General features: G+C 67.6%; 113 protein-coding genes and 1 tRNA gene (1 of these 114 running past the window's edge). 51 read left to right on the top strand and 63 right to left on the bottom strand.

All coding sequences use genetic code 11. The features are described 5' to 3' along the window. The 13 genes from urtC to F804_RS0107940 form a co-directional block, all read right to left on the bottom strand. Positions 1–551: the beginning of an urea ABC transporter permease subunit UrtC gene (urtC, locus tag F804_RS0108000; protein WP_022707232.1), read on the bottom strand. It extends 622 nt beyond the left edge of the window; 551 of the gene's 1173 nt are visible here — the first part of the coding sequence; the start codon lies at positions 549–551; its stop codon lies beyond the left edge, outside the window. A 4-nt stretch (positions 552–555) separates the two neighbouring features. After that, entirely contained in the window at positions 556–2427 is a 1872-nt protein-coding gene (gene urtB / locus F804_RS0107995; RefSeq protein WP_040595859.1) for an urea ABC transporter permease subunit UrtB, read from the bottom strand. A gap of 113 nt (positions 2428–2540) precedes the next feature. Beyond that, entirely contained in the window at positions 2541–3821 is a 1281-nt protein-coding gene (gene urtA, locus F804_RS0107990) for an urea ABC transporter substrate-binding protein (RefSeq protein WP_022707230.1), read from the bottom strand. A gap of 157 nt (positions 3822–3978) precedes the next feature. Continuing rightward, the gene (gene ureG, locus F804_RS0107985; protein WP_022707229.1) at positions 3979–4632 is read right to left on the bottom strand and encodes an urease accessory protein UreG; all 654 of its coding nucleotides are present in this window, start codon (positions 4630–4632) and stop codon (positions 3979–3981) included. Continuing rightward, entirely contained in the window at positions 4629–5276 is a 648-nt protein-coding gene (locus F804_RS0107980; RefSeq protein ID WP_022707228.1) for an urease accessory protein UreF, read from the bottom strand. The genes ureG and F804_RS0107980 overlap by 4 nt, the downstream gene beginning before the upstream one ends. Further along, the gene (locus tag F804_RS0107975; protein WP_022707227.1) at positions 5251–5769 is read right to left on the bottom strand and encodes an urease accessory protein UreE; all 519 of its coding nucleotides are present in this window, start codon (positions 5767–5769) and stop codon (positions 5251–5253) included. The genes F804_RS0107980 and F804_RS0107975 overlap by 26 nt, the downstream gene beginning before the upstream one ends. An 8-nt stretch (positions 5770–5777) precedes the next feature. Beyond that, the gene (gene ureC / locus F804_RS0107970) at positions 5778–7466 is read right to left on the bottom strand and encodes an urease subunit alpha (protein ID WP_022707226.1); all 1689 of its coding nucleotides are present in this window, start codon (positions 7464–7466) and stop codon (positions 5778–5780) included. A gap of 2 nt (positions 7467–7468) precedes the next feature. Continuing rightward, on the bottom strand, positions 7469–7774 hold the full coding sequence (locus F804_RS0107965) for an urease subunit beta (RefSeq protein ID WP_022707225.1): 306 nt from the start codon (positions 7772–7774) through the stop codon (positions 7469–7471). After that, a complete protein-coding gene (locus tag F804_RS17505) occupies positions 7771–7947 on the bottom strand; it encodes a hypothetical protein (protein WP_022707224.1) in 177 nt (58 codons plus the stop codon). Before F804_RS17505 ends, F804_RS0107965 begins: the two co-directional genes overlap by 4 nt. After that, entirely contained in the window at positions 7948–8259 is a 312-nt protein-coding gene (locus tag F804_RS0107955) for an urease subunit gamma (protein ID WP_022707223.1), read from the bottom strand. 1 nt (position 8260) lies between these two features. Then, positions 8261–9046 (bottom strand): urease accessory protein UreD, encoded by a 786-nt coding sequence (locus F804_RS0107950; RefSeq protein WP_040595858.1) that lies wholly within the window; start codon positions 9044–9046, stop codon positions 8261–8263. 162 nt (positions 9047–9208) lie between these two features. Then, positions 9209–9973, bottom strand: coding sequence for a GNAT family N-acetyltransferase (locus tag F804_RS0107945; RefSeq protein ID WP_022707221.1), 765 nt, complete (start codon positions 9971–9973; stop codon positions 9209–9211). A 61-nt stretch (positions 9974–10034) separates the two neighbouring features. Continuing rightward, positions 10035–11111: an AI-2E family transporter gene (locus F804_RS0107940; protein WP_022707220.1), complete on the bottom strand. Its 1077-nt coding sequence runs from the start codon at positions 11109–11111 to the stop codon at positions 10035–10037. Positions 11112–11256: 145 nt separating this feature from the next. Between F804_RS0107940 and ndk the strand changes: the two genes are divergently transcribed. From ndk to dps, 5 genes are all read left to right on the top strand, one after another. Beyond that, positions 11257–11679 (top strand): nucleoside-diphosphate kinase, encoded by a 423-nt coding sequence (ndk, locus tag F804_RS0107935; RefSeq protein WP_022707219.1) that lies wholly within the window; start codon positions 11257–11259, stop codon positions 11677–11679. Between the two features lie 143 nt (positions 11680–11822). Then, on the top strand, positions 11823–12749 hold the full coding sequence (fabD, locus tag F804_RS0107930) for an ACP S-malonyltransferase (protein ID WP_022707218.1): 927 nt from the start codon (positions 11823–11825) through the stop codon (positions 12747–12749). Positions 12750–12782: 33 nt separating this feature from the next. Continuing rightward, positions 12783–13520 carry a 3-oxoacyl-ACP reductase FabG gene (fabG, locus tag F804_RS0107925; RefSeq protein ID WP_022707217.1) on the top strand — a complete coding sequence of 246 codons (738 nt, stop codon included), beginning with the start codon at positions 12783–12785 and terminating at the stop codon, positions 13518–13520. 176 nt (positions 13521–13696) lie between these two features. Beyond that, positions 13697–13930 carry an acyl carrier protein gene (locus F804_RS0107920; RefSeq protein ID WP_022707216.1) on the top strand — a complete coding sequence of 78 codons (234 nt, stop codon included), beginning with the start codon at positions 13697–13699 and terminating at the stop codon, positions 13928–13930. A gap of 37 nt (positions 13931–13967) precedes the next feature. Next, positions 13968–14549, top strand: a complete 582-nt coding sequence (dps, locus tag F804_RS0107915) for a DNA starvation/stationary phase protection protein Dps (protein ID WP_084686527.1) — start codon at positions 13968–13970, stop codon at positions 14547–14549. Positions 14550–14603: 54 nt separating this feature from the next. Here dps and F804_RS0107910 read toward each other — a convergent pair whose 3' ends face one another. Further along, positions 14604–15422 (bottom strand): sulfotransferase family protein, encoded by an 819-nt coding sequence (locus F804_RS0107910; protein ID WP_022707214.1) that lies wholly within the window; start codon positions 15420–15422, stop codon positions 14604–14606. A gap of 170 nt (positions 15423–15592) precedes the next feature. On the opposite strand from F804_RS0107910, the gene F804_RS0107905 reads away from it, so the two are divergent. After that, positions 15593–17170 carry a DUF5928 domain-containing protein gene (locus F804_RS0107905; RefSeq protein ID WP_022707213.1) on the top strand — a complete coding sequence of 526 codons (1578 nt, stop codon included), beginning with the start codon at positions 15593–15595 and terminating at the stop codon, positions 17168–17170. A gap of 12 nt (positions 17171–17182) precedes the next feature. After that, positions 17183–17566 (top strand): HIT domain-containing protein, encoded by a 384-nt coding sequence (locus F804_RS0107900; protein WP_022707212.1) that lies wholly within the window; start codon positions 17183–17185, stop codon positions 17564–17566. Positions 17567–17569: 3 nt separating this feature from the next. On the opposite strand, the gene F804_RS0107895 is transcribed toward F804_RS0107900, so the two are convergent. Further along, positions 17570–18493: an ABC transporter ATP-binding protein gene (locus F804_RS0107895; RefSeq protein ID WP_022707211.1), complete on the bottom strand. Its 924-nt coding sequence runs from the start codon at positions 18491–18493 to the stop codon at positions 17570–17572. A 153-nt stretch (positions 18494–18646) separates the two neighbouring features. Between F804_RS0107895 and F804_RS0107890 the strand changes: the two genes are divergently transcribed. Then, positions 18647–18829, top strand: coding sequence for a zinc-finger domain-containing protein (locus F804_RS0107890; RefSeq protein ID WP_028725768.1), 183 nt, complete (start codon positions 18647–18649; stop codon positions 18827–18829). A gap of 34 nt (positions 18830–18863) precedes the next feature. Here F804_RS0107890 and F804_RS17150 read toward each other — a convergent pair whose 3' ends face one another. Continuing rightward, positions 18864–19040 carry a DUF2256 domain-containing protein gene (locus F804_RS17150; RefSeq protein ID WP_211214617.1) on the bottom strand — a complete coding sequence of 59 codons (177 nt, stop codon included), beginning with the start codon at positions 19038–19040 and terminating at the stop codon, positions 18864–18866. Between the two features lie 92 nt (positions 19041–19132). Here F804_RS17150 and polA point away from each other — a divergent pair, with 92 nt between their 5' ends. The 5 genes from polA (at position 19133) to queE (ending at position 24545) form a co-directional block, all read left to right on the top strand. Further along, positions 19133–21931: a DNA polymerase I gene (gene polA, locus F804_RS0107885; RefSeq protein ID WP_022707209.1), complete on the top strand. Its 2799-nt coding sequence runs from the start codon at positions 19133–19135 to the stop codon at positions 21929–21931. Positions 21932–21976: 45 nt separating this feature from the next. Continuing rightward, positions 21977–22702: a transcriptional regulator FnrL gene (gene fnrL / locus F804_RS0107880; RefSeq protein ID WP_040595826.1), complete on the top strand. Its 726-nt coding sequence runs from the start codon at positions 21977–21979 to the stop codon at positions 22700–22702. Between the two features lie 84 nt (positions 22703–22786). Next, positions 22787–23488, top strand: coding sequence for a 7-cyano-7-deazaguanine synthase QueC (queC, locus tag F804_RS0107875; RefSeq protein WP_022707207.1), 702 nt, complete (start codon positions 22787–22789; stop codon positions 23486–23488). Then, positions 23488–23841, top strand: a complete 354-nt coding sequence (gene queD / locus F804_RS0107870) for a 6-carboxytetrahydropterin synthase QueD (RefSeq protein ID WP_022707206.1) — start codon at positions 23488–23490, stop codon at positions 23839–23841. Before queC ends, queD begins: the two co-directional genes overlap by 1 nt. Continuing rightward, positions 23838–24545, top strand: a complete 708-nt coding sequence (gene queE, locus F804_RS0107865) for a 7-carboxy-7-deazaguanine synthase QueE (RefSeq protein WP_022707205.1) — start codon at positions 23838–23840, stop codon at positions 24543–24545. The genes queD and queE overlap by 4 nt, the downstream gene beginning before the upstream one ends. Here queE and F804_RS0107860 read toward each other — a convergent pair. Continuing rightward, a complete protein-coding gene (locus tag F804_RS0107860) occupies positions 24542–25384 on the bottom strand; it encodes a universal stress protein (protein WP_022707204.1) in 843 nt (280 codons plus the stop codon). The genes queE and F804_RS0107860 overlap by 4 nt on opposite strands. A 237-nt stretch (positions 25385–25621) precedes the next feature. Beyond that, positions 25622–26956 carry a tRNA (N6-isopentenyl adenosine(37)-C2)-methylthiotransferase MiaB gene (miaB, locus tag F804_RS0107855; RefSeq protein ID WP_022707203.1) on the bottom strand — a complete coding sequence of 445 codons (1335 nt, stop codon included), beginning with the start codon at positions 26954–26956 and terminating at the stop codon, positions 25622–25624. A gap of 63 nt (positions 26957–27019) precedes the next feature. Between miaB and F804_RS15995 the strand changes: the two genes are divergently transcribed. Next, entirely contained in the window at positions 27020–27385 is a 366-nt protein-coding gene (locus tag F804_RS15995) for a TfoX/Sxy family protein (protein WP_022707202.1), read from the top strand. On the opposite strand, the gene F804_RS0107845 is transcribed toward F804_RS15995, so the two are convergent. Beyond that, the gene (locus F804_RS0107845; RefSeq protein ID WP_022707201.1) at positions 27354–28652 is read right to left on the bottom strand and encodes an alpha/beta hydrolase family protein; all 1299 of its coding nucleotides are present in this window, start codon (positions 28650–28652) and stop codon (positions 27354–27356) included. The genes F804_RS15995 and F804_RS0107845 overlap by 32 nt on opposite strands. 133 nt (positions 28653–28785) lie before the next feature. Here F804_RS0107845 and F804_RS0107840 point away from each other — a divergent pair, with 133 nt between their 5' ends. Continuing rightward, the gene (locus tag F804_RS0107840) at positions 28786–30147 is read left to right on the top strand and encodes an aminotransferase (RefSeq protein ID WP_022707200.1); all 1362 of its coding nucleotides are present in this window, start codon (positions 28786–28788) and stop codon (positions 30145–30147) included. A gap of 3 nt (positions 30148–30150) precedes the next feature. Here the strand turns inward: F804_RS0107840 and F804_RS15990 are convergent, their stop codons facing one another. Beyond that, positions 30151–32214 carry a ComEC/Rec2 family competence protein gene (locus F804_RS15990; RefSeq protein WP_245540334.1) on the bottom strand — a complete coding sequence of 688 codons (2064 nt, stop codon included), beginning with the start codon at positions 32212–32214 and terminating at the stop codon, positions 30151–30153. 145 nt (positions 32215–32359) lie between these two features. Here F804_RS15990 and gltX point away from each other — a divergent pair, with 145 nt between their 5' ends. The 3 genes from gltX to F804_RS0107820 all read left to right on the top strand — a co-directional run bounded on the left by gltX (position 32360) and on the right by F804_RS0107820 (position 35881). Continuing rightward, complete coding sequence (gene gltX / locus F804_RS0107830) at positions 32360–33757, top strand: glutamate--tRNA ligase (RefSeq protein WP_028725766.1); 1398 nt, start codon at positions 32360–32362, stop codon at positions 33755–33757. Positions 33758–33832: 75 nt separating this feature from the next. Further along, positions 33833–35122 carry a citrate synthase gene (gltA, locus tag F804_RS0107825; protein WP_022707197.1) on the top strand — a complete coding sequence of 430 codons (1290 nt, stop codon included), beginning with the start codon at positions 33833–33835 and terminating at the stop codon, positions 35120–35122. A gap of 93 nt (positions 35123–35215) precedes the next feature. Next, complete coding sequence (locus F804_RS0107820; RefSeq protein WP_022707196.1) at positions 35216–35881, top strand: SDR family NAD(P)-dependent oxidoreductase; 666 nt, start codon at positions 35216–35218, stop codon at positions 35879–35881. Positions 35882–35935: 54 nt separating this feature from the next. Here F804_RS0107820 and F804_RS0107815 read toward each other — a convergent pair whose 3' ends face one another. From F804_RS0107815 to F804_RS0107795, 5 genes are all read right to left on the bottom strand, one after another. After that, entirely contained in the window at positions 35936–37735 is a 1800-nt protein-coding gene (locus F804_RS0107815; protein ID WP_022707195.1) for an aminopeptidase P family protein, read from the bottom strand. After that, positions 37732–38424: a metal-dependent hydrolase gene (locus F804_RS0107810; RefSeq protein WP_022707194.1), complete on the bottom strand. Its 693-nt coding sequence runs from the start codon at positions 38422–38424 to the stop codon at positions 37732–37734. Before F804_RS0107810 ends, F804_RS0107815 begins: the two co-directional genes overlap by 4 nt. Positions 38425–38513: 89 nt before the next feature. Next, positions 38514–40250, bottom strand: a complete 1737-nt coding sequence (recJ, locus tag F804_RS0107805) for a single-stranded-DNA-specific exonuclease RecJ (protein WP_022707193.1) — start codon at positions 40248–40250, stop codon at positions 38514–38516. 6 nt (positions 40251–40256) lie between these two features. Next, entirely contained in the window at positions 40257–41222 is a 966-nt protein-coding gene (glpX, locus tag F804_RS0107800; protein WP_022707192.1) for a class II fructose-bisphosphatase, read from the bottom strand. 81 nt (positions 41223–41303) lie between these two features. After that, entirely contained in the window at positions 41304–41555 is a 252-nt protein-coding gene (locus F804_RS0107795) for a BolA family protein (protein WP_022707191.1), read from the bottom strand. A gap of 80 nt (positions 41556–41635) precedes the next feature. Between F804_RS0107795 and F804_RS0107790 the strand changes: the two genes are divergently transcribed. Continuing rightward, the gene (locus tag F804_RS0107790; RefSeq protein WP_022707190.1) at positions 41636–42265 is read left to right on the top strand and encodes a J domain-containing protein; all 630 of its coding nucleotides are present in this window, start codon (positions 41636–41638) and stop codon (positions 42263–42265) included. Here F804_RS0107790 and lnt read toward each other — a convergent pair. Next, the gene (gene lnt / locus F804_RS0107785) at positions 42252–43796 is read right to left on the bottom strand and encodes an apolipoprotein N-acyltransferase (RefSeq protein ID WP_022707189.1); all 1545 of its coding nucleotides are present in this window, start codon (positions 43794–43796) and stop codon (positions 42252–42254) included. The genes F804_RS0107790 and lnt overlap by 14 nt on opposite strands. 7 nt (positions 43797–43803) lie before the next feature. After that, entirely contained in the window at positions 43804–45909 is a 2106-nt protein-coding gene (locus tag F804_RS15985) for a DEAD/DEAH box helicase (protein WP_022707188.1), read from the bottom strand. A 279-nt stretch (positions 45910–46188) separates the two neighbouring features. Here F804_RS15985 and F804_RS15980 point away from each other — a divergent pair, with 279 nt between their 5' ends. The 8 genes from F804_RS15980 (at position 46189) to F804_RS0107740 (ending at position 55076) form a co-directional block, all read left to right on the top strand. Beyond that, the gene (locus F804_RS15980; protein ID WP_022707187.1) at positions 46189–48189 is read left to right on the top strand and encodes a cation:proton antiporter; all 2001 of its coding nucleotides are present in this window, start codon (positions 46189–46191) and stop codon (positions 48187–48189) included. A gap of 70 nt (positions 48190–48259) precedes the next feature. Continuing rightward, positions 48260–50002, top strand: coding sequence for an arginine--tRNA ligase (argS, locus tag F804_RS0107770; protein WP_022707186.1), 1743 nt, complete (start codon positions 48260–48262; stop codon positions 50000–50002). A gap of 79 nt (positions 50003–50081) precedes the next feature. Next, on the top strand, positions 50082–51215 hold the full coding sequence (locus F804_RS0107765; RefSeq protein WP_245540333.1) for an SPOR domain-containing protein: 1134 nt from the start codon (positions 50082–50084) through the stop codon (positions 51213–51215). A gap of 4 nt (positions 51216–51219) precedes the next feature. Then, positions 51220–52206 (top strand): beta-N-acetylhexosaminidase, encoded by a 987-nt coding sequence (gene nagZ, locus F804_RS0107760; protein ID WP_022707184.1) that lies wholly within the window; start codon positions 51220–51222, stop codon positions 52204–52206. 58 nt (positions 52207–52264) lie between these two features. Next, complete coding sequence (locus F804_RS0107755) at positions 52265–53089, top strand: segregation and condensation protein A (protein WP_022707183.1); 825 nt, start codon at positions 52265–52267, stop codon at positions 53087–53089. Continuing rightward, the gene (scpB, locus tag F804_RS0107750) at positions 53073–53732 is read left to right on the top strand and encodes an SMC-Scp complex subunit ScpB (RefSeq protein ID WP_022707182.1); all 660 of its coding nucleotides are present in this window, start codon (positions 53073–53075) and stop codon (positions 53730–53732) included. Before F804_RS0107755 ends, scpB begins: the two co-directional genes overlap by 17 nt. 18 nt (positions 53733–53750) lie before the next feature. After that, positions 53751–53933, top strand: a complete 183-nt coding sequence (locus F804_RS15975; protein WP_156845220.1) for a hypothetical protein — start codon at positions 53751–53753, stop codon at positions 53931–53933. A gap of 39 nt (positions 53934–53972) precedes the next feature. Beyond that, positions 53973–55076 (top strand): THUMP domain-containing class I SAM-dependent RNA methyltransferase, encoded by a 1104-nt coding sequence (locus tag F804_RS0107740; RefSeq protein ID WP_028725763.1) that lies wholly within the window; start codon positions 53973–53975, stop codon positions 55074–55076. Here the strand turns inward: F804_RS0107740 and F804_RS0107735 are convergent. The 11 genes from F804_RS0107735 to F804_RS15965 all read right to left on the bottom strand — a co-directional run bounded on the left by F804_RS0107735 (position 55073) and on the right by F804_RS15965 (position 63445). Continuing rightward, positions 55073–56143 carry a 2'-deoxycytidine 5'-triphosphate deaminase gene (locus F804_RS0107735; RefSeq protein ID WP_022707179.1) on the bottom strand — a complete coding sequence of 357 codons (1071 nt, stop codon included), beginning with the start codon at positions 56141–56143 and terminating at the stop codon, positions 55073–55075. The two genes, F804_RS0107740 and F804_RS0107735, sit on opposite strands and share 4 nt — an antisense overlap. A 66-nt stretch (positions 56144–56209) precedes the next feature. After that, a tRNA-Pro gene (locus F804_RS0107730) sits at positions 56210–56287 on the bottom strand. A gap of 79 nt (positions 56288–56366) precedes the next feature. Further along, a complete protein-coding gene (locus tag F804_RS16920; RefSeq protein ID WP_022707178.1) occupies positions 56367–56834 on the bottom strand; it encodes a MerR family transcriptional regulator in 468 nt (155 codons plus the stop codon). Between the two features lie 15 nt (positions 56835–56849). Further along, positions 56850–57152 carry an integration host factor subunit alpha gene (gene ihfA, locus F804_RS0107720; RefSeq protein WP_022707177.1) on the bottom strand — a complete coding sequence of 101 codons (303 nt, stop codon included), beginning with the start codon at positions 57150–57152 and terminating at the stop codon, positions 56850–56852. Between the two features lie 110 nt (positions 57153–57262). After that, positions 57263–58348: a TRAP transporter substrate-binding protein DctP gene (dctP, locus tag F804_RS0107715; protein WP_022707176.1), complete on the bottom strand. Its 1086-nt coding sequence runs from the start codon at positions 58346–58348 to the stop codon at positions 57263–57265. Positions 58349–58373: 25 nt separating this feature from the next. Next, a complete protein-coding gene (locus F804_RS0107710) occupies positions 58374–59696 on the bottom strand; it encodes a TRAP transporter large permease (RefSeq protein WP_028725762.1) in 1323 nt (440 codons plus the stop codon). Further along, the gene (locus F804_RS0107705; RefSeq protein WP_022707174.1) at positions 59686–60207 is read right to left on the bottom strand and encodes a TRAP transporter small permease subunit; all 522 of its coding nucleotides are present in this window, start codon (positions 60205–60207) and stop codon (positions 59686–59688) included. The genes F804_RS0107710 and F804_RS0107705 overlap by 11 nt, the downstream gene beginning before the upstream one ends. Before the next feature lie 131 nt (positions 60208–60338). Then, on the bottom strand, positions 60339–61310 hold the full coding sequence (locus F804_RS0107700; protein ID WP_028725761.1) for a beta-ketoacyl-ACP synthase III: 972 nt from the start codon (positions 61308–61310) through the stop codon (positions 60339–60341). Next, positions 61310–62407: a phosphate acyltransferase PlsX gene (gene plsX / locus F804_RS0107695; RefSeq protein ID WP_022707172.1), complete on the bottom strand. Its 1098-nt coding sequence runs from the start codon at positions 62405–62407 to the stop codon at positions 61310–61312. Before plsX ends, F804_RS0107700 begins: the two co-directional genes overlap by 1 nt. Positions 62408–62429: 22 nt before the next feature. Next, the gene (gene rpmF, locus F804_RS0107690; RefSeq protein WP_022707171.1) at positions 62430–62636 is read right to left on the bottom strand and encodes a 50S ribosomal protein L32; all 207 of its coding nucleotides are present in this window, start codon (positions 62634–62636) and stop codon (positions 62430–62432) included. 272 nt (positions 62637–62908) lie between these two features. Next, positions 62909–63445 carry a YceD family protein gene (locus tag F804_RS15965; RefSeq protein ID WP_022707170.1) on the bottom strand — a complete coding sequence of 179 codons (537 nt, stop codon included), beginning with the start codon at positions 63443–63445 and terminating at the stop codon, positions 62909–62911. A 150-nt stretch (positions 63446–63595) separates the two neighbouring features. Between F804_RS15965 and F804_RS0107680 the strand changes: the two genes are divergently transcribed. Further along, positions 63596–64024: an outer membrane protein assembly factor BamE gene (locus F804_RS0107680; RefSeq protein WP_028725759.1), complete on the top strand. Its 429-nt coding sequence runs from the start codon at positions 63596–63598 to the stop codon at positions 64022–64024. On the opposite strand, the gene F804_RS0107675 is transcribed toward F804_RS0107680, so the two are convergent. Further along, positions 64014–65039 (bottom strand): serine hydrolase domain-containing protein, encoded by a 1026-nt coding sequence (locus F804_RS0107675; protein ID WP_022707168.1) that lies wholly within the window; start codon positions 65037–65039, stop codon positions 64014–64016. The genes F804_RS0107680 and F804_RS0107675 overlap by 11 nt on opposite strands. A gap of 102 nt (positions 65040–65141) precedes the next feature. Between F804_RS0107675 and F804_RS0107670 the strand changes: the two genes are divergently transcribed. Together F804_RS0107670 and F804_RS0107665 are read left to right on the top strand one after the other, a co-directional pair. Beyond that, positions 65142–65882: an SseB family protein gene (locus F804_RS0107670; protein ID WP_022707167.1), complete on the top strand. Its 741-nt coding sequence runs from the start codon at positions 65142–65144 to the stop codon at positions 65880–65882. A 40-nt stretch (positions 65883–65922) separates the two neighbouring features. Then, on the top strand, positions 65923–66615 hold the full coding sequence (locus F804_RS0107665) for a CDP-alcohol phosphatidyltransferase family protein (protein WP_022707166.1): 693 nt from the start codon (positions 65923–65925) through the stop codon (positions 66613–66615). A gap of 16 nt (positions 66616–66631) precedes the next feature. Here the strand turns inward: F804_RS0107665 and F804_RS0107660 are convergent, their stop codons facing one another. The 4 genes from F804_RS0107660 to F804_RS0107645 all read right to left on the bottom strand — a co-directional run bounded on the left by F804_RS0107660 (position 66632) and on the right by F804_RS0107645 (position 70363). After that, positions 66632–66820, bottom strand: a complete 189-nt coding sequence (locus F804_RS0107660; RefSeq protein ID WP_022707165.1) for a hypothetical protein — start codon at positions 66818–66820, stop codon at positions 66632–66634. A 116-nt stretch (positions 66821–66936) separates the two neighbouring features. Next, positions 66937–68211, bottom strand: coding sequence for an L-fucose:H+ symporter permease (gene fucP, locus F804_RS0107655; protein WP_022707164.1), 1275 nt, complete (start codon positions 68209–68211; stop codon positions 66937–66939). A 135-nt stretch (positions 68212–68346) separates the two neighbouring features. Next, complete coding sequence (locus F804_RS0107650) at positions 68347–69891, bottom strand: alanine/glycine:cation symporter family protein (protein WP_022707163.1); 1545 nt, start codon at positions 69889–69891, stop codon at positions 68347–68349. Between the two features lie 37 nt (positions 69892–69928). Then, positions 69929–70363, bottom strand: a complete 435-nt coding sequence (locus F804_RS0107645; protein ID WP_022707162.1) for a universal stress protein — start codon at positions 70361–70363, stop codon at positions 69929–69931. 384 nt (positions 70364–70747) lie between these two features. Here F804_RS0107645 and F804_RS0107640 point away from each other — a divergent pair, with 384 nt between their 5' ends. The 6 genes from F804_RS0107640 (at position 70748) to rodA (ending at position 78131) form a co-directional block, all read left to right on the top strand. Further along, entirely contained in the window at positions 70748–72304 is a 1557-nt protein-coding gene (locus tag F804_RS0107640) for a 2-isopropylmalate synthase (RefSeq protein ID WP_022707160.1), read from the top strand. Positions 72305–72508: 204 nt separating this feature from the next. Further along, positions 72509–73543, top strand: a complete 1035-nt coding sequence (locus tag F804_RS0107635; RefSeq protein ID WP_022707159.1) for a rod shape-determining protein — start codon at positions 72509–72511, stop codon at positions 73541–73543. Positions 73544–73565: 22 nt separating this feature from the next. After that, positions 73566–74507, top strand: a complete 942-nt coding sequence (gene mreC / locus F804_RS0107630) for a rod shape-determining protein MreC (RefSeq protein WP_022707158.1) — start codon at positions 73566–73568, stop codon at positions 74505–74507. Then, entirely contained in the window at positions 74504–75025 is a 522-nt protein-coding gene (locus F804_RS0107625; RefSeq protein ID WP_022707157.1) for a hypothetical protein, read from the top strand. The genes mreC and F804_RS0107625 overlap by 4 nt, the downstream gene beginning before the upstream one ends. Before the next feature lie 15 nt (positions 75026–75040). Beyond that, the gene (gene mrdA, locus F804_RS0107620; RefSeq protein WP_022707156.1) at positions 75041–76987 is read left to right on the top strand and encodes a penicillin-binding protein 2; all 1947 of its coding nucleotides are present in this window, start codon (positions 75041–75043) and stop codon (positions 76985–76987) included. Positions 76988–76991: 4 nt separating this feature from the next. Then, positions 76992–78131, top strand: a complete 1140-nt coding sequence (gene rodA, locus F804_RS0107615) for a rod shape-determining protein RodA (protein WP_022707155.1) — start codon at positions 76992–76994, stop codon at positions 78129–78131. Positions 78132–78152: 21 nt separating this feature from the next. On the opposite strand, the gene F804_RS16915 is transcribed toward rodA, so the two are convergent. From F804_RS16915 to folK, 5 genes are all read right to left on the bottom strand, one after another. Beyond that, entirely contained in the window at positions 78153–79346 is a 1194-nt protein-coding gene (locus F804_RS16915; protein ID WP_022707154.1) for a Hint domain-containing protein, read from the bottom strand. A 130-nt stretch (positions 79347–79476) separates the two neighbouring features. Further along, positions 79477–80121: a DUF2062 domain-containing protein gene (locus F804_RS0107605; RefSeq protein WP_022707153.1), complete on the bottom strand. Its 645-nt coding sequence runs from the start codon at positions 80119–80121 to the stop codon at positions 79477–79479. A gap of 49 nt (positions 80122–80170) precedes the next feature. Next, positions 80171–82285 (bottom strand): RelA/SpoT family protein, encoded by a 2115-nt coding sequence (locus F804_RS0107600; RefSeq protein ID WP_022707152.1) that lies wholly within the window; start codon positions 82283–82285, stop codon positions 80171–80173. A 39-nt stretch (positions 82286–82324) separates the two neighbouring features. After that, positions 82325–82681, bottom strand: coding sequence for a DNA-directed RNA polymerase subunit omega (gene rpoZ / locus F804_RS0107595; RefSeq protein ID WP_022707151.1), 357 nt, complete (start codon positions 82679–82681; stop codon positions 82325–82327). A 71-nt stretch (positions 82682–82752) separates the two neighbouring features. Next, a complete protein-coding gene (gene folK, locus F804_RS15955) occupies positions 82753–83352 on the bottom strand; it encodes a 2-amino-4-hydroxy-6-hydroxymethyldihydropteridine diphosphokinase (RefSeq protein ID WP_022707150.1) in 600 nt (199 codons plus the stop codon). Between the two features lie 112 nt (positions 83353–83464). On the opposite strand from folK, the gene F804_RS0107585 reads away from it, so the two are divergent. The 3 genes from F804_RS0107585 to F804_RS0107575 all read left to right on the top strand — a co-directional run bounded on the left by F804_RS0107585 (position 83465) and on the right by F804_RS0107575 (position 87711). Further along, positions 83465–84016: a LabA-like NYN domain-containing protein gene (locus F804_RS0107585; RefSeq protein ID WP_022707149.1), complete on the top strand. Its 552-nt coding sequence runs from the start codon at positions 83465–83467 to the stop codon at positions 84014–84016. Further along, positions 84016–85230 (top strand): MFS transporter, encoded by a 1215-nt coding sequence (locus F804_RS0107580; RefSeq protein WP_040595822.1) that lies wholly within the window; start codon positions 84016–84018, stop codon positions 85228–85230. The genes F804_RS0107585 and F804_RS0107580 overlap by 1 nt, the downstream gene beginning before the upstream one ends. A 456-nt stretch (positions 85231–85686) precedes the next feature. Beyond that, entirely contained in the window at positions 85687–87711 is a 2025-nt protein-coding gene (locus tag F804_RS0107575) for a catalase (RefSeq protein ID WP_022707147.1), read from the top strand. Positions 87712–87742: 31 nt separating this feature from the next. Here F804_RS0107575 and rocF read toward each other — a convergent pair whose 3' ends face one another. Both rocF and metG read right to left on the bottom strand, forming a co-directional pair. Beyond that, complete coding sequence (gene rocF, locus F804_RS0107570; RefSeq protein WP_022707146.1) at positions 87743–88666, bottom strand: arginase; 924 nt, start codon at positions 88664–88666, stop codon at positions 87743–87745. Between the two features lie 165 nt (positions 88667–88831). After that, a complete protein-coding gene (gene metG / locus F804_RS0107565; RefSeq protein WP_022707145.1) occupies positions 88832–90550 on the bottom strand; it encodes a methionine--tRNA ligase in 1719 nt (572 codons plus the stop codon). Between the two features lie 168 nt (positions 90551–90718). Between metG and F804_RS16910 the strand changes: the two genes are divergently transcribed. Further along, positions 90719–91354 (top strand): hypothetical protein, encoded by a 636-nt coding sequence (locus F804_RS16910; RefSeq protein ID WP_022707144.1) that lies wholly within the window; start codon positions 90719–90721, stop codon positions 91352–91354. A gap of 79 nt (positions 91355–91433) precedes the next feature. Here F804_RS16910 and F804_RS0107555 read toward each other — a convergent pair whose 3' ends face one another. Further along, on the bottom strand, positions 91434–92018 hold the full coding sequence (locus tag F804_RS0107555) for a GcrA family cell cycle regulator (RefSeq protein WP_022707143.1): 585 nt from the start codon (positions 92016–92018) through the stop codon (positions 91434–91436). 117 nt (positions 92019–92135) lie between these two features. Between F804_RS0107555 and F804_RS0107550 the strand changes: the two genes are divergently transcribed. From F804_RS0107550 to argF, 3 genes are all read left to right on the top strand, one after another. After that, positions 92136–92954 (top strand): ABC transporter permease, encoded by an 819-nt coding sequence (locus F804_RS0107550; protein WP_028725756.1) that lies wholly within the window; start codon positions 92136–92138, stop codon positions 92952–92954. Between the two features lie 157 nt (positions 92955–93111). Next, entirely contained in the window at positions 93112–94284 is a 1173-nt protein-coding gene (locus F804_RS0107545; RefSeq protein ID WP_022707141.1) for an aspartate aminotransferase family protein, read from the top strand. 102 nt (positions 94285–94386) lie between these two features. Next, positions 94387–95313 (top strand): ornithine carbamoyltransferase, encoded by a 927-nt coding sequence (gene argF / locus F804_RS0107540; RefSeq protein WP_022707140.1) that lies wholly within the window; start codon positions 94387–94389, stop codon positions 95311–95313. Between the two features lie 88 nt (positions 95314–95401). Here argF and F804_RS0107535 read toward each other — a convergent pair whose 3' ends face one another. Next, positions 95402–96997, bottom strand: a complete 1596-nt coding sequence (locus F804_RS0107535; RefSeq protein ID WP_022707139.1) for a phosphoenolpyruvate carboxykinase — start codon at positions 96995–96997, stop codon at positions 95402–95404. Positions 96998–97215: 218 nt separating this feature from the next. Here F804_RS0107535 and F804_RS0107530 point away from each other — a divergent pair, with 218 nt between their 5' ends. From F804_RS0107530 to F804_RS0107505, 6 genes are all read left to right on the top strand, one after another. Beyond that, positions 97216–97626, top strand: a complete 411-nt coding sequence (locus F804_RS0107530) for an HPr kinase/phosphorylase (protein WP_028725755.1) — start codon at positions 97216–97218, stop codon at positions 97624–97626. A 22-nt stretch (positions 97627–97648) separates the two neighbouring features. Then, positions 97649–98599 (top strand): RNase adapter RapZ, encoded by a 951-nt coding sequence (gene rapZ / locus F804_RS0107525; RefSeq protein WP_022707137.1) that lies wholly within the window; start codon positions 97649–97651, stop codon positions 98597–98599. 25 nt (positions 98600–98624) lie between these two features. Continuing rightward, positions 98625–99050, top strand: coding sequence for a PTS sugar transporter subunit IIA (locus tag F804_RS15945; protein WP_022707136.1), 426 nt, complete (start codon positions 98625–98627; stop codon positions 99048–99050). Then, entirely contained in the window at positions 99047–99325 is a 279-nt protein-coding gene (locus F804_RS0107515) for an HPr family phosphocarrier protein (RefSeq protein WP_022707135.1), read from the top strand. The genes F804_RS15945 and F804_RS0107515 overlap by 4 nt, the downstream gene beginning before the upstream one ends. 10 nt (positions 99326–99335) lie before the next feature. Then, positions 99336–99950 (top strand): TetR/AcrR family transcriptional regulator, encoded by a 615-nt coding sequence (locus F804_RS0107510; protein ID WP_022707134.1) that lies wholly within the window; start codon positions 99336–99338, stop codon positions 99948–99950. An 82-nt stretch (positions 99951–100032) separates the two neighbouring features. Continuing rightward, positions 100033–100440, top strand: coding sequence for a DUF2852 domain-containing protein (locus tag F804_RS0107505; protein WP_051142324.1), 408 nt, complete (start codon positions 100033–100035; stop codon positions 100438–100440). Between the two features lie 37 nt (positions 100441–100477). Here the strand turns inward: F804_RS0107505 and F804_RS0107500 are convergent, their stop codons facing one another. From F804_RS0107500 to F804_RS16905, 7 genes are all read right to left on the bottom strand, one after another. Then, a complete protein-coding gene (locus tag F804_RS0107500; RefSeq protein WP_022707133.1) occupies positions 100478–101353 on the bottom strand; it encodes a 3-hydroxybutyryl-CoA dehydrogenase in 876 nt (291 codons plus the stop codon). Between the two features lie 108 nt (positions 101354–101461). Next, entirely contained in the window at positions 101462–102388 is a 927-nt protein-coding gene (locus F804_RS0107495) for an electron transfer flavoprotein subunit alpha/FixB family protein (protein WP_022707132.1), read from the bottom strand. Beyond that, on the bottom strand, positions 102388–103146 hold the full coding sequence (locus F804_RS0107490; RefSeq protein ID WP_022707131.1) for an electron transfer flavoprotein subunit beta/FixA family protein: 759 nt from the start codon (positions 103144–103146) through the stop codon (positions 102388–102390). The genes F804_RS0107495 and F804_RS0107490 overlap by 1 nt, the downstream gene beginning before the upstream one ends. Positions 103147–103253: 107 nt before the next feature. Beyond that, positions 103254–103826 (bottom strand): cob(I)yrinic acid a,c-diamide adenosyltransferase, encoded by a 573-nt coding sequence (locus F804_RS0107485; RefSeq protein WP_022707130.1) that lies wholly within the window; start codon positions 103824–103826, stop codon positions 103254–103256. Next, on the bottom strand, positions 103826–104026 hold the full coding sequence (locus F804_RS0107480) for a twin transmembrane helix small protein (RefSeq protein WP_022707129.1): 201 nt from the start codon (positions 104024–104026) through the stop codon (positions 103826–103828). Before F804_RS0107480 ends, F804_RS0107485 begins: the two co-directional genes overlap by 1 nt. Positions 104027–104050: 24 nt before the next feature. Further along, a complete protein-coding gene (locus F804_RS0107475; protein ID WP_028725753.1) occupies positions 104051–104869 on the bottom strand; it encodes an SDR family NAD(P)-dependent oxidoreductase in 819 nt (272 codons plus the stop codon). Continuing rightward, positions 104866–105420: an SH3 domain-containing protein gene (locus tag F804_RS16905; protein WP_022707127.1), complete on the bottom strand. Its 555-nt coding sequence runs from the start codon at positions 105418–105420 to the stop codon at positions 104866–104868. Before F804_RS16905 ends, F804_RS0107475 begins: the two co-directional genes overlap by 4 nt. Before the next feature lie 138 nt (positions 105421–105558). Here F804_RS16905 and parC point away from each other — a divergent pair, with 138 nt between their 5' ends. Then, a complete protein-coding gene (gene parC, locus F804_RS0107465) occupies positions 105559–107799 on the top strand; it encodes a DNA topoisomerase IV subunit A (protein WP_022707126.1) in 2241 nt (746 codons plus the stop codon). Positions 107800–107851: 52 nt separating this feature from the next. Here the strand turns inward: parC and F804_RS0107460 are convergent, their stop codons facing one another. From F804_RS0107460 to F804_RS0107445, 4 genes are all read right to left on the bottom strand, one after another. Next, positions 107852–108760 (bottom strand): SDR family oxidoreductase, encoded by a 909-nt coding sequence (locus tag F804_RS0107460; RefSeq protein WP_051142323.1) that lies wholly within the window; start codon positions 108758–108760, stop codon positions 107852–107854. Between the two features lie 63 nt (positions 108761–108823). Then, the gene (locus F804_RS0107455; protein ID WP_022707124.1) at positions 108824–109414 is read right to left on the bottom strand and encodes a cytochrome b/b6 domain-containing protein; all 591 of its coding nucleotides are present in this window, start codon (positions 109412–109414) and stop codon (positions 108824–108826) included. Continuing rightward, entirely contained in the window at positions 109414–109860 is a 447-nt protein-coding gene (locus F804_RS0107450; RefSeq protein WP_022707123.1) for a c-type cytochrome, read from the bottom strand. The genes F804_RS0107455 and F804_RS0107450 overlap by 1 nt, the downstream gene beginning before the upstream one ends. 102 nt (positions 109861–109962) lie before the next feature. Then, positions 109963–110742, bottom strand: a complete 780-nt coding sequence (locus F804_RS0107445) for a DUF533 domain-containing protein (protein ID WP_022707122.1) — start codon at positions 110740–110742, stop codon at positions 109963–109965. 234 nt (positions 110743–110976) lie between these two features. Between F804_RS0107445 and F804_RS0107440 the strand changes: the two genes are divergently transcribed. Beyond that, on the top strand, positions 110977–111479 hold a 503-nt coding region (locus F804_RS0107440), incomplete at its 3' end, for a GTP-binding protein (protein WP_022705684.1).

Genomic DNA, 111479 nt, shown 5'->3' with positions numbered 1-111479 from the left:
AGGGCCAAGGTCATCGCCTGCGTCAGGATCGACAGGTAGACGCCGTTCACGCGGCTGCGGAATGCCAGCCAGCCGAAGACCAGCGCCAGCAGCCCCGGCACGATCAGCACCAGCGCCAGCTGCGCGGGCAGGGAATGCGCGAAGGTCCAGGCCCAGGGCAGGTCGGTCGATCCGACCACGCCGAAGATCTGGCCGGCCACGCCCTCCTGCAGTTCGGCCGGGGTGGGGGGGATGGGGTTCGCGGCCATGGATGCGGCCACGATGCCCTCGGTGCGGGCATACATCAGCCACTGGCCGATCATGTATCCGCCAAGCGCGAAGAAGGCCATCTGCCCAAGCGACAGGATGCCCAGGTATCCCCAGACCAGGTCCATCGCGACGGCGGCCAGCGCAAGGCACAGGGTCTTGCCCAGCACCTTGACCATCGAGGTCGGCATGACCCCCGTGCCATAGGCCGCGCTGGCCGCGGTGACGGCGGCGGTGAAGACCGCCAGCACCGCGATCACGATCAGGACCGAGGGGTTTCTCAGGATGAAGGGTGTGCGCTGCATGGGCTCAGACCTCGGCCGCGCGGCCCTTTTGCGGGATGATCCCGCGGGGCCGGAACTGGATGAAGATGATGATGAACAGGATCATGAAGGTCTGGGCGGCCAGCGTGTTCGCCGGGTTCAGCGATTCGATGACCTTGGACAGCCCGCCGATGAGCGTGGCGCCCGCCAGCGTGCCCCAGATGTTGCCGACGCCGCCCACGACCACGGTCATGAAGCTTTGGACAATGTATTGCTGGCCCAGTTCGGATGTCACCTGCGCGAACAGCCCGATGGCCACGCCCGCGATGCCCGCGATCCCCGATCCCAGCCCGAAGGTCATCATCGCGATGCGGTCGGGATTGATGCCCATGGACGCCGCCATGCCGGGGTTCTGCGTGACGGCCCGAACCTCGAGGCCCAGCCGCGTGCGCTTCATGATGAACAGGAACAGCCCCAGGAACAGCAGCGCCAGCACGAAGATCGCCACGCGGATCGAACTGATCGACACCACGTCGTTGAAGGTGATCGCGCCCTCCAGCCAGGCGGGCGAGGTCAGGGGCCGGGCCTGCGTGCCGAAGATGTTCTTGGCCAGCTGCTGCAGCGCGATGGACACGCCGAAGGTCGCCAGCAGCGTCTCCAGCGGGCGATGGGCCAGGTGGCGGATCACCAGCCGGTACAGCACCACCCCCGCCGCGAAGGTGACCGCGAAGGCCAGGGGCAGCGCGACCAGCAGCGACAGCGTGCGATCCGCGATTAGCGTCTGGACCACGTAACCGGTATAGGCCCCCATCATGATGAATTCGCCATGCGCCATGTTGATGACCCGCATGACGCCGAAGGTGACGGCCAGCCCGATCGCCGCCAGGAAATAGATTGAGGCCAGCGACAGCGCGTCCAGCCCCAGGTCGAAGCCGCGCATCACGCCCAGCCGCGTCTGGGTGCGGGTCAGGGCGGTCTCGGCGGCCTCGGTCACGGCGGCGTCGGGTTCGGCATAGACGGCAAAGAAGCCGTGCGCGTCCAGCGCGGCCTCGGTCTCGGCCTCGGTCGCGGCGGGGGGGACGGCGCCCTCGGCCTCCAGCGCCTCGTAGGCGCGGTCGCGGGCGTCGGGATCGTCCAGCGCCGCCACGGGCAGCCCGCCCACGCGCCCGTCCACGATGTTCGCGGCCAGCCGCGTGCGCTGTTCGGCGGATGTCAGGCGCGGTTGCAGCACGCCCTGGTCCACCAGCATCGCGATCGCGTCCTGGCGCGACAGGTCGTCCGAGCCGGGCCGCAATTCGCGCGCGACATTGCCGCCGGGCTCGTCCTTGGTCGCGACGATGCGCGTGGCCAGCAGCGGGTTCAGCGCCGCGCGAAAGTCCAGCGCGACATCACCCGACAGCTGCCGGATCGCCTGCACGCGGTTCGCGGAATCCTCGCCCAGCTGGATGGTCAGCAGGCGTTCCAGCCGCGCCTTGCGGGCCGCGATGGCCGGATCTGGATCGTCCAGCGCCCCGCGCAGCGCCGCCAGCTGCGCGGCATCGGCCCGCCGCGCCAGCGTGTCCAGCGCGCCCCTGCGGATCGCCGGATCGGGGTCCGACAGCTGCGAGACGACCAGCGCCCCGTCGATCACGCCGCGCACGCCGCTGTTCGGGCGCAGGCTGCTGAAGTCGTCGGTGACCGGATCGCCCGTGACCGCATCGACCGGCACCTCGCCCGAGGTGATGACCGCGCGGCCATCCTCGGTCAGGGCCAGTTCGCGGGCCGACCATGCCTGCAGCATCGCCAGCCCCTCGGGGCCGGTGGCGGCGATATCCGCGATCAGCGGCGCGACGGTCTGACGCGAGGGGCGTTCGATCTGGTCGAGGTTGTCAGCGATCACCGCATCCAGCGCCGGGTTGGCCAGCGCGGCAAGCGGCATCAGCAGCGCCAGGGCGAAGGGCGCGATTCGGGCAAGGGCTGTCACGGGGGTGATCCTTCGGGGGCAGTATCGTGAAGGCCCGGGCAGGGGGTGTTCCGCCCGGGCCGGAGCCGTCAGTAGTTCGACTGCACCTGGACGCAGGTCTCGGTCTGGGTGTTGTACATGCCGCACTGCTTGCCCGGCCAATCGGCGTCCAGCACCGCGGATTCGGGCAGGAAGTCGGTCCATGCGTCGCCCGGAACCGGATCGGTCTGGCTGACGATGTCGAACTGGCCGTCCTCGCGGATCTCGCCGATCAGGACGGGCTTGGTCAGGTGGTGGTTCGGCAGGACCTCGGCGGTGCCGCCGGTCAGGTTCGGCACGGTGACGCCGACGATTGCGTCCAGCACGGGATCGACATCGGTGGTGCCGGCTTCCTCGACCGCGGCGACCCAGGCGTTGAAGCCGATCATCGTGGCCTCCATCGGGTCGTTGGTGACGCGCGCGTCATCGCCGATGAATTCCTTCCAGGTCGCGACGAATTCCTCGTTCTCGGGGCTTTCGGCGGTCTGGAAATAGTTCCACGCGGCCAGGTGCCCGACCAGGTTGGCGGTATCCAGGCCCGACAGCTCTTCCTCGCCGACAGAGAAGGCCATGACGGGGATGTCGTCGGCGGAAACGCCTGCCGCCGCCAGCTCCTTGTAGAAGCCGACATTCGCGTCGCCGTTGATGGTGGACACGACGCCGACCTTCTTGCCATCCGCGCCAAGCGCCACGACATCGGCCACGATTTTGGACCAGTCGGAATGGCCGAAGGGGGTATAGTTGACGAAGATGTCCTCCTCGGCGGTGCCGTTATCCTTCAGATAGGCATCGAGGATGTTGTTCGTCGTGCGCGGATAGACGTAGTCGGTGCCCAGAAGGGCCCATTTCTCGACGCCCAGCTCGTCGCGCATGTAGTCCACGGCGGGGATCGCCTGCTGGTTCGGCGCGGCGCCCGTATAGATGACGTTCTTCGAGGATTCCTCGCCCTCGTATTGCACGGGATAGAACATCAGCCCGTTCAGCTCCTCGATCACGGGCAGGACCGACTTGCGGCTGACGCTGGTCCAGCCGCCGAAGATCACGTCCACCTCGCTGACGGTCAGCAGCTCGCGCGCCTTTTCGGCGAACAGCGGCCAGTCGGATGCCGGATCGACGACCACGGCCTCCAGCGGACGGCCAAGGACGCCGCCCTTCTCGTTCTGCTGTTCCACCATCATCAGGACGGTGTCCTTCAGCGTCGTTTCGGAAATCGCCATCGTGCCCGACAGCGAATGCAGCACGCCGATCTTGATCGGTTCGCCGTCCTGCGCATTTGCGGCGGTGGTCACGGCGGCCAGCGCGGCCCCCAGCAGCAACTTGCGTGTCATCATGCTCATCCTGTCCACTCCCTGAAATTTTCGTGAAGATCTTCGTCTTCGCGGTCACAGCAGATGACGGGAAAGAGGCAGTTGGACAGGATTCGGGCAGCAATTCGCGGGCAGGACCGCGGGCTGTTCGCATGGCGGGCAGTCGTCTGCCCGCCTGCCGTCAGATTGTGCAGTCTTCTGCCGGGGCGGGGGTCAGTCCGCCTTCGCGGATCAGGAAATCGACGATCTGATCGACGCCGGTGCCGTGGCGCAACGCGGCCATGATCACCGGACGCGCACCGCGCGAGGCGCGCGCATCTTTTTCCAGCAGCGCGGCATCCACGCCGACATGCGGGGCAAGATCCGTCTTGTTCACCACCAGAAGGTCGGACCGCGCCAGCCCCGGTCCCCGCTTGCGCGGGATGTCCTGCCCGGCCGCCGTGTCGATGACATAGATCGTCAGATCGGCCAGTTCGGGGCTGAAGGTCGCGGCCAGGTTGTCGCCGCCCGATTCGATCAGCACAAGTTCCAGGTCGGGAATGGCCGCGTTCAGATCGGCGATGGCGGCCAGGTTGATGCTGGCATCCTCGCGGATGGCCGTATGCGGGCAGCCGCCGGTTTCGACGCCCCGGATGCGGTCTGCGGGCAGGACCTGCGCGCGCATCAGGGCCTCGGCATCCTCGCGGGTATAGATGTCGTTGGTCACGACCGCCATCGACAGGCGGGGCGCAAGGGCGCGGGCCAGCTGCTCGGTCAGGGTGGTCTTGCCCGCGCCGACGGGGCCGCCGATGCCGACGCGCAGGGGACCGTGGTTCGGGGGGGCGTTCGGGCTCATGATCGGAAGATCCTCGTGGTCATGGTTTCGTGGCGCATGGCGGCGATGTCGGCCCCCCATGCGGCGCTGTGCAGGTCGTCGCGCGTCGCGGTGGCGGCACGGGCGGCGCAGGCAAGGATCGCGGGTTGCAGCCCGGCCAGTATCGCCTGCCCCTGCATGGGGCCAAGCGGAAGGAACCGCACGGCGGCGCTGATCAGGGCGGCGGCCTGCGCCTGCAGGAAGGCCGCGATGATCTCGGGCGCGGGCAGGGGCATGTCGGCGCAGGCGCGACCGAAGGCGACGGGCAGGGTGGCGGGGGCCGCATCGTCGCCCGTCAGCGCGGCGATGTTGGCGGCAAAGGCCGTGCCCTGCTCCACCGTCTCGGTCAGCCGCTGCGAGGACGGGCAGGCCGCGCGGGCCAGGTCGTCCGGTTCGGGACCGGCATCGCGCAGGGCCAGCGCGACCAGCACTGCATCGGTCCAGCCCGCGCCGTGATCCAGCCAGTCGGCCAGCCATGCGGGCAGGGTCGCGCGCGTCGCGATGCCCTGATCCATCGCGTATTCCAGCCCCTGCGACCAGGCGAAGCCGCCCACCGGGAAAGCGGGCGACAGGTATTGCGCCAGCCGCAGGCGGGCGGCCTCAGGCGTGTTCGTGATGGTGGTCATGGCCGTGCGAATGCCCGTGGTCATGCGAATGGCCGTGCCCATGGCCGTGCCCATGCCCGTGATCGTGACCGAAGGTGCGACCGTGGCCATAGGCGCCGCCTTCCGGGCTGAAGGGCAGTTCGGCGCGTTCGACCGTCGCGCCCAGCTGGCGCAGCATCGCCTCCAGCACGTGGTCCTGACGGATGATCAGGCGGTCGGTCTCGATCCGGCAGGGGGTGTGGCGGTTGCCGACATGCCATGCCAGCCGCGCCAGATCGCCGGTGACGACCAGCACGGGTTCGGGGGCCGCGCGCATGACGACCAGCCGCCCGTCGGACAGGGCGAAGGCATCGCCATCCTCGACGCTGACGACCTCGGGCAGGTCCAGCATGAAATCGCCCGCCGCGCTGGTCAGCCGCTTGCGGCGCAGCAGGCGGGATTCGTAATCCAGCGCGATCTCCGCGGCGAAGGGCCCTTGGGCGTTGCGGACGATGCTGTGGCAGTGAAGGGTCATGGCGAACCTCAGAACAGGAAATAGCGCTGCGCCATCGGCAGCTCGGTCGCGGGTTCGCAGGTCAGAAGCTGACCGTCGGCGCGGACCTCGTAGGTTTCGGGATCAACCTCGATCTGCGGCATCCGGTCGTTCAGCGCCATGTCGGCCTTGCCGATGCCGCGCGTGTTCTCGACCGCGATCAGCGATTTCGACAGCCCGTCGCCCGCGCCCGCATCCAGCCCCGCCTGGCTGACGAAGATCGACGAGGCGCGGCCCGTATGCCCCCACATCGGGCGGCTGAAGACCGGCTGCACCGGGATCGAGCCGTTGGGATCGCCCATCTGCGCGACGGCGATCTGCCCGCCGACCAGCACCATCTCGGGCTTGACCCCGAAGAAGGCGGGGGACCACAGGACCAGATCGGCGCGCTTGCCGTCCTCGATGCTGCCGATATGACGCGAGACGCCATGCGCGACGGCCGGGTTGATCGTGTATTTCGCGATATAGCGGCGGGCGCGCAGGTTGTCGTTCTGGCCCTGCTCGTCCTGCAGCCGTCCGCGCTGGCGGCGCATCTTGTCGGCGGTCTGCCAGGTGCGGATGATCACCTCGCCCACGCGGCCCATGGCCTGGCTGTCGGACGAGATGACGCTGAAGGCGCCCAGATCGTGCAGGATGTCCTCGGCGGCGATGGTCTCGCGGCGGATGCGGGATTCGGCGAAGGCGACATCCTCGGGAACGCGACGATCCAGATGGTGGCACACCATCAGCATGTCCAGATGTTCCTCGATCGTGTTGCCGGTATAGGGCCGCGTCGGGTTGGTGGACGATGGCAGCACGTTCGACATGCCGACCATGCGGATGATGTCGGGGGCGTGCCCGCCGCCCGCGCCCTCGGTGTGATAGGCGTGGATGGTGCGCCCGCCGATCGCGGCCATCGTATCCTCGACAAAGCCGGATTCGTTCAGCGTGTCGGTATGGATCATCACCTGGACGTCCATGCGGTCCGCGACGGTCAGGCAGTTGTCGATGGCGGCGGGGGTGGTGCCCCAATCCTCGTGCAGCTTCATCGCGCAGGCGCCCGCGCGGATCTGTTCTTCCAGCGGTGCGGGGACCGAGGCGTTGCCCTTGCCTGCGATGCCGATGTTCACGGGCAGGTCGGCCACGGATTCCATCATGCGGGCGATGTGCCACGGGCCGGGGGTGCAGGTCGTGGCCAGCGTGCCATGCGCGGGGCCGGTGCCGCCGCCCAGCATCGTGGTGACGCCGGAATGGATCGCGTGATCGACCTGCTGGGGGCAGATGAAGTGGATATGGCAGTCGAAGCCGCCGGGCGTCAGGATACGCCCCTCGCCCGCGATGATCTCGGTGCCGGGGCCGATGATCAGGGTCACGCCGGGCTGGGTGTCGGGGTTGCCCGCCTTGCCGATGCCCGCGATGCGCCCGTCCTTCAGGCCGACATCGGCCTTTACGATGCCTTGGTGGTCGAAGACGACGACCCCGGTGATGACCGTGTCCATCGCGCCGCCCTCGCGGGTGACCTGCGACTGGCCCATGCCGTCGCGCACGACCTTGCCGCCGCCGAACTTGACCTCTTCGCCGGGGATGGTCAGGTCGCGTTCGACCTCGATCAGCAGTTCGGTATCGGCCAGCCGGATGCGGTCGCCCTTGGTCGGGCCGTAAAGCGCCGCGTAATCGGCACGGGACAAGGTCTGGGCCATGGTTACAGCGCCCCCATGATGTCTTGGCGGAACCCCTGCACGACGCGCGCGCCGGCAAGGGGGATCAGGCGGATTTCCCGCGACTGGCCGGGCTCGAACCGGACGGCGGTGCCTGCCGGGATCGACAGGCGCATGCCACGCGCGGCATCGCGGTCGAAGCGCAGGCCGGGATTGGTCTCGGCAAAGTGGTAATGGCTGCCGACCTGGATGGGACGGTCGCCGGTATTGGCGACCATCAGCGCGATCTCGTCCCGCCCCTCGTTGAGGGTGATCGTGCCCTCGGCGGGCAGGATCTCGCCCGGGATCACGAGCGGCCCCGCAGCAGCACCCATGCGGCGACGCCCGCGGCCACGATCAGGGCCAGCGTGCCAAGGTGGTCGGGCTGGGTCAGCAGGTGGGTGGGGTCCGCGTCATTGTGGTGGCCGGGATGGGCCAGGGCGGCGGTGGGCAGCAGGGCGGCGGCGGCGATCAGGGTTCTCATTCAGTCCTCCTCTCGAATGGGATGATGGACGGTAACCAGCTTGGTGCCGTCGGGAAAGGTTGCCTCGACCTGCACCGATTCGATCATGGCGGGGACGCCGGGCATGCACTGGCCCGCGGTGATCACATGGGCACCGGCCTGCATCAGGTCGGCCACGGTGCGGCCGTCGCGCGCGCCCTCGACCACGAAATCGGTGATGAGGGCGATGGCCTCGGGGTGGTTCAGCTTGACGCCGCGCGACAGGCGGTTGCGGGCGACCATCGCGGCGACCGAGACCAGCAGCTTTTCACGCTCGCGGGGGGAAAGGTTCATGTCAGACCTGCCAGATGCGGGGAAGGGGATCGGGGCGCAGCGCCCCCAGAAGGCGGTTCACCTGCCGCCGCAGGGGCCAGTCGCCCTGCGCCAGAAGGCGGATGACCAGGCGTCCGGGCGGGGCGCTGGCCGCGCCCGTCACGCCGGGTTCGTCCAGCACGTCGCGCGCGCGGGTCAGAAGATCGGGCGCATGGGGCGCGATCACGGCCAGCGTCGCCAGCGCGCGGGCGGTCCCTGTCAGCGCGGGTCCGGCAAGGCGCGGCAGGGTCGCGTCATTCAGGGCCAGCGCATCGTGATGCAGGATGCGGCCGTCGCGATACACCTCGCGGCGGTCGCGCAGATGCAGGCGGGCTGGAACCTCGTCCATGGCGATGCGGCCAAGAACCACGGTTTCCAGCAGCATGCAGCCCGCATCGCCCGCAAGGTCGATCCGCGTGTGGCGGTCCAGCTTCGATCCGTGGAACAGGATGGTTTCCTGCGGCAGCCAGTCCAGCCAGCCGCCCGCACCCACGGTCAGGCTCACCTGCGCCTGCGCGGGGTCGTCCGTCGCGCGATAGGCGCGTTCCGCCGTCTGGGTCGTCGCCAGCGCGCGCGTGCCGGGGCGCAGATCGACCGCGAAGGCCAGCCTGTCGCCCGATGCCAGCCCCCCCGAGGTGTTCAGGAACACGATCTCGGGCAGGCCCGCCGTCATGCGCGGCAGCATCGCCTTGGCCGAGCCGCGCTGCGACAGGTCGATCAGCCCGCGCGGCCCCATGACGACATGCGCGCGGCCTGCGCTGCGCTGCATGCGGGGGGCGCATGGCGCGCCGGTCGTGCTTTCCATCCTGTCGAACATATGGGCAGGGGGCGTCGATTGCGCGGCAAGGTCAATCATCCGCACGGGCATTCCTGCCGTCCTATCGGGCATGAAACGGGATGCTGCCCGAAAATGGGGCAGTTTGCGCGTATCCTATGCAGTCCCGTTCAGCATGGCATCCAGCAGCCGCTTGCGGGCGGGGGGGATGGCGCGGATCTCGACCCCGGTGAAGACATGCATCGTCTTCAGCGCCGGATCGACCACCGCGTGGTCGCTGACCCAGCCGCCCATCGCCAGATAGCTGCGCAGCAGCGGCGGCATCGCGGCCATGGCGCGCTTGGGGTCGGGCTTGCGCATCCGCAGCGCGCGGGCAAAGCGGAAGACGCGGGGCGCCTTGACGCGCGGCAGCCAGCGGCGCGGGGCGAGGTGGCGCTCCTTCAGCATGGCGAAGGCGTCCTCGTGGGGTTCGGGTTCGCAGCCGATGAAGCTGGAGCAGCCGAACAGCATCTCGACCCCGGTCTCGTCCACGAATCGGGTCAGGGCGGCCCAGGCGATGCGGACGATGTTCGGGTCGTGGCAGTCGGGATGGATGCAGAAGCGTCCCATTTCGACCATCGGCCCGTCGAAGCGCTGCAACGCGTCCAGATCGTAGAACTGGGCCGAGTAGCTGCGCGCGATCTGCGAGCCGTCCGCCAGCGGCAGGAAGCGGAAGGCGCAGACCAGCGTGCCGTGGCGCATGTCCTCGATCAGCATGTGGCTGCATTCGGCGTCCAGCGCGTCGGCATCCAGCGCGGACCCGTCGTCGGGGGCGCCGTTGCGGCCAAGGAAGCATATCCAGCGCAGGCGCTGCGCGGCGCGCAGGTCGTCCGGCGTCTCGGCCAGGCGGGCACGATAGTGTCCCTTGCGAAGCGGCTGCATGGCGCGACCCTCTGCTGTTCGTCGCGCCATCATAGCGCGAAGATGTGTCGGAATCACGAAATCAAGCGTCGTCGCGGTCGCCCAGGATCCCCTCGATCCAGATGCTGCGCACAAGGGTGATGACCACGATCAGCAGAGGCGTCGCAAGGATGACGGCGGCGGGGTGGAACATCGCGGCGACCGCGACGATGGCGATGATCGTCAGCGCGGGGGGCAGTTCGACCGCATAGCGCTGGATCATGGGCATCAGGACGTTGCCCTCGAACATCTGGATCGCGGTGAACAGCGTGATGACATAGGCAACGGTGTCCAGCCCCTCGGGGGCGGCGGCGACGGCGGCGACCGCCCCCGAGAAGAACGGCCCGATGATCGGCACGATGTTCGTCAGCCCCGCGATCACCGCAAGGATCAGCGCAAGCGGCACGTCCAGCGCCCACAGCCCCGCACCTGCCAGAATGGCCACGAACAGCATGTCCAGCGCCTGTCCGCCCATCCAGTGCGCCAGCTTGTGGTGCAGGTCGTCCAGGACGGCATCGGCGCGGTCGCGCGACGCGGGCGGCACCAGCCGCAGCGCGCCCCCGCGATAGGTTGCGCCGTCCATCGCGAAATAGACCGACAGCACGATCAGCAGGAAGATCGTCGTGACGCTGCCCATCATCGTGTTCAGCGTCCCGGCCACCGCGCCGAAGACGTCTGGCAGCTTCTGGGCCATCTGCATCATGCCGCCCTCGGACCCGCCATCCGAAGGCTGGGGCAGGCGCTGCAGGATCGCGTCCCCCATCGGATGCCCCGAGATCCAGTCCGACACCGCCTGCCAGGATTTCGGAAGGCCGCGGATCAGGCTCTCGAACTGCGCAAGGATGGCGGGGCCGGCCATGCGCAGGGCCAGCGTGGTGATGCCAAGGACGGCCAGCAGCACGACAAGGACGCCCGCGCCGCGCGGGATGCCGGTCAGGCGGTGCAGCCCGCGCGCGCCCGCCTGCAGCGCGATCGCCAGAAGGATCGCCGCGAAGATCTGCAGCAGCAGGTTCGACCAGAACCAGATCGCGGCAAGCAGCAGGATCATCGCGATGGTGCCCGCGGCAATGCGCAGACCGTTTGCAAGGGGATCGGGGCGGGCTTCGGTTCGGGTGGGCATCGCCTCTCCTGCCTTGGTTCATTGGCAGAACGGGCGGGCGGGCCGCGGGTTCCACGCTTGCCCGAAGGGCGCAACCCTGCTAACCGGACGCGGATTTCACGAAGCGGGCAGGCATCGCGCCCGCGCCAGACACAAGGTGATGACCATGGCCATCGAACGCACCCTCTCGATCATCAAGCCCGACGCGACCCGCCGCAACCTGACCGGCAAGATCAACGCCAAGTTCGAGGATGCCGGCCTGCGCATCGTCGCGCAGAAGCGCATCAAGCTGTCGACCGAGCAGGCGGGCAAGTTCTACGAAGTCCACAAGGAACGCCCCTTCTACGGCGAGCTGGTCGAGTTCATGGCCTCGGAGCCGGTCGTCGTCCAGGTCCTGGAAGGTGAATCGGCCATCGCGAAGAACCGCGAAGTGATGGGCGCCACCAACCCGGCAGACGCAGCCGAAGGCACCGTCCGCAAGGAATTCGCGCTGTCCGTCGGCGAGAACTCGGTCCACGGTTCGGACGCTGCCGAAACGGCCGCGCAGGAAATCGCGTTCTTCTTCTCGGGTCTCGAACTGGTCGGCTGAGCCCGACCTTTCCCCGAAGGATCGACGTGGAAAGGCCCCCTCGCGGGGCCTTTTCTTTTGCGCATGCGGCATGGGGCTTCGGTTGCGGCCCGCCTGCGCAGCGGCTATGCCCTTCCATGACGCAACGATATTCGGGGGACCCCATGCGGGCATTCGTGTTTCCGGGGCAGGGCGCGCAGACCATCGGAATGGGTCGCGAGCTGGCCGAGGCCTATCCGGCGGCGAAGGACGTCTTCGACGAGGTGGACGAGGCACTGGGCGAGAAGCTGTCGGACCTGATCTGGAACGGCGATGCCGAGACGCTGACGCTGACGCAGAACGCGCAGCCGGCGCTGATGGCTACGTCCATCGCGGCCTTCCGTGCGCTCGAGGCCGAGGGCTTCAACATCATGGACGGCAATTTCGTGGCCGGCCACTCGCTGGGCGAATACTCGGCGCTGTGCGCGGCGGGTGCGATCAGCCTGTCGGATACCGCGCGGCTGCTGCGCCAGCGCGGCCAGGCCATGCAGGAGGCCGTGCCGGTCGGGCAGGGCGCCATGGCCGCGGTGCTGGGCCTCGACTTCGAGACGGTGGACCGCATCGCCCGCGACGTGGCCGGCGACGAGGTCGTGCAGGCCGCCAACGACAACGATCCGGGGCAGGTCGTCATCTCGGGGCACAAGGCCGCCGTGGAACGCGCCGCCGAGGCGATGAAGGAAGCGGGCGCCAAGCGCGCGCTGATGCTGTCCGTGTCCGCACCGTTCCATTCCGTGCTGATGCAGCCCGCCGCCGCCGTCATGGCCGATGCGCTGGCAGGCGTGGACATCCAGCCACCCGCGATCCCGCTGATCGCCAATGTCCGTGCCGAGGCCGTGATCGAACCGGGCGCCATCCGCCGCCTTCTGGTCGAGCAGGTCACGGGCACCGTGCGCTGGCGCGAATCCATCGCCAACATGGCCGATGCCGGCGTGACCCAGTTCTGGGAGATCGGCGCGGGCAAGGCCCTGTCGGGCATGATCAAGCGCATCGCCAAGGGCGTGGACACCCGCAATGTCGGGACGCCTGCGGATATCGCCGCGCTGAAGGGCTGACGCCCGCATCTGATGACGAAAAGGAATGCCTTCATGTTCGATCTGACGGGTAAATGCGCGCTGGTGACCGGCGCATCGGGCGGCATCGGCGGCGCCATCGCCGAGGCGCTGCACAAGGCCGGCGCGACCGTCGCGCTGTCCGGCACCCGCGAGGCCCCGCTGCAGGAACTGGCCGCGAAGCTGGGCGAGCGCGCCCATGTCGTGACCGCGAACCTGGGTGACGCGGAATCGCTGGCGGCCCTTCCCACGGCCGCGGCCGAGGCGATGGGCGGGCTGGACATCCTGGTGAACAACGCGGGCATCACCCGCGACAACCTGTTCATGCGCATGTCCGACGACGAATGGGCGCAGGTGCTGGACGTGAACCTGTCCAGCGTGTTCAAGCTGTCGCGCGGCGTGCTGCGCGGCATGATGAAGGCGCGTTGGGGCCGCATCATCAACATCACCTCGGTGGTGGGGGCGACCGGCAATCCGGGGCAGGGCAACTATGCCGCCGCCAAGGCGGGCGTCGTGGGCATGTCGAAATCGCTGGCCTACGAGGTCGCCAGCCGCGGCATCACGGTCAACTGCGTGGCGCCCGGCTTCATCGCCACCGCCATGACCGAGAAGCTGAACGACGAGCAGAAGGCCAAGATCAGCGGCCAGATTCCCTCGGGCCGCATGGGCACCCCCGAAGAGATCGCGGCCGCCGTGCTGTACCTTGCCAGCCCCGAGGCCGGTTACGTCACGGGGGCCACGCTGCACGTCAATGGCGGGATGGCGATGGTCTGAACCCGGTCTTGCAGCGCCGCAACGCCCCGCAGGGGCAAGTGCAAAAGCGGTTGCAAGAGGGTTCTCTGGTGCTATATCCCCCGCTTTAGCAGCAGGGAAACCGCCCTGTGCTGAATCGGACCGGATGACGGCCCGTGAAATTTATGGGCGGATGCCCGCGACAATGAGGATATGACATGAGCGATATCGCTGATCGCGTGAAGAAGATCGTGGTGGAGCACCTGGGCGTCGACGAGGACAAGGTGGTCGAGGCCGCTTCGTTCATCGACGATCTGGGCGCAGACAGCCTCGACACCGTCGAGCTGGTCATGGCGTTCGAGGAAGAGTTCGGGATCGAGATCCCCGACGACGCCGCCGAGACCATCCAGACCGTCGGCGACGCCGTGAACTTCATCAAGGGCGCCGTCTGAGCCCCTTGAGACAGAAGGCCCCGCAAGGGGCCTGACGATGACGGCGCCCGCTTCCGTGAGGCGCCGTTCTTCGTTTCATGGAACCGCGCGGCGACCGGCGCGGTTCATTCGGCAGATCCAATTCGGAAAAACGAAGGAGCTGCCGATGGCTGTCAATGTCCAGGGCCTGTCCGACAACGCCCGCAAGACCTCGATCACCGAACTGAACGCCGCCCTTGCGGATGCGATCGCGTTGGGACTGGCGATCAAGCAGGCGCATTGGAACGTGAAGGGCCGCAACTTCATCGCGGTGCACGAACTGTTCGACACCGTGCGCGACAACCTGAACGAACAGATCGACACCTTCGCCGAGCGCGTGCAGGTGCTGGACGGTGTCGCCAAGGGCACGGTCGAGATCGTGGCCGAGGCCGCGACGCTGGACCCCTATCCCACCGACCTGACCAAGGCCGAGGACCACATCCGCGAGGTCTGCGCCCGCATGCGCGCCTATGGCGAGAAGGTCCGCAAGTCGATCGACGCCGTGGGCGACGCGGGCGACGAGGGCACGGCCGACGCCTTCACCGCGGCCTCGCGCACGGCGGACAAGGACCTGTGGTTCATGGAGAGCCACCTGGAGTGACCGAGGCGGTCGCCCGCCATGCGAAAGGCGCCCCTCGGGGCGCCTTTTTCGGTTTCAGCGGCCCAGCTTGGCGTGAACCTCGTCGATATCGACCTCGCCCAGGGGCATCTTGTTGTCCGGATCGTCGAAATCATAGCGGAACAGCTGGAAGTCGCTCTTGTAGATTTCCCAGACCAGGTGGCGCGACAGGTCGTCGAAATAGTCGCTGACCTTGTGGGCGCGCTTGGGTCCGTGCCCTTCGGATTCGTTGAAGCGCGGCACGTCCGACAGCGCGATGTCCACGCGCGTCTCGGCGGCGTCGAGAACCTTCTGCATCCCTTCGTTGAACTTCTCGGTAAAGAAGATCTGGTCGTAGCGGCCGCCGTTCACGATGAAGGTCGAGATATGGCCCGACATCGCGGACCAGTGGATGTCCGGCTCCATCGGCTTGCGGAAGCGGATGGTGTCGCGCGCGAACAGAAGGAAGCGGCGGAAGCTGGCGACCTGGTCGAACTCGAACCCGTTCTCGGGGGTGCCGACATCGATGCCGTAGCGCTGGATCAGCTGCGGCACGAGGTTGCCGCGATAGCGCCGCCCGTTGCGCTGGATGCCCGCGATCTTGTCGAAGAACGAGGACAGGATGCGGGTATAGGGGTTGCGGACGCAGGTGAAGGTGACGGCCTTGTGCTCGTGGACGCCCCGCTCGATCGGCTGCTGGCTGTGGTCCTGCGACCACTTGTGCAGCCCTTCGGTGGAATCGTGGATGTCGCCGTCGAAGAAGCGTCCATGATCCGAATAGAACATCACCTGCCCGATGGTCGAGCACGCGCATTTCGGCACGACCCGATAGATGATGCTTTCGCTTTCCGTCATCCAGACGCCGGGAAAACCCATGACTACCCTTACCTCGCATTCGCCCGCCGGTGGTGGCGCCGGGGCCGCCCATCGGCGTGCTTCTTGTTCATGCGACAAAAATCGCTACACACAAAGACCAAAGCCGGAAGAGTTTTTCAACGTCTTAACGAGACCAATCTGCATCAAGCCGAAGGGACTTCCCGATAAGCATGGCACGGATCGCCTTCATTCTGCTTGTTCACAAGGACCCGAAGGGCGTCATCGACCAGGCGCGGCGGCTGACGGCCGCGGGCGATTACGCGGTCATCCATTTCGACCGCCGCAGCCCCGCCGAGATGTTCGACGAGATCCGCGAGGCCCTTGGCGATCATCCGGGGGTTGCGTTCGCGCCCCGGCGCCACAAATGCGGCTGGGGTGAATGGTCGCTTGTCGCGGCCACCCTCGAGGCCCTGCGCGAAGCCGAGCGCGTCTTTCCCCATGCCACGCATTTCTACATGCTGTCGGGCGACTGCATGCCGATCAAGTCGGCGGAATACGCGCGCGAGTTTCTCGATTCGCAGGATTGCGACTTCATCGAGAGCTTCGACTTCTTCGCCAGCGACTGGATCAAGACCGGGATCAAGGAAGAGCGGCTGATCTATCGCCACTATTTCAACGAGCGGAACAGCAAGCGGCTGTTCTACGGCAGCATGAGCCTGCAGAGGCGGCTTGGCCTTGCGCGCGAGGTGCCGAAGGACCTGCGGATCATGATCGGATCGCAATGGTGGTGCCTGCGCCGCCAGACGGTCGAGGCCGTGCTGGAGCTGATCCGCCAGCGCCCCGAGATCCCGCGCTTCTTCAGCACGACCTGGATCCCGGACGAGACCTTCTTCCAGACGCTTGTCGCCCATGTCGTGCCCAAGACACAGATCCGCAGCCGGACCCTGACCTTCCTGATCTTCAGCGATTACGGGATGCCGGTCACCTTCTACAACGACCATTACGACCTGCTTCTGCGGCAGGACTACCTGTTCGCGCGCAAGATCAGCCCCGAGGCGCTGGAGCTGCGCGCGCGGCTGGGGGCGCTGTGGCAGACGCGGGGGCTGGATTTCCCTATCGCGGCCGAGGGGCGGCGCCTGTTCGCCTTCCTGACGGGGCGCGGCCGGATCGGGCGGCGCTTCGCCCCCCGCTTCTGGGAGGCCGACGGCAGCCTTGGGCGGCAGCGCAGCGTGCATGTGATCGTGGCCAAGAAATGGCATGTCGCCAAGCGGCTGACCGACGCCATCCGCCGCAATACCGAGATCCCGGCGGTCGATTACATCTTCAACGAATTGCAGGCCAACCTGCCCGAGATGGGCGGCGTCGCATCCTCGGTCGGCAAGCGCGAGCGTCACAGGCGGGCGCTGGTCAAGCTGCTGTTCGACCAGTTCGGGACCGACCGGCTGGTCCTCTGCGCGGACCCCTCGGCGGTGAGCCTGATCAAGGATTTCGACGACGACCGGTCCGAGACGCGCGTCCTGTTCATCGAGACCGGCCTCGACGACGATTACGTGCGCGGACATATGGGCCGCGTGGGCCTCGTGTCGTCGGATGCGCCCGACGACGTGGTCGAACGCCTGCTGCCCGTGGTGCGCAACGATCTGGACCACGAGGCCGACCGCCTGCGAGAGGCGGGCCTTGCCAACCTGTTCACCCTGTCCAGCGACGCGGACGAGGATCGCAACACCGTGGCCCTGGCGAATTTCCTTGGCCTCACCGAAGACCGGGCCCGCGAGCTGGCCCGCACCCCGCATCTTTTCGCGGATTGAGAAAGGACGACCATGCCCTTCACCTATGACGACGACAACATCTTCGCGAAGATCCTGCGCCACGAGATCCCGAACGACACCGTGGCCGAGAACGATCACGCGCTGGCCTTCCGCGACATCTCGCCCAAGGCGCCCAGCCATGTGCTGGTGATCCCGAAGGGCAAATATGTCAGTTTCGACGATTTCAGCGCCAATGCGAGCGATGCCGAGATCGCGGGCTTCATGCGGTTGTGCGCGCAGGTCGTCGCGGCCGAGGGGCACGGGATCGGCGATGGCGGCGAAGGCTTCCGCGCGATCACCAATTCCGGCCCGCATGGCGTGCAGGAGGTACCGCATTTCCACCTGCACATCATGGGCGGGCGGATGATGGGTCCGATGGTCAGCCTGCGCGACTGACCCTCAGTCCCGGGTCATCTGCACGAAGACCTGTTCCAGGTCGGGCTGCTCGGTCGCCACGTCGACGATGGGCAGCCCCGCCTCGCGCAGCGCGTCGATGATGCGGTCCGCGCGCAGCCGCGACGGGGGATAGGTGATGGCCATGCGCCCGTCGGGGCGGATCTCGGCGCGGGCGCCTTCGGGCAGCGGCGGGATCCGCGCGGCGCCGCCCGTGTCCAGCACCAGCGTCTTCGCGTCGCTGCCCGCCAGCAGGCTGCGCGTGTCCTGGCGGACGACCAGCTGGCCGTGGTTGATGATCGCGATCTCGTCGCACATCTGCTCGGCCTCTTCGAGGTAGTGTGTCGTCAGGATGATGGTCATGCCCGCCTCGTTCAGCTTGCGGACATTGTTCCACAGCATCTCGCGCAGGGTGATGTCGACGCCCGCGGTCGGTTCGTCCAGCACCAGGATCTGGGGCCGATGGACCAGCGCCTTGGCCAGCAGCAGCCGCCTGCGCATGCCGCCCGACAGCGTGCGGGCATAGGCGTTGGCCTGATCGGTCAGGCCCACCAGCTCCAGCAGCTCGTCCGTCCAGCGTTCTTCCTTCGGGACGCCATAGAGACCGGCCTGCACCTCGAGGCTGGCGCGCGGCGTGAAGAAGGGATCGACGTTCAGTTCCTGGGGCATGACGCCGATGGCCGCGCGCGACTGGCGCGGGTTCACGTCTTGGTCGAAGCCCCAGATGGTGACCTTGCCCGCGGTCTTGTTCACCAGCCCGGCGAGGATGTTGATCATCGTGGACTTGCCCGCGCCGTTCGGCCCCAGAAGCCCGAAGATGCTGCCTGCGGGGATGGTCAGATCGACGCCCTTCAGCGCCTCCTTGGCGGGGGCGTTGCCCTGGGGGGCATAGGTCTTGCGAAGGCCCGCGATTTCGATGGCATGGGTCATGGGGCTGGTCCTTGCAATGCTTGCGAAGAAGGGCGGCGCTGCGTAAACGGGTTAGACCAGATGATGCAAGCCGCCACAAGAAGGCCAGCCATGACCAAGCAAGTGACCCCCGAGAACCCGCTCTCGACCGAGACGGGTCATGCCGCGACCCGGATGCCCGCCCCCGAGACGGTCACGGTGACGAAGCGGCGCGTGGCCTGCGACGGCGACGATGCGGCCGGGATGGGCCATCCGCGGGTCTGGCTTGCGATCTCGCCCGAGACGGGGTTCGTGGATTGCGGTTACTGCGACAAGCGCTTCGTGATGGACCCGGACCACGCGGACGACGCCCACTGAGGGGCACGCCCCTCGGCCCCCGTCGAGGGGGCCTTCACGGCGGGGTGGCTGCGCCACCCTTCGCAGCCCGCCGCGCATCCCCCCTGCAGCGATCCGAGCAGTAGCGCACTTGGTCCCAGTCGCGCGCCCATTTGCGGCGCCATGCGAAGGGCCGCCCGCATTGGGCGCATGTCTTCTGCGGCAGGTCGCCCTTGCGTCGCATCTTTGCCATTCGCATCCTTTCGGCGGCTGGAAGATCGGGCCGGGCCGTGGCAAAAGACGAGCCTGGACAAGCACGGGCCTGGACAAGCAAGGAAGGTGAGCATGGACGACGCATTCGGCAAGGGCTGCCATCTGCATCTGATCGACGGATCGGCCTTCATCTTCCGCGCCTATCACGCGCTTCCGCCGCTGACGCGCAAATCCGACGGGCTGCCCGTCGGCGCGGTTGCGGGCTTCTGCAACATGCTGTGGAAATACGTCCAGGACAGCGGCGGCAGCGATGCGCCGACCCATGCGGCGGTGATCTTCGACCATTCCTCGAAGACCTTCCGCAACGAGATCTTCGCCGATTACAAGGCCAACCGTCCGCCCCCTCCCGAGGATCTGCGCCCGCAATTCCCGCTGACCCGCGAGGCGACGCGCGCCTTCAACATCTCCTGCATCGAGACCGAGGGCTACGAGGCCGACGACATCATCGCGGCGCTGGCCTGCAAGGCGCGTGACGCGGGCGGTGCGGTCACCATCATCAGCAGCGACAAGGACCTGATGCAGCTGGTGGGCGACGGGGTCGAGATGCTGGACCCGATCAAGAACAAGACGCTTGGTCCCGACGAGGTGTTCGAGAAGTTCGGCGTCGGCCCCGACCGCGTCGTGGACGTGCAGGCGCTGGCGGGCGACGCGGTGGACAACGTGCCGGGCGCGCCGGGCATCGGGATCAAGACCGCCGCCCTGTTGATCCAGGAATACGGTGATCTGGAGACGCTTCTGGACCGCGCGTCCGAGATCAAGCAGCCCAAGCGCCGCCAGACGCTGATCGACCATGCCGAACAGATCCGCATCAGCAAGCGCCTGGTCGAACTGGACCGCAACACGCCGCTGGACTTCACCTTGGAAAGCCTTGCGGTGCAGGACCCTGTCCCCGACGATCTGCTGGGCTTCCTGACCGAGATGGAGTTCCGCACCCTGACGACCCGCGTGGCCGAGCGTCTGGGCGCCGAGGCCCCGGCCATCCAGGCACCTGCGGTGCCCGATGCGCCCGCAGCCCCCGAGATGCCCGCGATCGATACCGCCAGCTACGAGACGGTCACCGACATGGACCGCCTGCAGGTCTGGATCGACCGCATCCGCGACCTAGGCGAGGTCGCGCTGGATACCGAGACGACGGGCCTCGACGAGATGCGCGCCGATCTGGTCGGCATCTCGCTGGCGGTGGCGCCGGGCGAGGCGTGCTATGTTCCCCTGGGCCATGTCGAGGGCGAGAGCGGCGGTCTCTTCGGCGGTGCGGAGCGCGTCGCGGGTCAGCTGGACGCCCGCGACGTTCTGGATGCGCTGCGCCCCGTGCTGGAAGACGCCTCGATCCTGAAGATCGGGCAGAACATGAAATACGACTGGAAGATCCTGTCGCGTCTGGGCATCGACACGGCGCCCCTGGCCGACACGATGCTGATGTCCTATGCGCTGAACGCGGGCACGCACAACCACGGCATGGACGAGCTGGCCGAGCGTTACCTCGGGCACAAGTGCATCCCGATCAAGGACCTGATCGGGTCGGGCAAGTCGCAGATCACCTTCGCGCAGGTCGCCATCGACAAGGCCGCCCCCTATGCGGCCGAGGATGCGGACGTGACGCTGCGGCTCTATCGTCATTTCGCGCCGCTGCTGCCTGCGGAAGGCGTGGCGACCGGCTATCACCGGCTGGAAGCGCCGATGATCCCCGTCCTGGCCGCGATGGAGATGGCGGGCATCCGCATCGACACCGAGGTTCTGGCCCGCATGTCGAACGCCTTCGCCCAGAAGATGGCCCAGCTGGAGGACGAGATCCACGGCCTGGCGGGCGAGACCTTCAACATCGGCAGCCCCAAGCAGCTGGGAGAGATCCTGTTCGGCAAGATGGGCATGGAGGGCGGCAAGCAGGGCAAGACCGGCGCCTATTCCACCAGCGCCGACGTGCTTGAGGATCTGGCCGTCAGCCACGACCTGCCCGCGCGGGTGCTGGACTGGCGCCAGATCAGCAAGCTGAAATCGACCTATACCGACGCGCTGCAGACCTATGTGAACCCCGAGACGGGGCGCGTCCATACCAGCTACTCGATCACGGGGGCGCAGACCGGGCGGCTGGCGTCCAGCGAGCCGAACCTGCAGAACATCCCCATCCGCACCGAGGAAGGCCGCCGCATCCGGCAGGCCTTCGTCGCGCCCGAGGGTTATCGGCTGGTCGCGCTGGATTACAGCCAGATCGAACTGCGCATCCTTGCGCATGTGGCCGACATCCCCGCGCTGAAGCAGGCCTTCCGCGAGGGGATCGACATTCACGCCATGACCGCCAGCCAGATGTTCGGCGTCCCGGTCGAGGGCATGGACCCGATGATCCGCCGCCAGGCCAAGGCGATCAATTTCGGCGTGATCTACGGCATCTCGGGCTTCGGGCTGTCGCGCAACCTGCGCATCCCGCGCGCCGAGGCGCAGGAGTTCATCGACACCTATTTCGCGCGCTTCCCCGAGATCCGCGCCTATATGGACAAGACGGTGGCCGATGCGAAGCAGGACGGCTTCGTGCGGACCCTGTTCGGGCGGCGGATCAACACGCCGGGCATCAACCAGTCCGGCCCCGCCGCGGGGGGCGCGCGTCGCGCCGCGATCAACGCGCCGATCCAGGGTGCCGCCGCCGACATCATCCGCCGCGCGATGATCCGCATGCCCGCGGTCATCGCGGACCTGCCCGCGCGGATGCTGCTGCAGGTCCATGACGAACTGGTCTTCGAGGTGCGCGAGGATGCGGTGGACGACCTGATCGCCCGCGCGCGCGGCATCATGGAGGGCGCGGCCGAGCCCGCCGTCAAGCTGTCGGTGCCGCTGGTGGTGGATGCGGGGCAGGGCGCGAACTGGGCCGAGGCGCACTGATCTGTCGCGTTGTGCGGCGCCTGCGACAGGCGTATCATCGCCGTCATGGACACGCGCGCACCCAGCCTGCAGACCGGCAGATGCCAGGACTGCCCGATCCGGCATCGGGCGGTCTGCGCGCATTGCGAGGCCGACGAGCTGGCCAAGCTGGAGGCGATCAAGTTCTATCGCAGCTTCGAGGCCGGTCAGCACATCCTGTGGGAAGGCGACCGGTTGGATTTCGTGGCTTCGGTCGTCACGGGCGTCGTCGCACTGACCCGCACGCTTGAAGACGGGCGCACGCAGATGACGGGCCTGCTGCTGCCAAGCGACTTCCTGGGCCGTCCGGGCCGCGAGAACGCGCCCTGCCACGCGACGGACGTGACGCTGTGCTGCTTCCGCCGCCAGCCCTTCGACCGGCTGATGCACACGACCCCGCATCTGTCGCAGCGCCTGCTGGAGATGACGCTGGACGAACTGGACGCCGCCCGCGAATGGATGCTGCTGCTGGGCCGCAAGACCGCGCGCGAACGCATCGCGACCTTCATCGCCATGATCGCCCGCCGGCAGGGCGGACAGACGCGCGGCGGCCCCATGCGGCTGGAGCTGCCCCTGACCCGCGAGGCGATGGGCGATTACCTGGGCCTGACCATCGAGACCGTCAGCCGCCAGATCGGCGCCCTGCGCCGCGACGGCGTGATCGAGCTTGCGGGCCTGCGCGGCATCACCGTGCCCGACCCCGCAAGGCTGGCCGCCGAATGCGGCGACGACAGGCGCCATCCGCCCCACTGACGGGGTTCACAACGCGCGCCCCCGCTGATATGCGGGCGCTTCCCGGTCGCAGCCTACCCGGGTCACAAAAACAAGGGTTCACACATGAAGACCACTCTCGTCTGTTCGGGCGGGCTCGATTCCGTTTCCCTCGCCCATGTCCTGGCCGCCGATGGCCACCTGTCGCGCATCGTCAGCTTCGATTACGGCCAGCGCCACCGCAAGGAGGTGGATTTCGCCCAGGCCTGTGCGCGGCGCCTGTCGGTGCCCTTCCACCTGATCGACCTGTCCGACCTTGCCTTCGCACTGAAGGGATCGGCGCTGACCGACGATATCGACGTTCCCGACGGCCATTACGCCGAGGAGACGATGAAGATCACCGTCGTTCCCAACCGCAACGCGATCATGCTGACCGTCGCCTTCGGGATTGCTGCGTCCCATGGCGACGATCACGTGGCCGCCGCGGTGCATGGGGGCGATCACTTCATCTATCCCGATTGCCGTCCGGGCTTTACCGATGCCTTCGCGTCGATGCAGCGCGCGGCGCTGGAGGGCTATGCCGATGTCGGGCTGCACGTGCCCTTCGTCCATGCGTCCAAGGCCGATATCGTGGCGGCAGGCGCACGGGCGGCCACGCCCTTCGCGCTGACCTGGTCCTGCTACAAGGGCGGTGATCGCCATTGCGGGCGCTGCGGCACCTGCGTCGAGCGGCGCGAGGCGTTCGACATGGCCGGCGTCTTGGATCCCACCAGCTATGCCGACCCGGATTTCTGGCGGCAGGCCGTCGCGGCCCATGGGGGCGCGTGATGTACCGGATCACCAAGGAATTCCACTTCAGCGCGTCGCATCAGCTGGCGCATCTGCCGGGTGACCATCAATGCGCGCGGCTGCACGGGCATAATTACGTGGTCGTGGTCGAGCTGGCATCCGAGCGGCTGAACGCGGACGGCTTCGTGCGCGACTATCACGAGCTGGCCGATCTGAAGCACCATATCGACACGCGCTTCGACCACCGGCACCTGAACGACGTGATCGACGGCCCCTCCACCGCCGAGAACCTGGCCCGCCATTTCTTCGACTGGTGCCGCGCCCGCTGGCCCGAGACCGCTGCCGTCCGCGTCAGCGAAACGCCCAAGACCTGGGCCGAGTACCGCCCATGACCACCCTGCGCATCGCCGAGATCTTCGGCCCGACCATCCAGGGCGAAGGCGCGCTGATCGGCCAGCCCACCATCTTCGTGCGCGCGGGCGGCTGCGATTACCGCTGTTCCTGGTGCGACAGCATGCATGCCGTGGACAGCAGCTTCCGCCATTCCTGGCCCGCGATGGAGCCCGCCGCCATCATGGCGCGGATCGAGGATCTGTCGGGCGGGCAGCCGCTGACCGTCTCGATCTCGGGCGGGAATCCGGCGATCCAGGATTTCGGTCCGCTGATCGCGATGGGCCGGGCGCGCGGCTATGGCTTCGCGCTGGAGACGCAGGGGTCTATCGCCCGGGACTGGTTCGCGGATCTGGACATGCTGGTCCTCAGCCCCAAGCCGCCCAGCAGCAACGAGGTGCCCGACATCGCGGCCTTCGAGGCCTGCCTTGCCGCAAGGGGCCGGGGCGAGGTGTCGCTGAAGATCGTGATCTTCGACGATGCGGATTACGCCTGGGCGCGCGACTTCGCCGACCGCCATCCCGATCTGCCGCTGTACCTGCAGCCCGGCAACCCCGAGGTCGACCCCGAGGTGCCGGTGATGGCGCAGGACGTGGCTGACCGGCTTCTGTGGCTGGTCGGTCGTGTCAATGCCGACCGCTGGTTCCGCCCACGCCTGCTGCCGCAGCTGCACGTCATGCTGTGGGGGAACATGCGCGGGGTCTAGCGCGCCATGAGGACGGGCAGTTCGGCCTGTTCCAGCATGTTGCGCGTCGCCCCGCCCAGGATCGCCTGGCGCAGCCGCGAATGGCCATATGCGCCCATCACCACCATGTCGGCGCCGATCTCGACCGCGCGGCGGTTGATCTCGTCGCTGATGCGGGGCGCGGTGCGGGCCAGGACCGCGATCTCCGCATGCACGCCGTGGCGGACCAGCATCTGGGTCAGCATCCCGCCCGGATCAGATCGCTCGGCCCCCGCGCGCTGCGGGTCGATGCAGGTGATCTCGACGGCGCGGGCGGCCTGCAGCAGGGGCAGGGCGCGGCGGATGGCGGCCAGCGCCTCGGGGGACTGGTTCCACGCCACCAGGACGCGGTTCGGCGGCAGGGTCGGGGCGGGGGCGTTCATCGGCAGCACCATGACGGGGCAGGCGCCCTCGAACAGGGCGGCCTCGCAGATCATCTCGGCATCGCCGGGCTGCCCCTCGGCATAGGGGCTGGCAAGGACCGCCAGGTCCGCGAAGCGCGCCTTCATCCCGACAAGGCCCGCGATCCCGCCCGATTGCGCGACCAGCGCCTCGGACGACCAGCACAGCCCGACCGATCCCGCCAGCGCCTCGGTGACGCGGGCGTTCAGATGCTCGGCATCCTCCATCGCCATGGCGATCGCCTCTTGCAGGCCATAGGCCGTGCCGCCGGGAAAGAAATAGGCGGGCTGGCTGTTGTCGATCCCCAGGCAGAGGATCTCCAGATGGGCGTCCTGCTGCCGCGCCAGGTTCGCCGCCCGCTCCAGTTGCGGGATCTGCGATTCGGCGCTGAGAACGGTGAGAATGGTCTTGTATGCCATGATCGCCTCCTGTCCTTGGGCATGGGGACAGGATGGCAGGCATCGGCGCGGGCCGCATTGACGCGGATCAAGCCCGGCGATTGATCTGGATCAAGGCCGCGTCGGCGCGCTGCGGGCAGGCTGGCGGGCACGGCATCGGGCCCCGCCCGCCCGTCTTCCGCCCGACACCCCCCAAGGGCAGTGCGGAAGGCCGACCCCCTGTCCACATCGCGCGTTCCGCAGGGGGTCGGCGAAAGCTCAGCCGACCAGTTCGCCCCGAAGCGAATGCGGCGCGCTTTCGACGATGCGGACCTGCACCAGGTCGCCCGCCTGCGCATCGGGCGCGTCCACGAAGACCGAATGCAGATAGTCGGATTTCCCCACCATCTGCCCCGGACGGCGGCCCGGCTTCTCGAACAGAACGCCCAGGGTGCGCCCCACCATCGAATCCTGCACCGCGTGCTGCTGGCTGTTCAGCAGCGCCTGCAATTCCCGCAGGCGGGCATCGACCACGTCCTCGGGGACCTGCGGCTTGCCGAAGGCGGGGGTGCCGGGGCGGGGAGAGTACTTGAAGCTGAAGGCCGTGCCGAAGCCCACCTGCTCGACCAGCCGCAGCGTGTCGGCATGGTCCTGGTCCGTCTCGCCGGGGAAGCCCACGATGAAATCGCTGGTCAGCAGGATGTCGGGGCGGGCGTCCTTGATGCGATCGATCAGGCGCAGGTACTGGTCGGCCGTGTGCTTGCGGTTCATCGCCTTCAGGATGCGGTCGCTGCCCGACTGCACCGGCAGATGCAGATAGGGCATCAGCGCGGGAATGTCGCGATGCGCCTCGATCAGGTCGTCGGCCATGTCGTTTGGGTGGCTGGTCGTGTAACGGATGCGGTCCAGCCCGTCGATTTCCGCGATGGCGCGGATCAGGCGGCCGAAGCCCCATTCGCGACCATCCTCGCCCAGCCCGTGCCAGCCGTTGACGTTCTGGCCCAGCAGGGTGATTTCGCGCACCCCGCGGGCGACCAGATCGCGGGCCTCGCGCAGGATGCGTTCGACGGGGCGGCTGACCTCGGCCCCGCGGGTATAGGGCACGACGCAGAAGGCGCAGAACTTGTCGCAGCCCTCCTGCACGGTCAGGAAGGCCGCGGGCGCGCGGCGGGTGGCGCGGCGTTCGGGCAGGTGGTCGAACTTGTCCTCTTCGGGGAAGTCGGTGAGGATCCGCGGGGCCTCGCCGCGCAGCATCTGCGGCAGGCGGTGATAGGTCTGCGGGCCCACGACCAGGTCGACCAGCGGCATCCGGCGCACGATCTCCTCGCCCTCGGCCTGGGCGACGCAGCCCGCCACGCCGATCTTCAGGTCGGGCTTGCGGTTCTTCAGCGGGCGCAGGCGGCCAAGATCGGAATAGAGCTTCTCGGCGGCCTTCTCGCGGATGTGGCAGGTGTTCAGCAGGACCATGTCGGCATCGGCCTGGTCCTCGGTCAGGACGTACCCCTCGGGTGCCATCGCCTCGGCCATGCGCTGGCTGTCATAGACGTTCATCTGGCAGCCATAGGTCTTGATGAATAGCTTTTTCGCGGCCTTTTCGGTGGCGTCCTGGGTCATGTCATGCTGTCCTTGGAATCCGGTGTCGGATACAGCAAAGGCAGGCAATTGGAAAGTCACGCGATGGAAAGCGACCTGACGGCGATCCGCAATATCGGCCCCGCCACCGCAAGCGCGCTGATCGCCGCGGGGATCCCCGACGCGGCGACCCTGCACCGCATCGGCGCCCACGAGGCCTATCGCGCCCTGCTGCAATCGGGCGAGCGGCCGCATTTCATCGGGTATTACGTCCTGTGCATGGCATTGCAGGGCAGGCCGTGGAACGACTGCAAGGGAGCCGAGAAGGACGACCTGCGCGCCCGGTTCGACGCGCTGGTCGCCGAGGCGCGGCCCCCGTCCCTGACGGGGCTGGAGGCCGCGCTGGATGCGATCGGGCTGCGGGCGCCCGATCGGGCGGTCACTTCCCCGAAGCGCGCGTCTCGAAGCTGAGACCCTTGGCCGTGCGGTTGGCAAAGCCCTTCCAGTAGGTGTTCGCCTCGTCGGGGTTGCCATCGGCATCGGCGGACCAGACGCCATCCGCCGCATCCGGCACCAGGTCCAGGTATTCGCCCGCCGCGTTGTCGCCCTTCAGGTGCAGGTCCAGGAACGCGGTCGAGAAATGCTGCAGCACGTTGTTCATGCGCACCGTATCCCAGACCGGGTCGGCGTAATGCTCGAACGGGGCCCAGCCCAGCTTCTCGGACATCTGCCAGGATTCGACCGGCGCGGGCATCGGGGCGGCGGCGTTGTGATTGGCGTATTCGAAGGTCAGCAGGTGCCGCGTCGTGCCCGTCGTCTGCGCGAAAATGTCCCGGATCGCGTCATAGACCGACACGTCGTCATCGCTGCCCGAGACGAGCATCAGCGGCTTGGACAGCTTGGCAAGCCCGCCCGCATCCCAAAATTCGTGCTGACGGCCCCAGGGCGCGATGGCGATGACCGCCTTGACGCGCGGATCGACCAGCGCGTCGTGTTCCTCGCTGCCCGATGCCAGGCGGTCCAGCAGTCCGTCCGGGGCGACGAAGCGATCCGGCTCGGCCCGGTCGATCGCGGCCTGCGACAGGCCCGCGCCGCCGAAGATCAGCGCGCCATAGCCGCCCATGGAATACCCGATGACGGCGGCATTGTCGGCATCGATCGCGGCCCCCAGGTCGTCCTGCAGCCCGGCCATGCTGTCCAGCAGGAAGCGCTGGTCCACCGCGCGGTTCACCAGCGTCGAGGTGAACAGCCCCATGTCGTCATAGGTGCTTTCGGGATGGTCCGCCGACACGACGACATAGCCCTTCGAGGCGAGGTTCTCGGCCAGGTGGCTCAGCAGCATGCGGTTGCCCGGATAGCCGTGCGAGATGATGACGAGGGGGAACTCTCCGCTGGCGACGGCGGCGTTGCGGGACGCGCGGCCCTGCAGCTTCACCTCGGTCTCTCCGTCGCGCAGAAGCGTGGTATAGGTGCCGCCCTCATCGGTGCCCTCGGCGGCGGGGTACCAGATCTCGGCGGACAGGGTGCGGGGGCCGCGGATCTCGGCGCCCTCTTCGGCGGTGGCGGTCACGTCGATGCGGTCGGGATCGGTGAATTCGACCGCCCGCACGCCGATGGGCGATGCACCGTATTGCGCCAGTTCGGGCGCGTCGGGACGGATCAGGTCGATGCGGTTCTGTGCCAGCGCCGGTCCCGCCGCAAGAAGGGCCGCTGCCGCGGCCAGTTTCAGATGTGCCATTGGTTCCTTCCTCTCGGATCGGGGAAGATTGCAGAAATTGCACTTTGTGCACAAGGCACTTGCATCGCGCCCCATTGAACGCCGCATCGGGCGGGGCTAGCGTGCTGCCAAGACCCTTGTGAGGAGCTGCAAGATGAACACCCCGCAAAGCTGGGAAGCGCGCGCCGACGAATTCTCCCTCTATGGCTTCACCGACCTGCCGAGCGTGCACAAACGCGGCGCGGTGGTGCTGACCCATGGCGAGGGGCCCTATGTCGTCGACGTGAACGGCAACCGTTACCTCGATGCGAATTCGGGCCTGTGGAACATGGTCGCGGGCTTCGACCACAAGGGCCTGGCCGAGGCCGCCAAGGCGCAATACGACCGCTTTCCGGGCTATCACGCCTTCTTCGGGCGGATGTCGGACCAGACCGTCATGCTGTCCGAGAAGCTGGTCGAGGTGTCGCCCTTCGATCGTGGCCGCGTCTTCTATACCAATTCGGGGTCCGAGGCGAACGACACCATGGTCAAGATGCTGTGGTTCATGCACGCATCCGAAGGCAACCCGCAGAAGCGCAAGATCCTGACGCGCTGGAACGCCTATCACGGCGTGACGGTCGTGTCGGCCAGCATGACCGGCAAGCCCTATAACGAGGTGTTCGGCCTGCCGCTGGACGGCTTCATCCACCTGGGCTGCCCGCATTACTGGCGCTTCGGCCAGGAGGGCGAGACCGAGGCCCAGTTCACCGCCCGCATGGCGCGCGAACTGGAGGAGACAATCCAGCGCGAGGGGGCCGAGACCATCGCGGGCTTCTTCGCGGAACCGGTCATGGGCGCGGGCGGGGTCATTCCGCCGTCCGACGGATACTTCCAGGCGATCATGCCGATCCTGCGCAAATACGGCATCCCCGTCATCGCCGACGAGGTGATCTGCGGGTTCGGGCGCACGGGCAATACCTGGGGCAGCCAGACCTATGATTTCGTGCCGGACGCGATCATCAGCTCGAAGAACCTGACGGCGGGCTATTTCCCGATGGGTGCCGTGATCCTGGGTCCGGAACTGGCCGATCGCGTGCAGGGCGCCGTCGAGAAGATCGAGGAGTTCCCCCACGGCTTCACCGCATCCGGCCACCCGGTCGGCTGCGCCATCGCGCTGAAGGCCATCGACGTCGTCATGAACGAGGGGCTGGCCCAGAACGTGGTCGACCTGGCCCCCCGCTTCGAGGACGGCCTGCGCCAGATCGCCAAGAACCCCAATATCGGGGAATATCGCGGCGTGGGCTTCATGTGGGCGCTGGAGGCGGTCAAGGACAAGGCGACCAAGACGCCCTTCGACGGGCATCTGTCGGTCAGCGAACGCATCGCCAATACCTGCACCGACATGGGCCTGATCTGTCGCCCTCTGGGCCAGTCGATCGTGCTGTGTCCGCCTTTCGTGCTGACCGAGGCGCAGATGGACGAGATGTTCGAGAAGCTGGACAAGGCCCTGGGCAAGGTCTTCGCCGAAGTGGCCTGACCCCTAGCGGGGCCAAAGCGAAAGGGCAGGGGTCGGGGTCGTTCCCGGCCCCTGTTCCGTCAGGGTGATCGCCACCGCCCCCGTCCCGCGCAGGTGGCGCAGGTCCAGCAGCAGGCAGGCCGGGTCGGCCAGATCGACGGCCTCGTCCGCCACGACGATGGTGTCGGGGCCGCAGGCCGCCCGCGCCCGGTCCGCCGCGCCCTTGCCGGTCATGTGCCAGATCCGCCAGCCATGGGGCAGTTCGGCCATGCGGGCATTGCGCTCGCCGCTCCAGCCCGGACGGGCGGCGGCGGTTTCCTGCGTCGCGTCATCCGCATCCTCCTGCAGCCAGGTGCCGATGACGAACCCCCCGCCCGAGGGCTTGGAGACCGCGCGCCCCGCGGGCGTCATCAGGCCCGCGGCCTCGCCCTCGGGGGCGATCAGCAGGTCGGGGCGCGCGCTGGCGGCCCAGATCGGGAAGGCCGAGATCAGCGCCCCCATGCCCGCCGCGCAGCCCGCCAGGTGCCAGCCGCGCAGGCGCTGCCGCCAGCACAGGATCGCCAGAACCGCGCCATAGCCCATCAGCGGCACGACCGATCCCGGCGGCAGGCGCAGCATGGTGACCGCGCCATCGAGGCCCGCCACGAACTCCGCGACCCTCAGGATCCATGCGGTGCCGATCCCCATGACCCACAGGGCCGGCGCCTCCAGCCCCAGGGGGGCCAGGACGGCCCCGATGACTCCCGCGGGCATCACCAGGCTGCCCATGACCGGCACGGCGGCAAGGTTCGCCAGCAGCCCGTATTGCGCCATGCGGTTGAAATGCGCCGCCGCGATGGGCGAGGTCGCAAGCCCCGCCACGACCGAGGACAGGACCAGCATCGCCACGGGCCGCGCCCAGCCGGGGACGCGATGGGCCATGCGCTGCCAGGGCCCGAAGGTCAGGATCAGCGCGATGGTGGCGGCAAAGCTCATCTGGAAGCCCGCGCCGGTCAGCGCCTCGGGGGTTGCGATCAGGATGATCGTCGCGGCCAGCGCGACCGTCCGAAGCGAGATCGCGCGCTGGTCCGCGATGATCGCGGTCAGCATCACGGCCACCATGACGAAGGCGCGTTCCGTCGCCACCCCGCCGCCCGACAGCCACAGGTATCCCGCCGCCGCCGCCAGCGCGATCCCGGCGGCGATCTTGTGCAGCGGGCGTCCCAGCCCGTGCCCCGTGGCCTGCACCGCCACCAGCACCAGCCGCGCCGCGCCATAGACGAAGCTCGCCAGCATCCCCATGTGCAGCCCCGAGATCGAGATGATGTGATAGAGGTTCGACGCCCGCATCACCTCGTTCGTGGCGTTCGAGATGCCGGACCGGTCGCCCGTCATCAGGGCGGCGGCGACCGCGCCTTCCTGCCCTCCGATGCGGTCGCGGATCGCGCGGCTTACCGCCATGCGCGCGCGGTGCGCCCACCACAGTCCCCCTTCGGGCGCGTCGGTCGCAAGGACGGGGCCGCGGACATAGCCGACGGCGCCCAGCCTCTCGAAGAAGGCATGCAGGCGGAAATCGAAGCTGCCGGGCGAGGCCGGTCCCGGCGGCGGACCCAGGTGGCCCGTGGTCATCACGCGCTGGCCCAGATCGGGCAGGGGGTGATCCCCCATCAGCGACAGGCGCAGCCGGTCGGGCGTCCGCTGCGGCGCCAGATCGCGCAGCCGGACCCGGTCCAGCGTCAGGCGCATCCGGTCCCGCCCCGAACGGTCGATGGCGACGACGCGCCCCTCGATCGGGCCGTAGTATCGCCATTCCAGCGCGGGCGCTGCGACCTGCGTCGCGCGGAAGCCGGCCAGCCCCCAGCCGATCCCTGCCAGCAGGATGGCGGCGGCCGCCAGCCACAGGATGTCGGCCAGGCGCCAGCCGATGCGACCGGCCTCGGCCCGGCGCATGGCGATGCGCGGAACGGCCAGCATCGCGGCGCAGAGAGCCGCCAGCATCGTCCATTCGCGTGCATCGGGCAGGTGCGGCGCGGTGAACCACAGCGCAATGCCCACGGACAGGCAGACGGGCACCCACGGGAACAGTCCCGCGCGGATGGCTGCGGCCATGCGCGGCGGCCTGGCGGGCGCCTGTTGGGGCAACATCCTTGTCCTTTCGCCACCCGTTGACTATCAATCGCACCAAGCATGGCAGGACGGTCTTACCAAAGGGTTAATGCCGCCCCGCCGGACCCAGCATCTTCCGAAGGCCCCCATGACCGAGACCGCACCCGTCGTCACCCGCTTCGCCCCCTCGCCGACCGGCTATCTGCATATCGGGGGTGCGCGCACCGCGCTGTTCAACTGGCTGTTCGCCCGTGGCCGCGGGGGGCGCTTCCTGCTGCGGATCGAGGATACGGACCGCGCCCGTTCGACCCCCGAGGCGACCGCCGCGATCCTCAAGGGGCTGGAATGGCTGGGGCTGGACTGGGACGGGGATCCGATCAGCCAGTTCGAACGCAAGGACCGCCACGCCGACATCGCCCGAGAGATGCTGGACAAGGGCGCGGCCTACAAGTGCTTCTCGACCACGGACGAGATCGCGGCATGGCGCGAGGCGAACCCCCGCCAGCCCTTCATCAGCCCCTGGCGCGACGCGACCGACCTGCCGGACGCGCCCTTCGCGATCCGCCTGAAGGCCCCCCGCGACGGCGAGACGGTCATCGACGACCAGGTGCAGGGGCAGGTCCGCGTGGCGAACGACCAGCTGGACGACATGGTCCTGCTGCGCAGCGACGGCACGCCCACCTACATGCTGGCCGTGGTGGTGGACGATCACGACATGGGCGTGACCCATGTGATCCGCGGCGACGACCACCTGACGAACACCGCGCGGCAGGTGCAGATCTATGACGCGATGGGCTGGGATCGCCCGGTCTTCGCCCATATCCCGCTGATCCACGGCGAGGACGGCAAGAAGCTGTCCAAACGCCACGGCGCGGTGGGCCTGCACGAATTCGCGGCGCTCGGCTATCCGCCCGCCGCGATGCGGAACTATCTGGCGCGGCTGGGCTGGAGCCATGGCGACGACGAGTTGTTCGACGATGCGCAGGCGCGCGAATGGTTCGATCTGGGTGGCATCGGGCGCGCCCCGGCACGGCTGGACTTCAAGAAGCTGGAGCATGTCAGCGGCCACCATATCGGTACCATGTCCGACGAGGCGGTGATGGCCGCGCTGCAGGATTACCTGGCCGAGACCGGCGCAGCCCCCCTGACGGAACGTCAGCAAGGCTGGATCATGCCCGCCATGGCGACGCTGAAGGACAAGGCGAAAACCCTGCCTGCGCTGGTCGATCAGGCCCGTTTCGCGCTGATCGAACGCCCCGTCCAGGTGGATGAAAAGGCGGCCAAGCAGCTGGATACGGTATCCCGTGGTATGCTGGAATCATTGACTGCCGCACTGCAGAATGCTAGCTGGTCGCGTGACGTGCTGGAGGGGGAAGCCAAGCGGATCGCGGAAGAGAACGGCGTCGGTCTGGGCAAGATCGCGGGTCCGCTTCGGGCTGCTCTGGCAGGCACGAGTTCCACCCCCAGTGTGTTCGACATGATGACTGCGCTTGGCCGCGACGAAACGCTGGCCCGGCTTCAGGATCAGACGAATTCGGCAGGCTGAGGCCTGCCTTCACATGCTGCGGCGGCGCCCCGTGTGACAGGACGCCGGCCGGGCACAGCCGGAAAGGAAGACAGGATGGCCGACAGGAACGCCAAACTGCTACTCAACAACGCCGAATACGAGCTGCCCATCCTCAGCCCGACGCAAGGGCCCGACGTTCTGGACATCCGCAAGCTCTATGGGCAGTCGGACGTCTTCACCTACGACCCCGGCTTCACCTCGACCGCAAGCTGCGATTCCTCGATCACCTTCATCGACGGCGACAAGGGTGAACTGTGGTATCGCGGCTATCCGATCGAGCAGCTGGCGGCCAAGTCGAACTATCTCGAGGTCTGCTACCTGCTTCTGTACGGTGAACTGCCGAGCGCCGAGCAGATGGCCGATTTCGAAAGCCGCGTGACCCGTCACACGATGGTCCACGAGCAGATGCACAACTTCTTCCGCGGCTTCCGCCGGGACGCCCATCCGATGGCGACCATGGTGGGCGTCGTGGGTGCGATGTCGGCATTCTATCACGATTCGACCGATATCAGCGATCCGTGGCAGCGCGAGGTCGCCTCGATCCGCCTGATCGCCAAGCTGCCGACCATCGCGGCGATGGCCTACAAGTACTCGATCGGGCAGCCCTTCGTGTATCCCAGCAACGAGCTGGACTATGCGTCGAACTTCCTGAACATGTGCTTCTCGGTCCCGGCCGAGAAATACAATGTCGATCCGGCCCTGGCCCGCGCCATGGACCGCATCTTCACGCTGCATGCCGATCACGAGCAGAACGCCTCGACCTCGACCGTGCGTCTGGCGGGTTCTTCGGGGGCCAACCCCTTCGCCTGCATCGCGGCCGGCATCGCCTGCCTGTGGGGCCCCGCGCATGGCGGCGCCAACCAGGCCTGCCTGGAGATGCTGAACGAGATCGGCAGCGTCGACCGCATCCCCGAGTTCATCGCCCGCGCGAAGGACAAGGAGGATCCGTTCCGCCTGATGGGCTTCGGTCACCGCGTCTACAAGAACTTCGACCCGCGTGCGAAGGTCATGAAGGAATCGGCCGACGAGGTGCTGGACCTGCTGGGCGTGAAGAACAACCCCGCGCTTCAGGTCGCCAAGGAGCTGGAGAAGATCGCGCTGGAGGACGAGTACTTCGTTTCGAAGAAGCTGTATCCGAACGTCGATTTCTACTCGGGGATCATCCTGTCGGCGATGGGCTTCCCCACCTCGATGTTCACGCCGATCTTCGCGCTGTCGCGCACCGTCGGCTGGATCGCGCAGTGGAAGGAAATGATCGGCGATCCGCAGAACAAGATCGGTCGCCCGCGTCAGCTGTATGTCGGCGCGGACAAGCGCGACTACGTCGATCTGTCGGCGCGCTGATCGGCAGCAGGGACATGCTGGAAGGGGGCCGTCGCGGCCCCCTTTTTCATGGAGGCTTGCGCGGGGCCGCCGTCGCCGCATAAGGAACGACGCATGAGCGAGAAGAACAGACAGGGCGCGCCCAAGCTGGCGCTGGTGACCGGCGCATCGCGCGGTCTGGGTGCCGCATTGGCCGAAGGGCTGGCGGCAAAGGGGTATCACGTGCTGGCCGTGGCCCGCACCACCGGCGCGCTGGAGGAGCTGGACGACCGCATCCGCGCGGCGGGCGGGCAGGCCACGCTGGCCCCGATGGACGTGACGGAACCCGCGGCGATGCAGCAGATGGCCGAGGCCATCGGCGCCCGTTGGGGCGGGCTGGACCTGTGGGCGCATACGGCGGTCCACGCGGCACCGATGTCGCCCGCGCCCCATATCGAGGGCAAGGACTGGTCGCGGTCCATGCTGGTCAATGTCGAGGTGACGCGCGGGCTGATCGCGCTGCTGGAACCGCATCTGCGCGCGCATGAGGGGACGGCGCTGTTCTTCGACGACAGTCGGGGCGGGCAGAAGTTCTTCGGCGCTTATGGTGCAAGCAAGGCCGCGCAGATCGCGCTGGCCCGCAGCTGGCAGGCCGAGACCTCGAAGATCGGGCCGCGCGTGGTGGTCGATGCGCCCGCACCCATGCCCACGGCAGTTCGAGCGCGGTTCTTCCCGGGCGAGGAACGGTCTGGCCTGACTCCCTGCCGGGACGAGGCGGCGCGCATCCTCGCGGCCCTTTGAATTTGCGTCCCGCGACGCAGCGGGGGGCTGCCTGCCCCCCGCACCCCCCGGCCCCTAGCGCCTGACGGGGGCCGTCGCGCGTTCCAGCCAGGCGCGATCCGCAGCGTCCAGATCGTCCGACAGCGCCTTGCGGACATCCGCGTGATAGGCATCGATCCAGTCGCATTCCTCGCGCGACAGCGCGTCCACATCCACCAGCCGCAGGTCGATCGGGCAGAGCGTCAGCGTCTCGAAGCCCAGCATGTCGCGGCCCGGTTCGGCATCCGCCTGGACGATGGCCACGAGGTTCTCGATCCGGATGCCGAAGCTGCCCTCGCGGTAGTAGCCGGGCTCGTTCGACAGGATCATGCCTGCAGCCAGCGCGATGTCGCTGACGCGGCTGATGCGCGCAGGGCCCTCGTGGACGCACAGCGCGGCCCCCACGCCGTGACCCGTGCCGTGATCGAAGTCCAAACCCTGCTGCCACAGGAACTGCCGCGCGACGGCATCCAGATGCGCACCGGCCACCCCTTTGGGGAAGCGCGTCCGCGTCAGGGCGATCATGCCGCGCAGAACCGCGGTATAGGGCGCGACGGCATCGGGGCGGACCGTGCCAAGCGGGACGGTGCGGGTGATGTCCGTGGTCCCGTCCGGATACTGGCCGCCCGAATCGATCAGCAGCAGCTCTCCGTCCGCCAGGCGGCGATTCGACCCCTCGGTCACGCGGTAATGCACGATCGCGCCGTTCGGACCCGCGCCCATGATCGTCTCGAAGCTGATATCGGTGATGCCTTCGGCGCGGCGCAGGTCCTCGAGCCGTCGGACCACGTCGATCTCGGTCAGGTCCTCGGGGGTCTGGCGGTCCAGCCATGACAGAAGGCGCACCATCGCCAGTCCGTCGCGACGATGGGCGGCCCGCATGCCCGCCATCTCGGCCGCGTTCTTGCGGGCCTTGGGCATGACCGCCGGATCGGGGCCGCGCTGGATGTCGGTGCCCGCGGCCTCGAGGATGCGGAACGCGGCCTCGGGGGCCGAGGCGGGGTCCAGCCGCACCGGGCCTTCCAGGTCGGTCAGGGCGGCGGGCAGGGCATCCGGCGGCAGGATCGTCACATCCGCGCCCAGGTGATCCCGCAGCGCGTCGTCGAACTTGGCCGCGTCCGCGAACAGCGACACTGCGCCCGTGTCGGACAGGACGGCAAAGGATTGCACGACTGGGTTGCGGGGAATGTCGGTGCCCCGGATGTTCAGCAGCCAGGAAATGGAATCGGGCAGCGTCATCAGGGCGGCGGCATGGCCCGCGGCGCGCAGGTCCACGGCAAGGCGCGCGCGCTTCTGCGCGGCGCTTTCGCCTGCCAGATCCTCGGGGTGGATTCGGGCGGCCCCTGCGGGATGCGCGGGACGGTCGGGCCAGATCGCATCGATCGGGTTCGCCTCCAGCGTGGCCAGGGTGATGCCGCTGCCCGCAAGGCCGATCTCCAGCTGCTCGACCTCCCGCCGCGTGTGCAGCCAGGGGTCGACGCCCAGCCTGCCGCCGGACAGTGTGCCGCGCAACCATTCGGCGGGGCGGGTCTCGGGCCAGGGGACGGGCGTGAAATGATGCAGGTCCAGCTGGCTGCGGGCCTGCACGCGATAGCGGCCATCGACGAAGACGCCCGCCGCATCCGCCGTCACGATGGCAAAGCCCGCGCTGCCGGTAAAGCCGGTCAGCCAGGCAAGCCGCGCATCGGCATCGGCCACGTATTCACCCTGATGCGCGTCCGCGCGGGGCACCATCACGGCATCCAGCCCCTTGCGCCTCATCAGGGCGCGAAGATCGGCAAGGCGGGCGGCGTGATCGCCGCCGCCGGCGGGGTCGTCGAAACTCTGGAAGCTCACAGCTCGATCGTCTCCATGATCCGGGGTTCGACCACATCGACGCCGGGCAGGCCGTCGATCAGCACCTGCGCGGATTGTTCAAGCGCGTCGAAGGTCTTGTAATGGCAGGGAATCACGGTCTTGAAGTTGAAGTACCGCTTGGCCGCATAGGCCGCGCGGGCCATGTCCATGGTGAAATGCCCGCCCGTGCACAGGATCCCGATATCGGGTTTGTGCAGGTCGCCCATCCAGTCCATGTCGGCCATGATGTCCGTATCCCCCGAGACATAGATCACGTGGCCCTCGCCCGCGATCATGTAGCCCGATTCGTGGCCGGCATAGATCGGACCGTCCAGCCCCGAGATCGAGCTGGAATGCGTGGCGTTGACCATCGTCACCTTGGCCCCGCCCAGATCCACGGTGCCGCCCTTGTTGAAGCCGATGCCCGCGATCCCCTCGGCGCCTTCCCAATAGGAGACCAGGTCGAAGATGCCCGCGATCGGGGCGTCCAGTTCGCGCGACAGCGCCAGCGCGTCGCCGCTGTGGTCGCCATGCCCGTGGGTCAGCAGGATATGGGTCGCGCCCTTCACGGCCTCGTCACGGCGGGCTTCGGGAAAGGTCGGGTTCCCCGTCAGCCAGGGGTCGATCAGGATGACGGCATTCTCGATTTCCAGGCGGAATCCGGCATGTCCGAGCCAGGTCAGTTTCATCGCACTCTCCTATGGATTGGCGTCGCGCGGAAGGTTAGCGGGCCACCGGCCCGGTTACCAGAACACGCGAAAGTCCGTCGGGGTTGCGATCAGACCGGCGCGGCGTCGTCCAGGCGCAGGCGCAGGCGTTCGCGACCGCCCCAGGTGGACAGCTCCAGCTTGCCCGCAAGGTGGAAGCGGCGGCCCTTGGCCCCGATCAGCGAAGGCCCGAGCGGGCCGTCCATCGCGCCCCATGCGACCGCGTCCAGCGGCGGGCCGCCGGGGCTGCGGAACTGCAGGCGCAGGTGGCGGTCGCCCATCGTTGCCGCGCTGGCGATCAGCTGGTCGGCGAAGGCAAAGCGCGGGGCGGGGGCCGCCTGCCCGTAGGGTCCGGCATCTTCCAGCATGCGGAACATCTCGGGGGTGGCCCCCGAGGTTTCCAGCAGCCCCGAGATGCGCAGGTCGCGCACGCCGCTGCGGGTCGCAAGGTCGCGGTCGATCAGCTCGGACAGGCGCTCCATCGCGGGGGCGATCTTGCCCTGTTCCACGGTCAGGCCCGCGGCCATCTCGTGGCCGCCGCCCTTCAGCAGCAGCCCCTCGCGTTCCAGCCGCTGGATCGCGCGGCCCAGATCGACGCCGGGCACCGAACGCGCGCTGCCCTTGCCGATGCCGCCTTCGAGGCCGATCACCACGGATGGCAGGTTCGTGGCCTCCTTGATGCGGGCGGCGACGATGCCGACCACGCCCGGATGCCAGCCCTCGCCCGCGGCCCATGACAGGCGCGCATCGCCGCGTGCCTCGACTTGGGCCAGCGCCTCGGTCCGGACGGCGGCCTCGATCGCGCGGCGGTCGCGGTTCAGCTCGTCCAGCTGGCGGGCCAGATCCTCGGCCATGCGGGGATCGCGGGTGGACAGGCATTGCGCGCCCAGATCGGCACGCCCGACGCGCCCGCCCGCATTGATGCGCGGGCCCAGCAGGAACCCCAGGTGGAAGGCGGCGGGCGGTCCGTCCAGCCGCGCCACGTCCGACAGCGCGACAAGCCCCGGCCGCTGGCGCCGCGCCATCACCGCCAGCCCTTGGCGCACGAAGGCGCGGTTCACGCCGACCAGCGGTGCGACATCGGCCACGGTGGCCAGCGCCACAAGATCCATCAGCGACATCAGGTCGGGTTCGCGCAGTCCGCGCTTGCGCAGCACGCGACCGGCCTGCACCAGCGTCAGGAACACGACGCCCGCGGCACAGAGATGCCCCAGGGTGCCGTCCTCGTCCACGCGGTTGGGGTTCACGACGGCCATGGCGGGGGGCAGCGTCTCGCCGCCCAGGTGGTGGTCCAGCACCATCACGTCGCAGCCCTTTGCGGCGGCCAGCGCGTCATGGGACAGGGTGCCGCAATCGACGCAGACGATCAGGTCATGCGCCGCCGCCAGCTGCGACATGGCGGGGGCGTTCGGGCCATATCCCTCGTCGATGCGGTCGGGCACGTACAGCGTGGCCTGACGGCCCTGCTGGTGCAGCCAGTCGATCAGCAGCGCGGCCGAGGATCCACCATCCACGTCGTAATCCGCGAAGATCGCAATGCGCTGGCCTGCCACGGCGGCCTCGACCAGCCGTTCGGCTGCGGGGGCCATGTCGCGCAGGGTCAGCGGATCGGGCAGCAGGTCGCGCAGCTTGGGCTGAAGAAAGCCCGCGGCCTCTTCTGGCGGGACGTCGCGTTCGGCCAGCACCCGCGCGACGGGCAGGGGCAGCGTCGCGCGTTGGGCCAGCCCCTCGGCGCGGCGCTCCAGGTCGGGCTCGGGCCCGATCCAGCGCCGCCCCGACAGCGATTCCTCGATCCCCAGAAAGGCCACGGTGCCTTACTTGACCGGGTTGCGATAGATCATGCGACGGACCGAGCCGGTCTTGGAACGCATCAGGATCGTCTCGGTCTGCAGGTAACCGGGCTCGCGCTTGACGCCTGCCACGATCGAGCCGTTGGTCACGCCCGTCGCCGCGAAGATCACGTCGGCGGTCACGAGGTCGTCGCGTGCATAGATGCGGTCCAGATCGGTGATCCCCGCCTTGCGCGCGCGGCCCTTCTCGTCGTCGTTGCGGAACAGCAGGCGGCCCCACATCTGCCCGCCCATGCATTTCAGCGCGGCGGCGGCCAGCACGCCCTCGGGGGCGCCGCCCGAACCCATGTACATGTCGATCCCGGTCAGCTCGGCCTCGGCGCAGTGGATGACGCCCGCGACATCGCCATCGGTGATCAGGCGGATCGCGGCGCCGGTCTCGCGGACCTCGGCGATCATGTCCTCGTGGCGGGGACGTTCCAGGATGCAGACGGTGATGTCGCTTTCCTTGCAGCCGCGCGCGGCGGCCAGGGCGCGCACGCGTTCGGCCGGGCTCATGTCCAGGCTGACGACATCGACCGGATAGCCCGGCCCGATGGCCAGCTTGTCCATGTAGACGTCGGGCGCGTGCAGCAGCGTGCCGCGCGGGGCCATGGCGATCACGGTCAGCGCGTTCGGCATGTCCTTGGCGGTCAGCGTGGTGCCTTCCAGCGGGTCCAGCGCGATGTCCACCTCTGGGCCCTGGCCGGTGCCGACCTCCTCGCCGATGAACAGCATGGGGGCCTCGTCGCGCTCACCCTCGCCGATGACGACGACGCCCTTGATGTCCAGCATGTTCAGCTGGTCGCGCATGGCGTTCACGGCGGCCTGGTCGGCGGCCTTCTCGTCGCCGCGTCCGATCAGCAGGGCCGAGGCATGGGCCGCGGCCTCGCTGACGCGGGCGAGGCCCAGGGACAGCATGCGGTCGTTGAAATCCTTTGGCGCGGTCATGTCCCTCATCCTCTCCTCTGGCGGGTTCAACGCTTCTTAGGGGGCACCCCCGGCAGTCACAAGACTGACGGCGCTAACGTGTCAGCTTTCGGACAGTTCCAGCGCCAATGCGTGAATGCGCGGCACGATGTCGCCCAGTGTCGCATGGACCAGGCGGTGCTGCGCGATGCGGGTCCGGCCCGCGAATTCCGCGCTGGCCATGCGGATGCGGAAATGGCTCTCTCCGCCCTCGCGGAAGCCTGCATGGCCGCGATGGCCCTCGCTCTCGTCGATGATTTCCAGCCGGCTGGGGTTCAGCGCCTTCAGCCTGTCGCGCATCTGGTCAGCGATCATCGTCTAATCCTCCGTCAAGACCTTTCATGTCCCGTCAAAAAGCCTACACTGCCGCCTCCGAGTCGCAGAGGTGCCCGAGAATGAGCAAGAACGACCCCTTCGGTTTCGACATTTCCGCCGCCAAGGACAAGAAGCGCAAGACCAAAGGGCGGCGCGGCATGTCGGGGGCGTTCGAAACCTCCACCCGCATGTGCGAGAAGGAGGGCTGCAACGAGCCCGGCCAGTATCGCGCGCCCAAGAACCCCCGGAACCTCGACGACTATTTCTGGTTCTGCAAGGACCATGTCCGCGAATACAACGCGAACTGGAACTATTTCCAGGGCCAGTCCGAGGAAGAGTTCCAGGAATTCATCGACAACGCGACCGTCTGGGAACGTCCGACCAAGCCCTTCTCGAAATCTACCGAGGAGCAGAAATGGGCGCGTCACGGCATCAGCGACCCGCACGAGATCCTGGGCGCGAACGGCACCGCCCCCGAGGCCCGCGCCAAGGTCGCCGCGCGCAAGCTGCCGCCCACGGAACGCAAGGCGCTGGAGATCCTGGAAGCCAAGGACACCTGGACCCGCCCCGAGATCCGCAAGCAGTACAAGTCGCTGGTCAAGGATCTGCATCCCGACATGAACGGCGGCGACCGCTCCGACGAGGAACGCCTGTCCGAGGTCGTCTGGGCCTGGGATCAGATCAAGGAAAGCCGCTTCATCCGCGACTGATGCGGCGCCTGCGCAGGGCGGTCGTTCCCATGACCGCCACCAGCAGCAGGACCAGCGGCAGGTTGCCCATGCGCAGCCACGTGGTTTCGGGCAATGCGCCGGGCAGGGCCGCGTCCATCGCGCCGGCCTCGTTCAGGGGCAGGCTGTCGCGGACCCGGCCGCGCGCGTCGATCACCGCGCTGACGCCGGTATTGGCGGACCTGACCAGCGGCAGCCCGGTCTCGATCGCGCGCAGCCTTGCCTGGGCCAAGTGCTGATACGGCCCCGAGACCTTGCCGAACCACGCGTCGTTCGTGACCTGCAGCAGCCAGCCCGGGCGTTCCGGCAATCCGCGCAGATGCTGCGGAAAGATCGCCTCGTAGCAGATCAGCGGCTGGAAATCGGGAATGCCCGGGATGCCGATCACCTGCGGGCCGGGGCCTGCGGAATATCCGTTGCCGTGCTGGGCCGCGAAGGCGGTGATCCCGATCCGCGCAAGGGCATCGCCCCAGGGCATGTATTCGCCGAAGGGCACGAGGTGGAACTTGTCATAGATCTGCCCGACCGCGCCGCCATCGCCGATCACCGCAAGGCTGTTCATCCACCGCGCCCCGTCGCGACGCTGGATGCCCATGACCAGGGGCGCCCCCGCCGCCTGCGACATGGCGGGCAGCACGGGTGTGGCATCCTCCAGCAGGAAGTTCACGGCGGTTTCCGGCCAGATCACCAGGTCGCGCCTGCCGGGGGTTGCGGACAGGTCCAACAGGCGGTCGAAGAAGACCTGCGACCATTCGGGGTCCCATTTCAGCGCCTGCGTGGCGTTCGGCTGGACGATGCGCAGCACCAGGTCGCGGTCCTGCGGCAGGGGCGCTGCCAGCCGCGAGAGGCCCGCGGCCCATGCACCACCCAGCACCGCGATTGCCGCGATCGCGCCGGGCAGGACGGATGGGCGACCGGGCCGCCACAGGGCCACGGGCAGCGCGGCCATCAGCAGGGTCAGCGCTGACAGGCCCGTCGCGCCGACATGCGCGGCCATCTGCGCCACGGGCGTGTCGATCCAGACCTGCCCGACCTGCGCCCATGGAAAACCGGTGAAGATCCAGCCGCGCAGCCAGTCCGACAGCGCCAGCGCGGCGGCGATGCCGATTGCGCGCGCCCGCCACCCGCCCGCGATCCGCGCGGCCAGCAGGCCGGGAACGGCCCAGAACAGGGCGCCGCCCGCAGCCATCAGGACGACCGCGAAGGGGGCCATCCAGCCATAGATCTCGGGTTCGACAAGGAAGGGCTCGGCGATCCAGAACATCGCCAGCGCAAACCATCCGAGGCCCGCGGCAAAGCCGTGCCAGAAGCCCGCAGCCGGGCGGGCACGCGCCATGCGCCAGATCAGCATCGCCAGCGCGACAGGGGTCGCGGCCCAGATGCCGAAGGGCGCAAGCCCGAGCGCGGCGACCGCGCCCAGGCCCAGATCGGGAAGAAGCCTCCGCAGGGGCGGCCTGCCGCGCCGTGTCAGGCGGGGCGGGCGCAACCCGATGCGGGGGCGATCGGCGGGCATCGTGGCCTCAGGCCTCGGTGCTGTCCTGAGCCGTGCTTTCGGGCGCGGGGCTTTCCGGCGCGGGGATTTCGGGCTCGGCCTTCTTTGCGCGCGAACGACGCTTGGGCTTCGGAGCCTCTTCGGTGGCTTCGGCCTCGGGCGCTGCCTCGGCGGTGTCGGCCTTCTTTGCGCGCGAACGACGCTTGGGCTTCGGGGCCTCTTCGGTGGCTTCGGCCTCGGGCGCTGCCTCGGCGGTCTCGGCCTTCTTCGCGCGCGAGCGGCGCTTGGGCTTCGGAGCCTCTTCGGTGGCTTCGGCCTCGGGCGCTGCCTCGGCGGTTTCGGCCTTCTTTGCGCGCGAGCGGCGCTTGGGCTTCGGAGCCTCCTCGGTCGTCACGGCTTCCTCGGCCGGTGCCTCGGGTGAGGTGGCTTCGGGTTCGGCAGCTGCCGGTGCGGGCGCTTCGACGGCTTCGGCTGCTGCCTGTTCGACAGGGGCCTCGGCGGGGGCTTCGGCAGGCGTGTCGGCTGCCTTGTCGTCGGGTTTGCGGCGGCTGCGGCTGCGGCTGCGCTTGGGCTTCGGGGCCTCGGCCTCGGGGGCTGGTGCGGCTTCGACGGTCTCGGCCTCGGAATCGTCATCCGGGGTGATGCCGGCCTTCGGCCACAGATCGACCAGCATGAACTGCGGGACGTGATCGCCCATGCCCTTCACGGGCGCACCGCGATCGCGGCCACCGTCGCGCCCACCGTCACGGCGGTTGCCGCCGCGGCGATCGTCGCGACGTTCCTCGCGGCGCTCGTTCGACTGCCTGGGCTGCTCCTCGGCCTGCTTGGCCTCGGGCTGGCGGGTCTCCGACTGCCGGGATTCGGGCTGCCGGCCCTCGGACTGGTCGTCCTTGCGGCGGCGGCTGCGGGTGCGGGTGCCGCCCGACTTGCGCTCTTCGCGGTCATCGGATTTCGGTGCCCGCGACGGGGCGGTCGAGGCCTGGAAGCCTTCGGGAATGTCGGCGCGGGGCAGGGTCATCTTCACCAGCGATTCAATGGCGGTCAGGTATTTCTCGTCCGAGGGCGTGGCGATGCTGTAGGCGGTGCCCAGACGACCGGCGCGACCCGTGCGGCCGATGCGGTGGACGTAATCCTCGGCATGGCTGGGCAGGTCGTAGTTGAAGACGTGGCTGACGGCGGGGATGTCGAGGCCGCGTGCGGCCACATCGGATGCGACCAGCAGGCGCAGCCCGCCGTCGCGGAAGGATTCCAGCGTGCGGGTCCGCTGGCTCTGGTCCAGGTCGCCATGGATCGGCGCGGCGTCATAGCCGTGCTTCTTGAGCGATTTCGCGACGATGTCCACGTCGGTCTTGCGGTTGCAGAAGATGATCGCGTTGGTCAGCTTCTCGCCCTCGGCATCGACCAGGGCGCGCAGCAGGTCGCGCTTCTGCTTGGCGACCAGGTCGCGGCGCGGGGGCGCCAGCTCGACCAGGCGCTGCGTGATCGTCTCGCTCGTGGTGGCCTGGCGGGCGATCTCGATGCGTTCGGGCGCGTGCAGGAAGGTGTTGGTGATGCGCTCGATCTCGGGGGCCATGGTGGCGCTGAAGAACAGCGTCTGGCGCGTGAAGGGCGTCAGCTGGAAGATGCGCTCGATATCGGGGATGAAGCCCATGTCCAGCATGCGGTCGGCCTCGTCCACGACCATGACCTTGACGTCGGTCAGGATCAGCTTGCCGCGTTCGAAATGGTCCAGCAGGCGGCCCGGCGTCGCGATCAGAACGTCAACGCCGCGGTCGATCAGCTTGTCCTGTTCGCCGAAGCTGACGCCGCCGATCAGCAGCGCCTTGGTCAGCTTGGTGTGCTTGGCATAGACGTCGAAATTCTCGGCCACCTGGGCGGCCAGTTCGCGCGTCGGGCACAGCACCAGGCTGCGCGGCATGCGCGCACGCGCCCGGCCACGGCCCAGCAGCGTGATCATCGGCAGGGTGAAGCTGGCGGTCTTGCCGGTCCCCGTCTGCGCGATCCCCAGCACGTCGCGGCCTTCCAGCGCGGGCGGGATGGCACCGGCCTGGATCGGCGTCGGCTGCTCATAGCCTGCCTCGGCGATGGCCTTCAGAACCTTGGGGTCGAGCTTGAGATCGGTGAACTTGGTCATTCAGGGCTTTCCACTGGGCCGCACCCGAAGGCGCGTCGCGTTCCATGTCGCGGCGCCGATCCGTTCAAGGCGCCGATCTGATGGGACGCAATTCCGCACGCCCCGCCGTACTGCCTGTCGGATACAGGCCCGCACGCCCTAGAACAATGTGTCCCAAAGGTCAATCTTTTGCGCCCGCGGCCGATCATCCCTCGCACAGGCAGGGGAACCCGACACGATGGTGGTGGTTCCACGACGCGGCTTCGATATGATGGTCCGCAAACCATGGGGATGAATTCAATGGCAACCGAGATCACCGGCGGGCTCAGCCCGATGCAGGCCTTCGCCATCGTCGGCGCGGCGGGCGTGGGCGCGCAGTGGCTGGCATGGCGGTTCCGGATGCCCGCCATCGTGCTGATGCTGGCGGCGGGCCTGCTGCTGGGGCCGGTCACGGGCATCTTCGTGCCCGAACGCGACATCGGCGACCTGGTGCAGCCGATGATCGCGCTGGCCGTCGCGGTGATCCTGTTCGAGGGGGGGCTGACGCTCAGCTTCAAGCAGCTGGCGGATGCGCGGCCCGCGGTCAGGCGGCTGGTCTATGTGGGCGCGCCGCTTGGCTGGCTGATGTCGGCGCTGGCGCTGAAATACGGCGCGGGGCTCAGCTGGGCCAGCGCGGTGGTCTTCGGGGGCATCATGATCGTCACGGGCCCCACCGTGATCGCGCCGCTGCTGCGCCAGGCCAAGCTGATATCCCGCCCCGCGCAGGTCCTGCAATGGGAGGCCATCGTCAACGACCCCCTGGGCGCGCTGGCCGCGGTCCTGGCGCTCGAGGTGGTCCTGGTCCTGAACACCGGCCTCGGCTGGGGCGATGCGGTGCTGCAGCTGGCCCTCGGGATCGGTTTCGCGACGGTCGTCGGCGGCGCGGCGGGCTGGTTCGTGGCGCGCGCCTTCCGGCTGGGCTGGGTGCCCGAATACATGAAGGTGCCGCTGCTCTTCGTGCTGGTCATCATCGTCTTCGCGGTCTCGGACGCGCTGCTGCACGAATCCGGCCTGCTGGCGGTGACGGTGATGGGCCTGGTGATCGCCAACAGCAACCTGCCCAGCTATCACGAGCTGCACCGCTTCAAGGAACACGCCACGATCCTGCTGGTCAGCGGCGTCTTCATCCTGCTGGCCGCGGGCATCCAGTTCGAGGACATGGCCCTGCTGGGATGGCGCGCCGCGCTGTTCCTTGCGCTGGTCGTGCTGGTGGCGCGTCCGCTGACGGTGCTGGTGTCGCTGATCGGGACGAACCTGCCGCGCAACGAACGGCTGCTGGTCGCGCTGACCGGGCCGCGCGGGGTGGTGCTGGTCTCGGTCGCGGGGATCTTCGGTGAACGGCTGGTCGCGGCGGGCTTCGAGGATGCGGCCCAGATCGCGCCGCTGGCCTTCCTGCTGGTCCTTGCGACCGTCATCCTGCACGGCTTCGCGCTGAAACCGCTGGCCGCGCGGCTGGGGCTGACCTCGGGGGACAAGCCGGGGCTGATGGTGGTGGGCGGTTCGCTGTTCGCCACCGGCCTTGCCAAGGCGCTGGAGAAGGCCGGGGTGAACGTGCTGGTCACCGACACGAACCGCGACCACCTGCGCACCGCCCGCGCCGCCGGGGTCCACACCTTCTATGGCGACATCCTGGGCGAGGCGGCGGAACACAATGTCGAGTTCATCGCCTATTCCGCGATCCTCGCGGCATCCGACAACGACGCCTACAACACGCTGGTGGCGACCGACCTTGCCCCCGAATACGGGCGCGAGGCGATCTGGCAGCTGGCCCGCCACAAGGAGGATCGCGCCCGCCACGCCCTGCCGAACCAGCTGGGCGGCCAGACGATCATGGGCAACCGGACGCTGGCGCAGTACCTGGACCTGCTGGCCGAGGGCTGGATCTTCCGCACCACCCGCCTGACCGAGGAATACACGCTGGACCATTGGCGCGAGGCCCGCCCCGAGGCCGTTCCGCTGGTCGTCGTCCAGGGATCCGAGATGTGGTTCATCCACGAGGATGCCGACCTGGTGGGCAAGCCCGACACGCATATCGTGTCCATGCTGCCGCGCGAAACCGCCGAGCGTCTTGCCGCCGAAGCCGAATCCGCCCCCGGCGACGGTGGCCGCGCCGTCGCCCGCGCCGAGGCCGAGGCCGTCCGGCGGGGCGAGGGCAACGGATCGGTCCCCGGCGGCCAGCCCCGCCGCACCGAGATCGAGGAGGTGGCCGAGACCGCCAAGGACGATCCCGGCCTGATCGAAAGCAGCGGGGACGACCGGTGAGGCGGGTGCGGGCTGTTGACCTTCGGGCGCGGCAGGGGCTAATCCGCGTGGGTCAATCAGGAAGCCTACCATGAACCTCTTCACCGATCTCCGCGACCGCGTCATCCAGGCGCTGGACCAGATGGCCGAGGCCGGCGAGCTGCCGCAGGGCCTGGACCATGCCAATGTCACGGTCGAACCGCCCCGCGATCCCGCCCATGGCGACATGGCGACCAATGCCGCGATGGTGCTGGCCAAGCCCGCCGGGCTGAAGCCCCGCGACATCGCCGAACGTCTGGCCGCGCGGCTGACCGACGACCGCATCACCTCGGCCGAGGTGGCGGGACCGGGCTTCCTGAACCTGCGCCTGTCGCCCGCCGTCTGGCAGGGCATCGTGCGCGACGCGCTGGTCGCGGGCGCCGATTACGGGCGCTCGACCATCGGTGCCGAGCAGAAGGTCAATGTCGAGTTCGTCAGCGCGAACCCGACCGGCCCGATGCATGTGGGCCATGTCCGCGGCGCGGTCTTCGGCGATGCGCTGGCGAACCTGCTGGACTTCTCGGGGCATGACGTCACGCGCGAATACTACATCAACGACGGCGGCGCGCAGGTCGACGTGCTGGCACGCTCGGCATACGAACGTTACCGCGAGGCGAACGGGCTGGAGCCCGAGATCCGCGAGGGGCTCTATCCCGGCGACTACCTGATCCCGGTGGGCGAGGCGCTGAAGGCGAAATACGGCGACAGCCTGCTGGACCGCCCCGAATCCGAATGGCTGGCCGAGATCCGCGACTTCGCGACCGAGGCCATGATGGAGGTGATCCGCGAGGACCTCGACGCCCTGGGCGTCCGCATGGATGTCTACAGCAGCGAGAAGGCGCTTTACGGTTCGGGCCGGATCGAGGCCGCGATCGAGCGGCTGCGCGGCATGGACCTGATCTATCGCGGCGTGCTGGAACCGCCCAAGGGCAAGCTGCCCGAGGATTGGGAGGAACGCGAGCAGCTGCTGTTCCGGTCGTCCGCGCATGGCGACGACGTGGACCGCCCGATCCAGAAATCGGACGGGGCCTGGACCTATTTCGCGCCCGACATCGCCTATCACTGGGACAAGATCGACCGCGGCTTCGACCAGCTGATCGACGTGTTCGGCGCCGATCACGGCGGCTATGTCAAGCGCATGAACGCGGCGGTCAAGGCGCTGTCGAACGGTCGCGTGCCGCTGGACATCAAGCTGATCCAGCTGGTCAAGCTGTTCAAGAACGGCGAGCCGTTCAAGATGTCCAAGCGCGCCGGCACCTTCGTCACCCTGCGCGACGTGGTCGAGGAGGCGGGCGCCGACGTGACCCGCTTCATCATGCTGACCCGCAAGAACGACGCGGCGCTGGATTTCGACTTCGCCAAGGTGCTGGAGCAGTCCAAGGACAACCCCGTCTGGTACGTGCAATACGCCAATGCGCGCGTGAACTCGGTCCTGCGCCGCGCGGCCGAGGCAGGGATCGACGCATCCGATGCGGCGCTGACGGCCGCCGACCTGTCCGTCCTGTCGCATCCGGCCGAGCTGGACCTTGCCCGCAAGATCGCCGAATGGCCGCGCCTGGTGGAACATGCCGCCCGCGCGCACGAGCCGCATCGCATCGCGTTCTTCCTCTATGAGATCGCGTCGGAGTTGCATTCGCTGTGGAATCGCGGCAATGACGATCTGTCATTGCGCTTTCTGCAAGAAGGCGACGCGGCCACGAGCCAGGGAAAAATTGCACTGGCACGGGCCGTCGGCGTTGTGATTTCGGGCGGTCTCGCTATTCTTGGCGTCAGACCGGCGGAAGAAATGCGCTGACCAACAGCCTCCGCCGCCGGCCATACCAAGGCAGTCAACGAAACCCGGGCAAACCGGCAGGCAGGCAGACATGGCAGTGATGGATTTCCGCGAAGGCGGCTATGTGTTCTCGCGCCACAAGGTGAAGCGCGAATTCTCCTACGACCAGGCGAACTGGCGCGGCGATGAGGCCGGAACCGATGCGGAATATCCCGCAGGCACTGGTTCCGACGGCATCGGCGCGCGGGTCGCGCGGCTAACGCATTACGTCGGTGCGCTGGCCTCGGTCGGGTTGATGATCGGGCTTCTGGCCTGGGGGTGGGAACTGGTTTCGCGCGACGTTTCGGGCGTTCCGGTCATCCGCGCGATCCAGGGCGAGGCGCGGACCACGCCGGAAAATCCGGGCGGTCAGCTGACGAATCACACCGGTCTGGCCGTGAACACGGTCGCCGCCGGCGAACAGGCCGGTGCGACCTCGCAGGTCGCGATCGCGCCCGCCGCCACCGAACTGGCCGAGGATGATGTTGCCATGGGGCAACTGGGTGCCACGGCCCGCGAGCCCGCAAACCCGTCCGAGACGCAGCTGAACTTCGACGGTGAACCCGTCGTGCCGCTGTCGGATGCCGAGGCACGCGCCCTGGCCGAGGCCGAGGCCGCCCAGGCATCGGAACGCGCCCTGGCCGACCAGGCCGTGAACGAGGCCGCGATCATCGACGCCCCCGCATCCGAGGGTCCGGTCACCGCCGTCGTCACCGACGAGACCGGCGCCCCCGCGCAGGCCACCGCCATCACCGAGGCCCTTGCCCAGGCGCAGGCCGAGGCCAGCCCCGGCGTCCTCGTGGCCTCGACCCGCCCGGCACCCCGTCCGCGCACCACGCGCGTGGCGTCAGCCCCCGCCGCGACCCGCACCGATGCGGCACCCGCAGCCGCCGCGGCGGCACCAGCCGAACGTCCCGCGCCCGAACCCGCGCCCGTCGCTGCCAGCACGGCCAGCGGTCCGGTGGTCCAGGTCGGCGCCTTCGACAGCAACGCCATCGCGCAGGGCGAATGGCAGCGCCTTGCGGGCCGCAACTCGGGGCTGTTCTCGGGGAAATCGCCGGTGATCCAGCAGCACCAGTCGAACGGGCGCACCTTCTGGCGCCTGCGCGTTGCGGGCTTCGGGTCGCTGTCGCAGGCACGCGAGTTTTGCTCGGCGCTGAAATCGTCGGGAACCGACTGCCTGGCGCTGAACTGAGCCGATGACCAGCGCGACGATCCTGGGCGGCATCGCCGGAACGGTCCTGACCGCCGACGAGGCCGCCTTCTTCCGCGAGGCCGATCCTTGGGGCTTCATCCTGTTCGGCAGGAATGTCGAAAGCCCCGATCAGCTGCGCCGCCTGACCGATGACCTGCGCGAGGCGGTCGGTCGCGATGCGCTGATCACGGTCGACCAGGAAGGCGGGCGCGTGCAGCGCCTGCGCGCGCCGCATTGGCGCGACTGGCCCGCGCCGCTGTCGCAGGCCGATGCCGGTCCGCGCGCGATGTGGCTGCGATATCACCTGATCGGCCAGGAACTGCGCGCGGTCGGGATCGATTCGAACTGTGCGCCGACGCTGGACGTGGCGCAGGACGCGACCCATCCCTTCCTGCGGGACCGCTGCCTCGGGACCGACCCGGCGCGGATCGCCCAGCTGGGCCGGGCCGCCGCACAGGGGATGCTGGATGCGGGCGTGCTGCCCGTGGTCAAGCACATGCCGGGCCATGGCCGCGCGCAGGCCGACAGCCATCACGATCTGCCCGTGGTGGATGCCGATGCGGGCGACCTGTCGGCGCTGGATTTCGCGCCCTTCCGCGCGCTGGCGGACCTGCCTTTGGGCATGACCGCGCATATCCGCTTTACTGCGCTGGACGACCGGCCTGCCACGGCCTCGGCTGCGGTGATCGACGCGATCCGCCGCGATATCGGCTTCGACGGGTTGCTGATGACCGACGACATCACGATGAACGCCTTGCCCGGCAGCCATGCCGACCGTGCCCGCGCCTCGGTCCAGGCGGGCTGCGACGTGGTGCTGCACTGCAACGGCGACATCGCCCAGATGCGCCCCGTGGTCGAGGCCGCGGGCGCGATGGGCCCCGATGCGCTGCGCCGCGCCGATGCCGCGCTGGCCCTGCGCCATCCGCCGCAGGCCGCCGATCAGGCTGCCCTGCTGGCCGAATGGCAGGACCTGACCCGCGCCATCGCTTGACAGACAGGGCAGGGGGCGGGACGCTTCGGTCCTTGCCCCGCCCGCCAAGGATACCCCTTTGCCCCGACCCCACGCCCCCCATCTGCGGCCCGTTCCGGACCCCGATCACGACGCCGATGCCGTCGCGCAGCGCCGCGCGGACGAGGCGCTGATCGTCGATGTCGAGGGTTACGAGGGGCCGCTGGACCTGCTTCTGACCATGGCGCGGACACAGAAGGTCGATCTGCTGAAGATCAGCGTCCTGGAACTGGCCGAGCAGTACCTGGTCTTCGTCGAGAAGGCGCGCGCCCTGCGGATCGAGCTGGCCGCCGACTACCTGGTGATGGCGGCCTGGCTGGCCTTCCTGAAGTCGCGCCTGCTGCTGCCGCCCGACCCCGAGGCCGAGGGCCCATCGGCCGAGGACATGGCCGAGCATCTGGCCTTCCAGCTGGAGCGGCTGTCCGCCATGCGCCAGGCCGCCGAACGGCTGATGGGCCGCGACCGGCTGGGGCAGACCCGCTTTGCCCGCGGGGCGCCGGAAACGGTGACGCGGGCGCGGCGGACCGAATGGCAGGCCGGGCTGATCGACCTGATGCGCGCCTATGCCCGGCTGAAGACCAAGGACGAGTTCCGCCCCTTCGCCTTCGACCGTACCGACGTCTTCACCATGGAACAGGCGCTGGACCGGCTGCGGCGCATGATCGGCTTTGCGGGGCAGTGGACGGACCTGTCGGTCTTCCTGCCCGAGGGCTGGTCGTCCGAGCCTGCGCGCCGGCGCAGCGCGACCGCCGCGACCTTCGCGGCCTCGCTGGAACTTGCGCGGCAGGGCAGGCTGGAGATACGCCAGTCCGACACGTTCGCGCCCATCTCCTATCGCGAAAGAAGCAATGACGACCGCGCCTGACACCGCCGATTTCCCGCCCCCGCCCATGGCCGAACAGGAACGCATGGTCGAGGCGATTCTGTTCGCGGCACCCGCGCCCGTGTCGATGCGCGAACTGGCCGCGCGGATGCCGCAGGGCTGCGACCCGGCCGAGGCGGTGCGCGCATTGCGGGCATCCTATGCGGGGCGCGGGGTGGTGCTGGAACGGATCGGCGACGGCTATGCCTTCCGCACCGCGCCCGACCTGTCCTTCCTCATGCAGACCGAGACCGTCGAGGCCCGCCGCCTGTCGCGCGCCGCGATCGAGACGCTGGCCATCATCGCCTATCACCAGCCCGTCACCCGCGCCGAGATCGAGGAGATCCGCGGTGTCGCCGTCAATCGCGGCACGCTGGACCAGCTGATCGAGATGGAGTGGGTCCGCATGGGTCGCCGTCGCCAGACCCCGGGCCGCCCCGCGACCTTCGTGGTGACCGAAGGCTTCCTCGATCATTTCGGGCTGGAATCGGCGCGCGATCTGCCGGGGCTGTCGGAACTGCGCGCGGCAGGGCTGCTGGAATCGCGCCCGCCCTCGGACGGATTGGCCCCGCCCCTTGTGGGACGCGACGACGAGGACGATATTGAACCCGAGGGTCCCGCCGAGGATCTGTTCGAGGATGAATAGGGGAACGCGGCCATGAACATGAACCAGCTTGTCAACATGTTCACCAGGCTTGTCGCGCGGCGCGCGATGAACTGGGGGATCAACAAGGGCATGAATACGCTGTCGCGCAAGGGCGGCCAGCAGGGCGGTCCGCAGCAGGATGTCCAGACGGGCGATCTGAAGAAGCGGATGCGCAACGTGAACCGGATGACGCGACGCTGAAGGCTTTGCTTTGTCGCCGGCCCGCGCTAGGGCATGGCGATGGAGCAGAACGATCTCGAAATCTTCCTGGTGGCGACGCCGGGTCTTGAAGCACCGCTGGCCGCCGAGGCAGCGGCGCTTGGCTGGAAACCGGAACAGCAGCCGGGTGGCGTGACCATCCGCGGCGGCTGGCCCGATGTCTGGCGCGCGAATCTGTGGCTGCGCGGCGCGACCCGCGTGCTGGTGCGGATCGGCGGGTTCCGCGCGATGCACCTTGCGCAGCTGGACAAGCGCGCGCGCAAGTTCCCCTGGGCCGACATCCTGCCCCGCGACCTGCCGGTCAAGGTCGAGACCGTCTGCCGCGCCTCGCGCATCTACCATGCCGGGGCCGCCACGCAGCGGATCGAGCGTGCCATCGCCGAGACGCTGAACCTCCCGGAAGGGGGCGAGGGCGCGATCGTCGTCAAGGCACGGATCGAGGACGACCTGGTCACCTTCAGCATCGATTCGACCGGCGAGTCGCTCCACAAGCGCGGCCACAAGGAGGCCGTCGCCAAGGCCCCCATGCGCGAGACGATGGCCGCGATGTTCCTGTCGCAGATGGGCTTCGACGGCAGCCAGCCGGTGCTGGACCCGATGTGCGGGTCGGGCACCTTCGCGATCGAGGCCGCCGAGATCGCATCGGGACTGGCCCCCGGACGCAGCCGCGGCTTCGCCTTCCAGCGGCTGGCGAATTTCGACCCGGACGCATGGGCCGCGATGGCGCCGCCCGCGCCGGGCAAGGCGCCGCAGCAGTTCTTCGGCTCGGACCGCGATGCGGGCGCGATCCGCATGTCGCAGGCCAATGCCGAACGCGCGGGCGTCGCGGGGACCGCGCGGTTCCGCCAATGCGCCATCGCCGACCTGCAGCGCCCCGATTGCGCGCCGGGCATCGTGATCGTGAACCCGCCCTATGGCGCGCGGATCGGGAACAAGGGGCCGCTGTTCGGCCTGCATGCCAATATGGGCGAGGTGTTCCGCGAACGCTTCCAGGGCTGGCGCATCGGCATCGTCACCAGCGAAGGGGGCCTTGCCAAGGCCACGGGCCTGCCGTTCCAGCCGCCGGGCCCCATCGTGGCGCATGGCGGGCTGAAGATCCGCCTATGGCAGACGGGCCCGCTTTAACGGAACTGCTTGGCCAGCTTCAGGCCCTGCCCCTGATAGTTCGAGGCGATGTCCTGACCGTAGAGGCGGTCGGGACGCGCCGCCATCCGTTCATAGATCAGGCGGCCCACGACCTGCCCGTGTTCCAGAACGAAGGGCGCCTCGTGGCAGCGCACTTCCAGAACGCCGCGGGCGCCGCGACCTTGGTGGCCGATGCCGAAGCCCGGATCGAAGAAGCCCGCGTAATGGACGCGGAATTCGCCCACCATCGCCAGATAGGGGGCCATCTCGGCGGCATAATCCGCGGGAATGGCGACCGATTCGCGGCTGACGAGGATGTAGAACGCGCCGGGATCCAGGATCAGCCGCCCGTCAGACGTGCGCAGCTCGTCCCAGAAATCGCGGGCGTCATAGGCGCCGATCCGGTCCAGGTCCACCACGCCGCTGTGGGGGCGCGCGCGATAGCCCACCAGGTCCCCCGTCGCAGCCCGCAGATCGACCGAGAAGCCCAGGCCCTGGTCGATCAGCGCGGGCGTGTCGCCGGTCAGCGGCTGATCGGCATGCAGCGCTGCCAGATCGCTGTCGTCCAGCACCGCCTGTCCCTGCCGCAGGCGCAGCTGGTTCAGGCGCATCCCCGGCCTGACCAGGACCGAGAAGCTGCGCGGGCAGATCTCGGCATAGAGCGGTCCGTCATACCCCTCGGGCAGGCGGTCGAACTCGGTGCCGTCATCCGTCACGAGGCGCGTCAGCAGGTCCAGCCGCCCCGTCGAGGACTTGGCGTTGGCGACGGCCTGAACGCCCTTGGGCAGGGTGATCCGCTCCATCAGCGGCACCAGATAGACGCAGCCGCGTTCCAGCACCGCCCCGTCGCTGAGATCCATCTGGTGCATCTGGAAATCCGCCAGCCGGTCGGCGATTCGCCGATCCCGCCCCGCAAGGAAGCTGGCCCGCAGGCGATACGCCTTGTGGCCAAGCCGCAGGTCCAGCGATGCGGGCTGGATCTGTTCGGGAATGAAGGGGTGGTCCGCGGCGATGGCACCGCCATCGATCATGGCGCGGATCTGGCGGTCGGGCAGGACACCGTTCATCTGGAACTTCCTTGCAGGCGGAAACGAAAAACGCCCATCCCCGCAAAGGGATGGGCGTTTTCGGAATGGTCGGGCCGGCGAGATTCGAACTCGCGGCCTTCCGCCCCCCAGACGGACGCGCTAACCAGGCTGCGCCACGGCCCGACGCGCTCCGTATAGTGCGATCCGGCGGGGATGCACAAGACCTGCAGAGCGGAAATCTTCATGAAAACGACGAACTTGTTCAGCCGAGACGCGTCAGCGCGTCATGGGCCTGTCCCAGCAGGGGAAAAACGCCGCGACGGCGCGCATCTGCAGGGGTGATGTCGCGCAGAAGGCGGGTCAGATGCCCGAGGCGGGCAAGCCATGCGGGGGTATCGTCATGCGCGACGGGTTCCGGTGCGGGCGCTTCGGTCGCGGCGGGCGCGGGTTCGGCGATGCGGCCCAGGCCCAGCTTGCGGACGGCCTCGCCACGGTCGGCGCCGATCTGCTTCTTGGCGCCGCGAATGGTCAGCCCGTCATCGCGCAGCAGCACGCAGATGCCCGCGGCCAGCGCCACGTCCGCCGGGCGATAATAGCGCCGCCCGTCGGGGCGCTTCATCGGCTTCAACTGGGCGAATTGCGTTTCCCAATAGCGCAGGACATGGGGCGCAACGCCGATCAGGCTTGCGACCTCGCCGATCGAACGGAATGCCTCTGCGCCTTTCTGCATCGGGGCTTGCGGTTCCTATCGCTTGTTGCCGGCGGCAACGCGGTCCTTCATCAGATGCGAGGGCCGGAAGGACAGCACCCGCCGCGGCGTGATCGGCACCTCCTCCCCGGTCTTGGGGTTCCGGCCGATGCGTTCGTTCTTGTCGCGCACCGAGAAGGTGCCGAAGGACGAGATCTTGACCTGTTCGCCACGAACCAGTGCATCCGAGACATGGTTCAGCACGCTTTCGACAAGCTGTGCGGATTCGTGACGCGACAGGCCCACTTCGCGGAATACCGCTTCGGCAAGATCCATCCGGGTCAGCGTCTTGTCGCCCATGATCAGTCCTCTTGAATAGGGGGAAGGATGGTGCTGTTTGACCTGCCTGTCAACGAGAAGGGCGGGGAAATCGTTCCCCGCCCGATACTTGTCGCTCTATCCGAGGGCAATCAGTTTGCGCAAGCCTCGATCGCCGCAAGGTCCGGACCGTTCGGCGTGCGGCCCAGGTTGAACGGGGCCGAGGCGTCGCGCCAGCTGCCATAGTCCTGCAGGTAGGACAGTTGGCTGGCATAGACCTTGGCCGAGAGCGGGTTCTCGCAGGCGACCTCGGTGATGGTCTCGTTGGCCATCTGCTGCACCTGCTCCAGCGCGGCATCGTCCAAGCGCGTGATCTCGGTCCCGGCCTCCTGGAACTGGGCATAGGCCTCGGTGGCGCGCTTCTCGGTGAAGGCCAGCGACCACAGCAGGGTGGCATCGGCCGCGATTTCCAGCCGCTCGCGCGTCTCGTCGTCCAGCGCGTCCCATGCGGCCTTGTTGATCATCACGCCGAAGATCGAGGACGACTGGTGCCAGCCGGGCGTCGACCAGTATTTCGTGACCTGCTGGAAGCCGCCCGAGAAATCGACATTCGGCGTCGAGAATTCCGACCCGTCGATCACGCCGCGCTCCAGCGACTGATAGATCTCGCCGCCGGCCATGCTGACCTGGTTGCCGCCCAGCTTCTCCAGCAGCTTGCCCTGTTCCAGGCCCGACAGGCGCAGGCGCAGGCCCTGAAGGTCGTCCAGCGTGCGGATCGGCTTGTCGACGGTGCGGAAGCCCGACTCGTTGTTCGTCACGCCATAGGGCAGGTAGACCATGCCGAACTTGCCATAGACCTCGTTATAGAGATCCGCGCCGCCCCATTCCTGGATCCAGTTCACGTAATCGACCGCGTTGAACAGGCTGGCGGTGGTGGCCAGCGGCGAGAACGCGCTGTCGCGGCCCGCCCAGTAGCCCGGCCAGTCGGCGCCCGCCTGGATGGTGCCCGATTCGACCGCGCCGAAGACCTCGCCCGCGGGGACCAGGCTGCCGCCCTCGTAGAACTCGATCGTCAGCTTGTCGTCATCGACCAGCTTGTTGGCCAGGTCGACCCAGTGCTTGTCCAGCTCGATCAGTTCGAGGCTGGACGGCCAGGTCGTGGTCATCGTCCAGTTTTCCGACAGGGCGGGCGTGGCGGCTGCCAGCGCGATGCCCGCGGCGGTCATCAGGTGTTTCATCTTTCTCTCCTCCGTTGGTATGTCGTCAGCCGTAGATCGCGGCGGGAAGCCAGGTGACCAGGGCCGGGAACAGGATCATCAGCACGCACATCAGGATCACGAGGCCGATGAAGGGCAGGACGCCCATGATGATGTCGCCGGTGCGCACCTCGGGGGGCGCGATGGCCCGCATGTAGAACAGCGCATAGCCGAAGGGCGGCGACAGGAAGCTGGTCTGCAGCACGACGGCCATCAGGACGACGAACCACAGGGGATCGATCCCCATCTCGCCCACCAGCGGCAGGAAGATCGGGAAGGACAGCAGCACGATGCCCGTCCAGTCGAGGAACATGCCCAGGATGAACACGACCAGCAGCATCACCGCGACCAGGGTATAGGGATCCTCGGCCAGGCCGCGGATCAGGTCCTGGCTGGCGCGCAGGCCGCCCGTGATGTTGAAGACGCCCGTGAAGGCGGTCGCGCCGACCACGATGAACAGGATCATCGCGCTGGTGCGCCCGGTCTCCAGCAGGGCCGAGTAGAAGGTCGCCCATTGGAAGCGGCCGCGGAAGATCACGATCAGCAGCGCCAGGACCGCGCCGATGGCGCTGGCCTCGGTCGCGGTGGCGACGCCGGCCAGAAGCGAGCCCAGGATGCCCAGGATCAGGATCAGCGGGGGAACGGCCTCGACCAGCAGCATGCGCCACATGGCGCCGCGGCTGATGCGTTCGTCATCGGCGACCTTGGGCGCCCAGTCGGGCTTCAGCCAGGCGATGGCCGCGACATAGACCGCATACATCACCCCCAGAAGCAGCCCAGGCACCATCGCGCCCGCAAACAGCTGCCCCACCGACAGGCCCGGCGCATAGGACGCCATAAGGATCAGCATGATCGAGGGCGGGATCAAGATGCCAAGGCACCCAGACGCGCCGATCAGGCCCGTCGCCAGCCGCTTGTCGTATCCGTATTGCAGCATGGGGCGCAGCGCCATCATGCCCATCACCGTGATGGACGCGCCGATGATGCCGGTGGTGGCCGCCAGCAGGATCGAGATGAAGACCACCGCAAGGCCAAGGCCGCCGGTGACGCGGCTCATCAGGTGGCGCAGCGCCTCGAACATGCGGTCGGTCACGCCGCTGTCGGACAGGAAACGCGCCATCAGCACGAAGAGCGGAATGGCGATCAGGACGTAATTGTCCAGCACGTCCCCGAAGATGCGGTTGATGACGATGCCCAGCACCATCGGCTTGCCCGCGATGAACGCGCCCAGGACGGCGGTGCCGCCCAGCACGAAGGCCAGCGGGTGGCCCAGGAACAGGCCCAGCAGAAGCAGGCCGGACATTACCAGGGCGATGGTTTCACCGGACATCGAGCACCTCGGAATCGGGGATATGGGGCGCGCGGTTCAGGATCAGCTTCAGCACCTCGGAGACGCCCTGGATCAGCAGCAGCACCGCGGCGACGAACATCGCCATCTTCAGCGGATAGACGGGCAGCTGCACCGCGCCATAGGTCAGCTCGCCCTGGTTCCACGAGGTCATCGCGAAATCCCAGCTGCGACGGGCGAAGATCCAGGCGAAGGGGAAGAAGAAGATCACATAGCCCACGACCTCGGTCCAGCGGCGCAGGGTCGGCCCCATCCGCGAGGTCAGCAGGTCCACGCGCACATGCGACTGGTGCCGCAGCGCATAGCCGCCCAGCATGATGAAGTAGAAACCGTAGAGCTGCTTGGTCACGTCGAACGCCCACCGGGTCGGCTGACCCAGCACATAGCGCATGAAGACGTCATAGATGATGATGACGGCGAAGAGCAGCGCAACAACGGACACGACGCGCCCGACAAGCTCGTTCACGCCGTCGATCAGACGGACAATCGGCAATGTAAGGACCCTCCCCAGAGTCTGTGGCGCGATGCTGCACCTGCATTGTCTGCAGTCTTGAGGAAGGGTTCCCTTGTGTCAACCGCCCGCTGGACGGAAAATCATTCCGGGATGTGGAACGGTGCCGCGCCTTACCAGCGCAGCACGACCGAGCCCCAGCTGAGGCCGCCGCCGATGGCCTCGGTCGCGATGACCTGGCCCTGTTGCAGGCGGCCCTCGCGATCCGCGATGGACATGGCCAGCGGGATCGATGCGGCCGAGGTGTTGCCGTGATCTGCGACGGTCAGGACGACCTTCTCCATCGGCAGGCCCATCTTCTGGGCGGTCGCGGTGATGATGCGCAGGTTCGCCTGGTGCGGGATCATCCAGTCGACATCCGCATCGGTCAGGCCGGCCTTGGTCAGCGAGGTCGTCGTCGTCTTGGCCAGCTTGTCGACCGCGTGGCGGAAGACCAGGTTGCCCTGCATGCGCAGCTGACCCGCGGTGCCGGTACTGGACACGCCGCCATCGACATACAGAAGTTCGCGATAGGACCCGTCGCTGTTCAGGTCCGAAGACAGGATGCCGCGATCGTCGCTGTCGCCGCGTCCCTCCTGCGCCTCGAGGATCAGCGCGCCCGCGCCGTCGCCGAACAGCACGCAGGTCGAACGGTCCGTCCAGTCCATGATGCGGGAAAACGTCTCGGCGCCGACGACCAGCACGCGTTCGGCAAGGCCCGCGCGAATCATCGCGTCGGCATTGGCCAGCGCGAAGACGAAGCCCGCGCAGACGGCCTGCACGTCATAGGCGAAGCCGCGTTTGATCCCCAGCCCGGACTGCACCATCGTCGCCACGGCGGGGAAGGTGAAATCGGGGGTCGAGGTCGCAAGCACGATGCCGTCGATATCCTGGGCGGTCAGGCCCGCGCGTTCCAGCGCGGCCTTCGAGGCCCGGATCGCGAGGTCGCTGGTGGTCTGACCCTCGGCCGCGAAGTGGCGGCGTTCGATGCCGGACCGCGAGCGGATCCATTCATCGGTGGTGTCCAGCCGTTCCTCGAACCAGCTGTTCTCGACAACGCGTTCGGGAAGATAATGTCCGGTGCCACGGACGACTGAGCGTCGAATCACGAAGATGCTCCCGTTTCGCCGGTCCCGGTGGCCTGCGCCACACGTGCGGCGAGACGGTCCTGGAACCCGGATTTCGCCAGCGTGAATGCCAGCTTGATCGCGGCGGATACGCCCGTCGCATCGGCCGAGCCGTGCGATTTCACGACCGTGCCGTTCAGCCCCAGGAAGATGCCGCCGTTCACGCGCCGCGGGTCGATCCGCTTCTGCAGGCGCCTGAGCGAGGTCATCGCCAGAAGCGCCGCGAATTTCGACATGAGCGATTTCGCGAAGGCGTCCTTCAGGAACTCTCCCACCAGCTTGGCGGTGCCTTCGCCCGTCTTCAAGGCGATATTGCCCGTGAAGCCGTCCGTCACGATGACATCCACGCGAGACGAGGGCAGATCGCCCCCCTCGACGAAGCCGACATATTCGTAATGGGCATCGGCTGCGGCATCGCGGATCATCTCGTCCGCCTGCTTCAGCTCGGTCCGGCCCTTGTGTTCCTCGGTGCCCACGTTCAGCAGGCCGATGCGGGGCATTTCCAGCCCCAGCCCGTTGCGGGCATAGGACGTGCCCATCAGCGCGTATTGAAGAAGGTCGTGGGCATCCGCACGGATGTCGGCGCCGACATCCAGCATGATGTTGAAGCCCTGCGGATTGCGCGAAGGCCAGAGGCACGCGATCGCGGGCCTGTTCACGCCCGGCAGCTTGCGCAGGCGCAGCATCGACATCGCCATCAGCGCGCCGGTATTGCCGCAGCTGACCGCGACCATCGCCTCGCCCTCGCGGACGGATTCGAGGGTGGACCACATCGAGGTGTCCCGACCCTTGCGCACGACCTGCGAAGGCTTGTCGTCCATCGTCACGACGCCATCCGCGTGGCGGATGTCGCAGCGGCCCGCAAGCGATTTGCGCCGCCCGATCAGGCGGCGCAGCTCGGCCTCGTCGCCATGGACGATGAAGCTGATCTCGGGGTTCTTCTCGGCGCTGGCCGCCATGCCCGCGACGACTGCGGCGGGACCGCGGTCGCCACCCATCGCATCGATCGATATCACCACGCTGCCCGGCTGCTCCGGGCTGCGCGACATATTGGATGACGCGTTGTCGACGGTCATGAGGATGCGCCGCTAACCCGGATCAGGCTGCGTCGTCGTCCAGGTCGATCTCGTTCGCCTGCGCAACGACCTCGCGGTCGGCATAGTGGCCGCAGGACGGGCAGACGTGATGCGGACGCTTCAGTTCGCCGCAGTTCGAGCATTCGTTCGGGTTGCCCGCAACCAGCGAATCATGCGCACGACGCATGCCACGCTTGGACCGGGTTACGCGATTCTGAGGGACAGCCATGTCACCACCTCGGTTGTCAGGGTGCAGCGCCGCAACGCCTTCGCACCGGTAGATTTGAATTCGTAAATGAACCGCGCAGATACGCCATGACGGCCCCGCCCGCAAGCCCTCGTGGCCGGGCAGGCGTCGCATTTGCGCAAGGTTTGTCGTCGAATCCCCTCATTCCAGCTTCCGTGGGGGGATGCAAGCCGCCATTTGGCGTCCTTCTGTTGCATCCGCGACACGGGGCACCGGCCGGGGGATTCGCCCGACGGGCCGCGAATCCCCCGCGCTCAGGACTCCTGGTCCTTGCCCCCCAGCAGCTTGTCGAGATCGGCGAAGGGGCGGCGGGTATCGACCGGGGCTGCGTCCTCGTCGGATGCGGGGGCGTCCAGTTCGGCATCGGGCGCGCGCGGATATTCGGGCAGCGCAAGGCTCAGAGCCTCGGTCATGATGGCGGTCAGGTCGATGAACTGCCCGAGCGGCTCCAGATCCTCGTCGGGCATCTCGATCTCCTCGCCCTCGGGAATGTGAAGATCGGGCGCGAAGCGCAGCGAGACCGGGCTTTCGACATCGCTGCGCACGGGCTTGAGCGTGACGACGCAGGGCTGGGTGACGCGGGCCTTCAGGGTGCCGGTCAGCTTCCAGCCCTCGCGGCCCTCGGCGCGGACATTGCCCTGGAAATCCAGCCTGGACAGCTGTTCCAGCCCCAGTTCGCCGGCGATGGCCTGGCGCGCATCGGCATCGGGACGCAGGTGGAAGGGGTTCGCGGCATTGGGGTTCAGATGCGCCACGCGCAGGCGCTGCGGATGCGATGCGGGATCGGTCATGGGGCCTCGGGGGTTGGCTCGGGGACGGGTGCGCTGCGCGATCACGTCCGGATTGACATTCTTGAGCGCGGGTGCCGAGTTTGCTAGGCAAGGCAAGCCGCGTCAACCGCCCCAAGGAGAGACCACATCATGCACGCCATCAGAAGCCTGATGACATTGGCATTTCTGGCGCTTCTGGGCGTCGCGGCCTGTTCGCCGACCTATCGCAACCACGGCTATGTCCCGCCCGAGATCGACCTGGCACAGGTCCAGGTGGGCCAGACCACCCGCGAGGATCTGCCCGCGCTGATCGGCCGTCCCTCGGCCCAGGGGCTTCTGACGGGGTCGGGCTGGTACTATGTCGGGTCGCGCTGGCGCCGCATCGGCCCCGCCGCTCCGCAGGAAATCGAGCGCCAGGTCGTCGCCGTGTCCTTCGCGGAATCGGGCGTCGTCAGCAATGTCGAGCGTTTCGGCCTGGAGCGCGGGCGTATCGTGTCGCTGTCGCGCCGCGTGACGGATGGCAGCGTGACCGAGATCTCGTTGATCGGTCAGCTTCTGGGCAACCTGGGCAACTTCCAGGCCGCCGACTTCATCGAGTGATGCCGTCGGCCGAGGCGACCAACTCGCGCGCAAGCGCGTGCAGGTCGTCGCGGTACCCGGTCCGTGCCGAAGGGCTGTCGGGGTCCGAGGTGATGGCGATGGCCATCGCGGCCCTGTCGCCCATCCGCGGCAGGACATAGATCATCTGCCCGCCATATCCCCAGCCGAACCGCACGGGCCGTCCGGCCATCGAGCCGATGAACCAGCCATAGCCGTATCCCTGGCCGCTGAAGACCGACCGGGTCCGCCTGCGCCAGCTGTCCTCGATCCAGGTTTCGGGAATCACCTGCCTGCCGCCTGCCATGCCGTGACGGGCATAGGCCGCGCCGAAGGCCAGCAACGACCGCGTGCTCATCGCCATCTGGTTGCCGCCCAGGTAGATGCCCTGTGGATCGCGGTCCCATCCGGTGATCCGGAAGCCGGGGATCTGTCCCAGCCAGTCGCGCGCGGTTTCCAGCAGCGGGCGTTCCGTGATGCGCGTCAGGATCGCCGCGACCAGATGGGTCGAGGCCGTGGAATACTGCATCCGCTGACCGGGATCCTGCACGAAGGGTGCGGCCAGCGCGGCGCGGACCCAGTTGTCGCTGGCGACCCACCGGCCGTAATTCGGCCCCGATTGCCGTTCCAGCCCCGCCTGCATCGACAGAAGCTGGCCCAGGGTGATCTCCTGCAGGCGCGGATCGGGGTCGGCGGGCAGGTCGCGGCGCAGCAGCGGCGCGATGCGCTGGTCCGGCCCCTCCAGCAGGCCCTTGCCAATGGCGATGCCCGCCAGCGCCGAGATGACCGATTTCGAAGCCGACTTGATGTTCGTCGGATCGTCCGGGGTGAACGCGCCATAGCCCTGGGCCGCGACCTCCTTGCCGCCAGTGCCGTCCTCGCACCAGACGGCGACGGCCCGCAGGCGGTCCAGCCTGCGCGCATCGACAAGGATGTCGCCCAGCCCGGCATGCGCGATGCGCGGGGCGGCAAGGCATGACGCCGCAGCGGCGCCGAGGATCAGGCTGCGTCGATTCATGGCGCGGATATTGCGACCATTCCGCACCGGGTTGCAATCGCGGCTTGCCCTGCAAGGGCCGCAGGGACTAGGGCAGGGCGATAAAAGGAAGGTGAGGGGCCCATGACCGCGCTCGATGATCTTGCAACCGTGTCGTTCCACGATGCGCCCTCGGCGCTGCGCGCCAGGATGCTGTCGCGGCTGGCGGATACCGAGCTGTTCGTGGCCCTGACCCGCGACCCCGAGGGCGACGAGATCGAGCTGCGGACCTTTCCGCTGGACGAGACCCCCGTGGCGCTGGCCTGCGATGCCGAGGATCGGCTGGCGGGCTTCATGGGCGGACCGGTCGCCTATGCCGCGCTGCCGGGGCGGGTGCTGGCGGATCTTCTGCGCCGGCAGGGCACCGGGCTGCTGGTCAATCCGGGCCACCCGTCCGAGATGCTGCTGGATGCGGGTCTGCTGGACTGGCTGGCCGGGGCGCTGTCCTCCGCGCCGACCGCGGACGAGGCGCGGCTGCGCCTGACCGCGCCCGCGCCCGTCACCGTCAAGGCGCTGGTCCAGCCGCTGTCCGAACGGCTGGCCGACATGCGCGGCCTGATCGCGGGCGCCGCGCTGGTCGGCGTCGGAGGAGAGGCCGACGGTCCGGCCTCGCACCTGCTGCTGATCGCGGGCGCCCCCGACGACCGCCAGCCCGCCATCGCCAAGGCCCTGTCCGAGACGCTGGCCTTCCTGCCCGAACAGCCGGGCGGGGTCGATATCAGCTTCTCGGATGCGGATGTTCCCGTCTCGGCGCTGCGCTTCGATCTGAGCCTGCCCGAACAGCCCGAGCCGCCGAAGCCGAAAGGCCCGCCTATCCTGCGCTGATCCGGTTGCGCAGCCAGCCGCAAGCTGCGACAACATCGCGATGCAGATCCGTCACAAAGCACTTGCCGTCCATCTTCTGACCGCCACCGGGGCGGTCCTGTCCATGCTGGCGATGCTGGCGGCCGCGAACGGCGAATGGGCGCTGATGTTCCTGTGGCTGGTCTTCGCCTTCGTCGTCGACGGGATCGACGGTCCGCTTGCGCGCCGCTACGACGTCAAGCGCAACTTCGCCGCCTATGACGGCGTGCTGATGGATCTGATCATCGACTATCTGACCTATGTGTTCATCCCGGCCTTCGCGCTGTTCCAGTCGGGCCTGCTGTCGGGCTGGACGGGCTGGCTGGCGATGATCGCCATCGTCTATGGCAGCGTCGTGTATTTCGCCGACAGCCGGATGAAGACGCTGGACAACAGCTTCGCGGGCTTTCCGGGCTGTTGGAACATGGTGGTGCTGGTGCTGTTCGCCGTCAGGCCGCACTGGGTCGTCATCCTGGCGATCGTCATCGCGCTGACGGTCGCGATGTTCACCAACATCAAGTTCATCCACCCCGTTCGGACCGAGCGCTGGCGCGCCATTTCATTGCCGATGGCGGTCCTGTGGGTCGCCTTCGCGGCGCGTGCGGCCTGGGTGGATTTCCACCCCTCCAGCTGGGCGATCTGGGGCCTGGTGATCACCTCGGCCTGGCTGCTGGTGGCGGGCGCCGCGCAGCAGCTGATCCCCGCCCGTCGCTGACGGCCCCGCGAAGGTCTCAGGCGGGCAGGCCGGCCACGCGGCGCAGCATCCGCAGCCAGCCCATCGGGCGACGGCCCCGCGCATGGCGCGCGTTCAACGCGGCGATCTGGTGGGGCAGCATGAACAGCCCCTCGGTCGGGCGGGCGGTGCCCTTCATCATGCGGCGGCCTTCTTCCGTGCCATAGATCCCGAAATGTCCAAGCATGTTGCGATCCTTCTGTCGTTCACATGCCCTATGTTTGCGCAAACACGGAATTGGACAAGCCCGGTTCGCCGCAATGCCGCATTGCGGCAGGCACATGGCGAACCGGAAGATCGGCGTCAGCCCCGCGCGGGATGACGCAGGTCGAACAGGCCGAAGCCCGCCACCACGAGGAAGCACAGCCCCGGCACGACATAGCTGACGGCCGCGCCATAGGCATCCAGCGTCGCGCCTTGGATCAGCGGCATCAGAGCCCCGCCCAGGATCGCCATGACCAGCCCCGCCGCGCCGAACTTGGTGTCGTCGCCCAGCCCATGCAGCGCGATGCCGTAGATGGTCGGGAACATCAGCGACAGGCATGCCGACAGCATGACGACCGCCCAGACCCCGATCAGGCCGGGATCGGAGGCCGCGAAGAAGCACAGCGCGGTTCCCGCCAGCGCCATCACCGTCAGCAGCAGCGCCGGACGGATTACCCCCATGATGCCCACCATGACGAATCGCGAGATGAGGAACACGATCAGGCTGGCCTGAAGGTACCAGCCGGCCTGCGCCTCGGTCCCGCCAACGGTGCCGATCACGTACTGGATCGTGAAGGTCCAGGCGCAGGTCTGCGCCGCGACGTTGAAGAACTGCGCCAGCACCCCGAAGACGTAATGGCGGTTGCCCATCAGCCGCTTCAGCGTGCCGCCGACCTGGACGTCGGCCGCGCTCGAGGCCACGGCCTCGCGTTCGGCGGGCATGCGCATCATGGCCATCAGCACCCAGATCGCCAGCAGCACGAAGGCGAAGCCGACATAGGGGGTCATGACCGCAGACAGTTCGGCCTGCTGGATCGTGCGCAGGGCCTCGGGGGTCATCTGCGCGCGTTCGGCATCGGTGGCGGGGTTCAGCTGCGGCAGGATCAGCGTGGCCGCAAGGAACACGCCGATATTCGTGCCGACGGGGTTGAATGCCTGCGCCAGGTTCAGGCGGCGCGTGGCGTTGCCTTCCGGGCCCATCGCGATGACGAAGGGATTGGCCGAGGTTTCAAGGATCGACAGGCCACCCGCCAGCAGGAACAGCGCGGCCAGGAAGAAGCCGAAGGTCATCGCCTGCGCCGCCGGATAGAACATGAACGCCCCCGCGATCGCGCAGCCCAGGCCCGTCAGCACGCCGGTCTTGTACGAGAAGCGGCGGTTGATGAAGGCGGCGGGCAGTGCCAGCAGGAAATACGCCCCGTAGTAGGCGAACTGCACGAAGGACGCCTGAAGCGTGGACATCGAGAAGATTCGCGAGAAGACCTGCACCAGCGGGTCGGTCATGTTCGCGGCGATGCCCCATGCGGCAAAGCAGGTCGTCAGCAGAATGAAGGGCATACGCATGCCCGGATGCACGAAACGCGGCTGGCTCATGGCCCTGGTCCTCCTTGGCGGTCCCCGACGGGTGGCGCCTCTTGGCACAGTTGGGCGCTAACAGCCATCCGCGATGCACGAAAAAAGGCGGGCATCCGCTTGGATGCCCGCCCGTTCAGCTTCGTGACGCAAGCGTCAGTCGAACTTGCGGATCGCCCCGCTGCGCAGACGCGAGAGATAGCTGTTCATCTCGGACTTCACGATCGGCATCAGTGCATAGAGCGCGATGATGTTGACCACGGCCATCGCGAAGATCGCGGCGTCCGAGAAGTCGATGACCGGACCCAGGTTGGCAGCCGCGCCGATGACGACGAAGCAGCAGAAGATGACCTTGAAGATCAGCTCCTTGGTCTGGCCCTCGCCGAAGAGGAAGGTCCAGGCCTTGAGGCCGTAATAGCTCCAGGAGATCATGGTCGAGAAGGCGAACAGGACCACCGCCACGGCCAGGATGTAGCGGAACCAGCCGAAGGTCTGGCTGAAGGCCGCCGAGGTCAGCGCCACGCCGCTGTTGCCCGATTCGGTGGCGATCGCGGTGCCGGCCTCGTTCAGGACGAACATGCCGGTTTCGGGGTCGGTGATCAGCTGGCCGGTGATGATGATGACCAGTGCCGTCATGGTGCAGATGACCACGGTGTCGATGAAGGGCTCCAGAAGCGAGACGATGCCCTCGGTCACGGGTTCCTTCGTGCGCACCGCGCTGTGGGCGATGGCGGCCGAACCGACGCCCGCCTCGTTCGAGAAGGCCGCGCGGCGGAAGCCCTGGATCAGCGCGCCGATCGCACCGCCGACCGCGCCGTCCCAGGTGAAGGCGCCGCGGAAGATCTGGCCGAATGCCGTGCCGATCATGTCATAGTTCATGGCGATGATGATCAGCGCCGTGCCGACATAGATGACGGCCATGAAGGGCACGACCTTCTCGGTCACGCTGGCGATGGACTTCAGGCCGCCCACGATGACCAGGAACACGATGACCGCCATGACGACGCCCGTGATCCAGCCCGGATAGTCGCCGACCACGTTGATCAGCTGCGCATGCGCCTGGTTCGACTGGAACATGTTCCCGCCGCCGAAGCTGCCCAGGATGCAGAAGATCGCAAACAGGATCGCAAGGATCTTGCCGCCCGGCAGGCCGCGTTCGGCAAAGCCCTTGGTCATGTAGTACATCGGACCGCCCGAGACGTGGCCGTCCGCGAACTCGTTGCGGTATTTGACGCCCAGGGTGCATTCGGTGAACTTGGTCGCCATCCCCAGAAGACCCGCGAGGATCATCCAGAAGGTCGCGCCCGGACCGCCGATGCCGATGGCCACCGCGACGCCCGCGATGTTGCCCAGGCCCACCGTGCCCGACAGGGCGGTGGTCAGCGCCTGGAAGTGGCTGACCTCGCCCGCGTCGTTCGGGTCGCTGTAGCTGCCGCGCACCAGCGCAAGGGCATGGCCGAAGGCGCGGATCTGGATCAGGCCGAAATAGATGGTGAAGATGGTCGCCGCGATCACCAGCCAGCACACGATCCAGGGCACGTTGGTGCCGGGGAAGCTGCTGAAGATCAGGTTCACGAACCACCCGGTCGAGCTGGCGAAGATCTGGTTCACCGTCTCGTCGATGCCCTGCGCGGCTGCGGGCATCGCGCCGGATGCGCCCAGAAGGCCCGCCATGGCCAGGGTCTTGGTGAATGGTGTCATTGTTGTTTTCATCCCTGTTATTCCTTCACCACGCCGCTCAGGGCACGATGGTCACCGGCACGGGCGAAACCTGTGCCAGCGTTGCCGCGACCGAACCGAACAGCCGTGCGGCGATGCCCGATTCGCCCATGCGACCGATGAAGATCAGCGCCGCGCCCTCGTCATTGGCGATCCGGCACAGCGTCTCGGCGATGTGGCCATAGCGCATGGCCGTCGCGACGGGGACGCCCGCGGCCTGCACGCGCTTCAGCTCGGGGGCGAGGATCGCGGTCTCGGCGCGCTGCAGTTCCTCCTTGCGGCGACGGTGGCGTTCCTCCAGCTCGGTCGGCGAGAGGAAGCTGTAGGGCGACCATTCCAGCACATGGGCGATGACGATGCTGTCGCCCTGTGCCTGCGCCCGCGTTATTGCGAAGTCCAGCGCACGCCGCGACGCGTCGCTGCCGTCAAAACCGACGACGATCTTGCGTGACATTGTTCCCTCATCTGTTGGTTATCGTTCTTGTTGGTGCGTTCAGGATAACGTGAGGGCAGGGATTGTATCCAGACAAAATGTGACGTTTCGATGATAACAATCGCCGCCCCGCGAAACCCCGCCGCTGCCGGATCGGGGGATTTTTCGGCTTTTCAAACCGGGACATGGGCGGCATAGTCGCGCCCATGACACGGATGCGCCACATCGCCTCTGCCAGGAACGCCGCACGCGGCGTCCGTCCGGCCGTGAACCTCCGCGGTCTGCTGCTTCTTACGCTGCGCTGAGCGGGCTGCCCGGGCCACCGCTCAGCAAGGTCAGTGCCCGGGGTGACCCGAACAGACCAGACCTGACCCCGAAGGACGGGGCCGTAAGAAAGACGCCGATATGACCGACCAGAACCGCGTGATGATCTTCGACACGACGCTTCGCGATGGCGAACAGTCGCCGGGTGCGACCATGTCCCATGCCGAGAAGCTGGAAATCGCCCAGATGCTGAACGAGATGGGCGTGGACGTGATCGAGGCGGGCTTCCCCATCGCCTCCGAGGGCGATTTCGCCGCCGTCTCCGAGATCGCCAAGATCAGCGACCACAGCATCATCTGCGGCCTGTCCCGCGCGCAGCTGCCCGATATCGACCGCTGCTGGGAGGCCGTGAAGCACGCCCGCCGCCCGCGCATCCACACCTTCATCGGCACCTCGCCGCTGCATCGCGCGATCCCGAACCTGGACATGGACCAGATGGCCGAGCGGATCGAGCAGACCGTGACCCATGCCCGCAACCTGTGCGACGACGTGCAGTGGTCGGCCATGGACGCCACCCGGACCGAACATGATTACCTGTGCCGCGTGGTGGAGATCGCGATCAAGGCCGGCGCCAGCACGATCAACATCCCCGATACCGTCGGCTATACCGCCCCGCGCGAAAGCGCCGACCTGATCCGTATGCTGCTGGAGCGTGTGCCGGGCGCGGACGGGATCATCTTCGCGACCCACTGCCACAACGACCTGGGCATGGCGACGGCCAACAGCCTGGCCGCGGTCGAGGCCGGCGCCCGCCAGATCGAATGCACGATCAACGGCCTGGGCGAACGCGCGGGCAACACCGCCCTGGAAGAGGTCGTGATGGCCATGCGGGTCCGCAACGACATCATGCCGTTCCAGACGGGCATCGACACGACCAAGATCATGGGCATCTCGCGTCGCGTGGCGGCCGTGTCGGGTTTCCCGGTGCAGTTCAACAAGGCCATCGTCGGCAAGAACGCCTTCCTGCACGAATCGGGCATCCACCAGGACGGCGTGCTGAAGAACGTCGAGACCTTCGAGATCATGCGCCCTGCCGATATCGGTCTGAACGAGACCAACATCGCCATGGGCAAGCATTCGGGCCGCGCCGCGCTGCGCGCCAAGCTGAAGGATCTGGGCTACGAGGTCGGTGACAACCAGCTCAAGGACATCTTCGTGCGGTTCAAGGCCCTGGCCGACCGCAAGAAGGAGGTCTACGACGAGGATATCGTGGCCCTGGTCCAGGATGCCGCCGCCAATACCGGCGACGACCACCTGCAGGTCAAGCATCTGCGCGTCGTCTGCGGCAGCGACGGCCAGACCGCCGACCTGACCATGATCGTCGACGGAGAGGAAAAGACCGTCCACGCCACGGGCGACGGGCCGGTCGATGCCTGCTTCAACGCCGTGCGCCAGATCTTCCCGCATGACGCGCAGCTGAAGCTGTACCAGGTCCATGCCGTGACCGAGGGCACCGATGCGCAGGCAACCGTCAGCGTCCGCATGGAGGAGGACGGCCGCATCGTGAACGGTCAGGCCGCCGATACCGACACGATCCTTGCCAGCACCAAGGCCTATGTCGGGGCGCTGAACCACCTGATCATGCGCCGCGCCCAGTCGGGCCGCGACGGCAAGCAGATCAGCATGTACTCGCACTGAGGCGGTCGCGGGGCGGGCCAGGTGCCCGCCCCCGACGCGCGATATCCCGCCATTCTGCCCCTCAGGGGTCATCGGGGCTTTTCCGGTGCCGCCGACCGCTCTATACGGGGCCACGCCCATTTCAGGGCGATGCAGGGCCAAGGCCCTCAGCCGAACATCAGAATCAGGGGCAGGCCGGGCCAACCGGCGCGAAAGGATACGGGCATGGCATTCGGTGGTCTGTTTTCGACCGACATTGCGATCGACCTCGGGACGGCGAACACGCTGATCTACGTCAAGGGCAAGGGCATCATCCTGAACGAGCCTTCGGTCGTGGCCTACCACGTCAAGGACGGCAAGCGTCAGGTCCTTGCGGTGGGCGAGGACGCCAAGCTGATGCTGGGCCGCACGCCCGGCAGCATCGAGGCCATCCGCCCCATGCGCGAAGGCGTCATCGCCGATTTCGACAGCGCCGAGCAGATGATCAAGCACTTCATCAAGAAGGTGTTCAAGCGCACGACCTTCTCGAAGCCGAAGATCATCGTCTGCGTGCCCCATGGCGCGACCCCGGTCGAGAAGCGCGCGATCCGCCAGTCGGTCCTGTCCGCAGGCGCCCGCAAGGCCGGCCTGATCGCCGAACCCATCGCGGCGGCCATCGGTGCGGGCATGCCCATCACCGAACCCACCGGCAGCATGGTCGTCGATATCGGTGGCGGCACCACCGAGGTCGCGGTCCTGTCGCTGGGCGATGTCGTCTATGCCCGTTCGGTCCGCATCGGCGGCGACCGCATGGACGAGGCGATCGTGAACTACCTTCGCCGCAACCAGAACATGCTGATCGGCGATTCCACCGCTGAACGCATCAAGACCAGCATCGGTACCGCCCGCATGCCCGATGACGGGCGCGGCGCCACGCTGATGGTGCGCGGTCGCGACCTGCTGAACGGCATCCCGAAGGAAATCGAGATCAGCCAGGCCATGGTCGCCGAGGCCCTGACCGAGCCGGTCCAGGCCATCTGCGAGGCCGTGATGGTCGCGCTGGAGGCCACGCCCCCGGATCTGGCCGCCGATATCGTGGATCGCGGCGTGATGCTGACCGGTGGCGGCGCGATGCTGGGTGAACTTGACCTGGCCCTGCGCGAGCAGACGGGCCTGTCGATCAGCCTTGCCGATCAGCCCATGAGCTGTGTCGCGCTGGGCACGGGCAAGGCGCTGGAGTTCGAGAAGCAGCTGCGCCACGTCATCGACTACGACAGCTGATACCGGAACCGGGGGACCCGCCATGTCGCGGACCAAGGGGCCTGATTTCGCAACGCCCGTTCGCCGCATCCTGATCGCGGTGATGGTGCTGTTGCTGGCCGCGCTGTTCCTTTTCTGGCGCATCGACAGCCCGCGTGCGGAACGCATGCGGGTCGCGATGATCGACGCCATCGTGCCGCGCATGGAATGGGCGCTGGTGCCCGTCACCCGCGTCAGCGAGATGGTGGCCGGCTTCCAGAGCTATGCGCGCCTGCACCAGCAGAACCAGGAACTGCGCCGCGAATTGCAGCGCATGTCCGCATGGAAGGAAGCCGCCGTCCAGCTCGAGCAGGAAAACTCGAAGCTGCTGGCGCTGAACAATGTCCGCATCGACCCCGCCCTGACCAGCGTGACGGGCATGGTGATGGTCGACAGCGGGTCGGCCTTCCGCCAGTCGGTGCTGCTGAATGTCGGATCGCGCGATGGCGTGATCGAGGGGTGGGCCGTGATGGACGGGCTTGGCCTTGTCGGGCGGATCGCGGGGGTCGGACGCTCGACCAGCCGGGTGGTGCTGCTGACGGACCCGTCATCTAGGCTGCCGGTCGTCGTGCAGCCGACGGGCGAACGCGCGCTGCTGACGGGTGACAACACCGCGCTGCCGCTGCTGGAATTCGTCGAAAGCTCGGACAATGTACGGCCGGGCGACCGGGTCGTGACATCGGGGGATGGCGGGGTCTTTCCCGCCGGCCTGCTGGTCGGGCAGGTGGCGCAGGGCAGCGACGGGCGGATGCGCCTGCTGATGGCTGCCGATTACGGGCGGCTGGAATTCCTGCGCGTGCTGCGGTCACACCCCGCCGAGGCCGTGGCCGACAGCGCCGCCGTCGTTCGTGGCGGGCAGGCCGGTCCCATCGGTCCGCAGCTGCCCGACAGCCCCGTCGAGGCCGCGCGCGGCACCGACCCGCTGGATACCGGAACCCTGCAATGATCGCGCTGCCGCCCCGCAGCATCGTCACGGGCATGGCGCTGTTCTGTGCGGCCTATGCGGCGCTGCTGTTCCTGCGGCTGCTGCCCCTTGCGCCGGGAATGATGGGCTGGCCCGGTCCCGACATGGGGCTGGCGCTGGTCCTGGCCTGGGTGCTGCGCCGCCCCGACCAGCTGCCCGCCATCCTGATCGTGCTGGTCGTCCTTCTCGAGGATGTGCTGCTGATGCGGCCGCCCGGGCTGTGGGCGATCTTCGTCCTTCTGGGCGCCGAGGCCGCACGTCAGCGCGAGCAGCGTTGGCGCGACAACGGTTTCATGGTTGAATGGCTGCGCGTGGCCGTGCTTGTCGGGCTGATGATGCTGGCCTATCGCGTGGTCCTGATCCTGTTCCTGCTTCCGGTCGCGAATCTGGGGCAGGTGATCCTGCAATATTTGGCGACGGTCCTGGCCTATCCGGTCGCGGTCTTCGCCGCGCGCTGGCTTCTGGGCCTGCGTCGCATCCGTCATGGCGAAGGCGCCTGAGCTTCGGGGGCACCGATGAAGAAATCGCAACGCGAAATCATGGACAGCAGCCGCCAGATCACCCGGCGCGGGCTGATGCTGGCGGGGGTGCAGGTCGCCACGGTGACCACGCTTGCCCTGAAGATGCGGTCGATGCAGCTGGACCACGCCGAGGAATACCGGATGCTGGCCGATGGCAACTCGATCAAGATGCGGCTTCTGCCGCCCGCGCGCGGCCTGATCCTGGACCGCAACGGGCTGGTCATCGCGAACAACGAACAGAACTATCGCGTCACGCTGACCCGCGAAGAGGCCGGCGGCGATGTCGAACCCGTGCTGCGCCGCCTTGCGCAGCTGATCCCCATGAGCGACGCGCGCACGGACGAGCTGCGCGACGAGTTCTCGAAGCGCAGCGCGGTGACGCCCATCGTGCTGGCCGACCGCCTGTCCTGGGAACAGTTCAGCGCGATCGCGGTCAATGCGCCCTCGCTTCCCGGCGTGATGCCCGAAAGCGCGCTGTCGCGGGCCTATGTGCGGGGCGGCGATTTCGCGCATGTCGTGGGCTATGTCGGGCCGGTCAGCGATTACGACCTGTCGCGGATCGAGGATCCGGATCCCGTTCTGCGCCTGCCCGATTTCCAGCTGGGCAAGATCGGCGTCGAGGGCCGGATGGAAGAGGTCCTGCGCGGCAAGGCGGGCGCCCGCCGGGTCGAGGTGAACAGCACCGGCCGCGAGATGCGCCAGCTGTCCCGCCAGGAGGGCGAGCAGGGCGCAACGGTCCAGCTGACCGTCGATGCCGCACTTCAGAACTATGCCGCGCAGCGCATGGGCGAGGAAAGCGCGGCAGCCGTCGTCATGGATTGCGCCACGGGCGAGCTGGTCTCGATCTGTTCGTCGCCCAGCTTCGACCCGAACAAGTTCGTGCGCGGGATCTCCAGCAAGGATTACCGCGCGCTGATGGATCACGACCACCGCCCGCTGGCCGACAAGACGGTGCAGGGCGTCTATCCGCCGGGATCGACCTTCAAGATGGTCACGCTTCTGGCGGGGCTGGAGGCCGGCGTCATCAACGGCGGGTCGCGATATTACTGCCCCGGCTATACCGAGCTGGGCAGCCGCCGCTTCCACTGCTGGCGGCGTGGCGGGCACGGGTCCGTCGATGCCATCACAAGCCTCGAACAAAGCTGCGACGTCTATTACTATGAACTGGCGCAGCGGGTGGGGATCGACCGGATGGCCGCGATGGCGCGCAAGCTGGGGCTGGGCCAGCGCCACGACCTGCCCATGTCCGCCGTGTCCGAGGGGATCGCCCCCGACCGCGCCTGGAAGAAGGCGCGCTATGACCAGGCATGGCAGATCGGGGACAGCCTGAACGCCTCGATCGGGCAGGGCTATGTCCTTGCCTCGCCGCTGCAACTGGCGGTGATGACGGCGCGGATCGCGACCGGGCGGGCGGTCTCGCCCTCGTTGATCCGCTCGGTCGACGGGGTGCGGCAGGACATCGCCGAGGCCCCGGCGCTGGACATTTCCGACAGTTCGCTGCGCATCGCCCGGATGGGGATGGAGGCCGTGATGAATTCCAGCCGCGGCACCGCCCGTTCGTCGCGCATCATCCGCGAGGAATGGCACATGGCCGGCAAGACCGGCACCAGCCAGGTCCGCAACATCACCGCCGCCGAACGCGCGCGGGGCGTCGTGTCGAACGACCAGCTGCCCTGGAACCGCCGCGACCACGCGCTGTTCGTCTGCTATGCCCCCTACGAGGCGCCGCGATACGCGGTCTCGGTCGTTGTGGAACATGGCGGGGGCGGCTCGACCGTGGCCGCGCCCATCGCGCGCGACATCCTGCTGTTCGCGCTGAACGGGGGGCTGCCGCCCCTGGACGCCGTGCCCTCGGACCAGCGCGCCGCCATGCAGGCCCGCCACGAGGCGATGAGCCTCTATACCCCCGAGGCCCCGCGGCCCGGACGCAGCAGGGCCTGAGCCGATGTCCTATCTCGATTACAAGGTCGCGCAGGTTCCGACCGGATTCCGCAAGGTGCTGTACATCAACTGGCCGCTGGTCCTGCTGATCACGGCCGTCTGCTGCATCGGGTTCCTGATGCTGTATTCGGTCGCCGGTGGCAGGCTGGACACCTGGGCCGAGCCGCAGATGTACCGCTTTGCCGTCGGCATGGTGATCATGCTGACGCTGGCCTTCGTGCCGATGTGGTTCTGGCGGGGGATTTCGGTCGCGGCCTATGTCGCCTGCTTCCTGATGCTGATCGCGGTGGACCTGTTCGGGGTGATCGGGATGGGCGCACAGCGCTGGATCGATATCGGCCCCATCCGCATCCAGCCGTCCGAGCTGATGAAGATCGCCCTCGTGCTGCTGCTGGCGGCCTATTACGACTGGCTGGACCTGTCCAAGGTCTCGCGGCCCTTCTGGGTGCTGCTGCCGGTGATGATGATCCTTGCGCCCACGGCGCTGGTGCTGATGCAGCCGGATCTGGGGACCTCGATCATGCTGATCACGGGGGGCGGGATCGTGATGTTCGCCGCCGGCGTATCGCTGTGGTATTTCGGCGCCGTGATCGGGGCGGCGGTCGGGCTGGTCTATGCGGTGATGGTCAGCCGCGGAACCGACTGGCAACTGCTGAAGGACTACCAGTTCCGCCGCATCGACACCTTCCTCGATCCGGGCGCGGACCCGCTTGGCGCGGGCTACAACATCATCCAGAGCCAGATCGCCCTGGGGTCGGGGGGCTGGTCGGGGCGCGGCTTCATGCAGGGGACGCAGTCGCGGCTGAACTTCCTGCCCGAGAAGCATACCGACTTCATCTTCACCGTCCTGGCCGAAGAGTTCGGCTTCATCGGCGCCTCGTCGCTGCTGATCCTCTACATGCTGATCCTGGGCTTCTGCCTGTATTCGGCGCTGTCGAACCGCGACCGTTTCGCAAGCCTGATCACCATCGGGATCAGCGCGACCTTCTTCCTGTATTTCTCGATCAACATGGCGACGGTCATGGGGCTGCTGCCGGCCAAGGGCTCGCCCCTGCCGCTGGTCAGCTATGGCGGCACGTCGCTGATGATCCTGATGCTGGGCTTCGGGCTGGTGCAATCCGCCCATGTCCACAGGCCGAGGTGACCCCGGCCCGTCAGGCAGGGTTCATGCGGTGCGGGCCAAGTCGTCCGCCCGCGACATGACCGTCTGGTCCAGCGCGGCATCCGCAAGATCGCGCGCCTCGGCGACACGCAGGACGCGGTAGGGGGCAGCCCCTGCGCCATGCCGCGCGACGGCGCCGATGAAGCCCGGGCCCGACTTGCGGGCGATCTGGCCGTGCAGGAAGGATTCGGTCCAGGCACCGTCCGACCGGATCACCACATGCCCATCGAACAGCAGGTGCACGTAGCGGACCGAACGGCAGCCCGTCATCCTGCGCACAAGGGGGCGGTCCTCCAGCCCCTTCGCGGGGGCAAGCGCGATGCTGCCGTCCTGTTGCGTGACGGCGATGCGGTGCTGCGGGGACAGGATCAGGCTGCGTTCGGGAATCCCCGCCCCAAGCGAACCCGGCTTGAACTCGACCGGTTTCTGCTTCGGGTCCGCGCCCGCCGCGAAGTCCAGGTTCCGCCAGAGGATCGCGCGGATCGGCTGCAATCCGTGGTCCAGCGTTTCCACCAGGTCACCGACCTTCAGGCTCTCGACGCTGCGGTCGCCCTGCGCCGTCGCGATCATCGCGCCGGGCGTGAAGCAGGGCACGAACACGCCCAGATAGAGATATGTATCCGTCGCGGCATCGTACTGATAGGAAGACCCCGCATTCTGGTCGGCCTGGACCGGGCTTGCCTCGACCGTGCCGACCAGGTTTGTGCCGGGGAACCCTGTCAGGGTGGCGACGTCGAAGGGGGCCGACGACATGTTGAAGACGATGTAATCCCCGCTCGAGGGGTCCAGAAGGATGATGGCCTCGCTTTGGGTGCCCGCACTGCCCTCGGTCAGAAGGTTGGTGCTGACGCCCCCCGCACCCGATTCGACGCCGCCCTGGGATGCCTCCTGCGCCCAGGAGGGTGCGGTTCCGGTGATCTCGTTGACGATATACAGCGTTTCGCCCGGCTGTATGACAGTGCCTGCCGGAAAGGTATGGTAGAGCCCATCGACCGGACTGTCCGGCGCGCCCCCGCCCGCACTGTCCGACCAGACCTGCCAGCCCGATATGTCGATCGCGGTGCTCGTGGTGTTCGTGAAGGAGACGAATTCGTCCTCTTGGGTCGCCGTTCCGTCGCCGTCGGTATCGAAGACCGCCCCGCCGGAATTGTCGCCATAGATCTGGCCAAAGATCACGCCGTTCAGTGCCACAGGCATCGTCACACTCCCATCGTTCACCTTATCCCAAGGTTAGGCGAGGTCCGAACTGGCGCAAGCGAAGATTTCCGAGCCGTTTCAGGGGCCTTATCCGAAAGTGTAGTCGGCATCGCGCGGTCTGCGGCGGTGATCAGCGGTCACCCTCGGCGCGGCGCTTGGCGGCGGATTCGGCAAAGCGCGCGATGCGTGCGGCCATGCGTTTCTCGCGCCGCTTCTGATAGGCGATGAAGATGGGCACGGTCAGGTAATGCGTCGCGACGGACACGCCCAGACCCAGGATCGATCCGCCCACGACATAGGGCCAGAAGATCTGCGCGAAGAAGTCCGCCAGCCGATGCCAATGGGCGATCTCGGGGCCGAAGGCGGCGCCGATATTGTGCCACAGCTCGGTCGAGGCATGCGAGAATTCGCGGAAGATGAAATGCGGCGACATGCGCCCCGGCAGGCCCAGGATCTCTCGGCCGAAGCCCACGGATACCAGCGCGATGAAGGGCAGGGTGACCGGATTGCCGATGAAGGTCGCCAGCAGCGCCGCAAGGATGTTGCCGCGGATCACCCAGGCGACGGCGGCGGCCGACAGGAAGTGGAAGCCGAAGAGCGGCGTGAAGGACACGAAGACCCCCGCCGCGACCCCGCGCCCGATCCTGTGGGGGCGGTCCGGCAGGCGGCGCAGGCGGTGCATGACATAGGTCCCTGCGCGACGCCAGCCGCCGCGGGGATAGATCATCTCGCTGGCGATCTGGCCATAGCTGCGCGGCTTGCGACGTTTGAACACGGATGCCCCATCCGACGGTGGTACAGGTCGCGACGATAGGCCCGGCGCGTCAGGGTTTCAACGAGGGATCCCGGATGCGGAAGACCTGCGCGACATCGCTTTCGGCCTCGAGCGCGGTCAGCAGGTTGTGCAGATGTTCGCGGTCGCGCAGCTCGACCACGACCTCGAGGCGGTAGAAGTCGGGCTTGCGCTCGATGAATTCGAGGTTCGAGATATTGGCCCCCTGCGCGCCGACCAGCGTGCAGATGCGCCCCAGCACGCCCGCGTCGTGGCGGATCGTCAGCGACAGCACGGTCGAATAGGCAGCCGCGTGGCGCCCCTCGCGCCATTGCAGGTCCACCCACCGGTCGAGGCTGTCCTCGTATTCGGCAAGCACGGGGCAGTCGATCGCGTGGATGACCACGCCGGCCCCGCGATAGGTGATGCCCACGATCCGTTCGCCCGGCAGCGGATTGCAGCAGGGCGCGCGCTTGAAATTCGCATCGGCCTCGAGGCCCGCGATGGGGCGGCGGCTGTCGATCTCGTCCTGGCTGTCGGCCAGTTCGGGATAGAGGACGCCCAGCACCTCCTTGGCGGAATTCTCGGCGCTGCCGATGCGGGCCAGAAGATCCTCGGCCGAGGGGATGCCCATCTGGCGGGCGGCGGTGCGGATCGCCTTGTCGGTGACCTTGCGGCCCACATGCTCGAAGCTGACGCGGACCAGTTCGCGGCCCAGCCGCATGAAGCGGTCGCGATCCTCCTCGCGCAGGCTGCGGCGGATGGCGGCCTTGGCGCGGCCGGTGACCACGATGTCCAGCCAGGTGGCCTGGGGGCGCTGGCCCGAGGCGGCGATGATCTCGACCGCCTGACCGTTCTTGAGGCGCGTCCACAGCGGCACGCGGATCCCGTCGATCTTGGCGCCCACGCAGGAATTGCCCAGCCGCGTATGGACCGCATAGGCGAAATCCAGCGGCGTGGCGCCCTTGGGCAGCTGCAGCACGTCGCCCTTTGGGGTGAAGCAGAATACCTGGTCCTGGTACATCTCCAGCTTGACGTGTTCCAGGAACTCGTTGTGATCCTCGGCGCCGAAGCGGTCGGTCAGGCTGGCGACCCAATGCGCGGGGTCGACCGCGAAGGGGTTCTCGGTCCGCACGCCGTCGCGATAGGCCCAGTGCGCGGCGACGCCGGCCTCGTTGACCTCATGCATCTGGCGTGTGCGGATCTGGACCTCGACCCGCTTGCCGTCACGGCCCGACACGGTGGTATGGATCGACCGGTAGCCGTTCGATTTCGGCTGGCTGATGTAATCCTTGAACCGGCCCGGAACCGCGCGCCAGCGATGGTGGATCACGCCCAGGGCGCGATAGCAGTCCATCTCGTTGCGGGTGATGATGCGGAAGCCGTAGATGTCGGACAGCCGCGAGAAGGCCAGCTGCTTCTCCTGCATCTTGCGCCAGACGCTGAAGGGCTTCTTGGCGCGGCCGAAGACGTCGGCCTCGATCCCCTCGCGTTCCAGCTCGGCGCGGATGTCGGCGGTGATCTGCCCGATCACGTCGCCGGAATCGCGCTGCATCGCGACGAAGCGCCGGATGATCGAGCTGCGGGCCTCGGGGTTGATGACCTTGAAGGCTAGGTCCTCGAGTTCCTCGCGCATCCACTGCATGCCCATGCGACCGGCCAGCGGCGCATAGATGTCCATCGTCTCGCGGGCCTTCTTGACCTGCTTCTCGGGGCGCATGGAACGGATGGTGCGCATGTTGTGCAGGCGGTCGGCCAGCTTGACCAGGATCACGCGCAGATCGCGCGACATGGCCATGAACAGCTTGCGGAAATTCTCGGCCTGCTTGGACTGCGCGCTGGAGAGTTCGAGATTGGTCAGCTTCGTCACGCCGTCGACAAGCTCGGCGATCTCGGGGCTGAACATCGCCGTGACCTCTTCCTTGGTCGAACGGGTGTCCTCGATCGTGTCGTGCAGCAGGGCGGTGATGATGGTCGCATCGTCCAGCCGCATCTCGGTCAGGATGGCGGCGACGGCGATGGGATGCGTGAAATAGGGTTCGCCGGAATGGCGGAACTGCCCCTCGTGCATACGCATGCCGTATTCGTAGGCGTCGCGCAGCAGGTCTGCATTGCAGCGGGGGTTGTAGTTGCGAACGAGCGCAAGAAGGTCTTCGACGTCGATCATGATGTCCTGCCGAAGACCCCTTCTTCAATCATCGACGGCTCAGCCGCGCTGGTTGGCTTCCAGCATCATGCGCAGCATCCGCTCTTCCGATTCCTCGTCGGCGGGCTTGGGCTTGTCCACCTCGGCACCCAGAAGCAGCGCCATCGCGTCCTCTTCGGGCTCGTCGACCTCGATCTGGGTCTGGGTGGATTCGATCATCCGCTCGCGCAGATCGTCGACCGGCTGGGTTTCCTCGGCGATCTCGCGCAGCGAGACGACGGGGTTCTTGTCGTTGTCGCGGTCGACCGTGGGCTGGCTTCCGGCAGCGATCTCGCGTGCGCGGTGGGAGGCCAGCATCACCAGATCAAACCGGTTGGGAACCTTGTCGACGCAGTCTTCGACCGTAACGCGGGCCATGAATCACCTGTAGGGTTGCGAATCGGATATCCGGGGCGAAACCGGACCTTTGGTCGGGAATGGCCAAAATGTCAAGCCGGACCGGCCATTTCGGACGGGTCCATCGGGGTCATCCCGTCCAGCGCCGAAGGCGGCAGCGCGTCCAGCATGGCCTGCACCGTCAGCCCGGTCAGCGGGTGCCGCCAGTCGGGCGCGATCTCGGCCAGGGGGGCCAGGACGAAGCCGCGATCCTGCATGCGCGGATGGGGCAGCAGCAGCCGGTCGGGCGCGACGCGGGTCTGGCTGTCGAAGGGCAGGTCGATCCAGTGCCGCAACGTCGCTGCGTCCGGCACGATCCGGTCGTCCAGCGCGATCAGGTCCAGGTCCAGCACCCGCGACGACCAGCGCCCCGTGCTGCGGTCGCGCCCGAAATCGGCCTCGATCCGGTGGAACGCCGCAAGCACGTCCTCGGGGGGAAGGGGGGTGGTGAAAGTCGCGGCAGCATTCACGTAATCGGGGCCGGACCCGAGCGGAATCGCGGGGCTGCGCCAGAAACGGCTGGATGCGGATATTGAAATGCCCGGTTCACTGTGCAGAATGTCCAGCGTCCGGCGAAGGCCGGCCCAGAGTTCCTGTCCGGACAGGGGCAGGTTGGCGCCGAGCGCGACAATACCAAAAGACAGGTTAACCACGCATTCTCCTTTGTCCTAGAAGCATTTCGTATGCCCAAAAAGACTTTGTCAGGACCCTCACCCTGATGTCGTCCGGGATGGAGAGGGCAAGTTTCAACGAAGGCAACACCCGATGTTCTACAAGGATGACAGATTGGCGATCTTCATAGATGGCGCCAATCTCTATGCGGCGGCGAAAGCCCTCGGTTTCGATATCGACTACAAGCTGCTGCGGCAGGAATTCGATCGACGCGGCAAGCTGACCCGCGCCTACTACTATACCGCGCTGCTGGAAGGCGAGGAGTATTCGCCCATCCGCCCGCTGGTGGACTGGCTGCATTACAACGGCTTCTGCGTCGTGACGAAGCCCGCGCGCGAATATACCGACGCGATGGGGCGGCGGAAGGTGAAGGGCAACATGGATATCGAGCTGACGGTCGATGCGATGCAGCTTGCGCCGCGCCTGGATCACGTGGTGCTGTTCTCGGGCGATGGCGATTTCCGGCCCCTGATCGAGGCGCTGCAGCGGCAGGGTGTCCGCGTGTCCGTCGTCTCGACCATCCGCAGCCAGCCCCCGATGATCGCCGACGACCTGCGCCGCCAGGCCGACAACTTCATCGAGCTTGACGCCCTGCGCGACATCATCGGCCGCCCGCCGCGCGACGGCCAGTCCGGCAACGACTGATGGCTGCCACCCCCGCGCAAGGGCGCTGGTCCGCATTGGCGCTGATCTGCGCGGGGGTCATCGGGGCGATGGCCTGCTGGTTCTCGACCACGGCCATCGGCCCGGAACTGGCCCGCGTCTGGGCGCTGTCCCCGGCCGAGGCCGCCTGGCTGACCAACGCCGTCCAGCTGGGCTTCGTGCTGGGCGCGCTGCTGTCATCCGCGCTGAACCTGCCCGACATCATCCCCATGACGCGGCTGATCACCGGATCGGCCGTCCTTGCGGCGCTGGCCAATGGCGCGGTGCTGCTGCAGCCCGATTTCGCGGGGCTGATGCTGGCGCGGCTGGCGACGGGCGTCGCGCTTGCGGGCGTCTATCCGCCCGCGCTGAAGCTGATGGCGACGTGGTTCGTCGCGGGGCGCGGTCTTGCGATGGGGCTGCTGGTGGGCGCGCTGACGCTTGGATCGGCGCTGCCGCACCTGCTGCGCGCGATCGGCGGCGGGCCCGACTGGCGGATGGTGGTGGCGGGGGCCAGCCTCGGGGCGGTGATCTCGGCCGCGATCTTCGGCCTTGCCGTCCGCGAGGGGCCGCATGGTTTCGCGCGCACCCGCTTCGATCCGCGCCAGACGCTGGCCGTGCTGCGCGACAGGCCGCTGCGCTTGGCCAACCTGGGCTATTTCGGCCATATGTGGGAGCTTTATGCCATGTGGGCCTGGCTTCTGGCATGGCTGGGGGCCGCGGCGGATGCAGGGCCGCTGCCGGCCAACATCTCGGGGGTGACCTTCGCGGTGATCGCATCGGGGGTCGTGGGCTGCGCGCTTGGCGGGTGGCTGTCGGACAGGATCGGACGGTGCCTGACCACGGCGGGCATGATGGCCGTATCGGGCGGTTGCGCGGCGCTGATCGGGCTGGCCTGGGGCGGTCCCGCAGGGCTGCTGCTGCTGATCGCCATCGTCTGGGGCATCACCATCATCGGCGACAGCGCGCAATTCTCGGCGGCGGCGTCCGAACTGGCGGATGCGCGGCTGGTGGGCACGGCGCTGACGCTGCAACTGGCCTTCGGCTTTGCCCTGACGGTCGTCGCGATCTGGCTGGTGCCGGTCGTGGCGGGGCTGATCGGGGGATGGCGCTGGACCTTCCTGATCCTGCTGCCCGGCCCGGCCATCGGCGCCTGGGCGATGCTGCGTCTGCGGGCCCTGCCGCAGGCCGAGCGGCTGGCCGGCGGGCGCCGCTGAAGGGGGATGTTGGTGCGGACGGCGGGGCTCGAACCCGCACTTCCGTTCGGAAGGCAGATTTTCGTACCACTTCGGCTTTCGCCGCCGGGGGCATGGCCCGCCGTTCGTGGTCTGGACTATCCCTTCGCCATGGTCCCGCAGGGACTGTAGGCGCCGCCCGTCTAGTCTCTACACCTTCCCCCGCTGGCGGGGGCTTGGCTCGGGATCGGCACGGGGTCTTGCGCAACCGCGCGTGACCGACCCCAAGCGTTCCCCGAATTTGAGCGGTTCTGCACCACGCGTTTCCGCGCGGGCACTCCTATCGTCAAAGTCTGCTGCGTCTACCGATTTCGCCACGTCCGCATCCGCGTCATGCATAGGCGAGCGTCGCCGCCCCGGCAAGACAGGACATTTATCAACGGAACCCGTGCCGCCTGCGGCGGTTGTCGCCCCATGCGCCAGCAAGAGGAGAACGGCATGTCCGAGACCAGCCAGAACACCGGGAACGGCGGCGAGACGCACCAGCAGGGCGGCGAGCGGCTGACCACCAACCAGGGCGTGGCGATCAGCGACAACCAGAACAGCCTGAAAGCGGGGGATCGCGGACCGACGCTGCTGGAGGATTTCATCCTTCGCGAAAAGATTTTCCATTTCGACCATGAACGCATCCCCGAGCGGATCGTCCATGCCCGCGGGTCGGGGGCGCATGGCTATTTCGAATGCACCGATCCCATCCCCGAGCTGACCACCGCCAAGTTCCTGTCGAAGAAAGGCCGCACGCCCGTCTTCACGCGCTTCTCCACCGTCGCGGGCGGGGCGGGCAGCGTGGACACGCCGCGCGACGTGCGCGGCTTTGCCGTCAAGTTCTATACCGAAGAGGGGAATTTCGACCTTGTCGGCAACAACATCCCCGTCTTCTTCATCCAGGACGCGATCAAGTTTCCCGACCTGATCCATGCCGTGAAGATGGAGGCCGATCGCGGTTACCCGCAGGCCGCCAGCGCGCATGACACCTTCTGGGATTTCGTGTCGCTGATGCCCGAATCGCTGCACATGATCATGTGGGCCATGTCGGACCGCACCCTGCCGCGCAGCCTGCGCATGATCGAGGGGTTCGGCGTGCACACCTTCCGGCTGGTCAATGCCGAGGGCAAGTCGACCTTCGTCAAATGGCACTGGAAGCCCAAGCTGGGCCTGCAGAGCCAGGTCTGGAACGAGGCCGTCAAGACCGCCGGCGCCAACAGCGACTATCACCGCCAGGACCTGTTCGAGGCCATCCAGGCGGGCGATTTCCCGGAATGGGAACTGGGCATCCAGACCTTCGACGCCGAATGGGCCGAAAAGCAGCCCTATGACGTGCTGGACGCCACCAAGCTGATCCCCGAGGAGGAGATCCCCGTCCGCATCGTCGGTCGCATGGTGCTGGATCGCAACCCGGACAACTTCTTCGCGGAAACCGAACAGGTGGCCTTCTGCCCGTCCCATGTGGTGCCGGGGATCGACTTCACCGACGATCCGCTGCTGCAGGGGCGTCTGTTCAGCTATCTCGACACGCAGAAGTCGCGTCTGGGCACGGCGAATTTCCACCAGCTGCCGATCAACGCGCCGAAATGCCCGTTCCACAACTTTCAGCGCGATGGCCAGATGCAGATGCATGTCCCGAAGGGGCGCGCGAATTATGAACCGAACAGCCTGTCCGAAGCCGGCGAGGATGGCGGCCCGCGCGAGACCGAGGCGGGCTTCAAGACCTATCGGAGCATGTCCGATCTGGACAACACGCCCGATCAGAAGCTGCGCCGCCGGGCCGAACTGTTCGGCGACCATTACAGCCAGGCGACGATGTTCTATCGCAGCCAGACCGAGGCCGAACAGCGCCACATCGCCGACGCCATCGTCTTCGAGCTGTCGAAGGTCGGCATCGGTCATGTCATCACGCGCATCCTGGCGCATCTGCGGGTGATCGATGAAGGTCTGGCCTCTGCCGTGGCCGAGGGGCTGGCCGAGGATCTGCCCGATCCGGCGCCCCCCTTCCGTCAGCCGGTAGAGATGCCGACCTCGGACGCGCTGTCGATCGCGAAGAAGCATCCGAACACGCTGAAGGGTCGCAAGGTCGGCATCCTGATCGGCGAGAACGGGGACCAAGCCAAGGCCGACGCGATCCGCAAGGCGGTCGAGGCCGATGGCGGCATGGCCGTCCTGATCGCCAAGAAGCGCGGCATGGCCGAGGCGCAACTGGCGGGCACCCCTTCGGTTCTTGTCGATGCCATCGCGCTGGCCCTGACCGAGGAGGACGCGACGAAGCTGGCGAAATACAAGCCTGCCATCGACTTCGTGTCCGACGCCTTCGCGCATCTGAAGGCCATCGCGGCGGATGATTGCTGTCAGGCGCTGCTGGATGCGGCAGGCGTGATGCGCGACGACGGCGTGACCTCGACCGACCCCGAGGCCTTCGTGAAGGCCGCGCGGCAGCGCTTCCCGGATCGCGAAGCCAAGCTTTGGTAAGAAGAAAGGGGGCCGCGATGGCCCCCTTTGCTTATCCGTAGCTGCGGGTCGGGCGGTCGAAGACCTTGCGCCCCATCAGGCTGCCGACCAGATCGACCATCAGCTTGGCCGTGCGGCCGCGTTCGTCCAGGAACGGGTTCAGCTCGACCAGGTCCAACGAGGTGACCAGCGCGGATTCGTGCAGCAGCTCCATCACCAGATGCGCCTCGCGGAAGGTGGCGCCGCCGGGAACGGTGGTGCCGACGGCGGGGGCGATGGTCGGGTCCAGGAAATCGACATCCAGGCTGACATGCAGCAGCCCGTTCGCCGCCCGCACCCGGTCCAGGAATTCGCGCAGGGGCGCGACGATGCCCTGTTCGTCCAGCACGCGCATGTCGTTCACGGTGATGTCCGTTTCCTGCATCGCGGCATGTTCCGCCGGATCGACGCTGCGGATGCCGAACATGCAGATATTCTCGCCCGGGATGGGGTTCGGGAAGGGCGGGAAGGGGGCAAAGCCCTCGCGGCCATTGGCATAGGCCATCGGCGTGCCGTGCAGGTTGCCCGAGGTGGTCGTGCCGACCGTGTGGAAATCGCTATGCGCGTCCAGCCAGATCACGAATTGCGGGCGGCCCGCATTTGCCGCATGGGCCGCGACGCCCGCCACCGTTCCAAGCGCCAGCGAGTGATCGCCGCCCATGATGATCGGCATGCCGTGCGGCAGCGCATCCTGCGTGGCGGCGGACAGGGCGCGGGTCCATGCGATGGTTTCTGGCAGGTGATGGACTGCGGCGTTGTCGCAGGTCTCGTTGCCGAGGGGGGCGGGGGTCACGTCGCCGCGATCCTCGACCGTGTGGCCCAAGGCGCTCAGCGTGCCGGCCAGCCCCGCGGTGCGATAGGCGGCAGGCCCCATCAGGCAGCCGGGGCGGCGCTGCCCCTCGTCCACGGGGGCTCCGATCAGGATGCAGTGGGTCATCGCGGTCTCCGGTCCAGGGTCTGTCAAAGACCTAGCGGTTGACGCGCGCTGCGTCCACACCATGCGACGATTGCCTGGGGGCGGCGGCCAGAGGGATATGAGAGAGAGGGCCGCGTGCCTGGGTAGGGTCGCGATACAGCGACCCCGCCCGGCGCGCAAGCGGTCTCAGGCGCGGACGCCCTTGAAGCGTTCGGCCCATTCCTCGCGGCTCTCGTCGCTGATCTTGGCGAAGAGGACCTCGGGGACGGTGAAGGCGTGGCCGGCGGGCAGGGCGGTCAGCGCCGCGCCCGCATCCTGCGGCCAGTCGCGCAGGTCGGTCTGCATGGCCGACAGCATGGAATCGGCGGCGAAGGGGATGAAGGGCTGCGACAGGACCGCATACATGCGGATCAGGTTCAGACCCAGGCGCACCTGCATCGCGGCCTTTTCCGGGTCGGTCTTGAAGGTCGACCACGGCGCTGCCGCCTGCAGGTACTCGTTGCCCAGAACCCAGATCGCGCGCAGCTCGGACGCCGACTTGCGCACATCCGTGCGGGCCATCGCGGCGTCATAGGCGGCGATGCGGGTGTTCAGATCCGCGATCAGCTGCTGTTCGACCTCGCCCCATTCGCCGCCTTCGGGGATCACCTCCCCGAACTTGGAGCGGCAGAACTTGGTGATGCGGCTGACGAAGTTGCCCAGCACGTCGGCCAGGTCCTTGTTCACCGATTGCTGGAAATTCTCCCAGGTGAACTCGCTGTCGCCGGATTCGGGGGCGTGGGACAGCAGCCACCAGCGCCAGTAGTCGGCGGGCAGGATTTCCAGCGCGTGGTCCATGAAGACGCCGCGCCCCTGGCTGGTCGAGAACTGTCCGCCATCATAGGTCAGGTAGTTGAAGGACTTGATGTAATCGACCATCTTCCACGGCTCGCCCGAGCCGATCAGCGTGGCCGGGAAACCCAGCGTGTGGAAGGGGACGTTGTCCTTGCCCATGAACTGGGTATAGGTCACGTCGTCGGCGCCCTCGTCGGTGCGCCACCAGCTGCGCCACTCGGCCTCGCCGCGCCCGTTCGCATCGGCCCATTCGGCGGTCGCCGCGATATATTCGATGGGCGCGTCGAACCAGACATAGAAGACCTTGCCCTCCATCCCCGGCCAATCCTCGGTGCCACGCTTGACGGGCACGCCCCAGGACAGGTCGCGCGTGATGCCGCGATCCTGCAGCCCGTCGCCGTCGTTCAGCCATTTCTTCGCGATCGAGGTGGTCAGGATCGGCCAGTCGGTCTTGCTGTCGATCCAGGCGGCGATTTCCCCCTTCAGCGCGGATTGGCGCAGATAGAGGTGCTTGGTCTCGCGCACCTCGAGGTCCGTGCTGCCGGAAATGGCGCTGCGCGGGTCGATCAGGTCGGTCGGGTCCAGCTGCTTGGTGCAGTTCTCGCACTGGTCGCCGCGGGCCTTGTCATAGCCGCAATTGGGACAGGTCCCCTCGATATAGCGGTCGGGCAGGAAGCGGCCGTCGGCATTGGAATAGACCTGCTTCTCGCTGACTTCGCGGATAAAGCCGTTCTCGGCCAGCTTGCCCGCCAGGTGCTGGGTCAGGACATGGTTGCGCGGGCTGGAGGAGCGCCCGTAATGGTCGAAGGACAGCCCGAAGCCACGCGCCAGCTCGGCCTGTTCGCCATGCATCCGGGCACAGTATTCGGCCACGGGTTCGCCCGTCTTGGCAGCGGCCAGTTCGGCGGGGGTGCCATGTTCGTCGGTCGCGCAGATGAACATCACCTCGTGCCCCCGCGCCCGCAGGTAGCGGGCATAGAGGTCGGCCGGCAGCTGCGAACCGACAAGGTTCCCCAGATGCTTGATGCCGTTGATATAGGGCAGGGCAGATGTGATCAGATGGCGGGCCATGTCGGGTGCGTCCTTTTGGGTCGGCGTATCTCTAGCGGTTGCGCGTGATGAAGGAAAGTGCGCGGGCATCCTTGCGTTTCCTGCAAATACGGGGCATTCGGCACGGCTTCATGTGACAGCCAGGTGACACTCATGCCCCGATCCAGCCGCGGCGGGATGCCCCGTCCGTTGACCATATTCGCCATCAGTTGCGCAACCACCGTCCTGGTCCTTCTGGGCGGGCTGGTCGTGACCGCCGACACCTATGCGCTGTTCGCCGAAGGCGGCCCGATCGAGGGGATGTCGGCGATCTTCCTGCTGACGGCGGCCCTGTGGGTCAGCACCGACATCATCCGCCAGCGGCGCTGGCAATCCTGGCACCTGGCGGTCCTGCTGTGGGGCGCAGGCATGAGAGAGCTGGACATGGACAAGGCCTATACCCAGTCGGGGGTCCTGTCGCTGCGGCTGTATTCGGGCGATGCGCCGATCGTGCAGAAGCTGCTGGGCGGTGCGGTTCTGGCGCTGCTGATCTGGGCGGGGCTGCGGATGCTGGCGCGGAACCTGCCGGGGTTTCTGCGCCGCCTGCGCCGGTTCCGTGCGCCGGAATGGCTGCTGGTGCTGGGCGTCGGGCTGATCCTGTTCGCCAAGACCATCGACGGGCTGGGCCGCAAGCTGGCGCCCTGGGGCATCGACATCTCGCAGGCGACCAGCGATTTCGCGGGCCGCAGCGAAGAGGCGATGGAGCTGGTCGCCACGATCCTGATCCTGCAGGTGGTCGCGCTGTTCCATGCGCGGCGTCGCAGCGGCCCCCGGTCGTCTGGCTAGGGCTGCCACCAGGGAACCTGCGCGAAACGAAAAAGGCCGCCCCGGACGGGCGGCCTTGTCATTGCGGCGGGCCTGCGGCTCAGCGGCGGCGGTCGCGACGCGAACTCATGGGCTGGAAGGCCACGCTGACATGGGTCTCGCAATAGGGTTTTCCGGCAGCCGAGGGCAGGCCGCAGAACCAGAACTTGTCGGTGGCCGGATCGCCGATCGGCCATTTGCAGGTCCGCTCGGTCAGCTCCATCAGCGTCAGCTTGCGCGCGCGCTTCTCGACCTCGCGGGCCGAGGCCAGCGTCTCGGGGCTGATCTCGTTGGCCGAGGGCTGCGGGGGCAGCGGCTGGCCCGCCGTCATCACCGGACGACGCGGCACCGGCGTGAAGGCCGCGGGCTGGGGCGCGGGCTCGGGTTCGGCGGCGGGTTCCGGCTCGGGCTGCGGGGCGGGTTTCGCGGCCGCCTGCTTCTTTTCGGGCTGGGGGGCGGGTTCGGGCGCAGGGGCCGCCGCTGCGGGAGCCTCGTCCTCGTTCCGGTTCGACAGGCCGAGGCGGTGGACCTTGCCGATCACCGCGTTGCGCGTCACGCCGCCCAGCTCTTTTGCGATGGCACTGGCCGACTGGCCCTCGGCCCACATGCGCTTGAGCGTCTCGACTCTTTCATCCGTCCAGGACATGTCAGCCTTTCCGGGCGGGTCGGGGCCCGCCGCCCATCTTGAAACCTGCGATTGGTCCCGTCAGAAACGGGATGCCGAGATTTAGCCGCCGATGCGCAGAAATTCAAGGACCGCAGAATGACCCCCAGGATGAATCCCGACAGCCCCGCGATGGGCGTCCGCCGCTTCGGCCGCATCAACTGGCTGGGGATGCGAACCCTTGCCGCCCGAGAGGTGCGCCGCTTCATGGCCGTCTGGCAGCAGACGATCTTCGCGCCGCTGATGACGGCGGGCCTGTTCGTGCTGGTCTTCGCGCTGGCACTGGGGCAGGGGCGGGGGCAGGTGATGGGGCTGCCCTACCTGGTGTTCCTGGGGCCGGGCATCCTGATGATGACGGTAATCCAGAACTCCTTCGCGAACACGTCCAGCTCGATCACCTCGGCCAAGGTGCAGGGCAATATCGTGGACACGCTGATGCCGCCCCTGTCTGCGGGAGAGCTGCTGGCCGGGTACCTGGCGGGATCGGTCGTGCGCGCCGCGCTGGTGGCCACCGTGATCGGCACGGGCATGGTGATCGTGACGGGGCAGGGCATCGCGCATCCCGCGCTGGCGGGGCTGTTCGTGCTGCTGGCCGCGCTGCTTCTGGGGGGCCTGGGCATCCTTGCGGGCATCATGGCGCAGAAATTCGACCAGATGGCCGCCATCACGAACTTCATCATCACGCCGCTGTCCTTCCTGTCGGGGACGTTCTACTCGGTCCAGTCCCTGCCCGAGCCGTTCCGCACGCTGTCGCACTGGAACCCGATCTTCTATCTGATCGACGGGGCGCGCTTCGGGGTGACGGGGATCAGCGACGCGCCGGTCATGCGCGGTGCCGCGATCTGCATGCTGGCGGTCGCCTGCGTGCTGGCGCTGGCGTGGCACTGGCTGCGCATCGGTTACCGAATGAAGCCCTGAGGGGCATTTGAGGCTTGCGCGCGGGGCCGTCTGCGCGCATCTTCCCCGCCATGAGCATGCGACGCGCCCGTATCATCCGACGCTGATGCGACCTTACGGTCGGCATCCCCTTTCGCCTGTTCTGTCCACATTCCCGATATCTCGAAGGTTCAGTCCCATGATCCCGCATGTCCTGCCGACCTATAACCGTGCCCCCCTGTCGTTCGAACGGGGCGAGGGTGCCTGGGCCATCGCGTCGGACGGCCGCCGATACCTGGACCTGGGTGCGGGCATCGCGGTCAACGTGCTGGGCCATGCGAACCCCGACCTTGTCGCCGCGTTGACCGAACAGGCGGGCCGGATCTGGCATGTGTCGAACCTGTACCAGATCCCGCAGCAGGAACGGCTGGCGGGAATGCTGGTCGATGCCACCTTTGCCGATACGGTGTTCTTCACCAATTCCGGCACCGAGGCCGCCGAGCTTGCGATCAAGATGGTCCGCAAGTTCTGGGACCACGCGGGCGATCCCGACCGGATCGAGATCATCACCTTCGAGGGTGCCTTCCACGGGCGTTCCACCGGTGCCATCGCCGCATCCGGGGCCGAGAAGATGGTCAAGGGCTTCGGGCCGCTGATGCCCGGCTTCCGCACGCTGCCCTGGGGCGATATCGACGCGCTGGAGGCCGCGGTGACGGACCGCACCGCCGCCGTGATGCTGGAACCCCTGCAGGGCGAGGGCGGCATCCGCCCGATCGCGGACGAGGATCTGCGCCGCATCCGCGAGATCTGCGACCGGACCGGCGCGCTGCTGGTCCTGGACGAGGTTCAGTGCGGCGTGGGTCGGACGGGCCGGCTGTTCGCGCATGAATATGCGGGCGTCACCCCCGACGTGATGATGGTCGCCAAGGGCATCGGCGGGGGCTTCCCCCTGGGCGCGGTGCTGGCGACCGAGGCCGCTGCGGCGGGGATGGTCGCGGGCACGCATGGTTCGACCTATGGCGGCAACCCGCTGGCCTGCGCCGTCGGCTGCCGCGTCATGGAGATCGTGGCCGATCCCGATTTCCTGGCCGAGGTGAACCGCAAGGGCGCGCTGTTCCGCCAGAAGCTGGAGGGGCTGGTCGCCTCGCATCCCGACATCTTCGAGGGGGTGCGCGGGCAGGGCCTGATGCTGGGCCTGAAATGCAAGGCCGCGCCTGCCGACCTGGTCCGTGCGGGCTATGACGAGGGGATCCTGACGGTGCCCGCCGCAGACAGCACGCTGCGCCTGCTGCCGCCGCTGAACATCGGCGACGAGGATATCGCCGAGGCCGTCCAGCGGCTGGATCGTGCCGCGGCCCGCCTGGCAGGCTGAACCGGCCCGCGAAGGGGCTGCGGCCCCATTTTTCCCGCCAGCGCCCTTGACCCCGCGGGGTCGGCGGGGCTTGCTGGCGGAAACCCGTTGAAAGACAGACCCATGACGCATTTCCTCGATATCCATAAGACCGAAGCCGATCAGCTGCGGGGCATCATCGACAATGCCCGCGCCATGAAGATCGCCCGCAACGACCGACCCAAGGGCATGCCCGACGACGATCAGCCTCTGGCCGGTCGCATGGTCGCGCTGATCTTCGAGAAGCCCTCGACCCGGACGCGCGTCAGCTTCGACGTGGGCGTGCGACAGATGGGCGGGCAGACGATGGTGCTGTCGGGGTCCGAGATGCAGCTGGGCCATGGCGAGACGATCGCGGACACGGCCCGCGTGCTGTCGCGCTATGTCGATCTGATCATGATCCGCACCTTCGAGGAAGCGACCCTGCTGGAGATGGCGGAACACGCCACGGTGCCGGTCATCAACGGGCTGACGAACCGCACCCATCCCTGTCAGATCATGGCCGACATCATGACCTTCGAAGAACATCGCGGCCCCATCGCGGGGCGCAAGGTGGTCTGGTCGGGCGACGGCAACAACGTCTTCGCCAGCTTTGCCCATGCGGCGGGGCAGTTCGGGTTCGACCTGACCTTCACTGGTCCGAAGACGTTGGACCCGGAACCCGAGTGGATGGAATATGCGGCCGCGATGGGTCGTCCGATCACGATCGAGCGCGACCCCTACAAGGCGGTCGAGGGCGCGGACCTGGTGGTCACCGACACCTGGGTCAGCATGCACGATCCCCAATCCGCCAAGGAACGCCGGCACAACCAGCTGCGCGGGTACCAGGTGAATTCCGACCTGATGTCGCGCGCCAAGCCGGATTCGCTGTTCATGCACTGCCTGCCCGCGCATCGTGACGACGAGGCCACGAGCGAGGTGATGGACGGGCCGCATTCCGTGATCTTCGACGAGGCCGAGAACCGTCTGCATGCGCAGAAGGCCATCATGCGGCATTGCCTCGGCCTGTGATCCGGATGACGGCGGACCTGCGGTCCGCCGAAGACATGCGAAAGGGCCGCGTCGATGACGCGGCCCTTTCCGTTTCGCGGCGTCGCGATCAGCCGATGGCGGCTGCGCGCACATCCTCGTCGATGCCGTCGAGATACTGGGCGAAGTTGTCGCTGAACATCTGGACCAGCCTGGCCGCCTGGCGGTCATAGGCCGCGCCGTCGTCCCAGGTGCGGCGCGGGTCCAGCAGCACGTCTGACACGCCCTCGACGCTGACCGGAACGTCGAAGCCGAAATTCGGGTCGCGGCGGAACTGCGCGTCGTTCAGGCTGCCGTCCAGCGCCGCGCTCAGCAGCGCGCGGGTGGCGCGGATGGGCATGCGGGAGCCGGTTCCGAAGGCGCCGCCGGTCCAGCCGGTATTGACCAGCCAGCAATTCGCGCCGTCCTGCGCGATCTTGTCGGCCAGCAGCTTGCCGTAGACCTCGGGGCGGCGGGGCATGAAGGGCGCGCCGAAGCAGGTCGAGAAGGTCGGGATCGGCTCGGTCACGCCGACCTCGGTGCCGGGGGTCTTGGCGGTGAAGCCCGACAGGAAGTGGTACATGGCCTGCGCGGGCGTCAGGCGCGCGATCGGCGGCAGGACGCCATAGGCATCGCAGGTCAGCATGATCACGTTCTTCGGGCTGCCGCCGAGGCTGGTCGTCGATGCGTTCGAGATCGCGTCCAGCGGGTAGGCGCAGCGCATGTTGTCGGTGATCGAGTTGTCCTCGAAGTCCAGTTCCAGCGTGTCCTCGTCGAAGATCATGTTCTCGATCACGGTGCCGAAGCGCGAGGTGGTGGCGAAGATCTCGGGTTCGGCCTGTGCGGACAGGTTGATCGTCTTGGCGTAGCAGCCGCCCTCGAAGTTGAAGATGCCGTTGTCGGACCAGCCATGTTCGTCATCGCCGATCAGCACCCGCGAGGGGTCGGCCGAAAGCGTCGTCTTGCCGGTGCCCGACAGGCCGAAGAAGATCGCGCTGTCGTCGGGGTTGCCCGGCGCGTGGTTGGCGCTGCAATGCATCGGCATGATGCCCTTGTCGGGCAGCAGGTAGTTCAGCAGCGTGAAGACCGACTTCTTGTTCTCGCCGGCATAGGCGGTGCCGCCGATCAGGATCAGCTTCGCGTCGAGGTTCAGCGCGATCACCGTCCCGCTGCGGCAGCCGTGGCGTTCGGGGTCGGCGGTGAAGTCGGGGCAGTTGATGATCGTGAATTCGGGGGTGAACTCTGCCAGTTCCTCGGCCGCGGGGCGGCGCAGCAGGTGGCGGATGAACAGCCCGTGCCAGGCCAGCTCGGTCACGACGCGCACGTCGAGGCGGTGTTCCGGATCGGCCCCGCCGAACAGGTCCTGCACGAAGTAGTCGCGGCCCTTCATGTGCGCCAGCATGTCGGCATGCAGGCGGTCGAAGGCGTCGGGCGCCATGGGGGCGTTGTTTTCCCACCAGATCGTGTCCTCGACCGCGGGGGTGCGGACGACGAACTTGTCCTTGGGCGAACGGCCCGTATGCGCGCCGGTCGTCACGAGGAAGGTGCCGCCCTGGCCGATGCGGCCTTCGCCGCGGGTCACGGCTTCGTTCATCAGCGCGGGTTCGAGCAGGTTGTAATAGACCCGGCCCAGCCCCTCGATGCCCTGATCTTCAAGACGGCAGTTGGGGTTAACGCGTGTGCTCATGTTCCTCTGGCTCCGGTATGAGGGTTCGGGTCTGTGGCAGGGGGTGATCCCCTTCAATCGGCTATAGCAGCGGTTGAATCGCGCGAAACCGGGCAGCGCTAACCGTTAGCGGCAACAGTAAATGTTATCGCCAACAAGGCAGATTCGCCCCCGATCTGGCGGTCCAACCTGCGGATCGTGCAATCTGCGGGCAGCGAAATCGGGCAGGGGTGATTCGGGTGCAGCTTCACGCGACGACGGTGGCCATCGAGGGGCGGGGGCTGGTGATCCTCGGGCCGTCCGGCGCGGGCAAGAGCACCCTGGCGCTGGAGCTGATGGCCACGGGGGCGGTGCTGGTCGCGGATGACCGGACCGACCTTGCGCGGCAGGGGGATGCACTGATCGCCAGCGTCCCGCAGGCCCTGGCCGGGCGGATCGAGGCCCGCGGCATCGGCATCCTTGGCGCGCGCGAATACGGCCCCGTCCCCGTGGCATGGGCCTGCGACCTGGGGGCCGCTGCGTCGGCACGACTGCCACAACCGGGTTCGGTCGAATGGATGGGGGTGACGGTTTCGCTTGTATCGGGGCCGTGGCGGCCACATCTTCACGCTGCATTGCGGCAGTTGATGTTGGGGGGCAGGGTTCACTGATGCCCCCGCCAAGGGGGTTCCCGTGACCGAGCAGCAGGGCGATACCGACATTCAGAGGCTGGTGCTGGTCACCGGCCCGTCCGGGGCGGGCAGGTCCACCGCGATCAACGTCCTCGAGGATCTGGGCTTCGAGGCCATCGACAACCTGCCGCTGTCGCTGATTCCACGCCTTCTGGACGGCCCCGCGCGGCCCGAGCCTCTGGCCCTGGGCCTCGATGTGCGCAATCGCGATTTCTCGGCCTCGAACGTGATCGAGCTGATCGACCGGCTGACGCGACGGCCGGATTTCGCGATCGAGGTGCTCTATCTCGACTCGGCGCCCGAGGTGCTTGTGCGCCGCTACAACGAGACCCGCAGGCGCCACCCCCTCAGCCCGGACAGTTCGCCCAATGCGGGCGTCGAGGCCGAGATCGATCTGCTGGGGCCGATCCGCAGCCGTGCGGATGTGCTGGTCGATACCTCGGAACTGTCGCCGCACGACCTCAAGGCCGAGCTGACGCGTTGGTTCGGGGGCGCAAGCGCCGTGCGGCTCAGCGTGTCGCTGCATTCCTTCAGCTACAAGCGTGGCGTCCCGCGCGGGCTGGACCTGATGTTCGACTGCCGCTTCCTGGCCAACCCGCACTGGGAACCCGCGTTGCGCCCGATGGATGGCCGGCAGCAGGCCGTCCAGGATCATGTCGCCGCCGATCCGCGATTCGCCGAGTTCTTCGCCCGCACTCGCGAATTGGTGGAATTCCTGCTGCCCGCGCACATGGAAGAGGGGAAATCCCATCTTTCCGTGGGTTTCGGATGCACCGGGGGGAAACATCGTTCGGTCACAATGGTGGAAAAGATGGCGCTTGCGCTTGCGGATGGTGGCTGGCCGGTGTCAATAAGACACAGAGAGCTTGAGCGTCGTATGGCGACGCTGCACGGCGGATCGGATGCCCAGCCCAACGGCGCGGCAGATCCGGACAAGGTGCAGGCGCAGTGACGATGCATGAACCTGGTGAGGCGCGTTGATCGGAATTGTCATCGTGGCACATGGCGGATTGGCCCGGGAATATCTTTCCGCGGTCGAACATGTCGTGGGGCCTCAGAAAGGCATCGCTGCCGTCGCGATCGAGGATGATCACGACCGCGCGGCCAAGACGGCCGAGATCAAGGCCGCGGCCGATGCGGTCGATCTGGGCGACGGGGTGGTGCTGGTCACCGACCTGTTCGGCGGATCGCCGTCGAACCTGTCGCTGCCGGCCTGCGCGGTTCAGGACCGCACCATCCTCTATGGTGCGAACCTGCCGATGCTGGTGAAGCTGGCCAAGTCGCGCCACCTGCGCGTCGGCGATGCGGTGGCCTTCGCCAAGGAAGCCGGGCGCAAGTACATCAACAGCTACAACGTCCCCCCCGAGGCGGCGATCGGAAGCGCGAGGCGTCACCTGGGATGAGCGGAACCGTCACCAAGGACCTGGAGATCATCAACGTGAAGGGCCTGCATGCGCGGGCCAGTGCGAAATTCGTGGACGTGGTCGAAAGCTTCGATGCGCAGGCCACCGTCGAGAAGGACGGCATGTCGGTATCGGGCGACAGCATCATGGGCCTGCTGATGCTGACCGCGCCGCGCGGCAGCCAGATCCGCGTGACCACCACCGGCGCGCAGGCGCAGGAACTGTCGGACGCCCTGTCGCGACTGGTCGCGGATTATTTCGGCGAAGGCATGTAAGGGCCGCGCCTTGGCCGACCGCAAGACCTATCACCACGGCAATCTGCGACAGGCGCTGGTCGATGCGACCGCCGCGCTGGTCGAGGCGCAGGGCCCGCAGGCATTCACCCTGACCGAGGCTGCGCGCCGCGCGGGCGTCTCGGCCGCCGCCCCCTATCGCCATTTCAAGAACCGCGAGGACCTGCTGGAAGAGGTCGCCCGCCAGGGCTTCGAGGAATTCGCCCTGCGGCTGGAACGCGCCTTCGACGGCGGTGCCCCGCAGCCCCTGACCGCCTTCCTGCGCATGGGGCAGGCCTATCTCGATTTCGCCTCGGACCGGCCCGGCTTCTACATGGCCATGTTCGAAAGCGGGATCTCGATCGCGGGCAATGCCGAACTGGCATCCGCATCCGAACGCGCGCAGGGCGTTCTGGTCGCGGCGGCCGACGCCTTGGCGCAGCGCCTGCCCGAGGGCAACCGCCCGCCCGCCCGCATGGTCGCGAACCACGTCTGGGCCATGAGCCACGGCGTGGTCGAGCTGTTCTCTCGCGGGAAACCCGGCGGCCGCAGCCCGGTGGCCCCCTCCGAGATGCTGGAAAGCGGGGCGATCATCTATCTCCGCGGGCTTGGCCTGATCCCTTCGTGAAAAATCGGCAGCCGGGATCTTGATCCCCGGCTTCGGCCTCCCATCTATGTAAATGTAATTAACATTAACATCGGAGGACGACATGGAAACCGCCACCTTGGCACATCACGCAGCCCCGAGGTCGCAATCGCGGCTGGCCGAGGCCCTGGCCCGCGGGCGGGACTGGCTGGATGCAAGGGGACGCCTTGCATGGATCGCGGCGATGGTCCTTGGCTTCATCGCTTTCTGGCCCGCGGGCCTTGCCCTTCTGACCTACATGATCTGGAGCAATCGCATGTTCGGATGCAGCAAACACTCGACCCGCAGCCCCCGCAACGTCGCATCGCCGACCGGCAACAGCGCCTTCGACGCCTATCGCGAACAGACGCTGAAGCGCCTCGAGGACGAGCATGCCGAATTCATGGGCTTCCTCGAAAGGCTGCGCGAGGCCAAGGACAAGGCCGAGTTCGATCAGTTCATGGAAAGCCGCCGTCCCAAGCAGGACGCGTAAGCGACGGGGGCGGGGCCGCATCGGCCCCGCGCCGCCATCAGCGGGTGGGGACCGGCGTCTCGCCCCGGTAATCGTAGAAGCCGCGCCCGGTCTTGCGGCCCAGCCACCCGGCCTCGACATATTTGGTCAGCAGCGGGCAGGGGCGGTACTTCGTGTCCGCCAAGCCGTCATGCAGGACGTTCATGATCGCAAGGCAGGTGTCCAGGCCGATGAAGTCGGCCAGTTCCAGCGGACCCATCGGATGGTTCGTGCCCAGCTTCATCGCCTTGTCGATGCTGTCGACCGAACCGACCCCCTCGTACAGGGTATAGACGGCCTCGTTGATCATCGGCATCAGGATGCGGTTGACGATGAAGGCGGGGAAATCCTCGGCGCTGGCAGCGGTCTTGCCAAGCGATTCGACGACCGCCAGCAGCGACTTGTAGGTCGGCTCGTCGGTGGCGATGCCGCGGATCAGTTCGACCAGCTGCATGATCGGGACCGGGTTCATGAAGTGGAAGCCCATGAACTTCTCGGGGCGATCGGTGCGGCTGGCCAGGCGCGTGATCGAGATCGACGAGGTGTTCGAGGTCAGGATCGTCTCGGGCTTCAGGTGCGGGACCAGGTCCTCGAAGATGGCCTGCTTGACGCTTTCGCGTTCGGTGGCGGCCTCGATCACCAGGTCCGTCTGGCCCAGATCGGCCAGCTTCATCGTCGTGCGGATCCGCGACATCGCCGCCGCACGCGCCTCGACCGAGATCTTTTCCCGCGAGACTTGGCGTTCCAGGTTCTTGTCGATCTGCGACAGGGCCGAGTTCAGGGCCTCCTGGCTGATGTCGTTCAGCAGGACCTCGTAACCCGACAGGGCGAAGACATGGGCGATCCCGTTGCCCATCTGGCCTGCGCCGATCACGCCTACGGTCTGGATGTTCATTCGTGCCACCTTTCGCCTTGCGCCCGCGACGATAGGGCGGGCTTCATGTTGCCGCAACGCAAAACCGCCCCCGGTCGGGGGCGGTTTCACCGTTCGTCCGAAAAGCGGTCAGAGCTTGTCGGTCAGTTCCGGAACGACTGCGAACAGATCGCCCACGAGGCCGTAATCGGCAACTTGGAAGATCGGCGCTTCCTCGTCCTTGTTGATCGCGACGATGACCTTGCTGTCCTTCATCCCCGCAAGGTGCTGGATCGCACCCGAGATGCCGACGGCGACATACAGATCGGGGGCGACGACCTTGCCGGTCTGACCCACCTGCCAGTCGTTCGGGGCATAGCCCGAGTCGACCGCCGCGCGCGATGCGCCGACGGCGGCGCCCAGCTTGTCGGCCAGCTTCTCGATGATCTCGAACTGCTCCTTCGAGCCGACGCCGCGACCGCCCGAGACGACGCGCCCGGCCGAGGTCAGCTCGGGGCGGTCGCTTTCGGCGACCTCGTCGGCGACCCAGGACGACAGGGCCGGATCGTCGGCCAGTGCCGCATCCTCGACCGATGCGCCCGCGCCTTCGCCGGCGGCGTCGAAGCTGGCGGTGCGGATGGTCAGCACCTTCTTGGGATCGGCGGATTTCACCGTCTGGATCGCGTTGCCGGCATAGACCGGACGCTCGAACGTGTCGGCGTCGATCACGGCGGACACGTCCGAGATGACCATGACATCCAGCAGCGCCGCGATGCGGGGCATGATGTTCTTGGCATCGGTCGTGGCGGGGGCCGCGATATGGTCGTAATCGCCCGCAAGCGCCACCAGCAGCGCGGCGGCCGGTTCCGCCAGGCGGTGACCATAGCGCGCATCCTCGGCGACCAGCACCTTGGCGACGCCGTCGATCTTGGCAGCCTCGGCGCCCGCATCGCGCGCGCTTGCGCCTGCACACAGCACGGTCACGTCGCCAAGCGACTTGACGGCGGCGACGGCCTTGCCGGTCGCGTCGCGGTTCAGTTCACCATTGGTGACTTCGGCCAGCAGCAGAACAGCCATCACACCACCCCCGCTTCTTTCAGTTTCGACACCAGCTCGTCGACCGAGCCGACCTTGATCCCCGCCTTGCGGCCCTCGGGTTCGCGCGTGTTCACGACCGACAGGCGCGGCGTGACATCGACGCCCAGATCGGCGGCGCTCTTTTCGTCCAGCGGCTTCTTCTTGGCCTTCATGATGTTGGGCAGCGACGCATAGCGCGGCTCGTTCAGGCGCAGGTCTGCGGTGACGATCGCGGGCAGCTTGACCTCGATGGTCTGCAGGCCGCCATCGACCTCGCGCGTGACCTTCGCGGCCTCGCCCTCGATCTCCAGCTTGCTGGCGAAGGTCGCCTGACCCCAGCCCAGCAGCGCGGCCAGCATCTGGCCGGTGGCGTTCATGTCGTTGTCGATCGCCTGCTTGCCGGCGATGACCAGCCCGGGCTGCTCCTCGTCGATGACGGCCTTCAGGATCTTGGCGACGGCCAGCGGCTCGATATCCTGGTGCACGTCGTCGGCAGCCACGACCAGCACGGCGCGGTCGGCGCCCATGGCCAGCGCGGTCCGCAGGGTTTCCTGCGCCTGCTTCACCCCGATGCTGACGGCCACGATCTCGGTCGCGACGCCCTTTTCCTTCAGACGGATCGCTTCCTCCACCGCGATCTCGTCGAAGGGGTTCATCGACATCTTGACGTTGGCAAGATCCACTCCGGACCCGTCGGCCTTGACCCGAGCCTTCACGTTGTAGTCGATCACGCGCTTGACTGGCACGAGAACCTTCATCGGCCTCTCTCCCTTTGTTTCGGCGTCTTGTGGCACAAGTGTTAGACGTCACTTTCCCCCGATGACAGGGCAAAAACGTCACAGGACGCAGCGTTTGCGGTATCGGTTCAGCGGCTTGCGCCGGCAACCCACAGGATGTCCGCAGCTCCGTCGTCATTGGCGATGCGCCCCGCGACGAACATCCAGTCCGACAACCGGTTGAGGTAGCGCAGCGCCTCGGGGTTGGCATCGCCGCCCGCCGCAAGCTCGGTCGCGCGGCGTTCGGCGCGACGCGCGACGGTGCGGCACAGGTGCAGATGCGACGCCAGCGCCGACCCGCCGGGCAGGATGAAGCTGCGCAGCGGTTGCAGGCGGGCGTTCATCGCGTCGATCTCGGATTCGAGGCGTTCGGTCTGGGCTGTGACGACGCGCAGCACGGGATATCCGGCCTGGTCGTCGGCGTCCATGTTCGGGCGCGAGAGGTCCGCGCCAAGGTCGAACAGGTCGTTCTGGATCACCGCGATCATCGCCGCCAGGTCGCCCGTCGCATGCAGGCGCGCAAGCCCCAGCGTGGCGTTCAGTTCGTCGACGGTGCCATAGGCCTCGACCCGCGGATCGGATTTCGGAACGCGGCTGCCATCGGACAGCGCGGTGTCGCCCTTGTCGCCCGTGCGGGTATAGATGCGGTTCAGCACGACCATCAGCGCGACCCCAGCCAGACAAGGACCAACAGCGCCGCGATGACACCCGCCTGCGCATAGATGCGCCAGCGCATCATCCGGTTGGCGTTGCGTCGGTTCCAGTCGCCGCCCCGGGCGAAGCCGCCGATGCCGGTCATCAGGATCGCGAAGACGATGCCGATGCCCACGAGCGATATGATGATCAGGTTCCTGTCGTCCATGTCCCTGCCTTTCGGTCCGAGAGCCTAAGCGCGCCGCGCGAACCAGTCCAGTGCGCGCGTCGGCAGAACGCGCCGCGCCACCCCCGAGATGCGCGTGGGCGTCGTGACATATTGGCGCGGGGCGGGGCGATCCGCCGTCAGCGCGGTCAGGATGCGCTTCGACACCTCGCGCGGGGGCAGTTCGAACCGGTCCGGCCCCGAGGGTTCGTAGAGCCGCTTCAGCAGGCTGTCGCGATACTGGTCGGCGCGGGCGCTGGACTGCCAGTCCACCCAACGTTCGAAATGCGGGATCGCGTTCTCGCGGATGCGGCTGGTGATGGGGCCGGGCTCGATCAGGACGACATGGATGCCCGTGCCCTCCATCTCCAGGCGCAGGACGTCGGTCAGACCTTCCAGCGCGAACTTGGTCGCGACATAGGGCCCGCGCCAGGGGATGCCGACAAGCCCGAGGACCGAGCTGATATTGACGATCCGCCCCGCCTTGCGTTCGCGGAAATGCGGGATCAGGCGGCGGGTCAGGTCATGCGTGCCAAAGAGGTTGGTCTCGAATATGGCGCGCAGGGCACCGCGCGGCATGTCCTCGACCGCGCCGGGCAGGGCGAAGGCCGCATTGTTGACCAGCCCGTCCAGCGGACCGCCGGCCAGCACCTGATCGACGCAGGCGGCGACGCTGTTCTCGTCGTCCAGGTCCAGCCGCAGGCAGTCGATGCCCTCGGCGCGGCGGGCCGCGATATCGGCATCCTTGCGGCAGGTCGCGACGACATCGATGCCTTGTTCGGTCAGGAAACGCGCCGCATCCAGCCCGATCCCGGACGAGGCTCCGGTCAGCAGGACCCGCATCAGGGGGCGTCCGGCGACAGGAACTGGTTGGCCATGAAGCCGCGATCCCCTCCCGCGGTTCGGATCTCGACCCAAGTGCCGCCGGTCGGGCCCATCGCCTCGACCTGGGTGCCTTCGGTCAGGGCGGCCACGACCGGGTTGCCGGTGCCGGGGCCCGACCGCATGTTGACGCGCGATCCGGTGACATAGAGCCGCTGCCCGTCGCCAAGCGGCTGGGCGGGTGCGGCCTCGGGGGTGCGGCCCGCATATTCGGGCGAGGGTTCCAGCGCGGGGCCGGGGAACTCTTCGACCTGCTCGGGGGTCTGGCTCTCGGCCTCGACGATGGCGGCGCTGCTGTTGGCCTCGGGCGAGGTGGGGGTCAGCGCCTCGGCGCCCTCGGATGCATCGCGCGCGACGGTGGCGGTCAGATCCGCGGCACCGGCATCCTGCGCGGCACTGCGTTCCTGAACATCCTGCGCCCGTCGATCGGCGCGCAGATCGCCGTCGCCATATCCCGACAGGACGGCCCAGATGGCCAGCAGGGTGGCAAGCACCAGCATACCCAGCTTCAGCATTCCCGACAGCCTCCCTCGTGGTGCGCGATCACGGTCGGTCGATTCTTATCCGATCCCGCCGCCCAACACCACGGCAGCGCGGCGGTTCCGCCGTTTTTCGATCTGGACCGGCGGCACGGCGCGTCCTATCCAGAAGGCATGTCTGACGATCTGCTTCCCGATCCCGCGCAAGGCGCGCTGTCCGAACCCCTCAGCCGAGCGATCGGCGAAAGGTATCTGACCTATGCGCTGTCCACGATCATGCATCGCGCGCTGCCGGATGCCCGCGACGGGCTGAAGCCGGTGCATCGCCGCATCCTCTATGCGATGCGGGAATTGCGGCTGTCGCCTACGGGCGCGTTCCGCAAATCGGCCAAGATCACCGGCGACGTGATGGGCAATTATCACCCCCATGGCGATGCCGCGATCTATGACGCGATGGCCCGCCTGGCCCAGGATTTCGCCATGCGCTATCCGCTGGTGGACGGGCAGGGGAACTTCGGCAATATCGACGGCGACAACCCCGCCGCCGCGCGTTACACCGAGGCCCGCCTTGCCGGCACCTCCGAGGCGCTGATGGACGGCCTGACCGAGGATTCGGTCGATTTCCGCCCGAACTACGACGGCACCCTGACCGAGCCCGCGGTGCTGCCCGCGGCCTTCCCGAACCTGCTGGCGAACGGCGCGTCGGGCATCGCGGTGGGCATGGCCACGAACATCCCGCCCCACAACCTGCACGAGGTGATCGACGCCTGCCTGCATCTGATCAAGTCGCCCGACGCGCGTGACGACACGCTGGCGACGCTGCTCAAGGGGCCGGACTTCCCCACCGGCGGCGTCGTCGTCGAAAGCGCCGAGAGCATGGCCGAGACCTATCGCACGGGGCGCGGCGCCTTCCGCCTGCGCGCGCGCTGGTCGGTCGAGGATCTGGGCCGGGGGCAGTGGCAGATCGTCGTCACCGAGATCCCCTACCAGGTGCAGAAATCCAAGCTGATCGAGCGGCTGGCCGAACTGATCCAGACCCGCAAGATCCCGATCCTGGCCGATGTGCGCGACGAATCGGCCGAGGATATCCGCATCCTGCTGGAACCCAAGACCCGCAGCGTCGATCCCGAACAGCTGATGGCCGCGCTGTTCAAGACGAGCGACCTGGAAATCCGCTTCAACCTGAACATGAACGTGCTGATCGACGGCCGCGTGCCCAAGGTCTGCAGCCTCAAGGAGGTGCTGCGCGCGTTCCTCGACCACCGCCGCGAGGTGCTGCTGCGCCGCGCGAATTTCCGGCTGGACAAGATCGCCGCGCGGCTCGAGGTGCTGGAAGGCTACCTGGTCGCCTATCTCAACATCGACCGCGTGATCGAGATCATCCGCCACGAGGACGAGCCCAAGGCCGTGATGATGGCCGAGTTCGGCCTGTCCGAGGTCCAGGTCGAGGCGATCCTGAACATGCGCCTGCGCGCCCTGCGCAAGCTGGAAGAGATCGAGCTGCGCGCCGAACGCGACGCCCTGCTGAAGGAACGCGACGGCCTGCAGGCCATGCTGGCCGACGAGGATGCGCAATGGGCGCAGATCGCCACCCAGCTGAAGGAGGTGCGCAACCTCTTCGGGAAATCCACCCCCGAGGGCCAGCGCCGGACCGAGATCGCCGAGGCCGCCGAGACCCCCGTCATCGACATCGAGGCCATGATCGAGCGCGAGCCGTTGACCGTGATCCTGTCGAAGATGGGCTGGATCCGCGCGATGAAGGGCCACCAGCCGCTGGATGCCGAGGTCAAGTTCAAGGATGGCGACGGGCCGGGCTTCGCGCTGCATGCCGAAACGACCGACAAGCTGATGATCTTCGCCTCGAACGGGCGGTTCTACACGCTGCCCGCAAGCAACCTGCCGGGCGGGCGCGGCATGGGCGAACCCCTGCGCCTGATGGTCGATCTGCCGAACGAGGCCGAGGTGATCGCGATCTTCCCCTGGCGCGAGGGGGTGAAGTATCTTGTGGCCTCGAAGGCCGCGGACGGGTTCATCGTCAATTCGTCGGACATCCTGGCGCAGACGAAGTCGGGCAAGCAGGTGCTGAACGGCGACGCGCTGCTGTGCCGTCCCGTGGCGGGCGATCACGTCGCCGTCGTCGCGGGCACCCGCCGGATGCTGGTCTTCCCGTTGACGGAACTGCCCGAGATGGCGCGCGGCAAGGGCGTGCGGCTGATGAAGCTGAAGCCCGGCGGCCTGTTCAAGGACGAGGTACTGACCGACGCGATCACCCTGAACCTTGTCGACGGGCTGTCATGGCCGATGGGCGGGGGCAAGACGCGGACCGAAAGCGACCTGTCGGAATGGGTCGGCAAGCGGGCGGGCGTGGGCCGCATGGCGCCACGCGGCTTCCCGCGCGACAACAAGTTCGCATAAGCAAAAGGGCGGGGTCATCCCCGCCCTTCGTCGCTTCCGCGGGTGGCGTCGCTTACAGCCCGCCGCCGCCGACCGATCCGAAATACTCGCCGGTGATATAGCTCGCTTCGTCCGATGCCAGGAGCACGTAGATCGGCGCGATCTCGACCGGCTGCCCCGGACGGCCAAGCGGCTGGTTGGCGCCATGCTGCGCCGCCTTGTCCGTCGGCTGCCCGCCGCTGATCTGAAGCGCGGTCCAGTAGGGGCCGGGGCAGACCGCGTTCACGCGGATGCCGCGCGGGGCCAGCTGCTTGGCCAGCGATTGCGCGAAGGCCACGTTCGCCGCCTTGGACTGGGCATAGTCGAACAGATGCGCCGCGGGCGAGAATGCCTGCGTGGACGAGGTGATGATGATCGAGCCGCCTTCGCCCATATGCGGCACCGCCGCGCGGGTGATCCAGAAGGGCGCGTAGATGTTCGTCTTCATCGTCGCGTCGAAATCCTCGGTCGTCAGCTCTTCGAGGGTCTCGCAATATTGCTGGCGACCGGCATTGTTGACCAGGACATCCAGCCCGCCCAGTTCCTCGACCGCGCGCGCCACGAGGGTCTTGCAGAAATCCTCGTCCCGGATGTCGCCCGGGATGGCCACGGCCTTGCGGCCCTCGGCCTCGATCACGGCGACGATGGCGTCGGCATCCTCCTGTTCCTCGGGAAGATAGTTGATGGCGACATCCGCGCCCTCGCGGGCAAAGGCGATGGCGGCCGCCGCACCGATTCCGCTGTCGCCGCCGGTCACCAGGCAGCGCTTGCCCGCCATGCGCCCGGACCCGCGATAGCTTTTTTCGCCATGATCGGGCAGGGGGTCCATGCGGGTCGCAAGGCCCGGCATCTGCTGCTTCTGCGCGGGGAAATCGGGTTCGGGAAGGCGGGGGTCCTGCAACGCTCCGGCGCGGAACGGGGGGCGGAAGGGCTTGCCTGACATGGCTCTCTCCGATGTTGCGGTGATGTCAGGTGCCAACGATGGGCGATGCCGGGGGTTCCGGCATCATTTGTCTGTCCGACGCACCCATTTCCAGCCGGTGATCATCGGACGGACAAGATCCTCGTGCTTCCAGAGGCGATAGAAGGCGATGATGGCCACGTGCAGCAGCACAAGGACCAGCACCAGCGTCGCCCCGATATCGTGCCAGCCCACCGCCGCATGAGAGATGTCGGGCCCCGCAAGATCGGCCAGCGGGCCGATGTTCGCGAAATCCTCGGGGTCGATCACGAGGCCGCTGCCCACCTGCCACAGCAGCACGCCCAGCATGGCGACGACCGACAGCGCGCCCATCGGGTTGTGACCCGGCCACAGGCTGGGACGCGGTTCGTGCAGGTGCCGAAGATAGGAGATGACCGCCCTCGGCCCGCGCAGGAAGTTGCGAAACCGCGCATGTTCGGGCCCGACGAAGCCCCAGACCACGCGGAAGGCCAGCAGCGCCAGGATGGCATAGCCCAGCCAGAAATGGATCGTCATGACGCCGGGGCCGAACTTGCCCAGCAACCAGTTCGCGATGACCAGCGTGGCCAGCAACCAGTGGAATGCCCGAAGGGCCGGGTCCCAGACGCGGACCCGGCGTGCCTGCTCGGCGGCCATCAGTCCGCGCGATAGCTTTGGTGACAGTCGCGGCAGGTGCCCCCCACCGCCTGAAGCGCCGGCCCGAGGTTTTCCTGACCGCCCGCGACGGCCTGGTCCATGCCTTCGGTCGCGCTGGCGAGCGCCGCGTATTTCTGCGCGAAGTCGTCCTTGTCGTCCCAGATCGCGGGCAGGGCGTCGGTGCCGTCGATATCGTCGGCGGAACTGCCATCAACGAACAGCTTGGGCAGGTCGTAACCCGTCAGCGCCATCAGGTTCTGCGCTGCTGCGACGGCTGCGGCCTCGTCGTATTCGGTATTGCCGCGTGCCATGTCCGACAGGGTGCCCATCTCGGTCGAGATCATGGTGAAGAAGCCCTGTCGCGCCTTGACCGCATCGTCGGCGGACTGGGCGGCCACCGGCAGGGCGGCAAGGCAGAAGGCGGCAGTCAGGAAGGCTCTGGTCATGGCGTGCTCCTTGGAACCTGTCGGTTTGTCGGCTTGCCATGTCAGCTTTGCAGGAAGGGCGGTGCGGCGCAACAGCGCAGCCCCGCCCTCACGCTTTCGCGATCAGCCTGCGCTGTAAAGCGGCATGACCCCCGCCTCGCGGTGGATGTCGTTCACCGTGCCGCGGTCCAGACCCATCGCGACGGCAAGGTCGTTCAGGTAACGCGCCTCGGCCTCGTTGTCGAAATCGATGGCCAGAAGCGACATCAGATAAACCTGCGCCTCGAGGCCCTGCGGCACGTCGCGGGCAAGGTCCTGCGCATCGACGGGGCGCGACATCTGTTCGCGGATGAAGTTGCGTTCGTCATCGTCCAGATCGTCGCCCAGATGGCCCAGCAGGCGCTGCTTCTCGGCGTCGTCGACATGGCCGTCGGATTTCGCGGCCTGGATCATCGCGCGCAGCATCAGCGCCGCGACGGCGTTCTGTTCCGGGGTCGGCGCCACCTCGGGTTCGGCGTCATGAGAGATCGCGTCGTCGAACAGCGACCCGAAGGTCGCGTCGTTCTTCGGCTGCGAATCCTTCTGCGCCAGCTGGCCCGCAGTCGCCGAGCCGCCGACCAGGCCGCCCAGAACGGCGCCCAGCCCGCCCGCGGCTGCACCGCCGCGACCGCCCAGGTTGTCCAGCAGCCCGCCCAGGCTGCCCTGACCGCCGCTGCGGTTGCCCAGCATCTGCGTCAGGCTGCCGCCGCCCGATCCGCCCGACAGAAGGCCGCCCAGAAGACCGCCGCCCTGAGTGCCGCCATGCGTGCCGCCACCCTGCTGGCGGTTCTTCATCACCGCGCCGATTCCCTTGGCAAGCATCACGCCCGCGGCGACGCGGGCCAGGCTTTTCATCATGCTCATGCGAATTCCCCTGTCTTCCGTGAAAGGGCCCCGCGCGCGATCCGCGCAAGGCGTTGGTTCGGCAACGAAAGGCGCGGGCCACGGGTTCCAGCGTGCCCTGCCTGCAATGCCTGCCGAAACTAGCACGTCTGCGTGACGCTGTGCCCTTGATTTTTCCCCTGCCGCCTTATACATCGCGGCGCACGTCAAATCCGGGGCCCTTCAGCCATGCCCCGCGGTATCCAGGAGGCCCACATGGCAAAGGCAAAGTTTGAACGGACGAAACCGCACGTCAACATCGGGACCATCGGTCACGTTGACCACGGCAAGACGACGCTGACGGCTGCGATCACGAAGTACTTCGGCGACTTCCGCGCCTACGACCAGATCGACGGCGCGCCGGAAGAGAAGGCCCGCGGGATCACGATCTCGACGGCGCACGTGGAATACGAGTCCGAGACGCGCCACTACGCGCACGTGGACTGCCCGGGCCACGCCGACTACGTGAAGAACATGATCACGGGTGCGGCGCAGATGGACGGCGCGATCCTGGTCGTGAACGCCGCCGACGGCCCGATGCCGCAGACGCGCGAGCACATCCTGCTGGGCCGCCAGGTCGGCATCCCCTACATGGTCGTGTACCTGAACAAGGTCGACCAGGTGGATGACGAAGAGCTGCTGGAACTGGTCGAGATGGAAGTGCGCGAGCTGCTGTCCAGCTACGACTTCCCGGGCGACGACATTCCGATCATCAAGGG

This window comes from Paracoccus zeaxanthinifaciens ATCC 21588 (assembly GCF_000420145.1).
GTDB lineage: Bacteria > Pseudomonadota > Alphaproteobacteria > Rhodobacterales > Rhodobacteraceae > Paracoccus > Paracoccus zeaxanthinifaciens.
Note: the sequence above shows the minus strand (reverse complement) of the source record. Positions and strands in the feature narration are given on the sequence as shown.

Bases quoted from the DNA above. Each gene is read 5' to 3' on its own strand.
- fucP (WP_022707164.1), bottom strand. From the start codon at position 68,211: ATGAGCCAGCCGCGTTTCGTGCATCCGGGCATGCGTATGCCCTTCATT.
- F804_RS0107445 (WP_022707122.1), bottom strand. From the start codon at position 110,742: ATGAGCATGATGAAAAGCCTGGCCCGCGTCGCCGCGGGCGTGATGCTT.
- F804_RS0107550 (WP_028725756.1), top strand. From the start codon at position 92,136: ATGACCCCCAGGATGAATCCCGACAGCCCCGCGATGGGCGTCCGCCGC.
- F804_RS0107545 (WP_022707141.1), top strand. From the start codon at position 93,112: ATGATCCCGCATGTCCTGCCGACCTATAACCGTGCCCCCCTGTCGTTC.
- F804_RS0107710 (WP_028725762.1), bottom strand. From the start codon at position 59,696: ATGTCCGGTGAAACCATCGCCCTGGTAATGTCCGGCCTGCTTCTGCTG.
- F804_RS0107490 (WP_022707131.1), bottom strand. From the start codon at position 103,146: ATGAAGGTTCTCGTGCCAGTCAAGCGCGTGATCGACTACAACGTGAAG.
- argF (WP_022707140.1), top strand. From the start codon at position 94,387: ATGACGCATTTCCTCGATATCCATAAGACCGAAGCCGATCAGCTGCGG.
- F804_RS15980 (WP_022707187.1), top strand. From the start codon at position 46,189: ATGGCAACCGAGATCACCGGCGGGCTCAGCCCGATGCAGGCCTTCGCC.
- F804_RS0107765 (WP_245540333.1), top strand. From the start codon at position 50,082: ATGGATTTCCGCGAAGGCGGCTATGTGTTCTCGCGCCACAAGGTGAAG.
- F804_RS0107790 (WP_022707190.1), top strand. From the start codon at position 41,636: ATGAGCAAGAACGACCCCTTCGGTTTCGACATTTCCGCCGCCAAGGAC.
- rodA (WP_022707155.1), top strand. From the start codon at position 76,992: ATGTCCTATCTCGATTACAAGGTCGCGCAGGTTCCGACCGGATTCCGC.
- F804_RS0107945 (WP_022707221.1), bottom strand. From the start codon at position 9,973: ATGCAGCCGCTTCGCAAGGGACACTATCGTGCCCGCCTGGCCGAGACG.
- scpB (WP_022707182.1), top strand. From the start codon at position 53,073: ATGACGACCGCGCCTGACACCGCCGATTTCCCGCCCCCGCCCATGGCC.
- F804_RS15990 (WP_245540334.1), bottom strand. From the start codon at position 32,214: ATGGCCGCAGCCATCCGCGCGGGACTGTTCCCGTGGGTGCCCGTCTGC.
- gltX (WP_028725766.1), top strand. From the start codon at position 32,360: ATGACCGAGACCGCACCCGTCGTCACCCGCTTCGCCCCCTCGCCGACC.
- F804_RS0107920 (WP_022707216.1), top strand. From the start codon at position 13,697: ATGAGCGATATCGCTGATCGCGTGAAGAAGATCGTGGTGGAGCACCTG.
- F804_RS0107460 (WP_051142323.1), bottom strand. From the start codon at position 108,760: ATGTCAGGCAAGCCCTTCCGCCCCCCGTTCCGCGCCGGAGCGTTGCAG.
- F804_RS0107555 (WP_022707143.1), bottom strand. From the start codon at position 92,018: ATGTCCTGGACGGATGAAAGAGTCGAGACGCTCAAGCGCATGTGGGCC.
- rpoZ (WP_022707151.1), bottom strand. From the start codon at position 82,681: ATGGCCCGCGTTACGGTCGAAGACTGCGTCGACAAGGTTCCCAACCGG.
- glpX (WP_022707192.1), bottom strand. From the start codon at position 41,222: ATGACCGCGCCAAAGGATTTCAACGACCGCATGCTGTCCCTGGGCCTC.
- F804_RS17505 (WP_022707224.1), bottom strand. From the start codon at position 7,947: ATGAGAACCCTGATCGCCGCCGCCGCCCTGCTGCCCACCGCCGCCCTG.
- ihfA (WP_022707177.1), bottom strand. From the start codon at position 57,152: ATGGGCGACAAGACGCTGACCCGGATGGATCTTGCCGAAGCGGTATTC.
- ureG (WP_022707229.1), bottom strand. From the start codon at position 4,632: ATGAGCCCGAACGCCCCCCCGAACCACGGTCCCCTGCGCGTCGGCATC.
- miaB (WP_022707203.1), bottom strand. From the start codon at position 26,956: ATGACCCAGGACGCCACCGAAAAGGCCGCGAAAAAGCTATTCATCAAG.
- mrdA (WP_022707156.1), top strand. From the start codon at position 75,041: ATGAAGAAATCGCAACGCGAAATCATGGACAGCAGCCGCCAGATCACC.
- F804_RS0107795 (WP_022707191.1), bottom strand. From the start codon at position 41,555: ATGATCGCTGACCAGATGCGCGACAGGCTGAAGGCGCTGAACCCCAGC.
- F804_RS0107640 (WP_022707160.1), top strand. From the start codon at position 70,748: ATGACCGACCAGAACCGCGTGATGATCTTCGACACGACGCTTCGCGAT.
- F804_RS0107735 (WP_022707179.1), bottom strand. From the start codon at position 56,143: ATGAACGGTGTCCTGCCCGACCGCCAGATCCGCGCCATGATCGATGGC.
- F804_RS0107670 (WP_022707167.1), top strand. From the start codon at position 65,142: ATGACCGCGCTCGATGATCTTGCAACCGTGTCGTTCCACGATGCGCCC.
- F804_RS0107740 (WP_028725763.1), top strand. From the start codon at position 53,973: ATGGAGCAGAACGATCTCGAAATCTTCCTGGTGGCGACGCCGGGTCTT.
- argS (WP_022707186.1), top strand. From the start codon at position 48,260: ATGAACCTCTTCACCGATCTCCGCGACCGCGTCATCCAGGCGCTGGAC.
- F804_RS15995 (WP_022707202.1), top strand. From the start codon at position 27,020: ATGGAAAGCGACCTGACGGCGATCCGCAATATCGGCCCCGCCACCGCA.
- queD (WP_022707206.1), top strand. From the start codon at position 23,488: ATGTACCGGATCACCAAGGAATTCCACTTCAGCGCGTCGCATCAGCTG.
- F804_RS15985 (WP_022707188.1), bottom strand. From the start codon at position 45,909: ATGACCAAGTTCACCGATCTCAAGCTCGACCCCAAGGTTCTGAAGGCC.
- F804_RS0107665 (WP_022707166.1), top strand. From the start codon at position 65,923: ATGCAGATCCGTCACAAAGCACTTGCCGTCCATCTTCTGACCGCCACC.
- F804_RS0107575 (WP_022707147.1), top strand. From the start codon at position 85,687: ATGTCCGAGACCAGCCAGAACACCGGGAACGGCGGCGAGACGCACCAG.
- F804_RS16915 (WP_022707154.1), bottom strand. From the start codon at position 79,346: ATGCCTGTGGCACTGAACGGCGTGATCTTTGGCCAGATCTATGGCGAC.
- F804_RS15975 (WP_156845220.1), top strand. From the start codon at position 53,751: ATGAACCAGCTTGTCAACATGTTCACCAGGCTTGTCGCGCGGCGCGCG.
- dps (WP_084686527.1), top strand. From the start codon at position 13,968: ATGACGGCGCCCGCTTCCGTGAGGCGCCGTTCTTCGTTTCATGGAACC.
- F804_RS0107580 (WP_040595822.1), top strand. From the start codon at position 84,016: ATGGCTGCCACCCCCGCGCAAGGGCGCTGGTCCGCATTGGCGCTGATC.
- F804_RS0107975 (WP_022707227.1), bottom strand. From the start codon at position 5,769: ATGACCCTTCACTGCCACAGCATCGTCCGCAACGCCCAAGGGCCCTTC.
- F804_RS0107480 (WP_022707129.1), bottom strand. From the start codon at position 104,026: ATGGACGACAGGAACCTGATCATCATATCGCTCGTGGGCATCGGCATC.
- rocF (WP_022707146.1), bottom strand. From the start codon at position 88,666: ATGACCCACTGCATCCTGATCGGAGCCCCCGTGGACGAGGGGCAGCGC.
- ndk (WP_022707219.1), top strand. From the start codon at position 11,257: ATGGCCATCGAACGCACCCTCTCGATCATCAAGCCCGACGCGACCCGC.
- F804_RS0107455 (WP_022707124.1), bottom strand. From the start codon at position 109,414: ATGGCCGCCGAGCAGGCACGCCGGGTCCGCGTCTGGGACCCGGCCCTT.
- queC (WP_022707207.1), top strand. From the start codon at position 22,787: ATGAAGACCACTCTCGTCTGTTCGGGCGGGCTCGATTCCGTTTCCCTC.
- F804_RS0107890 (WP_028725768.1), top strand. From the start codon at position 18,647: ATGCCCGCCCCCGAGACGGTCACGGTGACGAAGCGGCGCGTGGCCTGC.
- F804_RS0107840 (WP_022707200.1), top strand. From the start codon at position 28,786: ATGAACACCCCGCAAAGCTGGGAAGCGCGCGCCGACGAATTCTCCCTC.
- F804_RS0107495 (WP_022707132.1), bottom strand. From the start codon at position 102,388: ATGGCTGTTCTGCTGCTGGCCGAAGTCACCAATGGTGAACTGAACCGC.
- F804_RS0107585 (WP_022707149.1), top strand. From the start codon at position 83,465: ATGTTCTACAAGGATGACAGATTGGCGATCTTCATAGATGGCGCCAAT.
- F804_RS0107680 (WP_028725759.1), top strand. From the start codon at position 63,596: ATGACATTGGCATTTCTGGCGCTTCTGGGCGTCGCGGCCTGTTCGCCG.
- F804_RS0107650 (WP_022707163.1), bottom strand. From the start codon at position 69,891: ATGACACCATTCACCAAGACCCTGGCCATGGCGGGCCTTCTGGGCGCA.
- F804_RS0107625 (WP_022707157.1), top strand. From the start codon at position 74,504: ATGATCGCGCTGCCGCCCCGCAGCATCGTCACGGGCATGGCGCTGTTC.
- F804_RS0107505 (WP_051142324.1), top strand. From the start codon at position 100,033: ATGGAAACCGCCACCTTGGCACATCACGCAGCCCCGAGGTCGCAATCG.
- fabD (WP_022707218.1), top strand. From the start codon at position 11,823: ATGCGGGCATTCGTGTTTCCGGGGCAGGGCGCGCAGACCATCGGAATG.
- F804_RS17150 (WP_211214617.1), bottom strand. From the start codon at position 19,040: ATGGCAAAGATGCGACGCAAGGGCGACCTGCCGCAGAAGACATGCGCC.
- polA (WP_022707209.1), top strand. From the start codon at position 19,133: ATGGACGACGCATTCGGCAAGGGCTGCCATCTGCATCTGATCGACGGA.
- F804_RS0107900 (WP_022707212.1), top strand. From the start codon at position 17,183: ATGCCCTTCACCTATGACGACGACAACATCTTCGCGAAGATCCTGCGC.
- fabG (WP_022707217.1), top strand. From the start codon at position 12,783: ATGTTCGATCTGACGGGTAAATGCGCGCTGGTGACCGGCGCATCGGGC.
- F804_RS0107955 (WP_022707223.1), bottom strand. From the start codon at position 8,259: ATGAACCTTTCCCCCCGCGAGCGTGAAAAGCTGCTGGTCTCGGTCGCC.
- F804_RS0107845 (WP_022707201.1), bottom strand. From the start codon at position 28,652: ATGGCACATCTGAAACTGGCCGCGGCAGCGGCCCTTCTTGCGGCGGGA.
- F804_RS0107500 (WP_022707133.1), bottom strand. From the start codon at position 101,353: ATGAACATCCAGACCGTAGGCGTGATCGGCGCAGGCCAGATGGGCAAC.
- nagZ (WP_022707184.1), top strand. From the start codon at position 51,220: ATGACCAGCGCGACGATCCTGGGCGGCATCGCCGGAACGGTCCTGACC.
- metG (WP_022707145.1), bottom strand. From the start codon at position 90,550: ATGGCCCGCCATCTGATCACATCTGCCCTGCCCTATATCAACGGCATC.
- plsX (WP_022707172.1), bottom strand. From the start codon at position 62,407: ATGACCGTCGACAACGCGTCATCCAATATGTCGCGCAGCCCGGAGCAG.
- dctP (WP_022707176.1), bottom strand. From the start codon at position 58,348: ATGAAACACCTGATGACCGCCGCGGGCATCGCGCTGGCAGCCGCCACG.
- F804_RS0107515 (WP_022707135.1), top strand. From the start codon at position 99,047: ATGAGCGGAACCGTCACCAAGGACCTGGAGATCATCAACGTGAAGGGC.
- F804_RS0107940 (WP_022707220.1), bottom strand. From the start codon at position 11,111: ATGCCCACCCGAACCGAAGCCCGCCCCGATCCCCTTGCAAACGGTCTG.
- F804_RS0107895 (WP_022707211.1), bottom strand. From the start codon at position 18,493: ATGACCCATGCCATCGAAATCGCGGGCCTTCGCAAGACCTATGCCCCC.
- F804_RS16920 (WP_022707178.1), bottom strand. From the start codon at position 56,834: ATGCAGAAAGGCGCAGAGGCATTCCGTTCGATCGGCGAGGTCGCAAGC.
- F804_RS0107820 (WP_022707196.1), top strand. From the start codon at position 35,216: ATGAGCGAGAAGAACAGACAGGGCGCGCCCAAGCTGGCGCTGGTGACC.
- F804_RS16905 (WP_022707127.1), bottom strand. From the start codon at position 105,420: ATGCTGAAGCTGGGTATGCTGGTGCTTGCCACCCTGCTGGCCATCTGG.
- F804_RS0107600 (WP_022707152.1), bottom strand. From the start codon at position 82,285: ATGATCGACGTCGAAGACCTTCTTGCGCTCGTTCGCAACTACAACCCC.
- F804_RS0107675 (WP_022707168.1), bottom strand. From the start codon at position 65,039: ATGAATCGACGCAGCCTGATCCTCGGCGCCGCTGCGGCGTCATGCCTT.
- F804_RS0107810 (WP_022707194.1), bottom strand. From the start codon at position 38,424: ATGAAACTGACCTGGCTCGGACATGCCGGATTCCGCCTGGAAATCGAG.
- F804_RS15965 (WP_022707170.1), bottom strand. From the start codon at position 63,445: ATGACCGATCCCGCATCGCATCCGCAGCGCCTGCGCGTGGCGCATCTG.
- fnrL (WP_040595826.1), top strand. From the start codon at position 21,977: ATGGACACGCGCGCACCCAGCCTGCAGACCGGCAGATGCCAGGACTGC.
- parC (WP_022707126.1), top strand. From the start codon at position 105,559: ATGTCTGACGATCTGCTTCCCGATCCCGCGCAAGGCGCGCTGTCCGAA.
- F804_RS0107450 (WP_022707123.1), bottom strand. From the start codon at position 109,860: ATGACCAGAGCCTTCCTGACTGCCGCCTTCTGCCTTGCCGCCCTGCCG.
- F804_RS0107645 (WP_022707162.1), bottom strand. From the start codon at position 70,363: ATGTCACGCAAGATCGTCGTCGGTTTTGACGGCAGCGACGCGTCGCGG.
- mreC (WP_022707158.1), top strand. From the start codon at position 73,566: ATGTCGCGGACCAAGGGGCCTGATTTCGCAACGCCCGTTCGCCGCATC.
- F804_RS0107485 (WP_022707130.1), bottom strand. From the start codon at position 103,826: ATGGTCGTGCTGAACCGCATCTATACCCGCACGGGCGACAAGGGCGAC.
- rpmF (WP_022707171.1), bottom strand. From the start codon at position 62,636: ATGGCTGTCCCTCAGAATCGCGTAACCCGGTCCAAGCGTGGCATGCGT.
- F804_RS0107660 (WP_022707165.1), bottom strand. From the start codon at position 66,820: ATGCTTGGACATTTCGGGATCTATGGCACGGAAGAAGGCCGCCGCATG.
- lnt (WP_022707189.1), bottom strand. From the start codon at position 43,796: ATGCCCGCCGATCGCCCCCGCATCGGGTTGCGCCCGCCCCGCCTGACA.
- F804_RS0107535 (WP_022707139.1), bottom strand. From the start codon at position 96,997: ATGAGCACACGCGTTAACCCCAACTGCCGTCTTGAAGATCAGGGCATC.
- F804_RS0107980 (WP_022707228.1), bottom strand. From the start codon at position 5,276: ATGACCACCATCACGAACACGCCTGAGGCCGCCCGCCTGCGGCTGGCG.
- queE (WP_022707205.1), top strand. From the start codon at position 23,838: ATGACCACCCTGCGCATCGCCGAGATCTTCGGCCCGACCATCCAGGGC.
- F804_RS0107905 (WP_022707213.1), top strand. From the start codon at position 15,593: ATGGCACGGATCGCCTTCATTCTGCTTGTTCACAAGGACCCGAAGGGC.
- ureC (WP_022707226.1), bottom strand. From the start codon at position 7,466: ATGGCCCAGACCTTGTCCCGTGCCGATTACGCGGCGCTTTACGGCCCG.
- urtB (WP_040595859.1), bottom strand. From the start codon at position 2,427: ATGCCGCTTGCCGCGCTGGCCAACCCGGCGCTGGATGCGGTGATCGCT.
- gltA (WP_022707197.1), top strand. From the start codon at position 33,833: ATGGCCGACAGGAACGCCAAACTGCTACTCAACAACGCCGAATACGAG.
- F804_RS0107860 (WP_022707204.1), bottom strand. From the start codon at position 25,384: ATGGCATACAAGACCATTCTCACCGTTCTCAGCGCCGAATCGCAGATC.
- F804_RS0107910 (WP_022707214.1), bottom strand. From the start codon at position 15,422: ATGGGTTTTCCCGGCGTCTGGATGACGGAAAGCGAAAGCATCATCTAT.
- F804_RS0107635 (WP_022707159.1), top strand. From the start codon at position 72,509: ATGGCATTCGGTGGTCTGTTTTCGACCGACATTGCGATCGACCTCGGG.
- urtA (WP_022707230.1), bottom strand. From the start codon at position 3,821: ATGATGACACGCAAGTTGCTGCTGGGGGCCGCGCTGGCCGCCGTGACC.
- F804_RS0107950 (WP_040595858.1), bottom strand. From the start codon at position 9,046: ATGCAGCGCAGCGCAGGCCGCGCGCATGTCGTCATGGGGCCGCGCGGG.